We start from the raw sequence: 115,343 nt of genomic DNA, 5'->3' as shown, positions 1-115,343 counted from the left end.
TTACCGTTTTTAGGTATTTGTATTTTAATTCTCTATGGAGTGAGAATTCTTTGTGTTATGCCATTATTTTTCATATTTTGGCTTTTGTTTGTATTTCTTATTAGCCTTTTGTTGTTTTTTTTCCAGAAGCATGAAAATGATGAAGAAAGAAAGGATTTTAAACATTGTACCATAAAAGCTAAAGGGGCTCCCTCTAATAGATTATATTTGAAGATATTTAATATTAGAAAAAAAGTAACGAGGAAAAATTAAGAATCACATGAACAATAAAAATATAATCTATATATTGATAATTCTGTTATTTATTGTTTCGTGTCGACATCGTAGTAACAGAGAGCACTTGGATGAAAGAAAAATTGAAAGAGAACAAGTTGCACCCAGAGAAACATGCCATCAGAAACGTAATTTTGATAAATCAGTAGTGAAAATGAGTCAGCAAGATGGTGTTTACCATGTTCCATGCAAGATAAACGGTACGGAAATGGAATTTATATTCGATACCGGAGCTTCAAATATTACCATGTCATTGACAGAAGCATTGTTTTTGTATAAACAAGGAAAATTAAAAGACGAAGATTTTCAGGGAACGCAGCAATATAGAATTGCAGATGGTAGCATTCACGAAGGAATGATAGTCAATCTTCGAAAAGTAGAAATTGGGAATTTGGAATTAAATAACGTTCAGGCATCTATAGTGGATAATATGGACGCACCCTTGCTTTTAGGTCAGTCAGCATTGGCTGCTTTCGGTAAAATCTCAATTGATTATAACCGAAATGAGATAACATTTGAATAAAGAACCATTATGTGGGCAATTATAAAAATCATAATCGGATTATTTATTTGGCTAGCTTTGCCCAGTCTTATATTTAAAAAGAAAAGCAAAAAGAGATCGGTCTATAAACGCTTTGTATCAATTGTCTGTATAGTAGTAGGGGCACTTATTGTTATTTTAGGAGTCATTGATATTATAAAATACCTGTATCATATTTTATTGTCGTAAATAAGAATTATGTCGAAACAATGTCCAGTATGCGAAACAATCAACCATAGCGCTGCTAATCATTGCAGTAAATGTGGTGTTGAACTTCCCGACAAAGAACTTTCGGAAGAAGATAAATTGCGTATTGAGTTGCACGAAGCCAACACTACGATTCAAGGGTTAAATGTGGCTCTCGAAGAAATGCGAAAATTCAAAAACACGTCCGAAAAAGCACAAAAAATCGTTGCAGATTACAAGCTGAAACTAAACGAAAAACAGCGAGAGATTAGTACATATTCAAACACATTATCAGAAAAAGACAGGAAAATCTCAATTCTTACCAAACAACTGGAAAGTATAAAAAACAGCCGAAATAAATGGGTATCTATTTTATTGATAGCTTGTTTAATTTTGGGAATTAGTTCGATCGGTTTAGCTGACTACTATGTTCAAAACAAAACTAACGCTAAAGCTCAGGATTCAACTGAAATAAGCAAATCAGCTAATTTGAATCGGCATATTTCCAAACGCAAGAAACATGCAAAATCAAAAAAAAATAACGTAAATAACAGTCAAGACAAGGAATCATCAAACGCAGATGCATACATAGAATGCAAGATATGCGAAGGTAAAGGATTTACTTATAGCAAAGAGAATTGTTCGATTTGTAAAGGTACTGGCACTTCTGATTGCTCTAAATGTGGTGGTACTGGTAGTATAGTAGGTGCTGAAACAAATTGGATGAAAGCCACATGTCCAGTGTGTTTAGGAAAAGGGAAAAGTATATGTAAAACTTGTAATGGTTCAGGAAAAATAAATGAAGAAGTAAAATGCAGCATCTGTAATGGAATAGGAAAAAGTAAATTGTAATGTATTAATAACAATAATATGAGTAAATCAAAAAAAGAATCCTTTTTCTGGACAAGCTATTCGGATTTGATGACAAGCTTGTTCTTTGTAATGCTAGTGCTTTTTGTCTTGGTGATAGTAATGTTGCATAAAAAAATAGAGGGTCAGGCAATTGAGCTAAATAGGTTAAACTGGATAAGACAAATCGATGAGCAGTTTAAGCCTTTAACTGAATCCAAAAAGTTCATATATTTTCCCCAAACAAAGAAATTTGTTGCGAAAGATTTAATTGGTCAAGAAATCTTTCAACCTACTCAGACCAATATCTTACCGCAATACATAAACACTACATTAGAAATTGGAAAAGACTTGGAACGATTGTTGAAAAAATTATCAGCTAAAAATCATGGAATTTCATATCAATTGGTTATTGAAGGTAATATGGCTAATACTTGGAATAAAACTATTGATAAGAATAATATATCTGGCTACAAAACAAGTTATGAAAGAGCATTGGCAGTTTATCTTCTTTGGTATCGTCATGGAATTGATTTTAGTAAAAACAATACAGAGGTTTTAATTTGTGGAAGTGGCTACGGTGGTTTTGATAGGGATACTGTGCATGAAGAAAACAATAAACGATTTACTATACAAATCATTCCCAAGGTTAGTTCGCCCGAAACAACACGCTAAAATTGTTGTATCTAAACGTCGAGTTTCTACAAATCTCTCCCCCTTGTTTATAACGAGGGGGTATGTAGTCAATCGTTTTACGAACGACAGCAAAAAAACTTAGTTGAAAACAAATAACTAACCAGTATGGAAAAAACATTAGACATTACTTTCGATTTGTTTAAAATTGATATTTTATGGTTCGAAAAATTCTCCCCTGAGAATCCTGACGTGGAAAATTTTGTAGGGATGAATGTGGATGAACCGGAAGATTCCGACATTCCGATGTTTATGGTAACCTGTGCGTATGACTTCAGCATAAGTGACACGCAAATCAGGGAATTTTACGTAGACGCGTATGCCAAACTTCCACAGTATGCTATTCTGAAGATTCGGGCACATTACCGTATGGAAGAAATTCCGGATTTCGAATGGGATGATGTGTTTATGCCCGGACGACTGAGGGTATTGGTTGAAAATGCCATTCAAAACGGGCTGTACCATTTTATAAAACAATGTGCTGCCAGAGGAGTAAAACTCCCGTCGGAAATAGTGGAGCATGAACCGGAGATTCCCGCAGACGAAATAGATAAGCTTACTGCAAATTTGATTGCTGACTATTTCGATCACCGAAAACCTTTTCTGGAAGCAAATGCTGAGGCTATAGCAATGCATGCCATCACGCTTCCTCCTAGCCAGAACTGGATAGTTACAATAAACCTGACGCTAATGATCATGGAAGAGGTGTTGTTTCATAACCTGCACTTCAATCGTCGGCTTAACCGGGAGAAATTTTTTGACATCGTGCCTGAATCCTTTTTCTATAGTCTGCGCAACAAATGTATCGTATTAAGCCAACAGGAAATTACACTTAATCAGTTGGAAATACATTATTTCCTGATTGCACAAGATTGCGCCTTACAGATGGCAATGGGCGAAAAGGGGGATTTTTTGAACGAAGTAATGGTGTCCCGTGGATTCGTAGCTGATGTACAAAAAATATGGTATACCGGTGCTGCTAAGTTGGTAGAACTATGTAGAGGTACAGTACAAGATTCTATCGAAAGCCAGGAAAAATTTGACTGGTATAAAATGCTGAGTTGAATAAGGTTCTATCTTTTAAATTACAGAGCTATGTTTGAAGACGAAGAAGACGACGTTTTAGAAATGTAGGAAGCCGAAGCATGGTACGATAACAATCTGCGTTTTTTTGATTGGAAGAACAATCCTATCCCTGGATTGCCGCTGAAAGTTGAACTGTTTTATCATTCGGTATATGTGCCTTTCAAAAATGAACTGAAAAAACCGCTTCGCCAAATGGTAAACCGACATTACAAGTATATCGCTACCGAAACCCGGCCGGAAGTGCTGGCAAGGATAGAACGTAAAATAGAATGGGTAGGACATGAGTTTATCTTGTTTTTGCGCAATATGGTTGAGGAATGGAAAACCGGAAAAGATCTGCGCGAGGTATTCCCAAAGCTCGACGAATGGGCTGTCAGTTATCTGTCGTACCGAAAACCGAGGTATCAGGATCCGACATTTTGGGATCAGTTCGACTGGCTGACCAAGGAACAAATTCAAAAGTTTATTGAAAAGGACCGAAAGGAAGCCGACGAGGTATTTGCTTTCAAAGAAAAACCGCGATCTGAATTCTATGATCTGCTGCAAAGCCTAACGTTTAAATACTACCCGGAAGTGCAAGAGTTAGATGCCGACGGCTGGATTATGTTTGAAGTATTTATGCGCGATGAGTACACCAATTATGAGTTAGATTTTGAACATTACGATGGATTTATTAAATATGGTTTTGGCGTAGATGATTTGGACTTACCTTATGAAGAATACAATGCAAAATGTGCGGAAAGATGGAAGGAGCAGAGAGAAGCTGAGCTACGCCAAAAGGAAGAAGAAAATAAAACAGAGGAAGATGGTTTGTAAAGAGACTTCCCTGATGTAAACGGGGGGGGAGAGGTGAAAATAAACAAATTTCATTATGATTAGAGAAAATGAACGGGTGGAGACTATAGTGTTTTCAATAAGGAAATGACTAATGGGCTGGGAAAATTTAAGTTCTATCATCCTGTAGGAACTTTTAGTTTGACTCCGGCAAGCAATATTCTTATCCAGGCAATTATTGATAATCAAAGTCTTTTACATGGTACCGGTATTGATTGGGGATGCGGAGTTGGTTGCTTAGCAATATTGGCCGCTCGTATCAAGGGAGTTGATAAAGTGTATGGTTTGGATATTGCCCAACCGAATATTGATGCAGCGATAATAAATGGACAGGAGAATCAAGTTGCAGATAAGCTTGTTTTTATGCCGGCAGATTCATATCAACCATTCTCGCAGCAGCATCAATCTGAACTAGAGAAAATGAAAGGAAAGATCGATTTTATTATCGCTAATCCGCCATCGAGTACAGGGGATGACGGTTTTGCTTTTCGACGAATGGTTTTGAACGGCGCTAAAAATTACTTAGGAGATGGAGGAATTGTTTTATTAAATATCTCATTTCAGTATGGCATGCAACGGATTGAATCTCTATATAAAAACATTGAAGGTTTCAGTTATTCAGGTGTAGCAGCCAGCACCGACTATGTTCCTTTTGATCTATCTCGTCCTGATTTGCTAGAGTGTTTAGGAATATATGCAAAGGAAGAACAAAAAGGAGGGTATGAATATACTTTTTGTAATGCAGATAATAATAAGTTTTCGAATGCGGAAGCGGCTCTTAAGAATTATATTGAGAAAGGAGTGAGCCCCTTGACAAAATGGCAAACACATATTTTTAAGTATAATAGATAGTTTGCTTGTTTGTAATGAGGAGCTATAAAAAATAGATATATACGGAGTGACGAAATGAATGCAGAGAAGGGTCTCGCGAACCAACGGTCATAATTCTAATCGCGTTGATTTAATCCGCGATTAAAAATTGCGAGACCCCAAAATGAAATAACCATTAACCTCTTTATCAGAGACGAGGAGGAATGGAATAAAAGAACAGATTATGGAAATCAAGAAGAATTTATTAAGGAGTGAGAAAAAATCGTACTTAGGAATTGCTGTAGGTGTAGGCTTCTTTATTATCTCCATTGTTTGGATTGTCCTGAAAATTAGAGACGGACAAAAGATATCGCTCTTTGATTGGTTTTATGTTGGAATCTTTGCATTGAATGGAATATCTCACACGATGGTCGGTTTTGGATTTCGAATGGTAGAACTATTCGGCAAAGCTTTCATCTTGATAAATAAAGAGAAAATTTCGTTGAAAGCAAAAGTACTTGAAAAAGAGCAAACCGCATTATGGTCGGAAATCCACAGTGTTAATTATAATTTCAACAAACTGTACATACACAAAACTGACAATACAACGCTGACTTTCAATCTCTCAGAAATAGACTATGCTTTTAAAAATGAGATTAAAGAGTTTGTCAAAAGTATTGCAAATGAAAAACAGATAATTGTTGCATTTTGAGCCGGATTTAGCGATTAAAAATCGCGAGGCCCGAAAAATAGAAACAGCGTAACCTGAAAAGCTGCAACAAGAAGCAAAAGAAATAATAAAAACAAACACCAATGCAAGACGAAATTACAAAACATTCGAGGAAAATATATAAGACCCTGAAGAATTCCAAAAAACCAATTATCGAAAAATCTAAAGAGATATTTATCGAAATTTTTATTATCGTTTTTTCAGTAACGCTCTCCATTTGGTTGCACAGTTGGACTCAAGAAAAGCATCAACAAAAAGAGGCGATGGAGTTCCTGATCGACTTAAAAGATGATTTGAATAAGGACATAGAGAGTATGTCTAAAAAGAAAGTGCAACTATCCGAGGCAATTAAACAATACAGCTACCTGAAAAATCTTACAAAAGAGCGGATTGATAGTTTATCGAACAAAAAACAAGGTATTGACATAGCAGTATCTTATGTCATCCGTAAAACTAACAATGGTAATTATGAGGGTTTTAAATCCAGTGGAAAAATTGGATTTATCGAAAATAAAAAACTCAAGAAAATGATTCTTGAATATTATCAGGAAGATGTGCCATCTACTGATGAAGCAGAGAAATATTATAATTCACGACTGAGTAAGATAGAAGATTTAATATTTCAAGATAAAGACAAAAAAAAGAAGTTTCTAGATCCTGTTCTTAAAATGTCATTTGGGGTAGTTATTCAAATAGCAGAAAACAATAAAAGAAATTATGATGCTGTTTCAAAAGATGTACGAGAAATCATTAATGAGATTAATAGAGAAGAAAAGAAATAAAGGGTTTCGCGTTTTCTAAAGCCGCGATTGAAAATTGTGAGACCCCAAAAGTAAACAGCGTAACCTGAAAAGCTGCAAAAGAGTAAGGAGCAAAACCCGAAAAGCTTACGAGTAGGGGAAGATGAGAAACACTTACACAAATGGAAATCGAAAATGAAAATGTTCCTGTAATATCTACAGGCGAATGGGTACTGACTTATTTAATTGCGGCCATACCGGTAGTAGGATTGGTAATGCTTTTTGTATGGGCTTTTGGTAGCGACACCAATCCCAACAAAGCCAACTGGGCAAAAGCCGGATTGATATGGGCTGCTATCGTTATCGGTATTTATATCGTTTTTGCTATGGCTTTTGGTGCCGCTATAATAGCAGCATTGGGTCACAGATAATGTAGCTGCACGAAAAAACCGAATAAGCACTTAGCTCTCGTTACAAATGGGGGCTAAGTGCTTATTTAGAATATAGACATCGGAAAAGGTTTTGCAGAACCAAACATTAGTGTTGAAACAGCTAAATAATTTGTATTTTTGTTCCGAAGAAACATTTAAAATAAAAATACAGAATGAGAAAAATAAGTGTTGTACTTGTTGCAGTAGTTTTAAGCGCTGTGTGTGGAAAAAGTTTTTCGCAGAAAAAATCTGCTACTTATGAAGTAGCCACGTGGCACGGATTCGGGAAAGGTGCTATTAGTTATACTTTCGATGATAATTGTTCCAATCAATTGGCTGTAGCTATACCGCTGTTTAATGAATTTGGGTTTCGGACTACGATGTTTGTACCTTCGGACTGGACTAAGGACTGGAATGCATTACAAAAAGCAGCCGATCAGGGACACGAGATAGCGAGCCATACAGTTACGCATGCCAATTTGGGAGGACTCACCAAAGCTCAGCAACTGGTAGAACTGAAAAATTCAAAAGAAATTATTGAGGCACATATAAAAGGCTTCAGTTGCTCAACGATAGCTTATCCCTACTGTGTGCCGGGCAACGATTCACTCTGTGCGGCATATTATATAGCTGCCAGACATTGTCAGGGATATATCGAACCGAAAACACCGGCAGATTTTATGAAAATCAGTTCTCTGATAACCGGATCTACTTCCTCTATCCGGACTGAGAAGGATTTCAACAACAGGGTGGAAAAGACTGATTCGCTCAACGGTTGGTGCGTGTTTTTGATACACGGAATTGATAACGATGGCGGATATTCGCCTACGCAGTCTACCGAACTTAGATTACATCTGGCTTATATGAAACAGCAGGGTAGCAGATTCTGGGTTGCAACGTTTGGAGATGTGGTGCGATACATCAGGGAGCGAAATGCTGCCTTAATTCAGGAGGTTTCAACCACAAAATCGACTATCTCGCTGCAGGTAACCGATAACCTCGATAATGCGGTTTATAATTTCCCGTTAACTGTCAAAAGAGTGCTTCCTACAGGATGGAGAGCTGCACGTATCACCCAAAATGGAAAGGAAGTCGAGGCAAAAATATCCCAAAAAGGGAAATTGAAATACCTGATATTCGACGTTGTGCCGGACAATGGAAAAATAGTGATTACCAAAGCTGCAAAATAATGTAGCGCTTTGCCGTTCTCTTTTCCAACGCTGAAAGAAATTGAAGTATACAAAAAGAGCATCGTCTGACAGAACGATGCTCTTTTGTTGTTAGTAACCTGAAAGTAGTCAGTTATTTTTCGTTGGTCAGTCTCACTTCATAAACGCGAGGAGAAACACGTGGAGCAGCTGCTTCGATCTTTATTTCAAGAATGCTTTCCCCTTTCAAAGAAGCCGGAATATCCAAAATAACTACAGTTGTACCTGGAGACTGGGGAACTCCAATCGAACCGATTTTCTGACCATTGATCAGTAGGTTTGCAGCACGCTCTCTTCCCTGGTTATACGATATTCTTACTTTAGTGGCATTTTTTGCATTGTTTTTCAGTTGATAACTGAACCATTGGCGTGTTTCGCGCCAGTGCAAACTATTATCAGTACCGGTGTTTGAGTCGGCCATCTTGATAAAGTGGTCGCTTTCCGGCTGCTGCTCTCCGCAAAAGACTTTGTCTAACGTAACATTTTCAATGGCCGCTTTTTCTTTTTCCTGTTGCAATGCTTTTTCCTGTTGCTCTTTCACCTGTTGTTCGGATACCAACGGAAAATAGATCATATAGCGGCATTCGTGCAATTGGTGGAACGGAACCAGTTCAAGTTCTTCGTATTTTGAAGGCTGAACCCCTTTAAGCGTAAATGTGAGGGCTTTTCCTTTCGTTTTTGTCAAATGATCGAGTATAGTTTCTTTTGTACCTACAATAACCGGAAGTTGCGAAAGAGGATATTGAGGCCCTGCAGCAATATGACCACCTCTGCTTTCGTCGGCAAAGAGTCCGGTTTGATCTTGCGTGCCGGTTTTAGCAGCTAAAACATAGGGTCCGTACAGAAAAGAATACTCTTGAGCATTATCCGGTGTAGTAACAGCTCGCAGTTGCATTGGCAGTTCCAGATGGACTTTATCGCCCTTCGACCAGTTTCTGGTGATTGAAAGGTATCCATCTTTTATTGTCACAGGTGTACTCTGACCATTCACACTTACTTTCAGGTCATTGTCTTTTACCCATTCAGGTTTGCGAATATGCAACGTGAACAATGCAGTTTTCTTGGCATCTACAATGATATCTGCGGCTTCTTGTTTTGCAAAATTGTTTTGTTGTTCTATGCGTATGTTTTTCGCTTTCCAGGTTAATACCGAAGGAATAAAAAGATTGACATACAAATCATTATCCTTAAATCCGTAAATCATTTCGCCGTAACGGGCATGATTCTCCAAACCCGATCCTACACAGCACCAAAAGCTGGTTTGAGGCTGCGAGTACACACGGTAATGACCGGCACGCATGGGTGTGAAATAGACAAAACCTCCTTGTATAGGATCCTGTGTAGAAAGAATATGATTATACAAAGCCCGTTCATAATAATCCATAAATGAGGCTTCTCCACTTGTTTGAAAAAGCAGTTTTGTGAGGCGTAACATGTTGTAGGTGTTACAAGTCTCAGGTCCTTGTTCGCTTTCGAACATGCTGGTAAAGTTATCAGAAGGATGAAAATGCTCACGAACACTGTTACCTCCGATAGATACGCTGCGGTTATCGACAACCGTTTTCCAGAAGAAAGAAGCTGCATCGCTCCAGTCTTTATTTCCTTCGAGATCGGCTATTCTTTTAAAACCAATTACTTTAGGAATCTGAGTGTTGGCGTGCATTCCTGTAAGCTTATCCTGATGTTGTAACAGTAGTTGCAACAATGTTTGATGCGAAAATTTGTGAGCCAGTTCCAGGTATTTTTTATTTCCGGTAATGGATGCCACATCGGCAAATACTTCGTTCAGGCCGCCGTGCTCGCTTTTAAGCATCTCCTGCACCTGAGCATCGGTTAATCCACTCACGGTATTGTACATCCAATCCGTCAGTTTTATCAGCATATCTTTGGCCAGAAGAGAGCCACCCTGCAGATAGGCATCGCGTAAGCCTGCATAGGTTTTATGTATATTATATAGTGGAACCCAACCGCCATTCAATCCGAAACTGGAAGCGTTGATTGTTCCTTTTTTTATTTCATCCCAAATTTTGCGTCCATTGGGAGTACCTCCCAAATAACCATCGCCGGCTGCATCCTGAGCACGTTTAAGTTCATTTAATGAGTAATCGAGACGTTCTTTTATACGCGTATTGCCTGTAGCGGCATACATGTAAGAAAGTGCCGACAAATAATGACCGCCTATATGGCCATCGAGCCCGGTATTTTCCCAGTTGGGATAGTTTTCAGCTTTAGGAGTAAGTCCACCGCCTTTCAGATAAGGTGCCATCAATCGGTCGGCATCCAATCCCAATAAATAATTAATATCCATGTCTTCGGCATGCTTAAACGGGCTTTCGGTAAGCCTTACATCCGATACCGGAAAACTTTCTACTTTAGCAGCTAACTGTGCATTGGCTGCAAATGGGTTTACTAAACATAATAACGCTACAGCGAGATTAAAAATCAGGTTCTTTTTGTTCATATTTTTTATACTGGTTTCTATTTATTTCTTACGATAGACTGCTTGATAAGCAATAATTTGATATGATTTAATCAATTTGCGATACTTCTTACTCCATAAATTTAGGATTAAACAACAGGAAACCAACATTGATACCAACGTGGACTTTGCTCACGGCCGTACTGGAATAATTCAGAAAAGCACCAACGGTTGCTATTTTAAAGTCGTAAACAAGCGCAGATTCCGACATGACCTGCGACGACCGGAATGGCTTGGAATAAGAGGCTGTATTATCCGCTTCACGGATGATGGTTTTGTATGGTACAAACCAATAGAGCTCACTGCGTACATGAAAATCCCGACTGATATGATAAATCGGTTTTACGCCCACGGCAGCGTATTTGTATGCACAAAACGCATCGTTGAATGCCGTACGGGTATAAGGTGTAGGCTTAAATGCCGGCGCCTGTATAACACTTATGGTGTAGTTTTGCATCAAACTACGGGTAGAATAAGTAAGCTCTGCATAGGTTCCAAGCGTAAATTTATTATTTATAGGGAAATAATGATCAAGTTTAGCTCTGCCCTGAAGAAATATATCGGATATCTCTTTTAAGTGAACTACGGGAGTATTTGTCGATTCATAAGATTCGCTACTACTGATGAGCTGTAAAGAAAGACTATGATTGTGACCTTTTGTAGAGTACATTGTATTGTTCAGCGTGTAGTTTTCCAACCTTCCGAACAGACTCCCGAGCGAAAAATGGCTTTCATCCTCTTTTGTAGAGGAAGTTATGGTAGCTCGGTTCAAAAAATAATTGTCGCTCAGATAGCCATATCCCACCCCAAACTCAATAAGACCATTCATTCGAAGCGGGAAACCCACACTCATTTTGGCATAAACCTCACCCTGGCTAAAATTGGCGGTTCTGTTATCGTTATAGAATAATTTATCTCCTTCGAAATAATCAAACTTATGCATTACAAGACCAAGCTTCACATACCAACTTCGCTGCGATGGCACTTCTATGCGTGTGCCCAACCCCAGTCCGTTGTAAACTTTTCCAAATTGGGCATCGATATTGGCCGATTGAGCGTAGTTATTCAGGTTCTGATAATTCAGCCCGAAATAAGCCTGATTGGATGTAGCCGACGAGAAGTTTCCGCCCAGCAATAATCTTAAGTGATTCTGGGTTTTGACATTAAGGTGTAAGTCAAAATTTCCTGTAGCCGAGTTGAACGTAGCGTGCGGAATCACTTCCTGAAACTTGTCGTCTGAAACCAGTTTAAAGTAAGCTTCTTTAAACTCTTTCATATTAAACACATCATTATGATAATGAAAAACTTCCTCTACATATTTCTTTTGCATGCTGTCAACACCTTCCACTATGACCCGTTGGAATTTGAGTTCGGGGAAGCGTTTTTTGAACTGTTGCCTCCGCTCCTCATTTTCCTGCGCCGTTACTCTGCGTGATACACGGGCTTTTATTTCATCCATATGTCTCATGGTCAGATCATAACCCATTTGTACCAATTCATCTACACGCGAAAAATCAAACAGCTTGATATTGTTCTGCCTTAGACGTAGCAGTACACCTTCATCTTTGGACATCGAATAATCCGTCGGATTCATAATCATATTTTGTATCTGCATAATGATATCCTGCTGATCGGGTTTGCGGGGATTTTTGGCTACCACACTTCCAATCATAAAATCGGGTTTGAAATCATTGCGCATTACATCTACCGGAAAATTATTAAAAATACCACCGTCGAACAAAAGTTTATCATCGATCACCACCGGTTTAAACATAAACGGGTAGGACATAGAAGCCCGGATAGCATCGCCCAGCACTCCGTAGCGAAATATAACAGCTTCTTTGTTGTAAATATCTGATGCAACACAACGGAATGGTACAAAAAGTTTGTCGAAATCACCTCCTGCCACAGCATTAGCCTGCGCACAAAGCTGCACAAATGCAAAATTCATTTGGCGTGTAGGAACAATGTTGGTGGGAAGAAATATCGATCTGAAATCTATTGAATCAACTTTTTTTGACTTGAGGGGTATTTCTACAAAACTGGGTTTAGGGTCGGCGTTGCGGTAATAGTATTTATAGTCCGCCTCTATCTCTCCGGTCGACCAAAGTTTGAAATCGTTAGACTTAATAACTTTTATCATCTCGTCCGTACTGAACCCCATGGCATACATTCCCCCGACGATGGCTCCCATAGAAGTCCCGGTAATGTAATCTATCGGAATATTATTCTCTTCCAATGCTTTAATAATACCAATGTGCGAAAGGCCTTTGGCACCGCCTCCGCTCAATACCAATCCCACTTTTTGAGCTTGAGCCAAAAGTAACACGCTGGAAACAAACCACAAAGTCAAGACTATCCTTCTCATAGCTTTCATTATTTACTTGAAACGGTAAAATTACATAAAATATTGACGAACAATAGCACTTCATTGAAAAATCAACACTAATTTTGATGTGTAAATTAATTATAAGACTTCATTTTTCTGCAGACAAGTGATAATCTGTGTAACAGATATTAAATTTACAAATTATTAAAACAATATATCGGATTGAACGTTTAATTCATTAGTTTTTTATTTATAAAAAAGCAATTCATGAAAATAGGCTTTATAATCGTCGCATTACTAATATTTTTTTCCATAAACTCTTTTGTTATAGTACGCGGATGGCACAGCTTGCCACCCGCTTCTGTGTTACGCCCATTGTTTTTGGTTTCAATGATTGCCATGTTTTTGGCTTTGCTCGGATCAATGATTTTTGGAAACGTAATGCCGCTCCCTCTGGCTAAGGTGGTAAGCTTTATCGGGTTTTCGTACATGATTATTTTCGTGTATATGTCTGTTGCATTTCTTGTGGTTGATGTGGTGCGCGTAGCTAATTATTTTATACATTTTGCTCCTCCCGGAATGGCTGCTTTCCGCCTCTGGTCGATGGTTGCTACAGTTTCTGTTATTGCCATAGCCATGGTGGTAGGAAACTATAAATTCAATCATCCGGCCGTGGTAACGCTCAACATCAGCGCCGATAAACCGAAACAAAACAGGGAACTCACCATTGTGGCTGCAAGTGATATTCACCTGGGGATATCGATAGACAAAAAGCGCCTTCAACGCTATGTGAAACTCATCAATGACCAGCATCCGGACATTGTGCTGCTGGCAGGCGATGTGTCCGACCGTTCCATGATTCCGGTTATGAAACAACACATGGACGAAGAATTAAGAGCCATAAAAGCACCTCTTGGCGTGTATGCCATTAACGGCAATCATGAGCATTATGCCGAAACACCTACGGCTACGGCCGACTATCTGAAAGAAGCGGGTGTAGTGGTTTTGCGCGATTCGGTTTGTCTTGTCGACAATAGTTTTTATGTGGTTGGGCGTGAGGACAGAAGCAACGATAAACGAAAATCACTCAAGGAGCTGGTTGCCGGACTGGATAGCAGCAAACCGCGCATTCTGCTGGATCATCAACCTTATCATCTGGAAGAAGCGGAGCAAAATGCTATCGACCTGCAAATTTCGGGACATACACATAATGGACAGTTTTTTCCGGGGAATATCATTGTGAAAAACATGTATGAGCTCGGCTACGGATATCTGAAAAAAGGTAAAACCCATTATTATGTTTCATCCGGACTGGGGCTGTGGGGACCGCAATACCGCATAGGGACTCAATCGGAATTGGTGGTGATAAAGCTGAAGATTTGATGTGATGATTAGTTGATGTGGTTATATATTGAGCTTCCACAGGTGTGGAAGGTTCGTCGAGTAAAAAATCAGTGCTTCCACGCTCGTGGACGGTTTGTTTTCTTTCCTTTGTCTTAGCATAGCTCACAGAAACATTTACGTCATCACTTCCAATGATGAATATCTCTTCAGCCAGCAACTTTGTACAAACAAGTATTGGTATATATCCTCGATAACAAGGCTACCAAATTACTATTTCGCATATTTCAATCCCTCAGGCCCATTCATCCAAAGACCAATTAGTTGTAAGCTTCTCGATTAATAGAGTATCATTAAACATACCCCAAGGTGAAAATCCGACTTGCTCTTTTGAAAGATTACGCGTTAATTGTCTTTTCCATGTAGCCGTGTCTATAATATGCCATCCCAAGAATTCACCTCTAACATTATATTCCGTTCTCATATATTTTGGAATATTATAATTGTCAATTGGATAACTATTTACTTTTAAAACTATTTTTTGATTAAATGCAGCCTTTAATGGAAAGAAAATCATGTATCTTTCGTGATTAATAATTTTATCAAAAGATTCTGGTCTTTGCGTATATAATCCGGAAAGCACACGAACAAGATCTCCTATAGTTTTATCACGATGTATATAGTGTAAATAAGCTTTTCCTATTGAGGTTTCAATTTCGAATATGTCGCCCAGTTTTATTTTATTCATTAGTATCCTATAAATTTTCATTTGAGATTTTGTTCCTTATATACAATAGAGTACTCTTTAATACTAGGCTCAAGAAATCAACTCAAAATGTCTGGATGTATAAAAATTGATTTGTGAACATTTTTAATCAAACAATGTTTATGACAAAATAACTGTTGCTGTTCTGTATTAGCTATATCAGGTTGAATTGTTATCAGTACTGAATCTTTTAAAAAGACTGTTTCACCACAAAAACAACAAACTCTTTTATCCGCATCATTTACATCCATAATTCATTCCCAATATAAATAGAAATATTGTTATATAAACTCAGCAAATATAACTCTTTTGGTTGATTTGTAAATAAAGGAAAGAGCACAATTTCTTGTAACTTATTTCACAAATACCATTAAGAATCTTGATATTTATATCACCACATTATAATATTTCCACATTAGTTTCTTTTCCTTTTGAAGAACTTTTTCACGAGCTTACTACAGTCTGCTTCTAAAATGCCAGAAACAATTTCAGTTTTGGGATGGAGTGCGTTGGGTGCAAAACGGACAAAACCTCTTTTTTCGTCAGACGCTCCGTACACCACACGGCTTATCTGCGACCAACCCAGTGCTCCGGCACACATTACACAGGGCTCTACCGTAACATAAAGGCTACAATCTATCAGGTATTTTCCTCCTAAAAACTGAGCTGCAGCGGTGATAGCCTGCATTTCGGCATGGGCAGTTACGTCGGTCAGTGTTTCTGTCAGATTGTGACCGCGGGCAATGATTCTGCCCTGACAAACTATCACTGCACCAATGGGCACTTCGTCGCGCTCACCAGCACGCTGAGCTTCCATAAGGGCTTGCCTCATAAAATACTCATCAGGATTTGTCTCCTTGCTGTTGTCTTCGGAGTAATAAGATATGGGCATAGAATTTTGTGGTTTGCAGAGTATAAAAAAGTCCAGAATTTGATTGTCAACTATCAATTATCAACTGTCAATTGAATTAAACGTCTTCTTCTACCACCAGATTATCGATAATAAAATTCTGGCGTTCCGAAGTGTTTTTGCCCATGTAAAACGAAAGCAAATCCTGCACGGCATCTTCTTTTTTGAGCGTCACCTGATCCAGTCGCATATCCTTGCCTATAAAGTGTTTAAACTCATCCGGCGAAATTTCACCCAGTCCTTTGAATCGGGTTATTTCGGGATTTGAACCCACTTTAGCCATGGAGGCCAATCGCTCTTCTTCAGAATAACAATAGAACGTTTCTTTCTTATTACGCACTCTGAAAAGCGGGGTTTGCAGAATGTACACATGTCCTTTTTTGATTAAATCGGGGAAAAACTGAAGAAAGAAAGTAATAAGTAACAACCGGATGTGCATTCCGTCCACATCGGCATCGGTGGCAACAATAACTTTGTTGTAACGCAGGTTTTCAACACCTTCCTCTATGTTTAGCGCCGCTTGCAGCAGGTTAAACTCTTCGTTTTCATACACAATTTTTTTGGTGAGGCCGTAGCTGTTAAGCGGTTTTCCACGCAGGCTGAATACTGCCTGTGTATTTACATCACGACTTTTGGTGATGGAACCACTTGCCGAATCGCCCTCGGTGATAAAGATGCATGAGTTGTGGATAGCTGCATTTTTAGCATCATCCTTGGTAAGTGAGTCGTTGAAATGCACTCTGCAATCGCGAAGCTTTTTATTGTGCAGGTTTACTTTCTTAGCCCGTTCGCGTGCCAACTTGGTAACACCGGCAATCGCTTTGCGCTCTTTCTCCGAGTCCTGTATTTTTTGAAGCAGAATATTAGCCGTTTCGCTATTACGGTGCAGGTAATTGTCCAGTTCCTTTTTCAGAAAGTCGGAAATAAATTTATTTACCGAAACTCCATCTTTAGCCATGTCGCGCGATCCAAGTTTGGTTTTGGTCTGCGATTCAAAAATCGGCTCTTCCACGCTGATGGCCACCGCAGCAATTATACCGTTGCGGATATCGCCCACTTCCATATTTTTGGAATAAAACTCTTTGATGGTACGAGCCACCGCTTCACGAAATGCGCTTTGATGCGTACCTCCCTGCGTGGTGTGCTGACCGTTTACAAATGAGTAGTATTCTTCTCCGTATTGGTCGCTGTGGGTAAATGCTATTTCTATGTCTTCGCCTTTGAGGTGAATAATCGGATAGAGCGGCTGAGCGGTGATGTTTTCGTTGAGCAAATCCGTCAATCCGTTTTTCGAAAGGATTTTCTTTCCGTTGAAATTGATGGTTAGCCCTGTATTCAGGTACGCATAATTGCGCAGCATGGTTTCGATATAATCTTCTTTGTAAAGGTAATTCTCGAACAACGTATTATCGGGCACGAAATAAATAAGCGTTCCTCGCTCGGTGTTATCGGCAAAAATATCGGAATCGGAAACCAGCTTGCCTTTTTGGAATTCGGCTTTGCGGCTCTGACCATCCCTGAAACTCTGAACCACAAAAGTGGAAGATAGTGCATTCACGGCCTTGGTACCAACCCCGTTTAATCCCACCGATTTTTTAAATGCTTTGGAATCGTACTTACCGCCCGTGTTCATGATAGAAACCGCTTCCACCATTTTTCCCAACGGAATACCTCGACCAAAGTCGCGTACCTCAACATGTCCATCCTGCACGCGCACATCAATGGCTTTGCCGGCACCCATTCTATACTCATCTATACAGTTATCGAGCACTTCTTTGAGCAATACATAAATTCCATCATCAACATGAGAACCATCGCCCAGCTTACCGATATACATTCCCGGACGCCGACGAACGTGTTCAAGACCTTCGAGGGTGATAATGTTACTATCACCGTAATCTACCAATTGCGACTCGTTTACAAATTCTTCCATAATATGACCCCTAACCCCTGAAGGGGAATAAAAGTTAGTTTGTATATTAAAATATTATCATCTATTCGTTTCACATCAAATCGAAAAAAAGCTCCCTAAAAGCCCCCTTTAGGGGGTTGGGGGTTTTTTCTTACCGTGCAATCCAGTGTTCAGGATTCTGAACATTCCTGCCGTTATAAATCTGGAAATAAAGCTCGGTTTTATTTTCATCGTCATCGGTATAAATCTTACCTATTGCCTGCTTGGAAGATACATGATCGCCCTCGCGCACAAAAATCTGAGTCAGGTTGGCATATACCGTACGATAATTTCCATGCTGAATAATCACACCGTTGTTGCTTCCGGGAATTGAAAAACGCTGTGTAACCACTCCTTCAAACACAGCCCGGGCATTGCTTCCGGCCGGAGTCTGAATGTAGATTCCCTTGTTGTTGGTGGTCACAAATTTCAATACCGGATGAGGCTGTATTCCATAGTGCCCGCGTATAAATCCATTGGAAGTAGGCCAGGGCAGCCTTCCTATATTACGCTCAAAATTTCCCGAAATCAATGATTCTTCCTTGGTTAAAGCGGATACTGAAGCAGATGAAGAAGGCGTGGTCGAGGCCGTAGGTCTTTCTTCCGATGTACTTTTCGAACTCGATTTGGTATTACTTTTGGCTTTGTATCGGGGCTCTTCGGCTGCACGTCGTTTAGCTTCGGCCAGTCTCTTTTTCTCTGCTGCCGCTCGTTTAGCTTCAGCTTTCCGGATTTGTTCGGCTATCAATCGTTCTATCTGATTGTTTAGTTCAGCTGCTTTTTTCTGTTGTACTTTTTGATCTTCACGCAGTTTCTTTTCCTTTTTTTGCAAGTCGGTCAGCAATACTTTTTCCTTTTGTTCATCTTTCGACAGGTTTTTGGTTTCAACTTCTTTTTGTTTTACAACCTCAACTTTAGTGACCTTGTGATTATTAATGCTGTCGTTTTTATGTACAATCTCTGTTTTAACCTGTTCTATCTCACCAACCTGCTGCTTACGATAATCGCTGTATTGCTGTAAATAGCGCAGGCGACGGTACGACTGATCAAAAGAGCTGGACGACAAGACAAACATAATTCTGGCATACAGACTACGGTTGATATGCGCTTCCTGAACGAGCTTTACATAATCGGACTTAAGTTTTTCCAGCTTGCTTTCCAACTTTTGTTTTTCATCATTCAGTTTCTTTATTTGCACGTCCATCATGCTGATTTCAGAGCTTATATTTTTAATCAGCGTTTTACGTTCGTTGATATTCTTGGAAATAATATTCAACTTATTCAACGACGTCTTCTTGGACTGGTTTGTTTCATTCAGCATTTTGCTGGTTGCCTCCAGCTTTTGAAGCGTTGCTTTTCGTTGCTTTTCCAGATCCTTGACCGACTGAGCCGACAAAGTGAAAACTGCAGTCATTAGAAATAAAACAATGACTTTTAATCGATTATTTAATGTGAAGTGCATCAAACGTTTTTTTTAGAATTTCAACTTGTTTCTTTATTTTTTCAGCAATTGGTCTATGTCACCCCGGGTAAATCTATCCGGATTGGTGGGCGACAGTTTTATTTCTTTATTAAACTCTACCCGCAATATTGAAAACTCGCAGGCTACCCTGTTTCTGTCGTTGGTAGCAAGCAGCTTTATTGTCTGTGGAAAACTAATACCATTCACCAGTGTGTAATCGGCATAGTTGGTCTCCAGCTGATAATTGCTGTTTTTAGCTTTCAGCAAAACTTGTTGTATCACATACAGCGGCGATAACAGGGAGCTTTGCATCATATTGCTATTCTCATACTCAATTGTGTTCTTTCCATCACCCGCAGGCACCAGTTTACAACTGTCGGCTATGACTCCTTGTTTACCTATGCAAAAGAGCTGTGCGGTAAGCAATGACTGCAAACTATAGAAATTTACATTCACCCCAAAGCGGCTATAAAAATAACCATAATCCACCACATAATACCGATGATTCATTTTATCGAAAACGCGCATACTGTCGGTGGTCAGTTCGGCTTTGAACATCTCGATACCCAGCAGGGGTTGAACAGAAATATAAATAGCTGTATCTTTCTTTATTTTGCAGGAAGCACTAACGTTTACCTTGCGTTCGCCCATTTCAAAAGCAAATGTCATTTTGCTGATATTGGCTGTCTGAAACCGGGGCTGGTTTTTATTTACCTGATCAATTACACCAACTACTGCGTTAGTAATTACAGGAGTTCCGGGGACTGTTGAAGACTTGGATACAGTACGTGTTGTCTTACAGGCTGAAAACATCAGCACGCAAAGTACCAGCATTATTGTTGTTTTTTGTTTCATATTTCTTTTTCTTGTATCAAAGATAAATTTCGGCCTATCTTTTCCAGCCTTTGTTCGTTATTTTTTGTTTCAGTTCTTCTGTTTTATTGCCTGAGTCATATGATTTTTGCCACACTTCCAATGCTTTAGCCTCATTTTCGGCACCGGACATCCAAAGAATATCACCGTAATGTTCCAGTATTATACCCGGATCTTCATCTTTGGGCAGATTATCGATGGCACGTTCTATGTGAAACTTGGCCAGAAAGTAATTCGCTTCCTGATACAAAATCCAGGCGTAAGTATCCAGGTATGTGCTGTTTTTAGGCTCTACTTCTATCGTTTTAGCACTCATTCTTTCAGCCTTTTTCAAATCTGTTTTTTCCAGCGACAAATAATACGCATAATTATTCATCACCATCACATTCACCGGATTAATGGCCAACGCCTTATCATAAGCCGCGAAAGCCGAATCTTTCATCTGCTGTTTGTAATAAATATCAGCTATTTGCGCATAAAAGTCACTTTGTAAAGCTGTCTGATCCTTCGTAATTAAAGGCAATCCGGCTTTGTATGTATCCAAAGCTCCTTTATAATCTTCCAGTTGAAATTGGGCTATTCCTTTGTAAAAATACCAAATGGCAAGTTTCGGTAAACTCTCCATGGCTCTTTTGGTTACCGTCAGTACCTGACTGAATTTTTTATCCATGGTGTTTACCTGAATAAGTTTCATCCACGTCTGCTCGTTCTTCGGGTTGATATTCAGCATAGTTTCAAACTCCGCAATAGCTTCGGTATTTCGTTTCTGATAGAGAAGAAAGGTGGCATAGTATCCGTGTACTTTCTCCTCCAGCGGATAGCGGTCTATCAGCAATTTAAACAAGCTCTCGGTTTCAACAAATTTTGTAGAATCCTGCACCAGTCGTTCAACATATTGCCCCAAAATATCAACCTTGGTATCCACATCAAGCTGCTCTGTTTTTAAAGCATTTACTATTGATTCAATGGCTTTGTCCGGCTGATTGGTCGACTTGTAATATTCCGACAAAGAAACATAAACATACGCGTTTTGCGGATCGTCTTTGAGCACGTTCTGATAAATTTCGTATGCTTTTTCGGGCATTTTCTGCTGCATAAATATGTCTCCCCGAAGCACCTTGTAGCGCGACTCCGTAGGAAATTTATTCACCAGTTTGTCTATTTCGGCCACCCCTTTCTGAGGCTTATTGGATAAGATATACAACTGAAATTTCTCAAAAGTCGTGGTTTCGTTTATCCCCACCAAACTCTCCAAATGATCGTAAGCGGCAATGGCTTTGTCGTATTCACGCGTTTGCTTATAAAAAGTCGCCAGCATCGAATACACGTCATCTTTATCAGGATATAATTTTTGCAGGTTGTTGGTAAGCTCAATGGCTCGTTTCCAGTTTTTCGCATCCGAGTACATTGAAATAAGCTGGGCGTTGTACCACCAGTTCGATGGGTCTATCCGTACCGCTTTTTCCAAGCATTGTAGGGCAGGACCGTCAAAGCCCATTGCCGAGTACATTAATCCAAGTTCGGATTGTGCACCGGCATCCAACGAATCGATAGCCAGACACAGTCTAAATGTTTCTATTGCCTGATCGTATTGCTGATTATCTTTTTGCTTAAGTCCTTCGTAGAAATAATAATCAAACTGGCGCCGGGCTGATTCCGGCAGTTGAATTTTATTCGCCACGCTTGCTTCTACCAGCTTCTTAGGGGTAGAACAAGACAGGAACGTAAATAAAACGAAAAGAAACAGATAATATTTTTTGTGCATACGCTACTAAATTAATAAAATGTATAATTAAACAATTATACAGCTTTGAGTTTTGGCCGCCCGGCAATGCCTGCTTAGTGTTTACCTGTGTGCCCGAATCCGCCTGCACCCCGATCGGTTTCGCCAAGCTCGGACACCTCTGCCCATGCAGCTTGTTCGTGGGCAGCTATCACCATTTGGCAAATTCTTTCGCCGTCGTTTATCACAAAATCTTCAGTCGAAAGATTTATCAGAATAATACAAATCTCCCCACGGTAATCGGCATCTATCGTTCCCGGCGAATTCAAAACCGTAATCCCTTTTTTTATAGCTAAACCACTTCTTGGTCGAATTTGTGCTTCGTATCCCGCTGGCAGCTCTATAAATAAACCGGTGGGTATCAATTTTCGTTCCAATGATTTTAATACGATCGGTTCATCAATGTTAGCACGCAAATCCATGCCGGCCGATAAAGGTGTAGCATACTCAGGTAGTGGATGCTTCGATTTGTTTAAGATGTTTATTTTCATTTGTTTGTATATATTCCTGATAAGAAAAACAGCCGAATTTAGAAAATGACTAAAAGAAATTTTAACTGTTAAAGAAGAAAGCTGTTTGCCACAAAAATACTAATTTAATTGATAACCCTAATTATGAATGGATGAAAAATATGTTTTTTTCAAAATTGAGATTTCTAATTCAAAATTGTGTGGAGGTTTATTCATCCCATTTCGACTTCCTTCTTCTGTCTTATTCCAAAAAGGCTCTGAACTCGCGTTGGCTTATATCTGGTTCATTTGAACCTGTAAAGCAAGAACTGTCCTATAATAATTTATTCTCATTTCCGTTTTTATCATCAGAATCGAGTTTAATTCAATTGAAAATATTCCCCGATTTTCTATTTTGATTAAATTCTTTCTATATTTGTATCTGTTTCAAATAAGCATTGGCGGGCATGTACGCTTATCATTTATCAATCAAACAATCTACATGCAGGTTGTTCTAAATCAATAAATATTTATGAAAAAAATTAGTGTTTTATTGATGGCTGTTATGGTTTTGGCAGCCACTGCTGTACATGCTCAATCTGATGCTGTAAAAGCAACCAAAGAAAAAGCCAAAAAAGAAGCAACGAAAGCTGAAGCTAAAAAAGACGAAGCTGCCACCAAAGCAAAAGTTGCCGGTGAAAAGTTGAAAAAAGACGGCACACTTGACAAGCGTTACAAAGAAAACAAAGAAGCTGCCGATGCCAAAGTTAAGGCTGCTGAGACTAAGGTAAGCAAGGAAGCTGCGAAAGCAGAGGAAAAAAAAGACGAAGCTACTAAAAAAGCTGTTGTAGCGGGCGATAAATTGAAAAAGGATGGAACACCTGACAAACGTTTTAAAGAAAATAAAGAAGCTGCCGCCAAACATTTGAAAAAAGATGGAACGCCGGATATGCGTTACAAAGAAAACAAAGAAGCTGCTAAAAAATAAGCTGAACAAAACACCGGTTGGGATACGATCCTAACCGGTTGTTTGCTTATCAGGCGTTTGTTTAATGATATATTTTTACCACAATAGGACACATAGAAATCATAAGAGAAAAGGCTCAGGTCACATAGTAAAAGTATCTGACGATACTCTTACTCAGTCTGAAGGGGTGTCTCAAAAAAAAGAACGTGAATTTCGCAAAAACCGCAAATCGCCGCAAAACACAGATTACTGATATAGCGACATCTATAAAAATGACATTTGCGAAAATTTGTGCCATTTGCGTAATTTGCGTCCAAAAAAGCACTTATTGGACAGCCTAGCTATGTGTGTTCTTAGTCTTACATCTCCTATTTAAAACTAGTGTGAACTATGTGACAAAAAAACATATCAACCATAATTATCATTTACTTAAGGTTCAATTTCCAATTAAACATTTCAGTTCCTATTTCTGTTTCACTCACTAAAACCATCAGTCACGCAACCCTATGTCAAGAATAAACGAACCGCTCAGCATCAAATCAGTAACAATAAAAAACAGAATAGGCCTGTCGCCAATGTGTCAATACTCCGCAACCGATGGCTTGGTAAACGATTGGCACATTGTTCACTATGGAACTCGTGCAGTGGGTGGTGTGGGTTTACTGATGCTCGAAGCAACGGCAGTGGCACCCGAAGGAAGGATAACACCTTTCGACCTGGGTCTGTGGGATGACAACCAAATTGCAGGATTGGAAAGAATTACCCGATTTGCGCATGAGCATGGCGCAACCACCGCCATTCAGATAGCCCATGCCGGCCGAAAAGCGTCGCATGACTCGCCGGCAAACGGAGGGAAGCAATTATCCATAGCCGAAGGCGGTTGGCAAACTGTGGCTCCCTCTGCCATTCCTTTTGATTCAGCCGAAATACCACCGCATGAGCTGAATGAAACCGAAATTGAGCATATTGTTCAGCAGTTTACAGCCACTGCACGACGGGCAAAACAAGCCGGGTTCGATGTGTTGGAAATTCATGCCGCCCATGGCTATCTGGTACATCAGTTCTTATCTCCCCTGAGCAATAAACGCACCGACGAATATGGCGGCAGTTTCGAAAACCGCATAAGATTATTGCTGAAAATAGTGGCGGCTGTAAAGACTGACTGGCCTCAGGAACTTCCTCTTTTTGTCCGCTTATCGGCTACCGACTGGACCGAAGGTGGCTGGAACCTCGAAGAAACGGTGAAACTGAGCGAAATACTACACCGACAGGGGGTAGATCTGATTGATTGTTCGTCGGGAGGAAATATATCCAACGCAAAAATTCCATTATCTCCCGGCTACCAGGTTCATTTCTCCGAAGAAATCAAAAAAACGGGTGTACTCACTGCAGCCGTCGGGCTGATAACCACCGTCGAACAAATGAACTCCATACTGGTCGAGGGAAAAGCCGACATGATATTTCTTGGACGTGAATTATTGAGAAATCCTTATTTCCCAATAGTTTCAACACTAAGAACCGACGGAGAAAGTGAGTGGCCGATTCAATACCTGAGAGGGAAATAAGGCGATCTTAAATTCTTTCAAAATAGAGTTATTCTTTCCAATGTACAGAAGAAGCGGGTGTCAAAAGTCCTTTGGCATCCGCTTATTGTTTCTTATTTGCTGACTTGTTAACTAATTCTTATATTTGCAGTAAAAAGTATAGGTTCAAACAAATATTAAGCTCATGGAATTTATAGAAAACTTGTGCTGTCCAATCACAAAAAACAAACTGGAGATAATAAGCAAAACTGAATTTGGGAAATATTCCATCCCTACAGAACTTGATAGTTTTGGAGAACTAAAGCATGGTTTAATTGATAATTCGAAACAATTCTTTTATCCTATATTTAAGGACATCATTATTCTATACGAACATTATGCTATTTATATTGGGAATGAGATTGACAACCGCCACTCACTCTCGTTTGATAAAAAACGGGTTCTTGATTACTACAACAACGTAAATTATCAGGTAAAAGATTCATTTAAAGTTTATGCCGATAGTGCTAATTGGGTTGATTATAGAGAAGTATCTTCCGAATACATGAGGAAATCGTTTACCAAAGCATCGAGACACTATCCTCCGACAGGCAAATATTTGCTGGATATTGCTTCCGGTCCTATTGGTTTTCCTGAATATATTGCACTTTCGGAGGGTTATGAATACCGAATCTGCGTAGATATATCCATCAAAGCATTAATGGAAGCAAAGGCAAACCTAGAGAATGTGGGTCAGAAAGGTATTTATATTTGTGGCGACATAACGAATATTCCAGTGAATGATAATGTATGTGATGTGGTATTATGTCAGCACACTTTGTATCATATTCCCAGAAAGGAACAATCAACAGCTGTAAATGAAATGTACAGAGTGGCGAAGATTGACTCTAAAATAGTTATCATCTATTGCTGGTTTTATAATAGTTGGATGATGAATCTTACGTTGAACTTTGTTCAGATTTACCGGGTGACAAGGCATTATGCAGGTAAATTATATGTACGCATAATAAATTCTAAACCAAAACTATATTTTTTTGCTCATACTCCCCGATGGTTTCGAACATCATTTCCATTCAGTAAGGATATTGAATTTCACTGCTGGAGAAGTACCAATAAGTTTTTCATGGATACTTATATTCACAAGGGTCTTGGAGGCAAATGGATATTAAATAAATTAGGTGAGATTGAAGATAAACACAGTAGGTTTATGAGTACTTTTGGTGAATATGCAGCGATAGTGATTACCAAAAGAAGATAGTTTTAGAAAAGTTGATAGCTATAAATATTCCATCATTCTTTATTGAATAATACAAAAAGCGCATGTCTTAAAAACAGGACATGCGCTTTTTATAATTTCAAGATACAATAAACGGATTTACTTGTAAAGTTTATTGAGGATATTGGCCAGCTGTATGCCTCCACGATAGAGCATTTCATCTACACTGTCCGAAAAATAATAGATGTAATGATAGTTGCTGGTATCCGAAGTGTTGTAGGCATAGATTTTATTCCGAACAGTATACGATGCGATAATGGACTGTAGAAGATTGTGCTTTTTGAATTCCTCTTTTCTGGGTCCGAATTTATCCATCAGGTATTGGCTGTATTCGGTATACGACATTTTCTGGCTTTCGATGAGCGAACCATCCCACACCGAATGAACGTTTGTCTTCTTTCCGAACCAATTGAAATCCACTTTATTGCCACCTTTATCGTCTTTTCGCCCTAAATGCATTGGTTGATGCAGGTCGCCAACCAGATGCACGATAAATTTCAGCGCTTCGGCATCATTCTTATCTTTTTTCAGCCGTGAAGTAAGCGAATCCAACACAAAGAACAGATGTTCGCCTTCGGCCTTGGGGTGATCAAGCAGAGTTTTTATATCTGCCGAGGTCATATTATCGTCCAAATCCTGATAATGCCACTGGTAACTATAAGCATATTTATCGTCGCTGCGTACCTCGTCAGCCCAGGTTGCTTCGTAAACAATGCCGCGTTTGCCAAGCACTTTATCTACCTGCGTACGGGCTTCGGCGGTGAGGTTTTGATACGCAATTTCAGCTATAATTCTATGTCCTACAGCATCGTAGGCCGAAGCAGAAAATACTAACCCTAAAAGACAAAGGGTGAGGATGTGTTTGTTTATTTTCATACAATTTTTTTAAATACCTTGTGAGTTTATTATATGACAACAAAGATAGAATATTTATTCAAATCCGGAACGAGAATTTGTTGCATCATTTGTAAACAATATGAAGTCAACAATTTAGTTGTTCAACTTTCTTTTATATCTTTGCAAGTCGTTTTGAAATAATTGTTAACCACCGACAACTACCAGAGCAATGCTTCCTATCCCGGACGAATATCATTTATATTTGAAACTAGAGAAGGCGCTATCAGCAAACACGATAGATGCTTACGAAAGGGACTTGCAAAAACTGACGGTCTACCTGTCGGAGGCTCATGTTAAGCCGGAAGAGGCTACAACTGAAATTCTACGAGATTTTATCATTGAGATAAGTAGTCTGGGAATTCATCCCCGTTCACAGGCACGCATTTTATCGAGTATAAAGTCATTTTATCATTTCCTGATTTATAAAGATGTGATTGATAATGACCCTACAGAACTGCTCGAAAGCCCAAAAACGGGATTGCGCCTGCCCGAAGTATTATCTCTGAATGAGATTGACGACATTGTATCGGCTATAGACCTGTCGAAACCCGAAGGACAACGCAATAAGGCGATTATTGAGGTGTTATACGGATCGGGTTTGCGGGTTTCGGAATTAATCGGACTTCAACTGTCAAAGATGTATATGGACGAAGGTTATATGCTGGTAGAAGGTAAAGGAAGTAAGCAACGGCTCGTTCCTATGTCGCCGCAAGCCATGAAGCAGATTGAGCTTTGGAAAACAGACAGAAACTTATTGGATATAAAAAAGGGAAACGAAGATTGTTTGTTTTTGAACCGGCGAGGCTCGAAACTGACGCGTGATATGATTTTCAAAATAGTGAAGGAATTAGCCTTACTGGCCGGCATTCGGAAAAATGTGAGTCCGCATACTTTCAGACATTCATTTGCAACGCACCTGTTGGAAAATGGAGCCAACCTGCGTGCCATTCAACAGCTGTTGGGTCATGAATCAATTACTACAACAGAAATTTATACACACATTGATGTCCATTTTCTGCGACAAACTGTATTGGAATGCCACCCGTTTTACCGCGATTCAAACAAGAGCAGAGAATAAATTTGATTTGAAAAAATAAAGGAATTTGGAAAATAACAAACTGCCTCTGAAAATAAATATGTTCTGGTTGTTGCTGATAATAGGATTATTAGTAACAACATTTACCCATGCACAAGAAACGGTAGTTGCAGGTCAGGTACTAAATATTTCCGATAAGAATCCGATAAGTAATGTAAATATCCGCTTCAGGAACTCAACCAAGTATGTGCAAACCAACGATGAGGGATTTTTCCTGATTCGCTACACGGGTCGTGAATCCAAACTTATTTTTTCCTGCGTTGGTTATAAAACTCAGGAAATTAAAGTGCGACCCGGACAAAGTGTTGGCGTACAAATAGAGATGATGGAGGAAAACACCCTGCTTCAGGAAGCTTTAATTATTCCGGGTGTCAATCCTGCCAACGATTTAATGAGGCGGGTCAGGTTAATGCGAAGGATAAACGACATAAGTCAGCTGGAAGGATACAGTGCCCGGAGTACCGAACAAAACCTGGTTTTATTGAGCAAAATCAATCAGGGATCCATCAGTAAACGTATTTTTGAACAACTAAAAACGGGGAACCTTTCCAAAAACGATTCGTCGCTGGTAATACCGTTGTACATGGCCGAGAGTAAGTACGAGCTAACAGTATCGGGAAAAAAACAAGTTTCGCAAAATATTTTCTCTTCGCCCGAAAGCGGCAAGATGCTACTTGAAAAACTGGTGGGGCAAATGTCAACCGAGCTCAATTTCTACGAAAACACGGTAACTATTTTCGGGAAAAGCATCATAAGCCCTTTGGCCGGCATAGGCAATTCGTATTATAATTATTACCTTGTTGACAGCCTGAATACTCCTACCGGCAAACAATATGAAATTCATTTCAAAAGCAGAAACCCCAAAAATCTTGCTTTCAATGGTAGATTCAGGATTGATTCACTAACCTATGCGTTAACGGAAATTGATGCAGAATTACCCAACAAAGCCAATATCAATTTCATTCATAACCTGCGCATATCTGCCAAATACATTGCCCAACCGAACCATCGCTGGTCGTGTGATACCGAGGATATGGCATTAAATATGAATTATGAGTTGCTTGCCGATGATGCGCATCCGCGTCCTGAAGTGTTTATTAAACGCACTTCGAAATACAGCATCAGTAATACAGAGCTATTTCATGCTCAAAACTTCGCTAAAAGTGATTATGACCAAATAACGCTCAATAGTAAGTTGGACGACTTAAATAATACCCCTTTACTCCGAACGGCTAAATTAATTGCCAATGTGGCTCTGACCGGAAATATTCCTATGGGAAAGGTAGATTTGGGCAACATCTTACAACTGGCCCGACTAACCAATATAGAGGGAACACGTCTAACCCTGCCTTTGAAAACAAATGAAAAATTGTGGCCTAATGTTGCAATTGGTGGATATTTGGGCTATGGAACTAAAAACAATACGTTTAAATACTCTGCAATGGCCGGATATAAACTTCCCGGTAAGAAAAAACGTGTCATTAACCTTAGCTATACCGATGACTACCGACGCATAGATTACAATTATAATAACTTTCTTTATCACGAGAATCCACTCGTAACAGGTGACGAAGATATATCGACTACACTTCTGATGCTTTGGTCTGGCGATAAACTGAACCCGCGAAAAGAGTTGAATCTGTCTTTCTTCAATGATTGGAACTCTGATATTGAATCGGCACTGTACCTTCGGGCCAATAAGCTTTACGCCAATTCAAAATTACCAATGCAGACCAATGGCGTAGACATACCGTCGCTTCAGCAACGATCTGCAACATTCAATACCCGTTTTTCGTTTGGAGAAAGAACCTACGAAAACCATTTACAGCGGATCTATATTCAGAACAATAAACCGGTGCTCTCTTTAACGTTCGAAGGTGGTCAATACTCCGTAGGAGATAAAACCGGCGGATATGGTAAGTTAATGTCCGCTGTTAAGCAGTACATTCATTTCGATTATGGAGAAATATACTATGTGGCGGAAGCAGGATACATTGTCGGAAAAGTTCCCTATCCGTTGCTTGAAATACCCATGGGAAGTGAAGCCGGAGGATACGGGATATTCAGAATGAACATTCCTGTGCAAACCGGCTCCGGAGGATACAGCATGTATCAGTACAACATGATGAGATACATGGAATATGCTGCTGATAAATATGTGAATCTGCAAACCGAATTTGCGTTTAATGGGTTATTGATGAATCAGATACCTCTAATTAAACATTTAAATCTTAGAGAACTGTTATCGTTTAAACTGGCTTATGGATCGTTGAGCGATTCGCACAGAGCTGTGCTCGATTATCCTGTTTTCATGCAACCTATCAAAAAACCGTATATGGAAGTTGGAGTCGGGTTTACTAATATTTTCCATCTGCTCTCTGTTCAGTCTGTTTGGCGGCTTACCGATACTGATAAAAGCGGAGTATTCCACTGGGGAATACGATGTGGATTGAATGTAAGTTTCTAATGTCTCATTGGCTTATAGTTGCAAAAAGGTTAATAAGGCTCTTTTCTCTTCGAATTATTAATTGCCGGTTATCAGGTTATTAATTTCTTATTCTATCTTTGTAAAACTTAATCAGACATTGTTTTAAAACTATATTATATGGAAACTACAAGCATTCAAATTGCCATTGTCGGAGCAGGAAATATGGGTGGCGCCATAGCCCGCGGATTGTCGAAAGGGCAATTAATTCAATCAAAAAATATCAGAGTCAGCGATGTATCGCAAGCCAATCTTGATGCAATAAAGGCTTTTGCTCCCGAAATAACTGTCAGTACCTCCAATCGTGATATCATACGAAATGCTGATATTATAGTGCTGGCCGTAAAACCCTGGCTGGTTGAAATTATTTCAGAAGAAATTGAAAACCTGCTCGATTACAAAAAGCAAATTATTGTCTCTATTGCAGCAGGAGTTGATTTTGCTCAATTAACCGGTCTCTTCAGTACCGATGCTACCCTGTTCAGGGTTATCCCCAACACTGCCATCGATGTGATGCAAAGCGTTTCCACCATATCATCGTTTAATGCCGGAAAAGAACAAGAAGACTTGATTGTATCTTTGTTTGCCGAATTAGGCAAAGCGTTTTTGGTGCCTGAATCACAGTTGAATGCTTTTATGTCGCTATCATCTTGCGGGATAGCTTACGCTTTTCGTTACATCCGTGCCGCCACCGAAGGTGGAGTAGAAATGGGCATTTATCCACATGTGGCCAAAGAGGTGGTTATACAAACGCTACGGGGAGCAATTGAACTACTGGAAGCCAACAACTCACATCCAGAAGTAGAGATTGACAAAGTTACCACTCCGGGCGGTATTACTATCAAAGGACTGAACGAGATGGAAGCCAACGGATTCAGCAATGCGGTAATTAAAGGTTTGAAGGCGTCACACCTGAAATAAGCAGCTGGCTTAGCCGTACGTATAAATTAAATGATACAAGCTTTGAGCTGTATTTTTTATAACATAGAAGTTCAACAAACAATAATCAAAATATTATGAACACACAAATCAAACAAATAGCCGAACGCCTACATGGCTTACGCGACGCCCTGGAGCTGACTACTGCTGAAGTAGCAGCCAAATGCGGTATTAGTGAGAGTGATTACGAAAAATACGAATCCGGAAACTTCGATATCCCGATGAGCTTTATCTGCGAAATAGCCGAGGCATTCAACGTTGAAACTACCGCTTTAATTTCGGGTAATGATCCTCACTCGGTGGCTTTCTCTGTTACACGCAAGGGCACGGGTACTACCATTGAGCGTTCAAAAGCTTATAAATACCAGTCATTGGCTCATGGATTTCGTAAAGCCGTAGCAGAACCATTCGAAGTAACAGTAGAGCCCAACGATAAACCTATCCATTTAAATTCTCACTCAGGACAAGAATTCAATTTATTGCTCGAAGGAACCATGCAAATGCAGATTGCTGGTAACGACATTACCTTGTACGAAGGCGACAGCGTATATTTTGATGCCACCAAACCACATGGGATGAAAGCGCTGAACGGAAAAAAAGTGAGATTTCTGGCTGTGATTATTTGATCCGTACTTAAAATCTAGGCAAATTTTATCCCTGTATTTGAGATTTTATCCCAAATGTATCGGTTTTATCCCAGTTCCTTGCTCTCTTTAAACTTTTGATATTCCTTTGTAACCTCAAATAAATGCTCTAAAGAATTGCTTATGTTAGAAAAATTTCTTCAACAAACCGAATTCAAAGACTTTGAAGATTTCAAAGCAAATTACAAACTAATAGTTCCCGAAAATTTCAATTTTGCCTACGATATAGTCGATGCCTGGGCAGCTAAAGAGCCCGATAAACGCGCATTGCTTTGGACCAACGATCAGGGAGAATGCCGCGAATTTACATTTGGCGAAATGAAAAAATACACCGACCAAACGGCTTCGTATTTTCAAAGTCTGGGAATAAAAAAAGGTGATATTGTAATGGCTATCCTTAAACGCCGTTACGAATTCTGGTTTACCATTGTGGCTTTGCATAAAATTGGTGCCATCATTATCCCCGCCACACACCTGCTCACCAAAAAGGATTTGGTTTACCGCAACAATGCAGCCGATATTAAAGCTATTATAGCCGTTGGCGAAGAACCTATCATCACACACATCAACGATGCAATGCCTGAATCGCCCAGTGTGGAAATGTTGATCTCGGTTGGGCATATTATTCCTGAAGGTTGGCTCGATTTCCACGAGGGAATTGATAATGCCGAACCTTTTACTCCAATCAAAAACGTAAATAAAAACGACGATCCGCTTATTATCAGTTTTACATCAGGAACTACCGGCAATGCCAAAATGGTTTTGCTGGATTGCGTATATCCGTTGGCACATATTATCACTGCCAAATATTGGCATAATTTACGTGAAGACAGCCTTCACCTTACCATTGCCGATACCGGCTGGCTTAAAGCCGTTTGGGGTAAGCTTTACGGACAGTGGATAGTGGGTGCATGTGTATTTGTATACGATCATGAGAAATTTACCCCGTCAGCTATGTTAGAGATGATTCAGAAATATAAAATCACTTCGCTTTGTGCACCTCCAACTATTTTCCGCTTCCTCATTCGCGAAGATCTTACCCACTATGATCTATCATCCCTGGAGTATTGCACTATTGCCGGTGAAGCGTTGAATCCGGCTGTTTACGAACAATTTCTTAAACTTACCGGCATTAAGCTTAAAGAAGGTTACGGACAAAGCGAAACCACACTATCGCTGTTTACCGCACCTTGGGTAGAACCAAAACCGGGTTCTATGGGATTAATTAACCCACATTACGATGTAGACTTACTTACTCCCGAAGGTCGTTCGGCCGAAGTGGGTGAACAAGGGCAGATTGTGATACGTACTGACAAGCGCTATCCTGAAGGACTTTTCAAAGGATATTACCGCAACGCTGAGCTTACCAACGAAGCATGGCACCACAATGTGTATTACACCGGTGATGTAGCATGGCGCGACGAAGATGGATATTTCTGGTTCGTAGGGCGTGCTGACGATGTTATCAAAAGTTCCGGATACCGCATAGGACCATTCGAGGTTGAAAGCGCCCTGATGACACACCCGGCAGTAGTTGAATGTGCCATCACTGGTGTTCCTGACGAGATACGTGGACAAGTGGTGAAAGCTACCATTATTTTATCGAATGAATACAAGGATAAAGCCGGCGAAGCGTTGGTAAAAGAAATTCAGGAGCATGTAAAAAATGTAACTGCGCCCTATAAGTACCCACGTATTATTGAGTTTGTCGATGCTCTGCCAAAGACAATCAGTGGTAAGATCCGCAGAACAGAAATTCGAGAAAAAGACAATAAATAACCTTGTAGGTTATTCTACGAAGAGCATCGTACTGCAGGGCGATGCTCTTTTTTTTGTTTGTATTTCAAAAATGCATTTTATTTGCAGAACTAAGGATATATAAAAAAAACGTACCAAGGTTATCTTGATACGGTTGAAAAAATTATTTTTCTTTCTAATAAACTATCCTTAACTCATTATTTCCATCCTGGATTTTGAACTAAGTTAGGATTGATTGAAGTTACACTGTAAGGGTCTGGGAACCACTCGTGCTTTCCTAATCGGTAACACACTGGCTCGATTTACTACTTACTACCGTAACCATTGATTTTTAGCTAGATAAGCTGTGGTATAGAAAGTAAAAGCCTGCAATTATACCTATATGGCCATTCCACGAAGAGGTAGTATTTTCCTAAGGCCTTGTCAATACAATAGCTGAGAATATATTTAAAGCAATAAAGTCTGTTTGGTGCAAAATTTCGCTTCTACAGACTATAAGCGGCGGGATGCAGTTATTGGTGGTTGCGGAAAATAGATAATGAACTGCCTCGGGGCAAGCCCACTAGGTATCAAAAAAACGAACGCACAAAGTGAAAGCGGAATCGACCCAAGGGTCGGGGTATTAAAACCCAAAAAAATAAAAAAGGGTGTCCGAACTAATTTTATCCGGACACCCTTGAAAGAATTGTGCTTTAACTTATACTAGTTCCAATTTGGATTCTGTTTAAGGCCCTTATTGAGCTGAATTACAGTTCTTGGGAAAGGAAGCAACTCATGTTTGCCTGCTTTGAATCCCACCTTGCCTGAGAATGTTTTGGTATAATAGTCAGCATTTGACGCATCAACGTAACCTTCGTGTACTGTACTTGTACCTTCAGCCAACTTATCCTTATAAGTAGGTACGTAAAAATCTTGTTTCTCGAGAGTTGCAGTCTTGCCCCAACGGATCAAGTCAACTGAACGGCAACCTTCCTGCCACATTTCAAATTGTTTTTCATTCTGAACTTCAGCAAGCGTAAGCGCAGTAGAAACGTGAGCTGATCCGGCACGATTCTGAATATCTTGGAGGCACTTTAGACCCGTTTGACCAGTACCAGTAGCATCTTCATCGCTGGACTGAGCACAAGCTTCTGCATACATCAAAAGAACTTCTGCATAACGCATGATGCTAAAGTTTTTGTTCCATTGACCAGCCCAACCAACTTTAAGCCAATCACCCTGATCTGCGTGAATAACCGTTTTCCAGTTCCAGTATCCTTCGTTTGCATACATAGATTTACCACTATTAATACCACGTGTTTTATCGGCTTGCTTTGTGGGAGTCATACCAGGAGTAAAGGTAGTACCATCAGATGGCCATTGGTGATTATAAAGAATTTCGTCGTAAGTTTTGATGTAAGCTTTACGACGGGCAGAATTCATACCATCATTAGCAATAAGTGCTCTAGCAAAATCTCCGGTAGGATTTGTCCAACCCCAACCTCCAGCTTTAATTTGCTTGTCATTCGGAGTGCTTGCAAAATTTTCAAAACGCCAGTTGAAAGTCATGATATCATTTCTTCCGGTGCGAGCTGATAAATCTTCAACAACTCCAGCAACAAAAACGGCATTCAATTCAAACACCGATTCTGGAGAACCCTTTGAGTCGGCATGACAAATTGAACCGATTGATGCATTTAATGCATATTTTCCCGATTTGATAACTTCTTTGAGCGCAGCCTTTGCTCCTGCATAATCTTTCTTCCAAAGAAGAGCTTTACCTTTTACAGCATACGCAAAACCTTTAGTGATTTTTACAGCACCATTATAATCGCCAGTGCTTTTACGTTCATCAAGATTAGGAAGAGCTAGGTCAATCTGATCCGACACCCATTGCATAACTGCAGCTTGAGATTCTGAGTTCTTAGGTTGGGCTGAAACAGAGAGAACTTCTTCTACAATAGGAGGAGTACCGAAATATATACCCAGCATCATGTGGTCAAAAGCCCTCATAACACGAGCCTCAGCTACACAACGTTGCATTGTAGGAGTCAATTCTTGACCAAGTTTCTCTTTAGTGAAGTTATTGATAACCAAATTACATTTTTGAATTGAACGGTAGAAAGCGGTATATCCTCCCAATGGAACAACATTGTCGTTAGCATAACGGAAATCGTGGAATTCTCTTTCAGGAACACAGTCTTCGGTTCCAGAACCAGCAAGGAAAATATCGTCTGCTTGAAAGTTGGTAAGAGCAAAATACGGTCCATAATTATAACCATTGATTTCGGGAATACCTGAAAAGTTCGTTTCAGTGTCATAATATACGATAGTCATAGCAGACTGAGCATCAGCATCAGTCTTATAGAATTGTTCCATTGATATGACACCCTTTTGTGGGATGTCAAGTTGGTCTTGGTTACATGCTGTAAATGCCAAGGCACTAATACATAACAATAAAATATTTTTTTTCATAAATTCAATTTTAAAATGAAAGGTTAACACCAAAAGTAGCTTGTTTTGCAGTTGGGTATGTACCCATATCAATACCAAGAGAGCTTGAGTTATTGGCAGAAGCAGTTTCTGGATCAAGACCGAAGTATTTGGTGAATGTGAAGAAGTTATCAAGAGACCCAAATACTCTGAGATTGCTGATAAAAAACTTCTTTGTGATTTTGCTAGGAATAGTGTATCCTAACTGAATCTGTTTGATCTTGAAATAATCACCCTTAAATACTGCAAGGTCAGAGCTGTATGCATCTTTTGTCCAATTCTTAACTGCAGGAAACTTTGCATTAGTATTTTGGGGAGTCCATGAGTTTTCGTAGTACCATGAGTAGTTGTTGCAATACTTACGGTCTACACGCCACGCTTGAGGTATAATGTCAAATCCAGCTGCACCTGTTCCAAAAACCAATAAATCAAAACCTTTGTATCCAAGATTGATAGTAATACCGTAATTAAATGTTGGAAGTCCTGAGCCGATATTTGTAACATCGTTTGAATCCCATTTGCCGTCACCGTTTACATCTTTAAAGGTTGCAAGGCCATTTGCATCAAATTTGTCAAACTTATAACCCTTGAAATACCAGAGAGGTTCGCCTACTTTACATTCTGTGACAATACTAGATCCTTGAAGAGTAGTACCGTTAATTTGTTTAATACTTGGGTCAAGATAAGTAAGTTTGTTGTTAAGCGTTGACATGTTGGCATTAACCGAGTAAGTTAAATCACCAATTTTGTCTTTCCAACCTAATACCAGTTCGAAACCTTTGTTATCTACGTTACCAGCGTTTTTCACAGTTGAGCCAACACCAGTTTCAACAACTGGAGTAACAGTTACGAGAAGACCCTTAGTTTCTTTCTTGTAATAGCCCAATTCGAAAGAAAGTCTTCCATTGAACATGCGACCTTCAAGACCAAGGTCAATCTGTTCAGACGTTTCCCAAGTAAGATCTGGATTAGGAAGCCCGTTTGTAACAGAACCATAAGTTTGAGCACCAGTTTGGTCATATTGATACCAGTTGGAGTTTTTGTTTATAATTGTTGCATAAGGATAACCATTGAGAACGCTGATGTTACCGTTGCGTCCCCAACCTGCACGAAGTTTCAGGGATGAAAGAATTTTTTCGCTAATATTGTCTTTTATGAAAGACTCATTACTAAGCGTCCAGCCTGCTGATACTGACGGGAAATAACCCCAACGAGCTGCTTTTGGAAGTTTCGAAGCATCAAATGCGTCGGCACGGAAGTTTCCCTGAATGCTATAGCGTTTATCAAAGGTATATGTTAAACGACCAAAATAAGACATGTTTTTAGAATCGCCAGGAGCATTGCCTACAGTTTTTTGGGCATTAGCTAACAAATAGTTGATATAACGGAAATTTGGATCGTATCCCTTAAGAATATCAGCACCTTCTGATGTTACAGAAACATTGTCTGAGTGATTTGCTTCCCAGGACATACCAGCCATTGCACCAACTTCGTGTTTGTCTGCAATTGTCTTGTTATAGTTGATGAAGTTTTCAAACTGATAGTAGTAAGAAGTGTTTGCATTTGCTTGGATATTATAAACAGAGCTTTTTACAAAATCATTAGCCACAAATGGGGCCGAATAACTGTGAGAGTTGCCCTGTGAAATGCGATAACCAAAACGTGAAGTGTAAACTAATCCTTTGATTGGGTTAAAGTTCAAATAAGCAAGTCCGCGAATATTAATACCATCGCTGGAACCATCAGTTCTATCTCTTTGAATAAATGGGTTAGATGATTGTGATTCACCGCTTATAGGAGAAACTCTGTAATATAAACCATCTTCATTTTTTAAAACAGCAACACCATTTGCGATAGCAGTTTTCTGTGCTACTGTCAATTGAGTTGCTGGATCTGTAACCAAAGGACCGAAAAGTGGATCGGAAGTAACTGCTGCTAAGAGCGCCGAACCGTTATCACTTTGTTGAGAAACAGACTTTGTACTCCATTTTTCAATAGAGTTGTTGACACCAACAGTAAGCCAAGGTTTGATTTTGTATTCACCGTTTGTCTGAAGAGAAAGTCTCTTGTAAACATCCTTGTCACCTTTGAAGATACCGTTTTCATTAACATTATTTATCGCTACAAAATAAGAGCCACTATCATTACCACCCTGGAAACCGAGCGTGTGACGAGAGGTCCATGTAGGTGTAAATACTTCATTAGCCCAATTAACATCAGTACCAGGAACATATCCGGAGTTTTTTAACACGGCATCTGTAATGAAACCCACTTCTTTACCATAAGCAATATATTGGTCAGCATTCATAACATCCAACTTGCGAGCTAGGGATTTGTTCTGCCATTGCGCATTGTAGAATACAGTTCCGTTTTTTGATTTAGAACCGCTCTTGGTTGTGATGAGCACAACACCGTTACCAGCTTGAGCACCATAGATAGCAGCAGAAGCAGCATCTTTCAAGATTTCCATCGATTCGATCATTTCAGGGTCGAGGTATTGGATATTATCCACTTTCAAACCGTCAACAATCAACAATGGACCGTTATTAGCAGAGTTTGAAGACATACCACGAACGCGGATGTCAGCACCCTTACCGGGAGCACCAGAGTTTAATAATACTTGAACACCGGCTGCCTTTCCCTGAAGAGCAACAGCAGCATCTGATGTGGAGAGATTTTTCAAGTCTGCACTACCAATTTTAGCCACAGAACCAGTTACATCGCTCTTTTTCATGGTGCCATAACCTACAACAACAACTTCATCCAATTGTAATTTGTCTTCAGATAATTCAATCTTCAGATTCTGACTCTTAGGGGTTATGGGAACAAGTTGTTGTGTCATCCCAATGTAAGAAATTACCAAAGTTTGATTTTGATCTGGTACGGAAAGGGTAAATTGACCATTTATATCTGTCACAGTTACCAGTGAGGAATTTCCTTTGACCATGACTGTGGCTCCAATCAAAGGTTCTTGTTTTGTGTCTGTAACGACACCTTTTATTACATGTTTGTTTTGAGCAAATGTGTACATGCTCACGGATAACATCATTAAAATCCAAAATTTTTTCAAAACTAATTCCGTTCTGTTTTTTTGAAAGAAACTAATTAATGAATTTCTACATTTTTTTTCCATTGTATTAAAGATTAAAAATTGATTAATAACTTTACCATTAAGGTAATTAATGGCATATAAACTATTAAGTTCATAGCTTCATTAGTCGGATCAAAGATGCGACTTAACTATCATTGTACATCATGTTTTTAATTGATTTTTGGTTAACGAATACTGATTGTTGTATATCAATTTCTGATATTCTTGTGTGATTTTCAACGATTTTTAACTCATTTTGTGAAAAATGAACTAAATATCTGCTGCAAATATAATATTATTTTGGATAAATATCTCATTTGAAAAGATAAATATCTCATTTGAAAAAAAATCAATAGAATTTTCTTAAATGTCAGATATTCTTTTTTTTGAAACATTAACATATAATAATAAGCCAATAGCTCTATCTTACAATCTATTGATAACTATATGTTAATAGATCAGATTGAACCATCTGAAGTGAAATTATATTTATATGTTTTTAAACATTTTTATTTTATTATTCCATATTTTGCCGATTATATATCATTAGGTTCAGCCTTTATTGACAATCGTATTATATTAGAACTTTATTTTTTAATATTATTCACACATATATAATTGTCTTTTGAGAATTAGATTGTGATGACGCTTAATAAACATTCAGAGAAAACTATCAATACAAAATCTTATCTTTGTAATTCGATTTTCGAAAAAAACTGCTAGTCTGTCAATATATCCCGTATAAATGATACCACAAAAGAATTCGTATTTTAATTCGCTTACCGGATTTCGATTTTTAGCAGCCTCTCTGGTTTTCGTATTTCATAACCGCAAGTACTGGCGACACGACATACACCACGAATTATTACGCCTTATTAATGAGTTCCATATTGGAGTTGCTTTATTTTTTGTGCTCAGTGGGTTCCTTATTGCATATTCCTATTACGATGAACCATTGCAGTCGATCAAAAGTTACTCACGCTATATGCTTCTCCGCATTGTACGCATTATGCCCATATACTGGATTATTTTGACGGCTTATTATCTGGATCCTGCCTTTGGAAAATATCATTTCAGGTTCGATACTTACACGCTGCTACATGCTTTTTCAAGCAAGACGAATCTCTATGGTATAGCGCAGGCTTGGTCGCTGAATGTCGAAATGACTTTTTATCTGTTAGCTCCGTTGTTGTGTTTTGCTCTACGGAAAAATCTGAAGTATATCTTGTTTGGGCTGGCTTTTTTGTTTGGAGGAACTGTTTTGATTGGTAATCTGTGGCATCAACTGAATGGCAATACTACACAATACTTTTACCCTATTGAATTTGTTGTTAACAGTACTTTTGCAGGGAGGAGTGTTCAGTTTCTTGGCGGGATGCTGCTGGCTCCGCTACTCAGGAATAACCGTCTCGACTTGTTGAACAGATTTACCCGGAAAACATTGACTGGATTTGTACTTATCGTAGTTACGACTTATGTTATCGGGCTGTTTCAGAAAAACATATATGCTTGTGGCACTGATACCGCTGCCGGTATGCTGCTGCATACATTTATTTTGCCCATCGGTATAGTCTTGGCCATTGCGGGACTTATGACAGAGAAAACGTGGTTGCAACGGATTTTTGCCAGCAGGTTGTTTGTCTTGTTGGGAAATGCTTCTTTTGCATTTTACCTGATACATATAAGCTACGTCAATCTTAAAATTTGTAAGCTTATCCTTTTGCCCGACCGAAATTTTATACTGCTTTGGGTAGTGTCTGTTCTGATATATCTCCTTGTCGAAAAACCAGTTTACGACAGATTGAGAAGATGGATTATCGGTAAACCGAAACCTACTTTATTAAATCTTGAATCGGGTCAATAGCTAAATCCAAGCTTGGTTAATCCTGCTTGCACATTTGTATTCTGCATAAATAAATTCCAAAGCAATCCGGTACGATAATTTTCTATCATGACCACGATTGGCCCTTGGTCGATGGCTAAATAAGAATCGGCAAACCAACGTGTATTCATATTAAATGCATCTTTAAATCCATAGTTTCCCCAGATTTTATCACCCAACGTATAATAGAGAAAATGCAAAGCGCGCATACTCTCGGTAGGGGTGTATGGAAAGGATGCTAAAGCGGCGGTAGTGGCAATGACATCTACGTCGTTGTTGGGTGATGAAGCAGTATAGCCGTTTTGAATGTCACTGGCAGTAAGTCCCCAGCAATTGGCACTGTAGCCATAATACCCTTTCGGGTTGGCTACGCAATAGTTGTAATTGATTTTTGCATGAGCCGTGTTTTGCGTCCAGTAGTTGGCATAGGCATCCGATAAATGAGTGGGATTTAAACCCAGGAAAGAATAATGTGCAAAGAACAACGGACCTCCATTGTCTTCGCCAAGTGGCAAAGTTACTCCGTAAAATGTTTTACCATTTTTCATGGCTCCATTGCGGGCAAATCCTGTATCGTAAACAGATTTACTAATGGCATGAGTAGGAGAGGAGGCTGCCAGTACATACACAATCAAACCTTCATTCCATCCGGATATAGGCATATTCATATCCCAGGCATAATTAGGCGACCAATGCCAATAAAGCTTTTGTTGTCCATTTTGCTGAAACCAGGTCCATTCTACATTCTCCCAAAGGGTTTCAATTTTGGTACAGAGTGCTTTCTCAGCGGTATTTCCATCTTTGAAATAGGATTGAACGGTTAATAATCCCTGCATCAGAAAAGCGGTTTCGACCAGATCGGCACCGTCGTCTTTGGTACTGAAAGGTATTACTTTGCCCGTTGAACCATTCAGCCAGTGTGGAAAAGCGCCGTGAAACTTGTCGGTAGTGGAAAGGCTGAGGAAGTTTACAATTTGATTCATGCGTTCCAAGCCCTGAGCCCGTGTAATAAATCCACGTTGGATAGCTACAGGAATAGTCATAATGCCAAAGCCGGAACCACCGGTTGTCACGGTTTCACTTGAACCAAGTCGTTCGCGTGCAAGGCCGGAAGTAGGGTGAGCATAACTCCAGAAATAATCAAATGTTTTTTTCTGCACTAAAGTGAGTAAGCTGTCATCGGAAATAACCGGAAATTTAGGAGTAGAATCCAATTCGGTAACGAATCTAGCGGAAAAAGGAGTTGAGATTTGTCCGCCTAAGTTATCGCCGGAATTGATGGTAAAGCTGTATTCGGTCAATGCTTTTGGCAATATTGAACTGGTAAGAAGTAATGTTTTATTGTCCGATCCCCTGGAGGGACTAAAGTTTGTCCCAATTTCGCCGCTAAATGTAACTGCAGAGGGGTTGAACTTATTCAGATTGATTGAGTCATTAAAAACGATCTTTACAATTGGTGCTTTTGAGAAACTGACACCGTAAAGTTCCGAATTATTTGTCAGTATGGCATTGTTCAGTTGCACACTTGTAATTTGCAACTTGCGGGTTGGAGGAGTTACTGTGCCCGGGTCGTCGGTTTTACAGGCTGTAAAAAGGAGTAATCCGATAGACAGAAAGATAATGACTTTTTTCATAGTTTTTAGAAATTCGTAGCATCCCGAGTTTAATCAGGATGCTACGAATATATTAAGATGATTGGAGATAATACCTTCTCATCATAGGGTTAGTTTAAAGTTTGCTTTTAAACTTGCATCGGAAGAATTCCCAACGAACAGTTCATAATCGCCGGCCTCGTTGATGTATTGAATTTCGTTATTGAAAAATTTCAAATCTTCCGGGGTGAGAGTGAAAGTGAGCTGCTTGGTTTCTCCTTTTTTCAGCATTAGCTTTTGAAAACCTTTGAGTTCTTTCACCGGACGAACTACACTCCCGACCAAGTCGCGGACATACAATTGTACAACTTCTTCGCCATCATAATTTCCTGTATTGGCAATATCTACCGTAACAGTCAGTTTATTTCCACTACTTAATTTATCGGATGATAATTTCAGGTTGCTGATGTCGAATTTAGTGTAACTAAGTCCATAACCAAACGGATATTTGGGACTGTTTTGTAAATCGATATAAGCTGACACATAATTTTTGTCGTTTTCATCCTTTGCAGGCCGTCCGGTGTTGAAGTGATTGTAGTAAATCGGAATTTGACCTTCGGTGCGAGGAAACGAAATTGGCAATTTACCGGCAGGATTATAGTCGCCGAAAAGTACATCGGCAATAGCATTTCCGGCTTCGGTTCCCAACCACCATGTGTACAGAATAGACGGAATATTATCTGAAGCCCAATTGAAAATTAAAGGTCGACCGGCATTGAGCAATAAAACAACCGGCTTACCTGTTTTATAAATTTCTTTCAACAACTCCTCCTGAACACCGGGAAGCTGCAGGTTACTTTTGCTTTTTGCTTCACCACTCATATCGGCCGCTTCGCCCAACGACATAATAACCACGTCAGCCGATTTAGCAGCATTTATTGCTTCTGCAAAACCGGTTTTGTCGTTATCATTGATATTACAACCTTTAGCATATACAATGCTGGAACTTTTGTCCAACTGATTCTTGATGCCCTGATATTGTGATATAATCCGGGTAGAATCGTCAGGAAAAGCGATAGACCAAAATCCATGATTAGCCTTTGTGGCTTTGAACAATGGACCTATTAATGCTACTGTCTTGGTTTGTTTGGATAGAGGTAACAAAGTTTTGCCATTACTCAGTGGTTCGTTTTTAAGCAGTACAATACTCTTCTTTCCTATTTCACGTGCAAACGCTCTGTTTTCAGGGTTATTGGTTTGTTTCTTTTCCCTTGCTGCATTACAAAAGCGATACGGATCGTCGAATAATCCAAGTTCAAACTTCTTGACAAGAATACGCTTAACGGCTTCATCAATTACTGAAATATCAACTTTGCCATCCTGAACCAATTGTTTCAGATTGTTGCGGTAACAGCGACTTTCCATGTCCATATCCGAGCCGGCATTAATGGCTTTCATGGCTGCATCGTAGCTGTCTTTGGCATAACCGTGAGCTATCATCTCACCAATGCTTCCCCAGTCACTCACGACGAAGCCTTTAAAGTTCCATTGTCCTTTTAATATGTCTCGTTGAATGTATTTATTGGCAGTGGCGGGTATTCCGTTGATGTCGTTGAATGAGTTCATGAATGTTGCCACGTTTGCTTCAACAGCTGCTTTGAAAGGTGGCAGGTAGGTTTCGTTTAATTGGCGTAAGCTCATATCCACCGAGTTGTAATCGCGTCCGCCGATAGCAGCTCCATAGGCAGCAAAGTGTTTGGCACAAGCCATTATGGCATCCACATTACCCAATCCATTTCCCTGAAAACCGTGTACACGTGCTTTTGCAACCAAACTACCCAGGTAAGTATCTTCACCGGCTCCTTCCATAACGCGTCCCCAGCGAGGGTCGCGTGCAATGTCTACCATGGGTGCAAATGTCCATTGAACGCCATAGGCGGACGCTTCGGTGGCGGCAATACGTGCCGATTTTTCGATCAGTGCCAAATCCCAGGATGCTGTTTCGCCAAGCGGAATCGGAAAGGTTGTGCGGAAACCATGAATAACGTCTAATCCGAAAATCATTGGAATATGCAAACGGGATTGCATGGCAAGTTCTTGTAACTTCCTTGTTTTGTCAACGCCGGTGACATTAAGCATGGAACCTACTTTACCTTGTCGGATTTGAGTTTCTTTGTCTCCTTCGGCGGTTATTTTTCCGGTACTTTCCCAATCGCTGGAGTATTGATTTAGTTGACCTATCTTTTCGTCGAGCGTCATTTGTCGGATAAGCGCATCGGCTTGTAGTTCCGGATTAGCTTTCTTTTGTCCGGAAATGCTTAAGCAGATAAATGTGAGAATTAAAAGAGGAATTGTTTTTTTCATGTTTAATTTTGATATTTACTATGACTAATGATCTATTTGCAAAGGTAATATTAATCTCCTTAGTGTATTTTGCAAGTCAAATTATTTGTATTTTACACCAAGGGAATTCTATTATTTAGTCCAATTTATTGTTGCGGTTTTTAGATCATTGGAATTTCCACCTATTTTAATTTCGAAATCACCACTTTCCCAGTCGTATTTTAAATCGCTGTTGTAGAACTTCAAACTTTCGGGTGTAATATCAAATGTAACTGTTTTACTTTCGCCTACTTTGAGCATGATTTTCTGGAATCCTTTTAATTCTTTGATTGGGCGGGTAATGCTTCCAACCAGGTCGCGGATGTATAACTGAACGACTTCTGCACCATCATATTTTCCCGTGTTGGTAAGGGTTACGCTGGCTTTGAGTGTTTGATTTCCCTGTAGTTTTGAAGAACTCAAGCTTATATCGCTGTAATTAAACGTAGTATAGCTGAGTCCGTAACCAAACGGATAAAGAGGTGAATTAGGAATATCCAAATAAACCGATTTGAATTTTTCAAATTTATCTTCATCTTTTTCAGGGCGACCTGTCGATTTGTAATTATAATACAATGGTACCTGACCTACGCTGCGTGGAAATGTCATAGGAAGTTTTCCCGATGGGTTTACCTTTCCGAACAGTACATCCGAGATGGCATAACCTGCTTCGCTGCCTGGGAACCATACATTCAGAATGGCATCGGCTATTTCTTTCTCCTGATTCAAAACCAATGGACGTCCAGTAAAGAGAACCAACACAATGGGTTTTCCTAATTTTTTTAGTTCTACCAACAAATCTTTTTGTGATTGGGGAACACTAATATCAGATCTGGAGCTGCACTCGCCACTCATTTCCGAAGCTTCTCCCAAGGCGGCAACAATAACATCGGCCTTTTTGGCTACTTCCAGAGCTTCTTTGATAATTTCGGCTACGGGTCTAGTATCGCGATAGCTGTTTTTACCAAACATGGCAGAACGCGATTCCAGTTCTGCATCGTATTCAAAATTACTTCCTTTGGCGTACACAAAGTTTACTTTATCGCCCATGGTTTCTTTTAATCCTTTTAGCAGACTGATAGCTTCTTTGTGTCTGGCGGCCACACTCCAGGTTCCCGGCATGTTTTCAGGATTATCTCCCAGCGGACCGATTACGGCTACCGTGCCTGTTTGCTTCAACGGTAAAACTTCATTGGCATTTTTCATCAATACCACAGACTGGCTGGCAATGGAACGTGCCACGGATCTGTTTTGCTGATTATAAACTTCTGTTTTAGGACGATTCAAATCGCAGTATTTATAAGGATCGCTGAATAATCCCAGACGATATTTTGCTTCCAGAATACGGCGAACAGCCTGATCAATGTCAGCCTGAGTAATTTTACCTTCATTTAATGATTTCTTCAGCGTAGTCAGGAACCCTTCGCCCACCATGTCCATATCAATTCCTGCTTTTAAAGCCAAAGCAGATACATGTTGAAGGTCGCCAAGTCCATGATTCACGATCTCATTAATGCCTGTAAAGTCGGTTACAACAAATCCGCCGAATCCCCATTGATTACGAAGAACTTCGGTCTGAAGCCAACGATTGGCCGTTGCAGGAATCCCATCTACTTCATTAAACGATGCCATCACACTACCAACTCCTGCATCGACGGCAGCTTTGTAGGTTGGAAGGTAATCGTTGTACATCCGCAGTCGGCCCATGTCAACCGTGTTGTAGTCGCGTCCGGCTTCAACAGCCCCATACAAAGCATAATGTTTTACGCAAGACATCATGGTGTTTTTATCGGCCAGACTATTGCCCTGATAACCGTGAACCATCGCTTTGGCTATTTGAGAGCCAAGGTATACATCTTCGCCCGAACCTTCGGCAACGCGTCCCCAACGAGGATCGCGTGACACATCAACCATGGGTGAAAATGTCCAGCAGATACCATCGGCAGTTGCTTCCTGCGCTGCTATTTTGGCAGATTGTTCAATCAGGTTCATGTCCCACGAGGAAGCCAGTCCCAACGGAATAGGGAAGGTGGTTTCGTATCCGTGAACTACATCCATTCCAAAAATCATAGGAATTTTTAAGCGGCTTTTTTCAACTGCCACCTTTTGAATATCACGAATTTTCGCTACTCCTTTAATATTGAACAATCCACCTACTTTTCCTTCTTCCACTTTTTTACCAATGTCGGAGTTCTTAGCCTCACCGGTAACGAAATCGCCGGAAGAAGGCAGATTGAGTTGTCCTATTTTTTCATCGAGGGTCATTTTAGCCATCAAATCAGTTATAAACCGATCCATGGCAGGATCATTTTTGAAATAAAGCGCTTTGCCCGATGGCAAAACAGGTGTTGCTACTTCGGCAACAGCCTTCGACTTTTTCTTGTTGCTCTTTTGTGCAGAAACACTTGAAAGGAATAGGCAACAGATTGCTAAAAGATAGATTCTTGTTTTCACGTATAGTCTGTTTTATATGTTATTTGAATTGGATTTTATACCTTCTATTTTACAAAAATGCTTTTCGACCGATTGGAAACTCCGCTTTCACTCAATGCTTCGATGGAAAAATAATAAGATGTTCCCTTGTCTAATCCGCGGAGGTCATAAGAATTAGCGTTGTACACTGTGATGCAGTTGTATTGTTTATCTGCTGTAGTGCCAAAATAGATGTTATAACCATAAGTGCGTTGTTGCGGTTTCCATGATATCATAGCATTGCGGGTATCGCTTTTACTCCGGTTGACGGTTAGCTTTTGAACAGCTTCAGGAATAACTCCCGAAGCTTTTCCAAAAACACGCAGATCCATCAAAGCAAAATTACCGCTGGCCGTGTGTATGTTTTCTACTTTTACATAGCGGGTTTGGATAGGTTGGCGTAGTTCCACATAATCGTGAGGCACATCCATATCGTTATCACTTTTATCTACCACCAGTTCCCAATTGTTGCCGTCGGTCGAGCTGTATATTTTGTATTGATGGTATATATCCATAGCTTTCCCAAACTGGTTGGCCTTGTGTTCGTAGTAATTTACCTGAATGGCGTTCACCTGCTTTACATCGCCCAGATCCATAGCAAACCATTCGCCGGGTTGACCGGATTTTGCAGCCCAGTAAGTGCGCATGTTTTCATCGGAAGCATTTTCCGGAGTATAAATACTGTCGGACGACGAAGCCGATGTCTTTTTGTTTAGCGACAATAACATCCAGCCGGTAAAGTTTCCTTTTTGGTGATCTTCGGTGTTTTGAGGAATGGCTGTCGGATAATCGCCAAAGGCTGTGTTTGAATACATGACACCATCTTTATCAAATCCGGCAGGATAAAGCCCAATCCGTCTTTCAAAAGTTTCGCGCAAGGACAACATGCAGGTAGAAATATGCCAGTAGTTATTGAAATAGTCTTTAAATGTTCCGCCGTGTCCGGCTCCCAAAACAAATCCGCCCGGTTTGTAGGAGAAGGGATTGTGCTGTTGGTAAACAAATGGACCGAAAGGATGATCGGCCACGTAAACACCATCGGCATACACTTTGAATTCTGTGCCCGGTGCTCCGTATTGCAGATAGTATTTGTTGTTGTGTTTGGTCATGTATGCCCCTTCAACAAATGGCTTTAGTGAAACGGAATCGTCGTTGTTCATTCCAAACCGTTCCCATCCATGTACTTCGGGTTTCAATCCGAATAAATCGTGAACAATACTTTTGGGACGAAAAGTAGAGCGATCATATTCCGCCACTTTAATGGGAAATTCATTGCTGGAACCGTAATAGAGGTACAAGCGTCCGTCATCGTCTAAAAATAAATCCGGATCCCAGTGAGGTAATAGAGCCGTTTCGGTAAGTCTTTTCCAACGTCCTTCTTTGGGGTTGGTACTGTACCAAACCGGTAGATCTTTATAAGTAGAACCAATCATCATGATGGTATCGCCCGATACTTCTACGGCCGGAGCACATTGGTCATCGTCGGTTGGTTTACGTTGAAATCCGCTGAAAACGAATTTCCATTTCGAGAGATCTTTGGAAACGTAAAAGCCATCCTGATTGGTACTGAATAAATAATATACTCCCTTGAATGGCACAATTAGCGGATCGGCTGTTGAGCGGCAAGAGATTTTATTTTCTTTATTATATGGTTCGAAATTGTAATCGATATTCAGCGGATTACAAAATGTTTTGGGGTGATCGTTTTTAGGGTCAAACCAGGCTGTAGCCTGAGCTGTATGTTTTGGAAGTGAATAATCGGATTGATCTTTTTTTAAAGTACAATTTACCCGCAGGTTTTGAATCCCGACAGGCAATTCTGTAATTACCATTCCCGGATAATAAAAACGCAATGCCTTATCATTTGCACCAATCGTGATGCTGTATTCTCCTTTTGAATTCGTTGTAGCGGAACTAACCCCATCCTTCACCATCACTTTTACCTGATTAACGGGCTTATCTTGTTCGTCCGAAACGATGCCGGTAACCTGATAGGTTTTTTCAGTGGAGATTTCGTATTCGGTTATCTGGCCTTTTACAACTTTGGACTGGGCATTAAGTATAATTACAATAGAGAGGGCGAAAATTATAGTTAAGATCTTTCTCATGATTTATTTATTCTTTCGTGATCTAAATAAATGAGTTGCACAAGCAAAATCTGAGGATATTGTCTGCTATCATTTATCGAATTGATAAGTAATTTTCTGATAAATCAAGGTAAAATAAAAAGGGAAGGAAATTTCCTTCCCTTTTTTGCGATTCATCTATTTTGTATTTAGAGGATGCTCATAAGAATTAATAACCAGCGTTTTGTTTGAGTTTTCCATTACTTGCATCGATTTCAATTTGAGGGATAGGGAAAACTTCATTTTTGCCATCTACAAAGTTTTTTCCTAAAGCACGAAGTACAGTTCCGGCTCTACCTTGACGAATCAGATCAAAGAAGCGGTCATATTCCATAGCCAGTTCCACACGGCGCTCTTTCCATATTGCTGTTCGTAAATCGGTTTGATTGGAAGCAGTTGTATTTGCGAGACCTGCACGGGTTCTAACTGCATTCAGCGATGTTTGTGCCTGCGATGTTTTTGTAAGTTCATTAGCAGCTTCTGCGTTAATCAAATAAACTTCACCCATCCGAAGAACACGGATATTTTTGTTTGATTCCCAATCATTTCCATTAAACGATTCCAGTTTCTTACTTACATATGCTTTGTAGTTATACCTTGGATTAGCAACATCTGTACCAACTACTGCTCCATCCCATAAAGTTTGTCCTTTATACATAATGGTTGCAGCTTTACGCACGTCGCCAACCTCATAAGCATTTTCAAGATCCTGACTTGGGGTATTGAATCCCCAACCGCTGATACCTGAAGTTCCATCGGGATAAGTTATAGAGCCTCTGGCACCCTGTATATCTACAAACCCTTGAATACCGGCATTAGGGGTAATCCCACGCGCCTGAATTTCGAATAATGATTCTCTGCTGTTTTCGCCGACTTCTCTCCAAATACTTGCATAATCAGTAACTAAACCGTAACTACCTACAGTACCTCCTATAATTTGGTCTGTCAGCGATAAAGCCTGAGCCCATTTCTTTTCGTACATACTCACTTTAGCAAGTAAAGCTGTAGCAGCTCCTTTTGTTGCACGGCCTAAATCGGCTGAACTGTACTCGGTATTTTTAGGCAAATTAGTGATTGCAAAGTTGAGATCTTTTTCTATAAATGCATATATGCTATCCTTAGAAACCCGGGTATTAGCTAGGTTCAAATCAGCTTCACTGCTAGCATCTATTACTTTATTTACTAAAGGAATATCTCCGAAACAACGTACCAGATTAAAATAGTAAAGGGCTCTTAAGAATTTTGCTTCTGCTATAAATCTTGTCTTCTGAGCATCTGCAATGTTGTATTTCGGTACATTAGCAATAGCCTGATTACATCGAGTTACTCCATTATAATTACCTGTCCAGCCTTCACCTATTGATCCGCTGGTTGAAGTATAGGTAATATTGTCCATTTGATCTTTATCAGAACCTAAATCACCAGGATCACTTCCTTTATCAGCATCATCGGATGTAATACTTGCGTAACCGACAAAAGAAAATGAACTGGTTTGCCATTGTAGCAATTGATTATAACAGGCATTTACGAACTTCTCAGCATTGGCAGAAACCAGAAATGTCGAATCCTGTGTGATCAATTGGTTTTCGGCTGCAGGGCTGAGCCAATTGTTATTACAGGCCGATAGAGAGATGACTATCAGACCAACTGTAATGTATATATATGTTTTTATTGTTTTCATATTGAAAAAATTAAAAATATTAGTTTGTTTATTTCTACTTAAAAGGATACGTTAACTCCCACCATATAGGTAGTTGATACTGGATAGATAGACAATTCTATCCCTGATGCGGTTGCAGATCCCGGAAGTTCAGGGGTAAATCCGCTGTATTTTTTCAAAATAAGAGGATTTTGAGCAGTAGCGTAAACTCTCAGTTTTGAAAGACCAACATGCCATTTTTCGGCAGGAAGTGAATATCCAACAGTCATGTTATTGATTCTGAAGAAGTTTCCAGATTCAACAAAATAATCGGATGGTGCCGGAATTGCGTTAGAAGCGCGAGGTTGTGTTCCGTTAGGATTTGTTGTACTCCAGCGATCTTCTGCTCTTGCAGATTCAATATTGTCATTACCAAAGCGAACAGCTTTTTTACCATTGAATATCTTGTTCCCAAGGTTTCCGTAACAGTCAACAGAGAAATCAAAAGCTTTATAATCAAATCCCAAATTAAGTCCGAAATAAGTTTTTGGTTGATATGAACCCTCGAATACCCGGTCTTTGTCATTAATAACACCATCTTTGTTTACATCCACTAATTTAAGATCTCCGGCCTGTGTACCTGTAAGATGTGGTGAGCCGTTTACTTCTGCTAGAGTTTTATATATACCATCGGTTTTATAAACCCAGAAGCTTCCGATAGGTTGACCTTCTACAGTATAGGTAACTATATTACCATTACCAAGACTACCATCTTTAAGCTGTAGTCCACCTCTAACTTTGTCTACGTTGTTTGTATTGAACGTAATATTAAAGCCTGCATGATATGCGAAATTACTGGTTAGTCTGTGTTTCCAATTAAGGTTTACTTCCACTCCGGAATTACGTACATCGGCCGCCTGTGAAATTACCCTATTGTCAGCATCCCCTGAAGCAGTAGGCATGGTGATTGGTACATAAGCATTAGTAAGTTTATTATAATAAGAAACTTCTCCGCTTAGTCGTCTGCCAAGAGTTGAAAATTCGATACCGGCATCAAAACCTTTCGTTGTTTCCCAAGTGATTGTTGCATCTTTTATCTGATCAAAAGTCAATCCTTGTGATACAGGACTGCTATTTCCACCAAAGTTGTATGCTCCTGTAGTTGTAACAGAGGTTATTGTTCCTGTTCCATAGGGAAGATTGTCATTACCAATTTTACCGTAGCTTGCACGGAGTTTTAAATCATCAAACAGATGTTGGTTTGCCATAAAATTTTCGTGGTTAACAATCCATGATCCCCCGAATGAGTAGAAGGTTCCCCATTTTTTATCTACAGGGAAAGCGCTGGATCCATCTCTACGTAATACTCCACTTAGATTGTACTTCTGGTCAAATGTATATATTAAACGTCCGTACCAAGATTCTCTTTGTAGAACATAACCACTTCCATTATTGGTTGCTGAATTAACATCTCCTTGATCAAGATACCACAAATTTTCTTGTTCAGTAACTCCTGTACGTGTTCCAAGAAGTGCAGTTCCTTTATCTTTTTCAGATGAGTGCCCTACAGTCGCATTTACTTCATGTTTTTCAATAAAAGTTTTATGGAAATTAATATTATTGTCTATTATGTAGTAGGTACTATCTCTATCGGCAATGCTCAAAGTAGATTTAGATGTTTGTTGAACACTACTTACGTAATATTTAGGGATATAATTAGTTTCCTTTCTTGCCGCTTTATTAAAGTTAAAGCTGCTGCGAATTGTCAACTCGGGGGTAGGGTTTATTTCTGCAAATACATTGCCTTGGAAACGGGTGTCATTAGTAAAATTATGTGTATAATCAAGAGCTGCAACTGGGTTTGCAACACTTAAACCGCTCACATAACCGTAGTTTCCGTTAGTATCTCTTACCGGAGCTGTAGTTCCGATGCGGTATGCATCAGCAAACTCATTGGGCTTCATATTGTCTTTTGCGAAAGAGATATTAAGGGTATGTCCAAACTTAATATATTTTCCCAATTTGTAAGTGTTACTGTTGCGTAACAATGTACGATTATAATCGTTTCCTTTTAAAATTCCCTGATCACCAAACTGGTTAGCACTGAAATAATAGGTTACATTGTCAGTACCTCCGCTAATGGTAAAGTTATAGTTTTGCACCAGACCATCGCGAGTGATGGCATCAAACCAATTTGTATTATATTTGAGCGTATTGACGTCAAACAATGCAGGCTGACTATCGTAAGCTCTTGCCTCGTTGGTATATGTTGCATAGGTTTTCGCATCGGCCATCTTAACTTTAGAAGTCATTGACTTAACACCAAAATAAGAGTCGAAACTTACTCTGACTTTTCCTGTTTTTCCAGCTCTGGTGGTAATAAGTACTACACCATTAGCAGCCCGACTACCATAAATAGCTTGAGAGGCAGCATCCTTTAGCACATCCATACTTTCAATATCGCTGGTGTTAATGTTGGTAATGTCTGATGTGATTACACCGTCAACAACATAAATAGGATTTGCATCTGCAGTAATTGTATTAGTTCCACGGATACGAACTTGTGGTTGAGATCCGGGCTCACCTGATCCGATAATTTGAATACCGGAAGTTTTGCCTTGTAGTCCTTGAGCTGCTGTAAGCATCGGCTGTTTGGTGAGTTCTTCACTTTTAACGGAAGAAACAGATCCTACAACCTGACTTTTCTTTGCAGTACCGTAGCCAATTACCATAACTTCGTCCAACGCTTTGTTTTCTTCTTCTAGTCGAATTCGTAATGTTGAAGCATTGATTGCTTTAATTTCTTGGGATACATATCCAATATACGATACAACTAAAACTGAGTTTTGGGGTACCGAAAGGGTAAAATCACCATTAACGCCCGCTGTTGTGCCGTTAGTAGTACCTTTTTGAATAATGGATGAGCCGATTAATGTTTCTCCTGTCTTTTTATCGACAATCACTCCCTGCACGCGTATAGTTTGTGCAAAAAGCGAACTGGCACTTACAAGTGCAACCAGTAGGAGTAAAATTGTTTTTTTTCTCATGGTTCTCTTAAATTTAAATGGTTAGTAACATAATTTTTTAGTGTATTTTAAATCCTAGTTTTTGTAGTCCTGTATGAATTTCGGGATTACTCATGAATAATTTCCAGAGCAATCCGCTTCTATAATTCTCTATCATTACCGCTATCGGTCCTTCGTCTATAGCCAGATAACTCTGAACTACTTGTTGGCCTTCTACCATGCCGGGATTAAAAGCATCGTAAAATCCACATTTCCCGAATAATTGTTTCCCTCGGTCAAAGTAGAAGTGGCGTAAAGCATTCAAGGAAGCATCGGGAGTATAGACTATTGAAGATATTGCTGCTGTTGGTGATATGGTTCCATTTTCATCATTTGTGCCTGGTTGGTGTGAGCTGTAACCTACAATCGGGTCGTCGGATGAAGTAAATCCCCAGCAATTTGCACCGTAACCCACATGTTTTTTAGGGTTCTCAGTGGCATAAGCCAGATGGATTAGCGCGTGTGAACGGTTTCGTTCGAAGTAATTTGTGTATTTGTCGGACAAACCATTCGGATTCAATCCCAAAAATGAGTAATGTGTAAAGAAGAGTGGTCCCCCATACTCCATCCCCAGATCAAGTTTGATACCGTAGTATTTTTTTCCATTCAAATAGTAATTGGAATTAGTATAACACTTCTCATACACAGAACGTTCAATGGGGAACGTTGGCGATGCTGCTGCCAGCACGTAGGTTATCAATGTTTCATCAAACCCGGTAATGCGATGGTTCATTTTCCAACCATAGTTTTTTGACCAATGCCAGTATAAGGCATTTTGACCTTGTGTATACCAGTTCCATTCGATGGTTTCCCAAAGCTTGGTAATGCGGCTAACCAATGTTTTCTCGTTTTCATTTCCGTTGCGGAAGTATTCGCGGGCGGTGAGCAATCCTTCTGTCAGAAAAGCTGTTTCAACCAGATCGCCGCCATCATCAAATTGACTAAAGCTGAATACTTTTCCGTTGTTGGCATTGTACCAGTGTGCCCAGGCTCCGTGGAAACGTTCAGCTTTTTCGAGAAAACCGACTATCTTGTTAATCTTTTGGTAGGCATCGTTTCTGCTGAAATAGTTTCGTTCAGCTCCGGCAATCAGTGCCATAATTCCAAATCCGGTTCCACCTGTAGTAACGATATTACCATTTACATCGTTACTCCGTTCTCTTGCCAGTCCGGTTTCTGGGTCGGCAAAATCGTAAAAATAACGTGTCGCATAACGCTGTGTCATATCCAGCAAAGCTTCATCCGATGACGTGGGTATTTGAACCCGTATCTCAAATTTTGTAACTTGTTTGCTATCCATGGATAATCCTTTTGGTAGAATCCTATAAATGAAAGTTGCTTCTTTCTGCAATGGTTTTCCAAAGAAATCAAGATAACTATCTTTATTTGTCTCAGCTATTTTACTGAAATTACTGTTACCATCGGCAGAACGGTATATTTCATAGGTAAATCCTGCATGATTTTCCCATGTCAATTCGGTGTGCGCAGGATAACCAACACCTTTCAGGTTGGCAGGTACCACGCTATTCACTTTCTCAGCAAAACTACTGCTGACGGCTAAAATTAGAAAGCTAAATATAATTATTCTTTTTTGCATCGCTTTTGATAAGTAATAGTAACTTCGTTTTAAAATAATTTTGTTTTAGGCACAAGCACTCAACCCAGATACGGATAAATAATCCGAATTGGTACGATTGAATTTTTGTACGTTTGTGGAAAAACAGATATTCGATAGATATCTGATATGGTAGTGTAGAGGGCGCAGCGGTTTCTTTGATTACGAGTGAGTCTATTTGCAAGGCCGATTCTCCCAACCCTAAAGGGAGAATCGTTTATTGCCTGCAAACGTAACCAAAACCAAACAACAACTAAACCTTTTACTTTTTCTATATAATAAGTTATGCTAGAATTGTTGGATATGTTTTTGAGATTCCCATTCTGAATTGCGAGTTCAGTTGAGTCCTCCGATTTTGCGGATGAATTTTCAAAGCTGAGGAGCCTTGACACGATTGATAATGTAATGACAAAATCCAGTTTCATAACGGTGTGATTCTTGGTATGCTGAGATAAGTTAACGCTGCAAAGTAACAGTAACAATTAGCCGAAAACAAATTTTCAGACCCAATAAGAACACTACATGTGAAAATAAAGCAAAATGAAAAACCCTATTTTAGCACTACAGAAAATCAAATTTTCGAACTAAATAACAGGTTTATAATTGTTTATTGAATGGCTGTTTTTTGGAAAATATAAATTGAGTTTTATCAAAAACGGGATTAAAAACAAAATTGAAGGGCTGTATGTTTTTTCATCAAAATACAATAACCCCCTTTTCACGTGTTTCATCGAAATAGTAATCGGGCAGGGATGTGTTTTCAGACTGGATTATGTATCCCGGCATTAATAATTACCGGATTTGTAAGAATCAAAAAAAGGACATTGGTTCTTTGCATGCTTCGACCATGTTACAATTCTGAATACTCATGACAATTATCAAGAAATCAAAAAGACTTTTTTGCAAAGCTTTTTCTGACGAAACTCAAATAACTGAGCACTGATTTTATATAAAATTGAACCATTTTAATCTGTAAATGGTTTTAGGGGTGCATATAGAGAGTTTGTTCTATAATTACTTGTGTGCATGTTTAGTTGTTTCAGGAATATTTCATATTATCTGTAAATTCCCTAAAAACGCATTAAGCTTTATTAAATACTATAACATAACTGTTTTATAACATAAATTCGATTGTATCTTTGCACTCGTTATGAAAAGCGTAATAAAGAAAATAGCTTATCAGTTTTTACTTATTTTTCTTGTTGTTCAGACTTTGAATCTGAGCATCAATTCTATTGACTTTTATACCCCTTCAAAAATAACAAACTCTGCCGACGATCAGGATTATGTAGATTCGCTGATAGAGTTTTTGTTTGAAAATGGCTTAGGCTTTTCAAAAGATACATTCCACGACAAAGCTTACGCCGATAACAATTGTAAGCAACAACAAACTGTCGTTCATTTTGATCTGAAATGGATTCCCGATACATTAGTTACCTATGAACTGGAATGTACTCAGAAAGATGTTACTCACTTTCTTATGAGAAACGATGAAGTGGTTAATCTTTATTACAAAGAAGTTCCTGCCAAGCCTCCACAGCCCCTGTCTGTTTAATTACAGATAAAATTCCTCTTTATTCAAAAAGATTTTAGGTAGATGTTTTCTTTATTGAAAATGCCTGCTGCTTTCATTTACATGCACTAAACATTAGTTGTCCTGTAACGAAAGCATGGATGCCTGACTATCATCATTAAATTGATTTCAATCAACTTAGTGTGTAGGCAAAAATCTTTTGTAAGAGAGTCCTTTTCAACATGATTTCATTTCAACTTTTACTAACCTAACAAAAAAACAAATGCAAAGACTTATAAAGCTTGCAACCATTGCTCTGTGCCTGATATTGGCAACAGAAGCAAAATCGCAAACAGACTATGGTATCAAACCCGATACGCTGAATTTGAAATTAGACAGTTTAGAAAACGTCTTTCTCCGGAAGAACTTGTTATTGCTGGCTCAGCGTTACAACATCGACGCCCAGAAAGCCCTGGTTGTTCAGGCTAAATTATTTCCTAATCCGACTTTAAATGTTGGAACTACCATGTATCAAACTGCCACTAAACAGTTTTTTCCTGTCGGGAAAAATGGAGAATTATCTGTTGGCTTGTCGCAGGTAATTATGCTGGCGGGTAAACATAACAAACAGCTAAAAATAGCGCAAACCAATGCTGCGCTCTCCGAGTATCAGTTTTACGACTTACTGCGGACGCTTAAACATACGTTGCGCACCGATTTTTTCAATATCCATTTCTTGTTGCAATCGGCCAAGGTGTATGATTCTGAAATAACAGCTTTACAACGTGTGACGGATGCTTTCGCACAGCAAAACGGGAAAGGATATATCTCGGAGAAAGAAGTGCTGCGTATTAAAGCCCAGCTATATAGTATTCAGAATGAGTATAACGATTTGAAAATGCAGATAAACGATATCCAAAGTGAGTTGCGTTTGTTGCTGCAAACAAAGAATGTTTATGTGGTTCCTAATGTGAATAATGCAGTTTTAGATAATCTGGATCCTCTGAAATACACACTTTCAGCCATTATCGATTCTGCTTATGCTACTCGTCCCGATTTGAAAATTGCGAAACTCAATACCGATTTAAGTACCCAGAATTATAGCTTGCAAAAAGCGTTGGCAGTTCCTGATCTGACTATTCAGTTAGGTTACGATCAACAAGGGAGTTATATCAACAACCTAACAACAGTTGGATTTGGCATTGATCTGCCTTTCCTCAATCGAAATCAAGGAAATATAAAGTCGGCTAAAGCCCAGATTAAATTTAATCAGGCAAACTTTGAGGCTACCCGTGCAAGTGTGGACGAACAAATTTATAGCTCGATGGGAAAACTAATCGAAAGCGATAAACTGTTGAAAAGCAGGGATGCGGGTTTTGAAAAAGACTTTAGCAAGTTGCTGGGCGAGGTTTTGAAAAACTATCAGGTCAGAAATATCGGTTTGTTGGAGTTTCTGGACTTTTATGATTCCTACAAACAAAACACCTTGCAGATTAATTCCATCAAATTCAATCGAATCAGTGCCTTCGAAGATTTAAACTTCTACACCGGAATAGATTATCTAAAAAACTAAAAACTTATAATATATGAAAATAATAAATTTATTTCCCGTAAAACTTATTGCTGCCATCATTGCGATTGCGTTTATTGTTCAATCCTGCAAAAAAGCAGATGCAACAGCCGGAGCAGACAGCTCCAAATATGTTTTAGCCGATTCGTTGGTAAAAACACTGAAATTTGATACTGTTCAGAATTGCCAACTTACAAATGCCATAACGCTTTCGGGTAAAGTGGCTTTCAATGACGATCATGTTGCCAAAATTTACCCCATGGTTAGTGGAGTAATACAAAATATCAAAGTAATGCTTGGAGATTATGTTCAGGCAGGTCAGGTGCTTGCCGTTATTAAAAGTTCCGAAATGGCTGGTATTAGTAACGATTTAGTGAATGCCGAAAGTAACCTGCGTGTGTCGGCTAAGAATCTGGATGCAGCACAGGATATGTTTAAAAGCGGATTGGCTTCGCAAAAAGACCTGTTATCGGCACAAGCAGCCCACGATCAGGCACAATCGGAACTGAATAGGGTGAAAAGAGTATTGCATATCAATGGTGGTAATACCAATGGCGAGTATATCGTTCGTTCCCCTATCAGTGGTTTTGTGGTGGAAAAATTTGCTACCAACGATATGTCTATCAGAGCCGATAACAGCAGCAATTTGTTTACAGTTTCCGATCTGAAAAACGTGTGGATTATTGCCAATGTGTACGAAACCAATATCAGTCAGATACACTTGAATGACGAGGTGGATGTAACCACTCTTTCTTATCCGGATAAAGTGTTTAAAGGTAAGGTGGATAAAATAATGAACGTGCTCGACCCGACAAATAAAGTGATGAAAGTCCGTATCGTGTTACCCAATCCGGGATATGCTTTGAAGCCTGAAATGTTTGCCAATGTAAAAGTGACAAACGAAGGCAATCATGCGGCAATGTGTGTGGCTTCTTCGGCTATTGTGTTTGATCACAGCCAGAATTACGTGATGGTTTATCATTCAAAATCCGATATAAAAATTATACCGGTTGATGTGATCAGTACTTTCGATAATCGTACCTATATATCGGGTGATGTGAAGGTGGGAGACAAGGTTATTGCTTCTCAAGCAATTTTAATTTACGATGCACTTAATGATTAATTCATAACTCATGAATAAGCTATTAAAAAATATAATTTCATTCTCGCTGAAAAATTATTATTTCATCCTTTTTGCCACCGGCCTGTTGCTGATTGCGGGTGTAATAACGTTTAAAAACATGCCCATTGAGGCGTTTCCTGATGTTACCAATACCGAAATAAGCATTATTACACAATGGCCGGGACGGAGTGCCGAAGAAGTAGAGAAATTTGTTACCACTCCCATTGAAATTGCGATGAATCCGGTTCAAAAGAAAGTGAGCTTACGTTCTTCCAGCATTTTTGGGTTGTCTTACATCAAATTAGTATTCGATGATGGAGTAGTAGATAAAGATGCCCGTTCGCAGGTAACTAATCTGCTTGCCAATGCCGATTTACCTGATGGAGTTCAGCCTTCGGTACAGCCACCGACAGGTCCTACGGGTGAGCTTTTCCGTTACACGTTAAAAAGTACTTTCCGCAATCAGCGTGATTTAAAGACTATGCAGGATTGGGTCATCGATCGCCAGTTACGTGCCGTGCCGGGTGTTGCCGATGTGGTGAGCTTTGGTGGAATGGTGAAAACCTACGAGATAAAAGTTGATCCGGGAAAACTGAGTACGCTTGGCATTACGCCGTTGGATTTATACACTGCCATCAGTAAAAGTAATATCAACATTGGTGGTGATATTATCAATAAAAACAATCAGGCTTATGTGGTACGCGGTATCGGTTTATTGAACAATATCAACGAAATCAAGAATGTGGTGGTTCAAAACATCAACGGCATTCCGGTTTTGGTAAAAGATGTAGCCGATGTGGAGGTATCCAATCTACCCCGTTTGGGATTGGTAGGTCGTTCGGATGCAATTTTTGATGATAATGGAAAACGGTCGACGACGAATGAAGATGATGTGGTTGAAGCCATTGTGATAATGCGTAAAGGCGAAAATCCTTCGGAAGTTATTCATGCTGTAAAAGCAAAAATAGAGGATTTGAATAAACGTGTTTTGCCGCATGATACCAAGATTGTACCTTATTATAATCGGGAAAACTTAATCAAATTTGCTACCAGTACCGTTTTACACAATCTGTTTGAAGGTATTCTGTTGGTAACCCTGATAGTGTCCTTGTTTATGTTCAATTGGCGAACAACGTTGATTGTGTCCATTATCATTCCGCTGTCTTTATTGTTTGCTTTTATCTGCCTGAATTTTATGGGAATGAGCGCCAACCTGCTTTCGCTTGGTGCTGTCGATTTTGGGATAATAATAGATGGGGCGGTGGTTATGGTCGAGGGACTTTTTGTGGTGCTCGATCAGAAAGCCAAAGATGTGGGCATGCTGCGGTTTAATAAAATGACTAAAACCGGACTGATAAAGAGAGATGGAGCCCGATTGGGGAAATCGATTTTCTTTTCCAAGCTGATTATTATTACCGGTTTGCTACCCATCTTTGCTTTCCAAAAAGTGGAAGGTAAAATGTTCTCGCCACTGGCTTATACACTCGGTTTTGCTCTGTTGGGAGCATTGATTACCACACTGACATTGGTTCCGGTACTGATTAAACTGCTCTTAAAAGAAAATGTGCGAGAAAAACACAATCCGATAGTCCATTTTCTGACAGAACGATTGATGCGTGGATTTGATTTTACCTACAGTCATAAAAAACGAACACTGGTAGCAGCATTTATCGTCATTGTTATTGGACTTTTTTCGTTTAATTTCTTGGGTTCAGAGTTTTTACCCGAGATAAACGAAGGAGCCATCTGGTTAAGAGCGCAATTGCCTTATTCCGTATCGTTGGACAAATCTATTGAAGTTTCTAAACAAATACGTGCCGAGATTATTAAGTTTCCACAGGTTCAGAATGTGGTTTCACAAACCGGACGACCCGATGATGGTACCGATGTTGCGGGATTTTATAACAATGAATTTGATATTCAGTTATACCCTGAATCGGAATGGAAACCAAAAATGACGAAGGAAGAACTGATTGATCAAATGAATAAGAAGTTGTCGGTAATTCCGGGTGTGGATTATAATTTCTCGCAACCCATTACGGATAATATCGAAGAGGCAGTGTCGGGAGTGAAAGGATCCATTTGTGTGAAGATATTTGGTGATTCACTGAATTATATGGAAAGTAAATCGACCGAGGTGTATAATGTTTTGAAGAAAATACGTGGAATCTCCGATTTAGGTGTGATTAAAAATATAGGTCAACCGGAATTAGATATTGAATTAAATCAGCAAAAAATGGCACTTTACGGAGTTTCTACAGCCGATGCCAATGCCGTAATAGAAATGGCTATTGGTGGAAAAGTAGCCACCATGTTGTACGAAGGAATCCAGAAGTTTGATATTCGTATCCGCTTCCCCGAAAAATATCGTAATACGGTGGATGATATTGGTAACCTCATGGTTCCGACCTCCAGTGGGTCTAAAGTGCCAATCAAAGAAATTGCCGAAATAAGTATGAAAACAGGACCCTGTTTGATATTCAGGGATGATAACCGAAGGTATTCGGCTGTGAAGTTCTCGGTTCGTGACCGGGATATGGGAAGTGCAGTACAGGAAGCTCGCGAAAAAGTTGGAAAGGCATTGAAACTGAAAAAAGGCTACGAAATGATTTGGCAGGGCGATTTTGAAAATCAGCAACGTGCCGTAAAACGCCTTGCACAAGTAGTTCCGCTGAGTTTGATATTAATATTCCTGTTGCTCTTCGTTATGTTCGGCAATATGAAAGATGCAGGACTGGTATTTCTCAATGTGCCTTTTGCCATAGTGGGAGGGATTGCAGTACTGTTGTTTACAGGTACCAATTTCAGTATCTCGGCCGGTATCGGATTTATCGCTTTGTTTGGTATTTGTATATTGAGTGGTGTGCTGTTGATAAGCTCATTTAAAGATAATATCGAGCGGCTTAAAGGAGAGAAGGATCTTCTGAAAACTTCTATTCGTCTGGGAGTGAAATCCATGATTCGCCCTGTAATGATGACAGCGTTGATGGCTGCCATTGGGTTGTTCCCGGCTGCCATTTCGCATGGAATAGGCTCGGAAAGCGCACAACCGTTGGCACGAGTAGTGATCGGTGGAATTCTCTTTGCCATGTTCTTCTCATTGTTGGTTTTCCCGCTTATTTTTGCCTGGGCTTATCGCAATGTGGGAAGCATTCATGAAAATAAAACGCTGGATAAGCTTTAATTTTTTTAATTAAACGATTATTCAAAATCAGGAACATAGCCTTTGAGTAAATCAATGGCTATGTTCTTTTTTTATGTTGCGGGCTAATGCAGATTAAGCCCTTGGCCACAGGAGAATTTTATTGAACAGATCGGAAATGAATACATAAAAATACAATAGGCTATCCGATATTCCGGGTAGCCTATTGTGTTTATTCTAAATAATTATTTCAAACCTTATTCACTCAGGAAAATGTATCGTACCACTACCAGCACAAAAAGAATATACATCATCCAATGCACTTTCTTAGCTTTTCCTGTTGCCACTTTAAGCACGGTATAAGCCACAATACCTCCGGCAATACCATTGGCAATGCTGTAAGTAAAAGGCATCATTATGAAAGTAACAAAAGCAGGAAATCCTTCAGTAAAATCATTGAAGTCTATTTCAAGAACCGACGATGCCATCAATACACCCACAATGATAAGGGCAGGAGCTGTAGCAGCATTGGGTATTATTCCGGCAAGCGGTGCAAATACCAACGCAAGTAAAAACAATACACCGGTAGTAATGGCAGTAAGCCCTGTGCGACCACCCTCACCAATACCGGCTGCACTTTCCACGTAAGTTGTCACGGTACTTGTTCCCATCAAAGCACCAAACGAGACACCGATAGCGTCAACTAACATAGCTTTACCGATTTTAGGCGACTTGCCATCTTTATCTATCAGTCCGGCTTTAGTGGCAGTACCCACCAGCGTGCCGAATGTGTCGAACAATTCAACAAAGGTAAAAGTGAAGATCACCGTCCATATTCCCATATTCAAAGCGCCTTTTATATCGAGCGCTCCTACAGCAAGATGATGAAAATCGGGTAAACTAAAAACCTTGAAGTTTTCAGGAATAACCGTAACTCCCATCGGAATGCCGATTAGTGTAGAAGCTACTATGCTGATCAGCAAGGCTCCTTTTACTCGTAAAGCCATAAGTATTGCTGCCAATCCCAATCCTATCAGGCAGAGCACCATCGAGGGATTACTGAAACTTCCCATACCGATATTCCATTCAAAGTATTTCAGCGTTGTAGGAGCAACACTTTTTCCAAGCGAAGCCAGTGTTGGCGGAATAACCTGAGCTGTTACCACCATTATTTCCGATAATTTGAATCCGATAATGGTAATAAACAATCCTATACCTACGGTTATGGCTCTTTTAAGTGAATCAGGAACTGCTGTTACCAAAATTTGTCGAACCTTGGTTACGGTAAGTAAAATGAATATTAAACCGGAAATAAATACCGCGCCCAGAGCCGATTGCCATGGCATACCCACACCGGCCAGTGCTACGGTAGCAAAAAGCGCATTAAGTCCCATACCCGGAGCCAACGCCATAGGAAAATTAGCTACCAGACCCATGGCAATAGTTACGAAACCGGCCGAAATAGCCGTTGCAAAAAACACCGCATTTTTATCCATCCCGGTAACACCTAAGATATTCGGGTTCAGAAACAGGATATACGCCATGGTCATAAAAGTAGTTATACCGGCTATGATTTCCGTGCGGATGTTTGTTCCGTTATCATTTAGTTTAAATAATTTTTCCAACATATGCTTTATGTATTAGATTGATTTAAAAATTCCATTTAGCACCTATTTTCGGGCTGACTTTAAGTCCGTTCACTGCGCTAAAGTTGCTGGCAACCTGAACTTCACCACCTAACGAAAGGTGAGGAGTGGCATTATACCAGAATTGAGGTTCGCTAATGAAAACAAATTTTGTATTGGTTGGTGTAATAGGTTCATTATTACCGTTGGTGAAGTTCACATTGTCTTCTCTCCAGAAATCAGCAAAACCCGATACGGTCAATTTATTTTTAAAGTAATTTAAAGTCCAAACACCGGTAATTTGGAATGAGTTGGCATTTTTCCCCTCGATAGTTTTATAAAGGAGTTTGAGATTCAAAAACTTTGAAAAAGCTTTATCGTGCCAGCCGTAATCAACACCAGCTAACCAGGCATTATTAATTGGGAGATAAGAGTTACCCACTCCAAATAATCCTCCATTATATTCAATATGCGCACTGAAAGGACCTTTCCAAAACTTCAGGCATCTTGAAATTTCTGTGTAAGCCAACCCCGGATGATGGTTAGCACCATTGTAATACATATCAACAAAGAAGTAGCTGCTTCCCCAATTATCGGTTTTAAACATTTCCACTGTGGTTGTTAGATAGTCGCGGCCTTTGCCTGCGTCGTAAAGAACCTGAAGATCTGTTTGTGCTTTTGCTGCCAATGCAACAAAAAGAAATAGGACGAATGTGATTTTTCTCATAAACTGTCGTGTGTTTTTGTTATATTATTTTGTTGAAAGTGAATTCAGGTTGAGCTACATCCGTTTTTCTTCCAGCAGGGATAAATCGTCTGCTGATATGATAATAAAGGACAAAAAAACGTTAGATATTTTAAGCGGCAAATCTAGTACATTTCTGTGGATATTCATGAGATGTTAATTCGCATAGCTTTTGCTTTATAAACTCGTTAAAATTCAATTTATTACAGTCCTATTCTTTGAATTCAATCATGAACTCTGTCAGGCTTTTTGAAGAAGGAATTCCAATTTTTTTCCTGATACGGTATCGTCCTACTTCTACTCCTTTCAACGAGATGTTCATCAGATGAGCAATGTCCTTGCTTGATAAATTCAGTCGTAAATACGCGCAAAAACGAAGATCATTCGAAGTCAGTTCGGGAAATTTGGTATGTAAGTTTCGGAAGAAATTCTCATGAATCCGGTCGAAATTGGTTTGAAAAATAGCCCAATCATCTTCCGACGACAGGTTTTCATCAAGTAACCGAATGAGTTTATCATAGTATTTATTTGGATATTGCGTGCCGAGAACTTTCTTTTGATTCATAACTTCCTCTTTTATGGTCACCAGAATCTCATTTTTCTTGATGATGGTCATGGTTGATTCGGCTAATTCTTTACTCTTTACGGTCAGTTCCGATTCCAGCTTTTCGTTTTGGAGGGCAATGATTTTTTTCTCGCGCTTTTCTATTTCCTTGCGTCGGATTTCTTCTTGTTCTTGTTTAATCTTTTCCTTTTTTGCCTGAAAAGAATGATGTAGGTATGCATAAATACCATAACCGGATAAAGCAATGAGTAAAAAGTAAAGTATTTTGGCAGCAGTACTGAGATAGAATGGAGGATCTACTTCAAAAGTATAACTTGTTGCCGATAGCTTGATACCATCCTTTGTCTGTACTTCCACTCTGAGTGTGTACTCTCCATGAGGTAAATATCTGTACACCTTTTGCGATGCAACAGTCGGCTCACTCCAAACCTTATCCAATCCTTCGAGTTTATATCTGAAAATAATATTATTCAGATTATTGAACTGGGGATAAAAAACAGTAAATAAGATATTGTTTCGCTTGAATGGTGTTGTTGGTATAGGATCAGTAGTGAGTGGGAGATAAACTTTTTCCTTGAACTCGTCGTCCGAAGTTTGTATGCTTTTTATCTTTAAATTAGCTGTATTATTTTGTTTGGCCGGGTTATTATTCTGATACAAAGCCAATCCGTTGTCGAGTGTGAACAGGCATTCATTCTCAGAAATGGGTATGATATTCTGAAAATCGTCTACTGCCTGATTAAGAAACAATCCGTAATGTACCACATCCAACACTTTAATTGCACCCGGCTTCACCTGTACTAAAGCCGCTTCGCCGCTACGAATAAACCAATATAGGTTGGCTTTAAAATGACAAACCCGATGAGCATGCGAAAAATATCCCAGACTCTTATTTAGTTCGTTGTACGGAATAATCTTTTTCCTAATATCGTCATAAGTATAAAAAGCTGTGTTGTCGGTAAAAACTACCCGGTTATTGACCGAGAATACATTAATAGGTAGTCGATGTTTCTGATCAAGTGAGTTGAAGGTGCTGATATTTTCAATTTTTTTTAAATCGGGGCTAAGCTGAATGGCATATAACGCCTGATGCAGATGGCTGGCCCAGATTGTTCCTGTGTAGTCTATCTCAATGTAACGAATCGGGTTTAAGAAGTTTTTCACGGCGTGACTAAAAACCCATGTTCCGTTTACCTTCTCGTATATGCAAAGGCTGGTGTACGTCCCCTGAACCAATACATCTTTTCCGTGGATAATTCCTTCTTTAATACATATCCCACCTTTCACAGGAGACAGTTTGCTAATTCCCTTGGGCGATACATCGAAGGTTTCCTCATTATTTCCGCATATTTGTTGTTTGTTAAACTGATCCACCGACCATACCTGGCCTTTAATTTTGGATTCCAGTTGCAAGTTTCTGATATCCTTTTTGCTAATGCTCAATTCTGCTTTGTACAACCCTTGATTTGTAGCTATATACAGATTCGGCTCGTCGTAACTAAGTGAATAAACAGCTCCTACCGACGGATTGAATGAATGAATATAACGAAGTGATGAGTTAAGATGAATCAAAGCTATTCCTTTATCCAATGCCAACCATAGATTATTGTTTTTATCACAGCACATGCCGAGTACAGTGTTGTTTTGCAATACATTGGAGGTGTTAAGTGCCCACAACTTTCTCCCATCTTTACTAATTGCAGTTACGCCTCCCAGAATAGTTCCCAGTATTATAGTTCCATTCGGCGAAATGAGAGCTCTGTTTATTTCTGATTTTTTGAGGTCATTATCTGCTTCGGTTTTAAATGGAATTATAGTTTTTCCATCGTACACAAATAATCCATCAGAATTGGTAACAAGTAAAGATCGGGCTGAGTCTAACGGTAAAACAGATGCCACAGGTTTTTTTAATGTGCCATTAAATATCGATTTAAATGTATTGCTTTTTAAATCAAATAAGCTGAATCCGTATTGATCTGTGTGGGTATAGATCTTATGGTTGCTCAGATTAAAAAAGAGGAAAGTGAACGGACAACGATAACCTTTAACAACGCCATCTTTGTAGGTAAAATAAGAAGTGAATGATTGAAAAATAATGGTTCCGTTGAAGTCGAGAATGCTCCATATTTCATCGTTTTGCATTTTGTACTTTCTGAGCTTTTCAGAGAGAGAACGATAGATAAGTTGCCCGCAGTTGTTTCGCTCAAAATAGCCAAACTGTTCAAATGAGCCTACATAAATCTTGTTATCTTTACCTATCAGTATTGAGCGTACAATTTGGTTTCCGGGTATTTGATGAATTTGCCAAAGAGATCCATCAAACTCCAGCACACCCTGATTATTGCCAAAATACATAATTCCATCTTTCCCTTGAGCAACCGACCAATTCTGATTGGAAGCATTATAATCTTTCTTAGTGAATTGGGTGACAATTGGAGTAAATTCCTGTCCAAAAGAAAAAATGGAAGCAAAAATAACCACCAAAAAAAGATATCTTTTAGGGAGTATGTTAATATGCATAATCTCTGTTTTTAAGGTTTTCTGATTACAAATTACGGAAAGTTCTTTGACATGGCAAAATATCTTTGAAGCATTCTGTTTTGAAATAATCAAAGTTAGGCTGCTCTATAACAAAAGAGCCTTGCTGAAATTAATCAGTAAGGCTCTTCCGGCTTTTATAAAACGTATTTCTATGAATTATTTTTTTATTTCTGATGCTTTTTTGCTCTTTCTTATTTTTACAAGTTTATCCATTTCCACAGTGATAGGAGACGCAATAAATACTGAAGAATAAGTTCCGATAAAGATACCGAATAACATAGCAAAAATAAATCCGCGAATTGAATCACCACCAAAGATAAACATTGCAATCAGTGTGATAATTACGGTAAACGTTGTACTGAAAGTACGACCTAACATTTGGTTTACCGAGTCATTGATAATGGTTATTCTGTCGCGTTTTGGATAAAGAGTAACATTCTCACGAATTCTATCGTAGTTAATTACAGTATCGTTGATTGAGTATCCAAGCACAGTCAGAATAGCTGCAATAAACGATTGGTCTATTTCCATTGAGAATGGAAGAAGGCCGTACAGCAATGAGAAAATACCCATGGTAATTACCACGTCATGTGCTAAAGAAACCACAGCTCCCAATGTATAACCCCACTCGCGGAAACGAATCAGAATGTATAAACCAATACCAAGTACTGCAAGAATTACAGCCCATACGGCAGAAGTTTTGATATCATCGGCAACAGCCGGACCTACCTTCGAAGAACTCTTTATATTGTCTTTGATGAATTGTGCTTCAGTTACATTTGAATTCAGCATTGATTTCAAATTGGTATAAAGCTTCGATTCAATTTCGTTATCTATATTTGAACCGTCTTCATTAATCTTGTATTTGGTAGATATACGTACCTGATTATCGTTACCAATGGTAATAACCTGAGGTAAATCACCTTCAAAAGCATCTTTCAACAAAGTTTTTACTTCTTCGGTTTTCACCGGTTTGTCAAAACTTACAACATAATTACGACCTCCGGTAAAGTCAATTCCCAAACTGAAACCGCGAACCGCGAACGATACAAAACTTATAAGGAATAGAGCTGCAGATAATACGTACATCGATTTACGAATTTTCATAAAATCGATTTTCGTATTTTGCAGGAAGTGCTCAGATATTTTTGTGTGGAAAGGCAACTCTTTTGCATTTTCACGTGCAGCATAAGCCTCTATCATGTATCGGGTTAAGAATACGGCAGTGATAAATGTTGTCAAAATACCGAAACTCAATGTTACCCCAAAACCTTTAATAGGTCCCTGACCAAAAATAACCAACACGATACCCGAAAGAAGTGTTGTTACGTTCGAGTCGATAATTGCATTCAGTGCATGTTTAAAACCTTCTTGAATACCGGCACGCATGTTTTTACCGTTACGCATTTCTTCACGTATACGCTCATAAATAAGTACGTTGGCATCTACCGCCATACCCATGGTGAGCACGATACCTGCAATACCCGGTAAGGTAAGTACAGAACCAAATGAAGCTAATATACCGATTAGGAAGAATACGTTGGCAAGCAAGGCGATATCAGCCACTAAACCTGGTATAAGTCCATAATAAACAATCATATATACAAGTACCAGAATAAATGCAATGATAAATGATATTAAACCGTTATTAATAGCTTCTTGTCCCAACGAAGGACCTACGATATCTTCCTGAACAATGTGCGCCGGAGCCGGCATTTTACCTGACTTCAATGTGTTGGCTAAATCCTTTGCTTCATCTACTGTAAAGTGACCTGTGATTTGTGAATTACCACCATCAATTTCGGTATTTACAGTTGGGAATGAATAAATATAACCATCTAGCGCTATGGCAATTGATTTGCCAATATTGTCTTTAGTCATACGTGCCCATGTTTTAGCACCTTCCTGATTCATTGACATGCTCACCTGAGCTTCAGAAGAATTTTGGCTGAAATCTGCACGAGCATCGGTAATTACATCTCCGGCAAGCGGTGCACGGCCATCACGATTTGTTATTTTAATTGCAATCAGTTGGAAAATTTCTCCTTTTTTATCAATGGATTTTACAGACCATCTCAGTCCCAAGTCGCGTGGTAAAGCTTCTTTTACCTGTTTGATATTAAAATAAGAATTGATTTGAGCTGTATCTTTACTGTGTGCGTATCCTACTATCGGACCACGAGCCACTTGTCCTCCCTGAGCATTAACTTGCAGAATAGCAAATAAAGGATTTTCTTTTTGACTCTTTTCAAGCACTTTGGCAGAGTCGGTTGCCGAAGCATTTTTGTGTTGTAATACGGCTTTCAGGCTGTCCACTTTACTTAAGGCAGGTGTTTTACTTGCTGTAGTTGCAGTTTTAGCTGTAGTAGATGTCGGTGTAGTTGCGGCAGTTGAATCTTTCACAACAGCAACTCCTCCGTTTTTCTGTATGGTAGCGATTACTTTATTCGCCTCAGACAGATTATTTATAATCTCATTTAATTCATAAGTTTCCCAAAACTCAAGGTTAGCAGATCCTTGAAGTAATTTACGAACACGTTCCGGCTCTTTTACACCGGGAAGTTCGATTAAGATACGTCCGTTACCAAGTTTTTGGATATTAGGCTGAACCACACCAAAACGGTCGATACGTTCACGTAATACATTGAATGAATTGGCAATAGCTCCATCTACTTCTGTTTTAAGAACTTTTACAACATCAGCGTTCGAGGTGGTCAGAGATATTTTGTCTTTCAACTCAAATGTACTGAAGATAGTCGAGAGCTTGGCTTGAGGGTCAAGTTCAGTATAAGCCTTAACAAACAAATCAATGTATGAAACCTGACTGTTGGTTTTTTGAAGTTGTGTAGCTTTAGCCAGCGCCAAATTAAAATTTGGGTTGGTGTTGAAATCAGATAGTGAACGGATAATATCGGCTACCGATACTTCAAGCGTTACGTTCATACCTCCTTTTAAGTCAAGACCAAGAGCTATTTCTTTCTCACGACACTCTTTCAGTGTATACCCCAACCAAATATTTTCGCTAGCAAGAGAGTCTAAGTAGTTAAACTCCTTCATTTTATCTCCTTTGGCATATTCTTTAGCCTTAGCGTTGTAGTGACTCGTAACTACGCTAAATGAAAGATAAAATATACACACTAAAGTCAGTGCTAGTGCAAAAATCCTGACAAGTCCTTTGTTTTGCATGGAAAAATTTATTTAAAAATAAGACAATTAATTATTTCGGTTTTTTTAAAGAGCTGCAAATATAGCATTTTTTTTTATTACTAACATAAAAAAATGACAATCAGTAGTTCTGTGTAGGAAAATAAATGGAAAAAAAACAGGCTGTCTCATGTAGAAACAGCCTGATCTTAGTTGCGGAGGCCCGACTCGAACGAACGACCTTTGGGTTATGAGCCCAACGAGCTACCACTGCTCCACTCCGCGATATTTTGTGGGTGCAAAAGTACAATATTAATTTGAATCTACAAGGCTTTTCGTATTATTTTTTAAAAATAGCTCAGAATGAGCAAATAATAATTGAAAATAAATATTCTGATCTGGTAAGTATCAAAATAATTTTCTATCCTGTTTCTTAAATCAAAACAATTTGTACTTTTGATCCCTATTTTTTCAATATAATTATGGGTTCAATGAGATTAAAATTTCTATGGTTTGCGTTAATAATGTCCGCTTCTTGTTTTGCTCAGTCGGCCAATTTTTATTTCGACAAGGGTGTAACGGCTTACAACAACAGGGACTATAAAACAGCCATTGAGAATTTCACCAGATCAATTCAGATTAATCCGCGCAATATTAAAGCCTATGTTAGTAGGGGGATAGCAAAATACTATATTCAGGACTACATTGGGGGGATTGAAGATCAGCATAAAGCGTTAGAGATAAACCCAACATACGGAGATGCCTATTTTAATATCGGAGATTGCGAATACAACCTTCAGGACTATACTGCTGCCATAGAAAATTACTCAAAAGCGATAGAGCTAAACCCTAAAGATATAATGGCTTATATGAGTCGTGGTTTTACGAAACAGTATATCAATGACTTTGCCGGTGCGGTTTCGGATTTTTCAATCGTAATCAAACTAAAGCCAAATCTGGCAGATGGTTATACTAACCGTGGATTTGCAAAAAGTTATCTTGAAGATTTTAAAGGAGCCATTGATGATTATACCAAAGCCATTCAGATGAATGGAAGTGCCGATGCGTACTTTGACAGAGGCAAAGCAAAAGAGGCACTCAACGATCATAAAGGGGCTTTGAGTGATTTTAATAAAGCTTTAAGAGAAAACGCAAAACACACCAAAGCTTTGTATAACAGAGCGCTTACTAAGATTTCGTTGCAAGATACTGACGGAGCTTTGGAAGATTTCGACAAAGCACTGGAAATTGACCCCCGATATGCCGATGCGTTTTATGAAAGAGGGATGCTAAAGATTAAAGTAGGCCAAAAAGAAGCCGGCTTTCAGGATTTAAAAGCGGCTTCCGGGCTTGGCCATGAAAAAGCGAAAAGAGCTTTGTTGGACTTGCTTAAATAGCCTCTCATGTTATTTCTCTTCCGCTAAAAAGACCCAAACTTAGGTAATAGCTACTCCTATTATTTTTCCGATACCAAAGGTTATGGCAGCAGCTATTAACCCGAAAACAATTTGTCGTGCGCCCGAATACCAAAAGTTTTTCCCGGTAAAAAGCGTTATTGCTGCTCCAATTAGAAACAATCCCACTGTGCTCAGAATGACGCTGGCTGCTATGGCTGTTGTTCCTGTTGTAAAAATAAACGGAACTACAGGTATTATTCCTCCGATAGTAAACATTAAAAATGAGTAAAAAGCCGCTTCAAAAGCAGAACCTTCCAACTCTTCGGCGTTTATTCCGAGCTCTTCTTTTACCAGTACCTCGTGAGCGTGAGTTTTGTCTTTCATTATTTCGCGGGCCATAGAGTTTGCCTGATCTTCGGGAATTCCTTTTGCCATGTAAATAAGTGCCAGTTCTTTTTCTTCACCTTCCGGATTCGTTTCAAGTTCTTCCATCTCAATAGCCATTTGGTTTTCATAAAGCTCTTGCGAACTTTTTACTGAAATCCATTCGCCAAGCGCCATCGACATTGCTCCTGCCAATAAACCAGCTATACCTGCTAACAATACGCCCTGATTTCCACCGGTTGCACCGGCAACACCCATCACTAAACTAAAAACGGACAACAATCCATCGTTTCCGCCCAGTACAGCTGCACGTATGGCATTTCCACCTACAGAACGATGCTTTTTTTCGAAACGTGCGTGTTGAGAGCCACTTATATTTCTGTCATTTTCAACGATTGACCAGAGAATTTTTACGTGATTTGTTTCGGCTCCCGTAATGGTTTGTTTGTTCTTTTCTTTGGTTTTAATAATGGCATTCGACAGACTTTTCTCTGTATCCATCATGGCGCCAAGTACGTAATCGTAACTAATAATTTTACCGATTAAATTTAGCGTCTTAGCACGCCAGGATGGTTTGATGAGGTTTTCAACAGGTAGATTTATTTTTCGGGCAAAGGCTTCTGCATGACTTTGCTCAATTTCACTCATTCGCCGAAAAACATCTGCAACGGCTTTGTCTGGTTCGTTTTCAGATAACTTGCGGTAAAGATAGCATGCGTCTATTTCGGTTTGTATGCTTTTATTTTTCATGATGGACTTCGTTTTATTGTCAAAGATAACAAAAAATCAGTTATGAGCATAAAAAAAGAATCCTGAGCCAGAGGGCTCAGGATTCGCTATACTGTAATTTGGAGGCGTAACTCCTAAAAACGCGAAAGGTAGTAACGCCTTACTACCAATCTTTGTTAACCTTAAATCTAATACTATGAAAAAATCACGATGCAAAGATAAGGTGTATTTTTTACACCCGCAAGCATTTTCCAAATTATTTGTACTAAAAATGTGTTTAATAACATATTTTTACGATTTCTGATATTTTTTTATCCCAAGATAGTACAATTCTGTATGTTACATCTTTTGAAAGTCGGAAATGGTAACAATCTTTAACTGTGTCTCGGAAAGAAATCCATGATTTGTACTTAGGACAGGATTAAAAGCCGGTAGACTTTAATCCTAATCCTGATTTTTCATCCAACCCGAACATCAAATTCATGTTCTGAACAGCCTGACCGGAAGCTCCTTTCAATAAATTATCAATCATGGATACAATTAGGAGTTTATCCTCATGTTTTTCCAGGTAAACTATGGCTTTGTTTGTATTTACCACTTGCTTCATATCAGGGTTCTTTTCACTCACGAAAGTAAATGCTGCGTCTTTATAAAAATCGGTGTATAATTTTTTAGCTTCATCCAAACTCAAAGAGCATTTAGTGTAAGTTGTTGCATAAATTCCACGCGCAAAATTTCCCCTTACAGGAATAAAGTTTATGGCTTGAGTAAAACCTGTCTGCAACTGACGAAGCGATTGGCCTATTTCGCTTAGGTGTTGATGTCCAAAGGGTTTGTAGATGGAGATATTATTGTTTCTCCAGCTAAAGTGAGATGTCTCCGATGGCTTAACTCCTGCTCCTGTAGAGCCCGTAATAGCGTTCACATGAACTTCGTCTGTAAGCAAACCGGCAGCAGCCAAAGGCAACAAAGCCAGCTGAATGGCTGTGGCAAAACAGCCGGGATTGGCTATGCGCTTAGCCGCAATAATTTCCGAACGATTCAATTCGGGCAGACCGTACACGAAATCGTGATTAGGACTTTTTGCGCGATAGTCGGTAGATAAATCAATGATTTTGACAGACGCAGGAATTTCATTGTTGTCCATAAACTTTTTGCTGTCGCCGTGAGCTGAGCACAGAAACAATGCATCCACTTCGCCAAAAGGTAATTCGGATGTAAACACTAAATCGGTTTCGCCAAACAAACCACTGTGAACATCCGCAATCGGGTTGCCGGCATTGCTGCTGCTGTTTACAAATACGATTTCCACCGCAGGGTGATGAATCAAAATGCGCAACAATTCGCCGGCAGTATAGCCTGCGCCGCCTATTACGCCTACTTTAATTTTTGTCATGTGAAAGTAAATATAGGATATTAGTTTTGTTTAAATTGCTGATTTTATTGATTTCCGACTTCTGATTCTGTCAAAAATAACGGTTTGAGTTGAATTCTCTTCTTCGATATCAAAGTCATCTTGCAAGCCAAGCCAAAACTTGGCAGAGTTTCCAAAGTATGAGCTTAGTCTCAATGCCGTATCGGCAGTAATTCTTCGCTTTCCTTTGATGATTTGAGAAATACGTGTTTGAGGTATTTCCAAATCTTTCGACAATTTATAGGCGGAGATTTCCATTGGAATGAGGAATTCTTCATTTAATATTTCTCCGGGGTGTATGTTTGGTAATTTGTCCATTTTACTTGAATTTTAATGATAATCCATAATTTCAACTTCTAGTGCATGATTATTTTCCCACTTGAAAACGATTCTCCATTGATCATTAATTCGAATACTATAAAACTCCGATAATTTTCCGGAAAGTTTTTCTAAGCGGTTTGAAGGTGGAATTCGCAAATCAAGAATTGATTGTGAATTGTTCAGCATTCTTAGTTTCCTCCGACCAGTTTGTTGGATATCAGCAGGGATGCGTTTTAATCGCTCTCCTTCCCATATCTTTTCAGTATCTTTTGATCCAAAGGAAATAATCATATCAGTGATTTAAATTACTAACGCCAAAGGTAAGTGTTTTGTTTTAAATATACAAATTTAATCACTATAGTTACATTATCATCATCGAACCAATCACCACCCACCCAATCAGCACTATCCACGTCCATATCCAGTAACTAAACTTGCGGTTTTTGTGGTGGAGCGTGTACATCAATAGTAGATTGGCAATCACTCCGCCGAGCGCTTCCAATAAATGTAAGGTTCGCTCGGGGACTCTGCTTCTACCGTTTATTGCAGCTTGTTTATCAAAGGCAAAAATGAATCCACTGAGCAAGTTGATTATCCCAAAGTAATACCAACACATGTAATTATGCATTATGAATTCTCAATTGTGAATTATTCCAGCAAATCCGGTCTCAATCGCTTTGTCCGTTCCACAGATTGCTGATGATTCCATTCATCGACTTTGGCCTGATGACCCGACAGGAGGATGTCCGGCACTTTCCAACCTTTGTATTCGGCAGGGCGTGTATAAACCGGCGGTGCCAACAGATTATCCTGAAACGAGTCGGATAGGGCCGATTGCTCGTCGCCAATAGCTCCCGGAATCAGTCGCACTATGGCATCGGTCATGATAGCCGCCGGAAGTTCTCCACCGGTGAGTACATAATCGCCTACGGTTATTTCTTTTGTAATGAGGTGTTCGCGTATGCGATGGTCAATGCCTTTGTAATGTCCGCAAAGAATAATCAGATTGCCCGCCATCGATAGGTTGTTTGCCATTTTCTGGTTAAACTTTTCACCATCAGGCGAGGTATAAATTACATCGTCATAATTGCGCTCACTTTTCAACAACGATATGATACGATCAACAGGTTCAATTTGTAGTACCATTCCAGCACTAAAGCCAAAAGCATAATCGTCCACCCGACGATGTTTGTTGGTGGTATATTCGCGCAGATTATGCACGACAATTTCCACCAATCCTTTTTCTTTGGCTCGTTTAATGATAGAATAGTTCAGTGGGCTGTCCAATAATTCGGGGACAGCGGAAATGATATCAATGCGCATTCTCTCTGATTAATAATGAGGATGCAAAGGTAAGAAAAAATGTGATGATGAGATAAAGAAATAATGTGGTGATTAGTGATTAGTTAATTGGCTAAATAAAAAAATATGATTCTCCCACTACTTAGAACTTAAAGCAATTAGCATATTATCTCATTAAAGATTTGCTGCCATCCATTTACGTAAAATATCCGGCGATTTTCCGCAACGCTGGGCATAGTCCAGAAACTGATTTTCGTCAATTTTACCTATCATGAAATACTTGGACTGAGGATGAGCAAAATATAAACCGCACACCGAAGCATTGGGGAACATGGCTCCGTTTTCGGTTAATGTTATTCCAACCTCGGTAAATTTCAACAAGGGTTCCAGTTCAAAAATGATAGATTGATCCGGTAATGAAGGATAGCCCACTGCCGGACGAATGCCGCTATAAGTGGTTTTAAGCATTTCTTTTATCGATAAGTTTTCATCGGGAGCATAGCCCCAGTACTCACGTCGAACTTTGAAGTGAAGCCATTCGGCAGCCGCTTCGGCCAGCCGGTCAGACAGGGTTTTTGCCAATATGGAATGATAAACATCATCGTCTTTTTCAAATGTTTCGGCATAAGCTTCCACGCCTTGAATGGTAGTGGCAAAAGCTCCGACATAATCGTTTTCGGGTGCTACAAAATCGGCCAACGAATAGCAGAAACCATCGGTTGCAGGGTGCTGTTGGCGTAGCATCGGCAGTGTTATGGTGCTGCCGTTATTCTCGATGAAAATATCATCGCCCAGAGCATATCCCTGAAATACACCAAAGCTGGCATTGACAGAAACTATTTTTTCGTCAAGCATGTTGCGTAGCATCTCTTGCGCATCTTTGAAGAGCTTCAAAGCTTCTTCAGCTCTTGGACGGTCGGCTGGGGGAAATTGCTGTAACCAGGTGGTTTTGCAGGAAAGGCAGTCGTGTACAGTTTCAATGCCCTCATATTTGCCGGACATACGCCAGGCCATAAAGAAAAATCCCCAGTCGATAAAAGGTACTATTTCACGTAAGTCGATATCTGTTAGTTGAATTAATCCGAGAGTATTGGGTTTGGAAGGGATGTAGCTCATTTTATTGTTTCTTATTACTGGTAAGCGTTTTGGTTCGAAAAGACTTACAAATATTTTTGTTCACTATAGAACGCAAAAATACATGAAAAAGTTGTAAGTTTGTGGTTTAAGAAATCATTCATAAATATACTCATGAAAAACCTACTTATTGCCTGCTCATTGTTATTAGCTGTTTTTGCTACTGCTCAAACATCAACTAAAACTAATTCTGCACAAGTGCCTATGGTACTGACAACTTTTGATACTATTAAGTTACAGGCTCCAGACACATTAGGTGGTAAGCCGCTTATGCAGGCTATTTCGCGGCGAAAAACTGATCGTTCGTTCGATTCGCGGAATCTTTCACTGAAGCATCTTTCAGAGATTCTTTGGGTGGCCAACGGTGTAAATCGTGCCAAAGGAAAACGCACTGTTCCCTCGGCTATGGGACTTTATCCATTGCAGACTTACGCAGTTTTGGCTAACGGCATTTATTTGTACAACCCGCTGAAACAACAGTTGGAGCCAGTAATAAAAGGTGATTTCAGAAATCTGGCAGGAACACAGAATTTTGTAGAAGTTGCTCCGCTTAATCTGCTTTTTATTGCTAAAGCCCGAAATGCAAATGACAATTTTCAGAGTGCAATAATGGATTCGGGATATTGCGGGCAAAATGTGTATTTGTATTGTGCTTCGGAAGGGCTACGAACCGTGGTGCGCGCCAGTGCAAAGGATGCGGAATTGCTTAAAGTCATGAATCTGGGCTCGAATTACAAATTTATTCTGGCCCAAACAGTAGGATATTAATAGGTAAACAATTACTTATAAAAAAGTGACGAAGATATTTCCTTCGTCACTTTTTTTGCTCTATAAAGTAGGGATATTCATTCCGGTAATTTTTCGGTACAAATCCAGCGCATATACGTCGGTCATTCCGGAAATATAATCCAACACCGCCATAATTTTTCCATAAACGCTCGGGCTGTTGGTTTCGTACTGTTCGGGTATGCGCATCAAAAGCTGTTCGGAGTAAGCTTTCTCGGGGCTCAAAACCGCTGTCACCAGATGTTCCAATAAAGTAAGGATAATTTTATAACCCGCCAATTCTACATCCAACACTTCCTGCGATCGATAAATTTTTGCGAAAGCTTTTTTTGAACAAGTCTCGTAGGCCTGAGCAGAAAGTTCCGGTATCTTTTTTATAAGTGGCGAAGTAAAGTTACCATTCAGTATGGCCTCTTCGTTTTCGGCAAACACGGTGGAACATTCTTCGATCAATTGTCCGATAACCGATGATCGCAGGTAGGCAATTTGTTCGTTTACGTCGGTCACCATCAACATGGTTTCTTGTCGGCGTGCTTTTCGGCTATCATCAAAAAAGTTTAGAAACAATTCTTTCGTTTCATCGGAAGTGAGGATACGAAGTTTATGAGCATCTTCAATGTCCATAATCTGATAACAAATATCATCGGCTGCTTCTACCAGATAAACCAGTGGATGACGCACATAACGATTGGGGTTCTGAGGTGAACGGGGAATTCCCAGCTCCGAAGCAATTTTCTCGAAATCTGTTTTTTCCGAATCGAAGAATCCGAATTTTTGTTTCTTCTCGTCAGAATGTATCGAAGCATACGGGTACTTCACGATAGATGCCAGTGTGCTGTAAGTCAACACAAAACCTCCCGGACGACGGCCGTTAAACTTATGAGTAAGTAACCGGAGTGTATTGGCATTTCCCTCAAAACAGGTAATGTCTTTCCATTCTTCGTCGGTCATTTCTGCTTTTAGATGCTGACAGTTGCCTTCTGAAAAATAGGTGGCAATAGCTTTTTCGCCTGAATGACCGAAAGGAGGATTTCCCAAATCGTGTGCCAGACAGGCAGCCGAAACAATGGAGCCAATTTCTTCCAAATAAGGGCTTTCTATATGCTTTTTCAGCTTCAGTTTATGCGCCACACTTACACCCAACGACCGCCCCACACATGCCACTTCCAGACTATGCGTTAGTCGGTTGTGCACAAATACACTTCCCGGCAATGGAAAAACCTGTGTTTTATTTTGCAACCTGCGAAACGGAGCGGAGAAGATTAGACGGTCATAATCGCGTTGAAATTCACTGCGATCGTCATCCCGCTTTGCATGATAGGCTTCCTGCCCGAAGCGCTTAGTAGATAAAAGTTGGTTCCAGTTCATTTTTATTCCATGTTAATTATTGGTTCACTTCGTTCACGATATTAGCCTTCGGCGTTATTGATAGATACTTGTTCGCTTCGCTCACGATATTTTTGCGTTATTTTTTTGCACTGAAATATCAACTCACAAGATGGTGAGTGAATAACGCGAGCGCAGCGAGCAAATAACGGCGGAGCCTACTATCAACGAACGACGTGAGTTAATATCGCCCGAAGGGCTAACGTCACGATTGCGGCATATGATATTTTTTTAGTTCTGCTCTCAGTTCTTTGCTTTTTCCATCAGTGACCTTATCCATCCATGCCCAGAACTTATCGCCGTGATTCATTTCGCGCGTGTGGCATAACTCATGAAGAATTACATAATCTATCAAATATGCCGGTAACAGCATCAGGTAAAGCGAAAGGTTAATACTCTTAGCCCGCGAACAACTCCCCCAACGGGTTTTACTCGACTGAATTTTGACGTCTGTGAATGTAAAACCATATTTGTAGGCAAGTTGTTTTGTCCGGTCCGGTAATAGTCTTTTAGCTTCTTTGCGCAAAAAGTAACTTATTCCGTTCCAGAAATATTGTTGGTTTTCCAACGTTGCGCAATCTGTTCCCACCGGAAACTCAATGCTTAAAGTACTACTTTTTAATGCAAAATAGATGTTTTTTCTGTCTACAGCTTTAGCTTCAACCATAAAAGTCAGGGTTTGAAGTTTGGAGTTTTCATCTATCAGAATATTCCTCGTTTGAAGACCTTTTTCAAGTTTCGCCTGTTTGTGAATTAGTTTGGTACGAATAGAATTAATAAATTTCATTGCATCATCTTCGGATGCACGAGGCGGCAGAGTTACCTTCAGCCCTGAATTTAATATACGAACACGAATGTGTTTCGATCGCTCGTTGCGGATAAATTCGATAGTTCCTAACGTTGGGTCTGAAAGCATTTTTTACTTATGAAAAAGGATTGTAATTGTTATTAGTACAAAGGTACATTTTTTCCATCCAAAAAATAACGGTTTATTGTCTGAAACGAATAACTTTGCATAAAATTATAACATTGGATTTTGGGTTACACTCTACCGGACTTTGTCCTCGTAATTTGTATCTCGCAACTCGTAACTAATTTATGATAAAAGCAGTAAATATACACAAGAGCTTTGGTGAACTGGAAGTGCTTAAAGGGGTTGACTTAACAGTGGCTAAAGGTGAAATAGTTTCTATTGTAGGACCCAGTGGTGCAGGAAAAACAACATTACTTCAGATTCTGGGAACACTCGATAAGCCCAATGCAGGCGAAGTGCTTGTAAATGGTGTTGATTTTAGCAAACTAAATGAAAAGGAGTTGGCAGCATTCAGAAATCGCCATATTGGTTTTATTTTCCAGTTTCATCAGTTGTTACCTGAGTTTACAGCGTTGGAAAATGTAATGATTCCTGCTCTTATTGCCCGAAAGGATAATAAAAAAACGGCTCAAAAGGCCAAGGAATTATTGGCTTATCTGCAGCTAGCTGACCGTATGGAGCACAAACCATCAGAACTTTCGGGAGGTGAAAAGCAGCGTGTAGCCGTAGCTCGTGCGTTGATAAATGATCCGTCGTTGATTCTGGCTGATGAACCGTCTGGAAGTTTAGACTCCAAAAACAAAGATGAATTGCATAAACTCTTGTTTGAACTGCGAGATAAATTTGGTCTGACGGTGGTGATTGTAACACACGATAAGGATCTGGCTGCTCTTTCCGACAGAGTGATTGAGATGAAGGATGGACTTGTTCTGTTGACAGCCATTTAGTAGTCCCGCCGGGACATCAAAACACTTATTCTAATTTATCTGTTTTTGCTCTTAAACTCTTTACAGGTAACTAAAATCTTATGTTTTACAGGGATTTTCAAATAAGATAGAAGAAGTAGAATAAAGACAGAAAAGAAACTATTCTTACCAAAATTCTTACCAGTCTCTGATGTCTGGTAAGAATTTTATATCTTTGTAGTGTGTTTAACCAATTGTACATACTATAATGGCAAAGATTAGCTTTTACCTTGCCAACCCAAAGACAAAAAATGAAACAAATCTTTTTTGTTTAATCAACTACGGACTATATAGAATTGACAATGGAGCAAAGAAGTATTTGCCCCTGAAATACTATACAGATATTGCAATGTTCCCGGATTTATGGAATAAGGAACTAAACCGGGCAAAGGAATCTAACAAGTGGGCGAACCCTGAAACGTTTGATATTAGTATTCAAGCGGTCAAAGAATCGGCACGAAAGAATTACGAAGCTATTAATTCAGAAATTGAGACCTTTGAACGTACTGCAAAGGAATTAATAAGAACCCTTTCAGAGAATGGAAATGTACCATCTCACGATAAACTCCGTACTGAATTAGATAAGATATACAAACCTACCAAAGTAACCACTGAACAGGGCGAAACCCCTAAAGAACTATTTCCGTTTATCGACTTCTTTATTAAGACCGCAACCCGGAAAGAAAACACGATTAAGAGCTATAAAACACTAAAAAATAATTTGTTAGAATATCAAAATGACAAAAAAACTACTTTGACATTCGACCGACTCGATATTGATTTTTATAACTCTTTTGTCGACTACCTGACAAAACCTAAAACTATAAAGACTAAAGCCGGAAAATCTAAAACGGTTTCAGGACTATCAGTAAACACCATTGGCACACGAATAAAGATATTGAAAACCTTTTTGAGTGCTGCAAATGACAGAGGAATAAGTGTACCGACCGACTACAAAAAGAAATCATTCAAAAAACCAAATGAGGAATCATTTTCTATCTATCTGAATGAGTCTGAATTGACATCGATATACAATAAGTCAGGTTTGCCCCTTTATCTGGAACGTGTGAGAGATTTATTCCTTATTGGTAGCTATACAGGGTTAAGATTTTCCGACCTCGCACAGCTCAAAAAAGAGAATATAACATCTGACAATACAATAAACATTACTACTCAAAAAACGAATCAGAAAGTAGTTGTCCCGATCCACCCAATTGTAAGAGAAATTTTCAGAAAGTATGATTATAAACTCCCAAAACTCCCAACAAATCAGAAATTCAATGAGTTTTTGAAAGAAGTTGCGAAATTAGCGGGAATAAAAGAACCCATTACTATGGAATCAACAAAGGGTGGTTTTAAAGTCTCTGAAACCACCGAAAAATATAACCTCGTAACGAGCCACACTGCTCGCCGTTCATTTGCAACAAACGCTTTCTTAATGGATATGCCAAGTATTTCAATAATGAAAATTACCGGACACAAGACAGAATCAGCTTTTATGAGATACATCAAAATGAGTGCAAAGGATAACGCTTTAAAAATGCAATCACACAAGTTTTTTAATCCTATGCTAATCGCTAAATAGATGAATTATGAAAAAAGTTGAGATAATTTCATTAGACAGCAACCTCGCCACAAAACAAATTACAAATGAAGAATATAATTCAGTAGAGCTACTTGTAAATGAAATAGTAATAAAAACGTATGATTTTTTAGAAATAATTGTAGCTAAGCGTTTTTTACCTGAGAATAATCAATATATTATTGATTTATTTCATAATTTTATTGGTCTATTTAAACTTCTTCCTAATAAAAACAACTTAATACTTAAGTCAGACTTATTCGAATTAAATAATGCACTATTATATTTAATTGAAATAGTAACCGAAAATAGAAGAATGATATTTGAAATGGCAGAAGATGGGATTTATAATACTATAAATGCAAACACACTAATTGATTGCAAACGTGATTATTCAAGAAGTATTGTTAAAAGCAATATGTCAAATGATGTTAGAATACTGATAAAACATATGAATGTGCAATTAGAATTATTAATAGACATGGATAGAACTAAACAAATAAAGATAAATCAACCAGAAATAATTGATATAACTACAATCAAAACTAAACAGCCGTTATCCTTTTCAGAACTATTTATAAGTCCGTATTCAGAGAATGTTGATTTATTATTAGAAAAATTACAAACGATTGGACTAACTAAAACAGATAATTGTTGGAGAGAATGGGAGATTGGTAAAATAGAAAAAAACGAAACGTCAAAATTGTATTTTTATCTAAAACGAAACAATGTTTTAAGTGAATATAATACAGCCACAGCTCTGAAATGTTTTAATGAAAAATTTGGAGTTGAAGTGTATGATGATAAGAGAATGCATAATACTGAAAGATTTGCTTCACTTAGAACGCTTACGAATGCCGAAAAATCAGCAACGAAACCCAAACTGTTAAACCAATTTGATAGCGTATTTCAAAAGTGGAATAAAGAACTTGAATTAAAATAAGTTAAATACCATATTCCTATTCTGTACTATTCCCTTACGGAATAGGAATATAAAAGGCTAAATAATAATATTTGCAGACTTCACTCTCCAATTAAATAAACCAGTGAAATAATTAGGAAATACTTTATCGTCTGTTATTATAATAATTGAATATATCATACTGTCTCTCTTAAAAACTACATTTATCATCAATGTTTAAAATAATTATTTAGACATCAACGCTTATTCAAATTCAGAATCTTTCCACCCAATTTGATGCTGCTTCTAAGTCTTTAAACATTTTCGTTATTATTCCATGATTATTCCATGTAGTTTCTACAAAATGGAAAAAGTTTTCATTTTTGTCATTTGCAATATGCGCCGTAGGAATTCTTCTAAACAACAGATTAATTTTATCTAAATGATTTGCAAACCAGAAATATGCTTCACCCATGCTTATGGTTATAGTTGTTTGCGAGAAATCAAAAATTATTTTATAATGAAGATTCAATGCCAGCAAGCAAATTTCGATATCCAGTTTTTCAAAATTAGCAGCAGTTACTTCTCCAACAATAACCACAATAATGGTTTGACTGATATCATTTACGCTATATGAGTATTCCATATTTTTGAATTTTAAAGTGGATTTACTGGTTCGCCGAAACGTTTTTAAGTACTTTTGCTCATCCTGTTTTTAATAGTTAATTTTATGCACTTGTCGTTATCTTTTAGACGATATTCCTTATTTTTTGTAGAGTATTTTCAGATACATATAATCAAAGATGCAGGGCACCGATCTATTGTATTTATTTAGAATTAATTGTCAGTATAAGTGAAATCATTATTCTATTTATATGAAAATCAGGTTTATTTATCATACAAAAGCAAAATTTTAAAGAATGTGCCTGATGCTTATAAACCCTCAAACTGATAGTTATAAAGCGAACATCAGCAATTAAACCTATTACTTCATTGGTCATTGAGCCGGCTTGTTCTGTCAACAAGACGGTTACTTCCATCACTAAGGCGACTACTTCGGGCACTAGACCGTCTGACTCTATCAGCAAACCAATTACTTTGGTGAGTAAACCTCTTGCTTTCATCATCAAACCTTTTACGAAAGCAAGCTGGACCGCCCGTTACCTGCATATCCGGTGGTTTAGTCGGTTATAAAGCCTGTGAAGCGATTTGCGGACTGGTGCGCGTGTCCGCTAAACATAGCCGAAACTCGGGCACTCTTCAGCCCGAGTTGAAATTGGCACGAAGCGTCGACGAACTTTCTCCACTGCAATCGTTCCACCAAAAGTCATCGGCGGTATAGGGATAGTGCAGCACATAGATACAAGTGGATGTATTCACCCTGCTAGCACGACTTGCCAGATAAGCTAATGAAAGTCCATCAGTAAAGCTGTCCGGTCCGATTCCAAAAAACGATTTTGTAGTAACCCGGGCAGTAGGTTCGTACAAGAATGTAGGACTCATAATCCTGAATTGTGTTTACTTTTTTGTAAACCTATTTCAGGACTAGCCGATAGATTGCCGGAGGAAACACGTCCCTCCTTCCCCTTGTTACGGGGAGGGAAGAAATATGACCTACTTTTTTTGATTTTCCGGAAAAGGAAATTCGGGAGCAAAGAAATTGTCGGGCAAAGAGTTTGGATCAATCACCTCGCCCTGCTTGTATTTTGTGTTGTCAGAAACAGGTTGCATAGACTTATCTGGAGTATACTCAAATCCGGTGACTTTTATTTCAGATCGGCGGTTGATCTGATCGATTTTCTCTCTGTCGGAGATATCGCTGGGATCTCCAACAATCAACCGATTCTTACCATATCCCCGCGCCTTTATGCGACCCGCATCTACTCCTTGTCGTACAATGTAGTTTACCACAGCATTGGCACGTTGCTGCGAAAGCCAGAGATTATACTCAACCGTCCCTCGTTTATCGGTATACGAAGCTATTTCAACGTGCATCATCGTGTACGACTTTAACAGAGAAACTATGCTATCAAGCATCGAATACGCAACAGGTTGAATATCCCATTTGTCAAAATCATAATAAATAGTATCCATCTGCCAAGCAGTACCAAGACTCAATTTATTCAAAAACAGTTCACTACCAGGTGTGTCATTTGTACAGTTGCGTATCAATATACCATGACTAGATTCATTAAAAACCGTATTCTGAAAAACTGTATCGTAAGGATTTATAATTGCCTTTACATACGCATCTCCTCCTTTGCTTACACGTGCTGTATAATTTCCCTGTTTATTTGTTTTCTGTACATATACCTTCTCCTTTTGCTTATCATATACAAAAACGGTTGCATTAGGAATGGGAAGGTCTGTAAGTTTATTTTTCACTGTGCCAAAAATTGTTACTTTGGGTATATAATGAAAATTGTAGATATTGTCATTGGACTGCACACGATCCGACGTAAAATAACCTGATTGGTTATCTTTATACTGTGCCCACCCATAATCATCTGCCGCACTATTAATCGGAGCACTTAAATGCTCTACAGCTCCTTTATTATCCAACACATCGGTCAGGTTGATTCTGTAAATGTCCAATCCGCCTAATCCTGCCATGCCATCGCTGCTAAAGTAGAGATAGCCATCGGGCGTAATCGTTGGAAACACCTCGTTACCTGCTGTATTGAATGAAGATAAATTTTGGGGGGTACTCCATTCCTGTGTTTTGTCCTTTCGGATACTAACGTAAAGATCATATCCGCCCCGACCACCTGTTTGATCACTGCTGAAAACAAGCACTGTTCCTTTTTGATTTACGGCAGGATGCATAGAAGCATAAATACCGCCCCACTTACCCAGGTTTATCTCCTTAATATTTGTCACTTCGGCTCCCGTGTATTTTCCCTCTTTCAAACGAACATTATCATTTTTATCAGTAGCCGAGAAATAAATGTCCCGATCACTATCAAGCGAAACAGAAAGAGCTTGATAGCGTGAATTCTCAAATCCGGCCACAGGTTTACCTTCAAACTTTTCATCCAGAACAAGAGACTGCCTGATTTTATAAGCATATCGATCTCTCCGTTGCACAGCCACATCCGCTATTTCATATACACCGGCCAATCTTTTCTTTATCACCTCATTCTTTACAAATTCCATACGATCGTGTGGAGGCTGTGTGGTCGACCCGGTTTCTTTTGGGCCGGGTGTTAAGCTAATCTGCCAGAGCTGACTAGCAGCGATGCCATTCCAGTCGGCAGATTGATTTTTGGGTACAGAGGGGCGGTTGCTGCTAAAAAGGAGAACACTGTCAACTAGGGTAGGGGCAAACATCCGATAGTTCGGATTGATATCTAATCTGGTAACTTCCCAACAATCAGAGTCCTTTTCCATTTCTATTCGCTTTTTTTTGTCATTATATCCCTCTGCTTTCAGCTCATAGCCAGGTATTCCTTTTAGCCATTTGTAAGCATTGGCATAATCTTTTGTCCGTGCATACAGTTCAGACAGCCGGATGTTATCTTTGTTTCCTAATTTTGGATGGTTGTATTTGAACATTGATTCGTACATCGTTAAGCACTTATCAAATTCCCGCAGCTGCCAGTAACAGTCTGCCAGTTTCAACCAGACGATGGCAGGTACTTCCGATTCCGACGTAACGGTTATGTATTGTTTATAATAAGCTTCGGCCAAGGTGAGATTTGACACCTTATAAGCATCATCACCTTTCTTTATTACACCGGATGCACTCAGCGAGACACCTTCGGTTGTTGTTTGACCATTAACGGAAAGTCCGAGAATACTTACAAACGCCAGTATAATTAAAACAATAGCTCTCACAGTAGTCATTTTCATTTTATATATATTGAGACATGATTAACAAAACATTAATTTTTCAAATAAGTGCACGAACATGAGTTGTTCTATATTTTCACAAAATATTCAGAAAATCTTAATCGTGAATACGAATGTTCAACAATTTAGATATAGAGACAGTGTCAGTTTCTTGAGATGGATTCTTTACTGTCTATTAATTTACGGAAAATGCTTTTTTTTGGTCATCACATGTTTTACATTTAGAATTCGGAATCTCCCAACGTAGCATCAGCTCGTGCGTTCCCTGATTGTATGTGCGAAAATCAGAAATAGTATAATCATAGGAGTAACCTAGCCGTAATTTTGGAGTGATCTGAACTTCCAACAAGCCCACTACCGCATCAGCATGTCTATAACTTACGCCTAACCCTAGTTTATCCTTAAACCACCACATGGTATTAATGTCATACTGCACAGGTGATCCTTTAACTGCTTTAATCATTACCGAAGGTTTCAATTTCATATTTTCGTCTAAAACAAAATCATACCCCCCAGTTAAAAAATAATGGTTGTTTGCTCCAAATCCACTAGAGGTAACAGTTCCTTTTGCGCTAACTTTGGTATTTAATAATGCCGGAATAGAAAGACCTACATACCAAACAGGTGTAACATACACCATACCGAATCCTGCTGTAGGTAACCAACTGTTTATGTCAGTCTGATACACGGGATCTCCACCCGTGTTTGTCACCGCTTCGCTATAGGCAACTTTGTAGTTGAGAAATCCTCCACTAAGTCCCAGCGACAGATATGAATTTTCAAACGGCAGATGGTACGAATAAAAAGCTTGAAGCCCGGTTGTTGTTTCAATGCCTAACTTATCGCTATACACTTCCAATCCATATCCCACATTACTATCATCTGCACGTCGGTCCCACGAGAAGGTACCCGTTCTGGGAGCTCCCGCCAGACCCACCCACTGGTTGCGGTACAGCAGGGTAATATTATCGGTTGCACGGCTTCCGGCATAAGCAGGATTAATATGCAGCATGTTAAACATATATTGCGAATACATGGGCTCTTGTTGGGCTTTTAGTAAATTGCAGGTACAGAGCAAACTTGCGAGTACTACAGACAAAAGCCGTATTTCAAAACTATAACTCCTCCTGAAAATCTTTTTATAAATTAAAATTGCCATTGTAGCTGTGCATTAAGTATTGATTAGTTGACCGTTTCACTTCTCACTTAGTGTGATGTGCTTATCGCTTAAGCGTGATAAATCCTGAATATTTTTTCAACTCATGTGTAATCTGATGAGTCGTTCCTACCACATAATAGTAGGTACCTTCAGGTAAGTCGCTTCCGAGTAAAGTTCCCGTACCTTTTCCGTCCCACTCATTCTGATAACTGCTGTTTTTGTACACCCGGACTCCCCAACGGTTAAACACTTCGAAACTCAGTGTTACATCACTTGCGTGTGAAATCACAAACATATCGTTAAACCCATCATGATTGGGTGAAAATGCATTAGGAATTTTAATCTCAATCATCGGTATGATAGTCTCTGTCGGACGTCGTGTTGCCGTACTACTTGTATTAGCAGGATCATCCGTAAGCAGGTTGCTCACTACACCCAATACGCCTATCGTTCCATCAAACTCCGCCTGACTATATACCTTGCCAACATATTCATGTGGATCTACTTTTAATTCAATCGTGACGGAATCTTTTGTGTTGGCAGCCAATGAACTCACATCCAACAACAAATTTGTATGGTTAGTCCCATCATACAATCCGTTGGCATTCAAATTGCCGGTAGCCGTAATACTGGTAACAGCAAAGGTGATCGGACTCGCAAACACTTTGCTCAGATCATCCGTCACATGGACAGAATCAATGGGGGTAGTTTGTACATTAGCCAGGGTAATAAAATATTTCCAGGTAAATGTTCCGTCGCCTTGCAACACCGGTTCGCTCGAATGTTTGTTTACAAGCAGATAACCCGATATCGGTTTGATCGTGATCGTAGCTTTAGCCGAAGAACTATTCCCAAACGCATCAGTCAGAATATAGGTGAAACTGTCCGTGCCGTTATAATCAGCATTTGGCGTGTAGGTAATGGCACCATTCGTTTGCATCGTCAGGCTACCGTGTTGAGGATTGACAGTCTCCGACCAGTTATTCACTCCACCAGTCACCGTATCATTTAAAGCCACACTTCCATTTAGTGATGAATTCTGCACCATCGTGTAGAGGTCGTTTATAGCTATTACTTTGCTCACTACCGATGCCAGCGTAAACACCCCGTAACCCGTGACATTGGCTGTGACCGACCCTGCGGTGGCGTCGCCGGTAGTCGAAACATTTCCTTCGCTGATCCATTGGGTACCGTTCCAGCGCACTACCTGCACTTTACTCAAGTCGGTAGGTACGGAAGCACTTGTCTTGCTGGTATTCCAGGTTAAGGTGACAGACGGAGTTGAACTTCCGGTAGTCCGCTGGATAATCCAGTATTCTTTATTGCTTACCACGCCCACACCATTGGCTTTATTAGTACGTGTATAGCCTACCGAAGAGGGATCGGCATACAGATAGCGAGCACTAAACACATCGGTGGTTACAGCGGGAGCCGCAATGCCAGCCGGACGAAAATACCCCCCGTTGCCTATGGGAAATGTAAAAGCCGTGTTACCTGTTTTTTGAACAAATCCATCTACAAAGCAAGCATCCGAGGCATTGAGCCATGATGAGCCGGCCAGCATCAACACTGAGTTTGTTGGTACCACAAGGCTGGTTTGTGATGACGTAATTATACCCGATTCAAAGTCTATCAAACTATCAATATGAATATCCTGCTGCAAGTTGAAAGAGTTCCCCTGAAACGAGACATTGTGAAACAAGGTGCTGCCAGTACCTGAGATAGTCTGTGCCGTAGTACCGCTAAAGTAACTCAAGGCTGGATAATGCGTCAACGTGCGGTCATAACTTACGCTACCGTTATTCTGAAAATTGCCTGTATACCACACCGCGCCATTATTAATAATTATACCGGAAGTTCCATTCACGAAATCCAGTCCTGTTTGCTTTCCCCATGTTTGGGTAAATAGTGTACTGGATGGCGAATTGGGCAATATATAACTATTCCCGCTGTTATACTCCCCAGTTGTAGTCTGAGCATGTATAACCGTAATGGCCAATAACTGTAACACGATGCACCATAGGATCAATTGTCTTCGTTTCATCAGGTAATTGTTTAAATATAAATTTACATGAAAGTAACTTACTGTTTTAATTATTTTGTCTTAGCTCCTGTGCCGACAACAAGGCAATGAATTGGAATCGTGTCTATCATTTCAGTATTTAATTATATAATTCAATACAATGTACGGTTGCAAATTGTTATGTGCCTGACCACCACCTGCATTTTGCTCATAACCAAAATTGTGGACATCGGGTTCACCACCAGTATTATCTAAGCCATCAGTCGTGTTAGCACCACCACCATACGATAATAAAACGTTGTAACCACCATTACCATTATAATGATTATGGCTTGGCATTTCAGCAATAGTCAAGGTATGAGTCTTTTCGCCGCCAGTTTTATTTAAGGCATTAAACTCAGTCTGTGATCCATCATACCCTACAGGAACTCTACCCTTTAAGTTTGGGAGATTAAATGTAGTAGAACCATCTCCCGCGCCATAAGTAGTACCTAGTACTAAGAATAGATTAGCATAAGTAGTACGAGATATAGCAGAACCATCGCAGACAAGCCATCCTGCAGGTAGGGTAGTAGCAGTAGTAGTCCCTGCCCATATTTTAATTTCTCCAGATATAGAATTCTGTTGGTCGAGCTGGTATCGGGTAGTGCCAATAGTACAGTATAAATGAGTGCCATCAAACTCAATTGCACCTGTTTCAGGTGTAGTAAGTAGAACCGCCGTTCCTGATGACGTTAATTTCAAGGGAGCTGTACCGGCTGAAGCCGTTCCGGCTAACAAGTGCAGAGCAGCTGTAGGAGCATTTAGCCCAATACCGATTTTTGGTGTAGCCGTACCCATACCCAACCCATAAATGGAATTACCAATGCTCAACTGGTTATCATTAGTAGTAGTAAGAACCTGAGCATTAGCACCGATAGCGATATTATTGCTTCCAGTGGTAGTGTTAAACAGTGCACCTTGACCAACAGCAGTATTACTACTTCCGGTGGTATTGGACTGCAAAGCCTGAGAACCTACAGCCAGATTACCATAACCAGTAGTATTATTTGTGAGCGCTCTACGACCAAAGGCAGAGTTGCCATTACCGGAAGTAAGGCTTTTAAGAGCCTGATATCCGAATACTGAATTGTAAGTTCCAGTAGCAGTAGTATTAAATGCATCTACTCCCCAGCTGGTGTTAGAACTTGACAAATTCAGCAAACCAGCCAGTATACCATTACGCTTAAATACCACATCTTTATCATCGGTAGTACCCATAAAATTAGTAGCGGCGGTAGTGCCGCCATTTCCGGTGAGCGACCAGGCTGTGGCTGACTGCGGATTCTGTAGTTGCCAGTTGGTGCCATCATACACAGCGGTAGCTGCCACACCCAGCGCAATATCATTTGCCGCCAGTGATGCTGTTCCTGATTTCTTTACGGTTGTAGCCGTTGCGGTTCCCACCGCCAGCGTAGGGTCGGCAGCTGTGTTACTGGCTGTCGGAACCCAGGTTACGGTCATACCCTTAGTGAGTGCCGAAATAGAGTTGTCAACAGTCTGCGCTTGTGCCGCACCACCGGCTATACCGGTCAGGGCTGAGTTATCCAGCGTCAGGCGGTTGGTGCCGGCTGTGCCGTAAAAATGGCTACCATCAAACTCCACGGCTCCGCTTTCGGCTGTGGTGAGGTTAGCGCCTGAGCTTAATTTCAATGGAGCTGTTCCGGCTGTAGCCGTTCCGGCTTGTAAATGTAGCGCAGCTGTAGGAGCAGAAGTTCCAACTCCTACATTCCCGTTGGCCAGCACGGTAAGGCCTGAACCTGCTGTGCTGTTGGCCTGAATAGTGGCCACAGTCCCGGTAGTGGATGCTGCCGTATTGGCTATATTCAAAAGACCTTTGGTGGTGGTTGCAGCTACTGCCGCTGTGGCATTGATAAGCGAACCCGTAGTCAGAGCACTACCACCGGTTATATTTAAAGCATTTCCCGTAGTTACGTTCTCAGCCCAAATTCTCATTGCATTCCCTTTCGTAGTCATATCGGATAAATAAAAACCATGGCCAATATGATCACCGCTAAAGTTGAACCAAACTCCTGCATTACCATAATAGGTTGAAGCCCCGTTGACCTTAAGTAAATTTCCGATCATACTAGCTGCACCACCACTTATCGATAGCAAATTACCATCTGTCAAAGCAGGAGCACTCAGTGCCAAAGGACTTTGCGTGGTAGCTGTACTCCAGTTCCAAGTCTGAGTATAATTGGTATTATCAATGCTATTATTCTTGGTAGCTGCTGTCAGCCCGCTGATGGGGACGGATAAGGCTACCGGTGATGATTGAGGAGTCCATACGGTGCCATTCCAAACAAAAGATTGGGCATATCCCACGGGCAGGGTAACCACAGCACCTGCGGAAAAAGAAACATCGAAGCCATTGGTAGTCCCCGTGTTTGTGATGGTAATAAGTCTACCTGCAGTCGCATCCGTCATCGTGGCAGGAAGGCTTAGGGTAACACCTGAAGTAGATGCCGAATAATTGAAAACGGTATAGTCGGCATATATTAAAGCAGCACTTGAAGATAGCGTTGTATTACCCGCTTTAGCCCCCAAAATAGTTGATCCGGAATTGTGGAATGTGGCCATAGGTTTAACTATTCCTACACCTACGTTTCCCAAGTCTGTATTGTAAATATCTTTCGTGGTACCCGTAACACGAGTCCAATTAATGGGTATAGTGGAAATAGTTCCTTTGTTATCGACCACGCGTACTTGAGCCCCCATATATGAACAGGACAAAAGGATGTTAAACAATAGTAAATATATGGGCTTGTTGTAAATAAAACTCTTCATTTTGCTTTATATTAAGTTTATTTTGTATGTCCAGCTAACGGAGAACCGGACATTATTATCGCATTGTTGATAACTATTAAATATAATAAGGTTAACTCAGTAAGGGCTAATGGATAAAAAAGCTGCCGCACACATCCGGTTCAATCCTTAATGCGACAGCTTTTTTAAAAGATTGCATTCTATTGAATCCACTGAATTTCAATTTTGTCCCCTACAACAAATGCATAGTCGTCGGGATCAGCACCATTTGATTTCTTAATGGTTACGGTTACTGCACCAACAGTTCCAGCATTTGTATAATCTTCTCCAGCCACTAACTTAACACCGTTGCGGTATACAGATATTTTTTTTACATCAACAGGAACTGTGGCATCAGTATATGTGTAGTTCACTGTCGCGTCGGTTATTGGAGCGAATGATTGCCCACCTTTAACAAGATCAGAAAATAACAGCTTTTTTACTGCACCGGTTACTTCATCATGTACCAACAAGGTATATCCAGTTGGATTAGTCGTGCCATGTAGACTAGTAGCAGTGGTCGCAGCAGCATCAGATGATGTAACCACGGCAAGGCCATCCAGGGCAAAAACCTTTCCTGTAGCATCAATATACGTGTTTTCAGTTAAAGTACCACCTAATTGCCAGGTAGTTGTGGTTACCTCATTAGTTGTGTTTACAATCTGAGTCAAACCATTGTTTACTTGCAAGTACTTGATAGTACCCTTGTTGTCTACTACGCGAACAGGGGCAGCTGTACCGCTGTTTGTTTTCCCTGCTGTTTTTAGCACATTTGTTCCGGTTACAGTCTGTGCATTCACAGCTGCCGACATTCCAATTGCAAAGCACAAGCCTGCAATTCTCATTTTTTGTTTCTTTACTACTTTTTTCATTTTCTAAAAATTAAATTGTTTGACTATTAATTACAAATACTATTTCGATTGAATAATTTTAATTTCATCGTCCACATAGCACGAAGCAGGATTTTCCAAGTCGATAGTCCCACTGCCAATTACTCCCATAAATTCAATGTTTATACCGTTGCGATATACCTGTATTTTCTTCGGATCAGTAATGGTGACCGGGGTTGGAAATTGCTTCTGTCCATCGGCAGATGCGTAGGTAATGGACTTATAAATAGCAGTCTCCAAGCCTGTAGCACTCAGTTTTCGTATTACACCTGTACCGGGCACAATGACCAACAAACTGTCAGTAGAAATATCACCAGTTTGGATACCTTGCAATGAAAAAGTATTGACTGACGAGGTCTTAATAGTGGTAGGGGTGATAAGTGTACCGCCTAATTGTACTTTGCCATTGGTGGCTGTTAAGCCGTTATCAGCTGCTGCCAATATCTGAAGTCCTGGGGAACTTGCTACGCCATTCACGGTGGAAGTAAGTACACCGTTGACAATAGATAGCGCATTGTTTTTAATAATATCTACACCCAATGCCGAGACTCCATTTACTATGGTAGTAAGCGTATTACCTGTCAGGGTATTGGAAACAGTTGTAGGTATAATCAGATTAGCTAAATCCTCAGAGTTGGCCAGCCGCAACCACTTGGCATCCACTGTACTCCAATAATACATACCTTTGGCAGCAGCTCCGGTTTCGTTGAAGATGAGCATACCACTCACCGGACTTCCATCTAAAGTCCAAACACTAACATTATCTAGCTGAATCCGGGGCAACCGAAGACCTTTGCTCAGACTTTCAAGTTCAAGCAACGACCCTGATGCGACGACTGTTGGATTATTTCCAAGCTTGTTTTGAGCCTGCAGATGCCCAATAAACAGAGAACCTAATGTAAAGATGACCAACATTTTTAAAGTTCTAGAGTTATTTTGTTTCATGATTCTGATATATAATTTTTTATAATGTTTCATGCTATTCTTTGTCTGTTATTAATGATTATACTGTCGTATTTTATACCATTTCATTTCAAAATAAGCGGAAAATAGGATTTGATATTTTCTTCTAAAAGATGAAGTCACAAGATTCAATATTTATCATCTCCCTTAGTAATGAGTAATTCAAAAAGAAATCTGCCCTTATTATAAAATCATATAGTCTACTTATAATAAGTTTATGGTTGCAAGTTATCTTTTTCTGAATTGGACTCGTCAACATGATTCTACCAGATGGTTTAATTCGATTCATTATCTGCTTGTTTTTATTTCCGAAACAAAGATATATTGCTCCGTGAATTATATAATATTTATTATAGAAGCAAAAAGGAAGCAAAAAATAATTATTGAAGAAGCAAAAAGGAAACAAAAGATAAATTTTGCCTAAATTATATTTGTTGTAATATTTAGTGGATAATTAAGACGTGGTATGCCGTGTCTTTACTATAAGTGGGGATGGGGAAATAATAGTTTCGTTTGGTATAAATCATTATTTACACATCAAATTGGAATTATATGCAAAACTGATAACTCTTTGCACTAGGGAAAGTGGAGACGTGAAATCTCACATTTGTAGAAGCGTGGCATGCTGCATTTCTACGGAACGGAAAAATAATCTGAATCTTCTGCTTGGCTTTTAATAAAAAAGCAACCAGCATAAGACCTACTCTTATGTCAAGAAGCAAATAATACTCACCTTCACTCTATCCTGTTGGTTTGCTTTATCATAGCTTAGTATTCATCAAAATACTAACTAAAAACAACCGGACAATCAATAGTAAAATGTCCAGATCCGAACTTGTAAATTGACTATGGAGGGAGCTTGTATATTAAAAGCCCATTAAATATGTTGTCAAATTTGTATCTGGATCCAGATTCAATTTTCTCCTGAGTCGAGTACGAGAAACCCTGATACTATCTGGTGCTTGATGAAGAATGGCTGAAATCTCTTTTGTTTTCAAATTCAACCGCAAGAACGTTGCCAGTTTCATTTCGGCAGGTGAAATATTAGGATGCGCTTTAAGTAGATTTTTATCGAAATCCTCATGAATATTCAAAAAGTGTTCGCCAAATTGTTTCATAGCGGAATTTACAACTTTAGCATTAAAGCTATGTTTTATATCATTAATAATATCGCAATTAGATATTTGTTTAGAGTTAGATTCTTGAATTTTAGCCGCAGTCTCTACCAAAAATCTATTCGCTTCAGACAATTGAATAGCATAAGAGGTCAAACTTGCTTCCCTTTTTATAATCTCAGTCTTGTAAAATCTTGAAACTTCAAGCATAGATTTAACGCGTGCTTTTAGTTCAAGCATATTAAACGGCTTCCGAATAAAGTCAACAACTCCATATTGATAGGCCAATAACAAATCCTCGGTTTCTATTTTGGATCCTGTAAGCATCGCCACAGGAATAGTTTTCAATACCTCATCCCTTTTTAGATGTTGTAAAGTTTCCAGCCCATCCATCACGGGCATGCACCAGTCTAATAATATAAAATCAGGTTTAACTTCTGGTATCATATTAATTGCATCTAAACCATTGGAAGCAGCTATCACTTCATAATCATCTTCTAAAGCAAACTTTACGATCTGAATATTACAATTATCATCCTCTACAACTAGGATCCGTCCACTTTTAATCACATTTTCCATAGTATATTTTTTTGTGCAGTTTTATTTTAGGTTAAATTAGTATTTTAAATTGTTTCTAGTCAGGTTATAATTACTGAGGTTTTATAAAATCTTAGCTGGACAACAATGGCAATGTAAATGCAAAATAATTATCTGCATCGGCTGTACTTTTTGTCATTATTTCACCTCCATTTAATTCAATAAACTCTTTGCATATTAGCAATCCAAATCCCGAGACTTTATTGGAATTGAAACCAACAGAAGAATCCCTTTCTTTCATTTCAAATAGTTTGTCCAATTCCTCTGCATCGGCTCCAATATCCTTGTTCGATATGATAATTCCAATTTTATCAGTCTTACAACCAATCGTTGTTCGGACGACCCCATTTGATGCTGTAGATTGAATGATGTTAGCATACAAATTTTCAATAACAATTCTAATCGTGTCAGTATCGAAACAGGCTTTGATTTCAGTGTATTCTGGAGCTAATATTTGAATGTTTTTATGAACAGCCAGATGTTGTACATGAGTAATTGCTGTATCAATCACTTCCCTTATATTTTGTTTGTTAAAATATATCCTGTTTTGTTTGAGTTGGCATTCGCACCAACTCAGCAAACTTTCTACTAAAAAACGAGAATCAAGACTTATATTTTCCATATCATAAATCCAGGATTTTATCTGGTTGCTATTCCAGATATTATACGACTGTTTCAATACCCCAACATGGTTTTCATAGGTTTCAAATGGATTTCGCAAGTCGTTTGCAATGACAGCATATAGTCTGTTTTTAAACTCAATCTCTTCAGTCAGATTATCGTTCAATGAACTCATAACAACTAAAATCAAATCATACGTAAGTAAGGCTACGCATATTGTTGTCAAAAGAATTAAAACTGTTATAATACTATTATTTTCAAAAGAATTAATTGGTTTTGTAATGACATAGAAAATAGCTCTGATTAAATTCAATAATGCGCATGAGGCTAAGCTGTAGAAAATGAATTTCCAACTAGACGGTAACTGAACAAATTTTTGTTGTTTTTTACTAAATTCTTGAGCAGCAATACCATACAATACAAACAACAAAAAAGCGTTAATAAATAAAGATATCCAACCGCAATGAAAAATCAAGGAAAAGACAATATTATTAACTACGACAAACAAAGGAAAGCCTAGGAGTATTGATTTCTTAGTTGGATTTCCGATAAACTTTTGAAGTCCGGTAAAAAAGAGACACTCACCCAGCATTATACACAGATTCTGTAGTAAAGAATACGCAAAACTGAGCGTGGCAGATACAGAATAGGGGGAAAATACATAAATAAAAAAACCTAATCCAGTGATTAAGCTTCCATAGGCCCAAAGCTTTATTCCCTTTATATGGGGCACTCTAGAACTTAGCAAATACAATAAGAAACCCAACAATAATTTTATTGTTGCAAAAACAAGTAATAATGTATGTGTATCGGGTATGGTCATAAATGTATGAAAAATTTTCAACGTGATTTTTAGATATCACAATGTCTAGACAATAAATAAATTCATTCCATCTTAATCACAATTTAGTTGATAAACTTCAATTGAAAGTATTCAACATTAGTTATTTCAAGTAGAGATGTTATGATGTTTAAATACTCAATAAAATACTACGAGTAAAGTAATAATTGCTACATACTCACTGTGATTCAATCTAGATATTTCATATAATTAAAGTCAGTAATAGCAAAGTTATGTACAAATACTACTTTTTCAAACAAGATAAGGAAGCAAAAAGGAAGCACAATTATGAAATAATCATAAATTGTAGCAATATAATTGACAATATTGAGCTCAGCTCAAATCTATACAATTAAGTCTAATCTTATTCGGTTATTTTTGAGCATTAATATAATGTCAAATAACAGTGAAGGATGATGAGTGAAATAATATATTCCAATAACTATATTTTAAATATGTAGTATTTAATACTACATAAATATTCTCCGTTTGACATGGCAAAATAACTACAAAAAACAAGGAAAAAAATGATCGATCAGAGTTACATATTGTTGATTTGTTATTTGAAAAGCAGGAGCTGAATTATGAGAATAAGCTATTATAATAGAGGTGCCTTACATGAACTACCACTTCAATAGCTACTTTTCTTGTAGTGACTAGAACAACAAATGGGCTTCATACGTCTTATTTCTTAAAAAAACAAGACGTATTTGTTTCGTGAAATATTGCGCTGTCTTGTAGTAGATATATTGAATACTCAAGGTGATATTGGCAACGTAAACGCAAAACAACTTCCAACATTCATGGTGCTATTCACTATTATTTTCCCGTTGTTTAATTCCACAAATTCTTTGCACAATGGCAACCCAAATCCAGAACCTTTTTCACCATTTGTCCCATAAGAAGAAAAATTGGCTTTAGAATCAAAAATCAAAGTCAATTTGGACTTTTCAATACCTATACCATCATCATTTACAGCAACTTCTATTTTGTCCGACAAAGCGATGGCAGAAATTGTTATTGTTCCATTTGCCGACGTAAACTTAATAGCATTCGTACATAAATTACGTATAACAAGCGTTATCATATCGGCGTCAAAGTAAGCCTTGGTTTCAGGCTTGATTTGGATTAGTAGTCTGATTTTTTTATTATCTATCATAGGTTTCAGTGAAACAACGACATTATTTATAATTTGATTTAAGTTATTGATGCGTGGTTGTACAATGATTTCGTTGAGCTGACTCTTACTCCAATTGAGCAAATTCTCAAGCAAAATTCGGGAGTTGGATGTCATTTTGTCCATGTCATCAATCCAACCCTTAACCTTAATATCATCCCATTCGTCATGCGATTGTTTAAAAATACTTACATAGTTGCTTAAATTACCTAATGGATTCCTTATATCGTGAGCAATAACAGCGTAAAGTTTATTCTTAGCCTTCAATTGTTCGTTTATTTCATCATTTAGATATGTCATTATTATCAGAATTAAGTTATAAGCTAGTACCTCAATACAAATCCCGAGTATAAAATGTAAATAGATTGCAATAGTAGAATTTCCCAATGGGTTAACTGGTCTAAAAAATACTCCGGTAACAAATCTTAGCAATTGAGAAGTTGCATAGAAGAAATAGAGAAACGAACTCCATTTAAATAGTGAGTTTAACGATTTTCTCGGATTGCTCAATAATTCAAGCGCATTGATAAAACATAGCACAAACATCAGACAGGCATTAATGGATAATCGAATCCAAAGAACCGGAAAGAAAAACGAAAATACGATGCTATTAATGGTGGTAGCCAAAAGGAAGCCCCAGAGCACAGGTTTGTTAATCCTTTTATTTTTAAAAGACCACAAACCAGCTAAAAAAAAGCATTCACCGCCGATTAATAATACATTAAACAAAAACGAATAAACAAAATCCACAGCCTCAGAAGCAGGGTAAGGATATTCTGAAAAAACGAATGTGCTCAATGCTGACAATAAACAGCTCAATGCCCAATAACCGATTGCTTTCAAAGAAGGAATTTTAAAATTTAGATAAAACAATAGAATGGCAAGTAATAGCTTAGAGATAGTAAGTATTGAAAATGAAGTAGATAAATTGATTGCAAACATGAATTCTAAAATAATTTATTTGGTATAAGTATATGTCATAAATTAGTATATGTTATTGTTTTGTTTTCCCTAGTTTACATGGGTAAAAAAACGACATTCGTAGATTTTACAGGTATTTGATTCTTTGTCTGAGGTGAATATAACTTATCTGTTTTGGTCTCTGATTTTAAATCAAACAATACCATCAAGCATAATAGCTCCCCAAGGAAAATAATCATCTATATAATTGCAGTTGCTTTTTTAGTATAAAATCGGGTAGTTTGTCTATGTATAGTTCAATCCTTATGTATGTCAATTTATGAATTCTATTCAATACAAATTTGAATAGAATTCATAAATTATCTACACCACAAATTTATACATAAAATAGGCAAATCTACATATTAATCTATTTAATGTAGCAAAAAAAAACGATCCGTAGTAAACAATACATCATCAAGTAATTACCAGAATTGGCAGGAAAAGCAGCAAACCTTGTTTATCGATATTCCATTAGAATCTCAGTATCGGTATTAAATTTCCAAAGGCATACTATCCACTATAAAATAGTTTTCAGTATTTATCAGTTTTTCCGTCAACGCTTTGCGGATGCGTTCTTTTACAAAAAATAATTTTCGTCATGGACGATTATAAACACTGCGCCCAATCTTATAACTTATGACTCAGGCAAAGTCCTAAATAAATGATATTCTGAATCAATACATAGTGACTCTGTAGTCAAATCCACTGAGATTAGTTCGATATCACTTAAACGCGGACAACGTTTTTGATTCAGAAAATTACTTTTTGTCTCAGATTACTTTAATATCTCGAGAACTTTATCGTATTTTTTTGTGAAGTTATTCATTGTTATTTAATTGATTACCAATGATTTGACTATGTTTATTTATCCAAAATAAACATTTTTTATTAATGCCCTACGAGTTAATCCTAATCCTTTTATACTTCTCGTCGTTTTAATCTCTTTGGGTAAATTCCCCACAACTTGCTGCTTGAGTTAGCTTTAACTGTTTAAATACGAATATAAACCAACTGGCAACTATCCGTACATTTTTCTAACTTCATTTCTGCAACCGACGACTTTTGTTCTCGACTTACCTGTATTCCTTGTTTGGGGATTAGTGTAAATTGTACCTTACAGTCCAATGCTGATAATTCGCTCTTCAGCTTTTTCAAATTATCTTCTTTTCTCCATGTGGCATTTACTACTTCCTGCAAACTAGGCAAGTCTCTTTCCAAGATTATGCTTTGAGTGTTTATTTTAGCAGTTTTGTACCAAAATTCATCATATAAACGCCACCGTAGGTTGAAATAGGCAACCCGACTTTGGAGGGTTGACAGCCCCCTGCAAGGGCAAGTACTTTTGAGATGCTGAAAGAATTGCCTCACTTAGGACGCTTACAAATGCCGAAAAATCAGCAACAAAACCAAAACTGTTAACCCAGTTTGATAACGTATTTCAAAAGTAAAATGAAGAATTTGAATTAAAATAAGTTAAGCATTACATTCCGTGCTATTCCGTACCATTCCCTTACGGAATCGGAATATAAAAGATTGAATAAGGACAAATTAAGTTTGTGCAAATTCTAAAAACAAAAGAATATGCCAAACAAAATCATTTTACCTCAGCAACAAATTATTTTTAGCGGAATCAGTTTTGAACAGTTGCAAGACAGTATCAGGACAACAGTAAGAAACGAAGTAGAAAAAATCTTTTCAGGTTTAACCCAATCAGAACCACTCCCCGAGTTGATCACTCGTAAAGAAACCGCCCAGATTTACGGCATTTCCTTAGTTACATTAAATGAGTGGACCAAAAATGGTATAATTCCAGCCCAACGTATTGGAACACGTATAAGGTATAAAAGAGCCGATGTATATGCATCGCTAAAAGATGTTGAGACTCTTAAATATCGAAGGGCTTAAGTCATGAAAATTCTTAGTAATGGAATCAATACCCTAAAGGTATGATTGACTATCTTAAAAGCTGGAACGTAAAAACGAATCAGGCTAACAATGTCCACAATTTGAATGGCTTACGTTTTGTTCGAAATACATACAATGGTCATACTTTGAATGGGAGCATCCACAAATTTGCAAACAAAGGACTGCACAATGCAGATGATTATTTTTTGAGTGATTTTAAATCCACCTTGAATAATTTATATTTAAGCATTGGATTGAACCCGGATATTACGATGCTGAACGGATTTGAGTTTGGAGTAAACATAAAGCTACCATTCGACCCTAATATTGTCTTAGAAAGCCTTATATTGCATAAGAGCTGCTCAGGACTTACTGACAAAACTGGACGAAGATTTGAATATCAGAATTACACAATCAAAATATACAATAAATCCTACCAATGTAAAATCGAGCCATACAAATTTGAGAATATTTTAAGGATAGAGATTAAGGTGATTAGGATGGAATACTTGAAAAAACATGTTCATTGCAAAGTGTTGTCAGATTTGTTGAACGTGTTTGTTTGGGAGCAATTTCAAATATTATTAGAAGAAACGATAAAAGATTGTTTGATAATTAATCTATCAAAAGCAGAACAAGATATGCTTTCAGACAAGGAACAAAATAGCTATCTACAATACATTAATCCTTTGTTTTGGACAAAGCTATACAATGGCACTAGAGAGAATCGAAGTAGATATGGTAGAGAAAGGGCGAAATGTAATGCCTTTGTAAAAAACCACAGCAAGTCGACCATTCAAACAGAGATTTTAAACTTACTAGTTGCTAAATGCTGTGAACTGAGAGATGCTTCAAAAGCAGATTGTATTATTAAAACGTGGAACAAATTAACCGTTTTCCCTAATGATTACAAAGATTCGACATGCGACAGATTAACCGTTTTGCGAGAAACTAGCTTAAATGATGAATGCGACGAATTACCCATTAAGATGAATGAGTATTTTGTTGCAGTTGAAGATTCAGGGATGGTTGAAGTAAAACGATGTAAAGTTTGTGGAGAGATTATTCATCACCCAACTAATGGTCAGTTATTTTGTAGTGCTAAGGTAGTTGGATATAAACGCACTCACAAGTGCAGAGATAAGGCCAGCAATGCAAAGAAATCAATCAGACGTATTTTATCTACGCCCTCACTTTTTGAATTATCAGAGTTTATAGCGGAAGATAAACGAAAGTATTTAGATAACATGTAACACTATACTACTTATCAAGTAAGTTGTTTCGCAAGCGATTGAAATCATAAGTGCAAAAGCCCAATCTTCATATAAAAGTAATATGATTTTATTTGGTTGATCGTTTTATATAGCTGTATACTAGCATTATAAAATTAAACATAATCACATACACCATTTCTTTTTTGCATGAAAATCAACGGAAACGATCCTTAAATATTTATATTGCATTGAATTATAGCACTATATAGTTATTCCCTTATATTAAAGAATTTCCTATAATAAGGGATTGTGTTACAATACCTGGCTAAGAATATAAGAGAACTAAACTACCTGAAAAAATCAACCTTACCCGAATCCCACAAATTGTTTTTGATAAGTCAAATTTAAAAGTTTAGAATATTAAGATACAATACAATTATAAAATCAATGGCTCAAATCTTTTAGAATACGTTGCAACTCCAGAAGCAAAAGCCAAAAGGCTTGACATTGTTGATTACATGATTGACCAGCTCAAATCTCTCCTCTCCACATGGAGAAGGACTGGGGTTAGGTCATTCAACCAATTCAAAGCCGTTTCAGCCAAAAACTTCAATCAATGATCCAAGAAAATCCGGCTTTATTACTATTGATTGACAGATTAAAACTCGAAGAAATATAAGTAGAATATCTTTATTTGCTAAAAATAAGGATATGTAAAATAGAATTTGTAATTTTGTAAATCTACAGTATTCTCTGATTGCCAGCCACTTATTTTATTCTTTTAAAATTGGAGAAACATTCGTATATTTGCTAATTATTAAACGATTCTTAGAGTGAATTGCAACTGTCTAAAGGGTATTCTATAAAGCTCTCCAACTAATAAAAAATCTCTGTACTGCTATAGCCAATGACAAAAGAAAACGAAATAGAACTCGGTCTGATTGAGAAACTCAAAGACCTCAAATACACTTACCGCCCTGATATTCGGGACAGGGATGCTCTTGAATTGAATTTCAGACAGAAATTTGAAGCACTTAACCGTGTGCATCTTACTGATGCGGAATTCAAACGTCTGTTAGACGAAATTGTAAGTCCGGATGTATTTGCTTCTTCTAAAAGATTGCGTGCAAGGGAAGTTTTCTTTCGGGAAGATGGAACACCGCTTCATTATACGCTGGTCAATATCAAAGACTGGTGTAAAAACGATTATGAGGTAATTAATCAACTGCGTATCAACACCAATAACAGTCATCAGCGGTACGATGTGATTTTGCTGATAAACGGTTTACCTGTGGTGCAGATAGAGTTAAAGGCTTTGGATATAAGCCCACGACGAGCCATGCAGCAAATTGTGGATTATAAAAACGATGCAGGTAATGGTTACACCAATACGCTGCTTTGTTTTATGCAGTTGTTTATTGTGAGCAACCGTGGTAATACACAGTATTTTGCCAATAACAATAATCAGCATTTTCAGTTTAATGCCGACGAACAATTTCTGCCTGTTTATCAGTTGGCTGATGTAAATAATAAGAAGATTGCTCACCTGCACGATTTCTCTGAAAAGTTTCTTGCAAAGTGTACGCTGGGCGAAATGATTAATAAATACATGGTGCTGGTAGCTAACGAACAAAAGCTGTTGGTTATGCGCCCATACCAGATTTATGCGGTAAAAGCCATTGTGGATTGTATTCACGAAAACCGTGGCAACGGTTATATCTGGCATACTACAGGTAGCGGAAAAACACTGACTTCGTTTAAAGCCTCTACCCTGCTGAAAGATAATCCGGATATTGAAAAATGCTTGTTTGTGGTGGATAGAAAAGATCTTGACCGTCAGACCCGCGAAGAATTTAATAAGTTTCAGGATGGTTGTGTGGAAGCCAATACAAATACCGAAAGTTTAGTGCGCCGTATGCTGTCCGAAGATTATGCCGATAAGGTAATAGTAACCACTATTCAAAAGCTCGGTATTGCTCTTGATCCCGAAAACCGGGCAAATTACAAGGAACGACTTGAACCGCTTCGCGATAGTCGTATGGTGTTTATCTTTGATGAATGTCATCGTTCGCAGTTTGGCGATAATCATAAAGCCATTAAAGAATTCTTTCCCAACTCACAATTGTTCGGTTTTACGGGTACACCTATTTTTGAACAGAACTCTACCCAACTGATACGTGAGGGTGAATATGCTTCGTATAAAACTACAGAAAACATTTTCCAACAGGAATTACACGCTTACACCATTACCCATGCTATTGAGGACAAGAATGTGTTGCGTTTTCATATCGATTACTTTAAACCACAGGGTGAGAATGCACCCAAACCGGGCGAAAGTATAGCCAAACAAGCTATTGTAAACGAGATTTTGAAAAAGCATGAAGGCGCCACCAACCACCGACGGTTTAATGCGCTGTTTGCTACACAATCGATAAACGATGCCATTGATTATTATCAGCGGTTTAAAGCTTTTCAGGCACAAAAACAAGCGGAAGATGCAGACTATGTGCCGATGAATATAGCTTGTGTGTTTTCGCCACCAACACAGGCATTAGCGAACGACACTGAAAATAAAAACGATAAGAATCTGGCTGATATCAAACAGTTACAGGAAGATTTAATCAACGAAAAGGAAGATAACAAGCAAGACCCCGAAGGCAAAAAACAAGCTCTGATGGCTATTATTGCCGATTACAATGCGCAATACGGTACAAATCATACTATCAGCGAGTTCGATTTGTATTATCAGGATGTGCAGCAACGCATCAAAGACCAAAAATACAGCAATAAAGATTATCCGCACCGGAATAAAATTGATATAGTGATTGTAGTGGATATGTTGCTCACAGGTTTCGATTCCAAGTTTCTGAATACGCTTTATGTAGATAAAAACCTGAAATATCACGGACTGATTCAGGCTTTTTCGCGTACCAATCGTATATTAAACGATAGCAAGCCTTATGGTAATATCCTTGATTTCCGTCAGCAACAGGAAGCGGTAGATACAGCTATTGCATTGTTCTCGGGCGAGAAAGATGAAAACAAGGCCAAAGAAATATGGTTGGTGGATCCTGCACCGAAAGTGATAGAGAAATTTGAAGAAGCGGTAGCTGCTTTACAGGACTTTATGCAAAAAAGCGATTTAACCTGTGCTCCGCAGGAAGTGTATAACCTGAAAGGCGATACGGCAAGGATCAACTTTATCAACCGCTTTAAGGAAGTGCAACGACTGAAAACGCAGCTCGACCAATATACCGATTTGCAGCCCGAACAAAAAGAGCTGATAGAGCATATTTTGCCTACCGACCAATTGCTGGAATTCCGAAGCTCGTATCTGGAAACAGCAAAAAAACTGAAAGAAAAACGTGACAAAGAAGGCGACAAAGCCGAACCGGCCATTCAAGAGATCGATTTCGAGTTTGTGCTGTTTGCTTCGGCCATTATCGACTACGATTATATCATGGGCTTGATTTCCAAGTTCACCCAGAATAAGCCTTCGAAACAAAAGATGAGTCGGGAGCAGTTGATTAACCTGCTTAGTTCGAGTGCAAACCTGATGGATGAACGGGATGATATTGCCGCCTATATTAAAACACTGGAAGAAGGCAAAGGACTGTCGGAAAAGGAAATTCGGGATGGTTACCAAATCTTTAAAGCAGAAAAGTTTGCCAAACAAATAAACGAAACCGCGCAAAAACACGGATTAGAAACAGAAGCATTGAAAGCCTTTGTAGAGGGTATTATCTCCCGTATGATATTCGATGGCGAACAACTCAGTGATTTGTTAGCACCATTGGAATTAGGGTGGAAAGACCGCACCAAAAAAGAACTGGCACTCATGGAAGATTTAGTACCTCTGCTTAAAAAATTAGCACAGGGACACGAAATATCAGGATTAAAAGCGTATGAATAAAGATAATAAGATAGTGCCGAAGTTGAGGTTTCCTGAGTTTCAATTTTCTAAAGAGTGGATTTTAGAACCATTTTCAGAAATATATTCTTTTTTGGGAACAAACTCATTTACAAGAGATAATTTAAATTATAGAGACGGAAATATTAAGAATATTCATTATGGAGATATACATACAAAATTCAACTCACATTTTGATATAACAAAAGAAATAGTTCCGTTTGTCAATTTAGATATTACTGTCGAGAAAATTAAGGAGGAATTTTTCTGTAAAGAAGGTGATATAATTTTTGCTGATGCCTCTGAAGACTTGGCAGATGTTGGTAAAAGCATTGAAATTATATACTTAAATAATGAAAAAATATTATCGGGTTTGCATACTTTATTGGCAAGACAAAAAGACTCAAAACTGAGAACTGGTTTTGGAGGACATTTATTTAAATCATCCTCGATTCGTACTCAAATACAAAAAGAATCTCAAGGAGCTAAAGTTTTAGGAATTTCTGCAACAAGATTATCAAACATAAGCGTATACTATCCTGAGAATAAAGATGAGCAACAAAAAATCGCCTCATGTCTTTCCTCTTTGGATGAATTGATAGCCGCCCATACCTATAAATTGGAAGCACTGAAAGACCATAAAAAAGGACTGATGCAGCAGCTATTTCCTGCTGAAGGAGAAACAGTGCCTAAATTACGGTTTAAGGAGTTTGAAGGTGATGGGGAGTGGGTGGAGACGACGTTGAATAAGTTGGGAAATTTGATTGGGGGCTTAACATATAGTCCTAATGATATAAGAAATGAGGGCTTATTGGTCCTAAGGTCTTCTAATATTCAAAATGGTCTAATCGATTTAAATGATTGTGTTTATGTGACTACTGAAGTAAAAGGCGCAAATCTAATTCAGCCAAATGACATCTTGATTTGTGTGAGAAATGGTTCGAAATCATTGATTGGAAAGAATGCAATAATACCTAAAGATATTCCATTTGCTACACATGGGGCTTTTATGACTGTATTTAGAGCATATCAACCAAGTTTTATATTCCAATTATTTCAAACTGATTTATACAGCAATCAAGTTAAAGCGGATTTAGGTGCTACAATTAATTCTATAAATGGGAGTAATTTGCTTAAATATAAGTTTATCGTTCCTCAACCAAACGAGCAACAAAAAATCGCCAACTTTCTCTCTTCCATAGATGATGAAATAGCAGCGCAAGTACAGAAGATAGAAGGGTTAAAGGAGCATAAGAAGGGGTTGATGCAGGGGTTGTTTCCGGTGATAAATGAATAAGTTATGAATAGTACGATTGTTTCACTTGAAAATCTGGACGAGTTAGTTGGTTATCTGCGTTCCACTGGAAAGAAGAATACATTGCTTTATGCCTATAATGGAACGGGTAAAACACGTTTATCCATGGCATTTAAAGATGCAGGAAAGATGGATAGTATTCCTGATACTTTATATTATAATGCTTTTACTGAAGACTTATTTTCGTGGGATAATGATTTGGATAGTGATAGTAAGCGCGTTTTGCTAATCAACAAAGAATCTCGTTTTTTCTCGGGATTAGAAGATTTGGAAATGGAGAGTAGGATTCGCCCTCTTTTGCAACGATATGCAGATTTCAACTTCCTTATTGACTACGATTATAAAGATAAGGAAGAGAAAGAGTATTGGGCTGTAAATTTTATTAGAGAGATAAAAGTTGATGGTTCGCCTCAAAATAAAGAATTTATCAAAATATCCCGCGGAGAAGAAAATATATTTATTTGGTGCTTTTTTCTTGCAATAGCACAATTAGCTATTGACCAACAAGAAGATTATAAATGGGTTAAATATATTTACATTGATGACCCTATTTCATCGTTGGATGATAATAATGCCATTGCAGTTGCCAGTCATTTAGCACAGATGCTTAAAAAGCCTGAAAACAAGGTAAAGGCAGTTATTTCAACTCACCATACACTTTTCTTTAATGTCATGTATAATGAAATGGGCAATGCATTAAAGTTTTTTCTAAGCAAAGGTGTCGTTGAAAATTCATATATGCTAAAGGACACAACAGATACACCATTCTTTCACCATGTCTCACTGCTGAAAGATTTGAAAAAAGCAGCTGATAGTGGCAATTTATATACTTATCATTTCAATATATTGAGAAGTATACTCGAAAAAACGGCAACGTTTCATGGATTTAGTGGCTTTTCTGAATGTATCAAGAAACAGGAAGATGACCCGGAGGGGGTTGTACATACCCGAATAGTCAACATACTCAGTCACGGAAACTACTCGCTTTTTGAGCCCGTAATAATGATAGATGAGAATAAGGAGTATTTCAAAAGGGTTTTGAAAGATTTCATGAACAATTACAAATTTAACCCTAAGTTATTTTCAGAATAAAAATAAAGAATACGTCTAAAATGACCGCATTAGAACAACAACAATTAGGAAAAACCCTTTGGGATATAGCTAACCAATTACGAGGCTCGATGAATGCAGATAATTTCAGAGATTATATGCTTTCATTCCTGTTTATGCGCTATTTATCCGATAATTACGAGGATGTAGCTAAAAAGGAATTGGGTCAGGATTATCCGGAGGTTACTTCTGATATTTTAAAGAAACTGAAAGCCACTTCTGCTCTCGAAATATGGTATAATGAAAATGCTGCCGATATAGAAGAGTTTGAAAAACAAATGCGTCGTAAGGTTCATTATGTTATTCAACCTAAATATCTGTGGAGTAGTATTTATGAAATGGCTCGTACACAAAATGGAGAATTGTTGCATACGCTTAAAAAAGGCTTTGATTATATCGAGAATGAATCTTTTGAAAGTACATTTCAAGGATTGTTCTCTGAAATCAATCTGAATTCTGATAAACTGGGAAAAACATATGAAGAGCGTAATGCTGAACTATGTAATATCATAACCAAAATAGAACAGGGTATTGTCAAGTTTTCAAAAGATACGGATATACTCGGAGATGCTTATGAATTCCTGATTGGTCAGTTTGCTGCTGATTCAGGTAAAAAAGCAGGTGAGTTTTATACCCCGCAACAAATATCTACCATTCTTTCGTCTATTGTTACACTTGATAGTCAAAACCCGGCTGCGGGAAAAAAGAAGAAGTTAGATAAGGTAATGGATTTAGCTTGTGGTTCGGGTTCGCTGTTATTGAATGTGCGCAATCAGTTAGGCAAACATGGTATAGGTAAAATCTACGGTCAGGAAAAGAACATTACTACCTATAACCTTGCCCGTATGAATATGTTGCTGCATGGTGTAAAAGATACGGAGTTTCATATTCATCATGGAGATACCTTACTAAACGACTGGGATATACTAAACGAGATGAATCCCGCTAAGAAAATGGAATTCGATGCAGTAGTGGCTAATCCTCCTTTTAGTCTGCGTTGGGAACCAAGCGAAGCGATGGGCGAGGATTTTCGTTTCAAAAACTACGGGCTTGCCCCCAAGTCAGCGGCCGACTTTGCTTTCTTGTTGCATGGTTTCCATTTCTTAGCCCAAGAAGGTACAATGGCTATTATCTTGCCACACGGTGTTTTATTCCGTGGTGGAGCGGAAGAACGTATCCGTACCAAGTTGCTCAAAGATGGTAATATAGATACGGTCATCGGTTTACCGTCCAACCTGTTCTTCTCTACGGGTATTCCCGTATGTATTCTGGTACTGAAAAAATGTAAGAAGTTTGATGATGTGCTGTTTATCAATGCCAGTGAGTATTTTGAAAAAGGCAAACGTCAAAACCGTCTGCGCGACGGTGAAGAAGGAGAACCCAACGATATACGAAAGATTGTAGAAACTTATCAGTTCCGCACTGAAGAAGAACGCTACTCTCGTAGAGTATCTATGGAAGAAATCGTCAAAAACGATTACAACCTGAATATCTCCCGTTATGTAAGTACAGCGGTTACTGCCAAAGAAATAGATTTAAACGCAGTAAATGAAACGTTGGTGGATTTGGAAGAAAAAATCAGAAAAGCAACCGAAACGCATAATGGATTTTTGAGGGAGTTGGGGTTGAAGGAGTTGCCATAAAAAAATATCTATATGAGTAATATCCTTTCAATACACAATAAAATATTGGACTTTCTACTCAAAAGAAGAGAGAGTAATCCAGAACTATATTTTTTGTCAAGAAAAAATAATAAAAAAGGCAGAAAAGATAAAGGATATTGGTTTTTGGGTAATGATTACTATTTACAAGTTGCTTTCTGGAATGGAAGTGACTGGAAAGAAAAAGTTTATAGTATTGGTTTTTTTGTAACTATAGAAAGAAAGTGTTGGATAGAGTTTTCAGCGCAAGATTCTAAAGACAATGCCAAATTTTTTGAATCAATTGTTAGAGAAATTGGAGGATTTTACAAGCACAAAACAAAAAATAAGTGGTATAAGGAGTATCATGGAAAGAATTATTTAAGTCATTTGAATGAATTTTTGAACATTGATAAACCTATAATTGATAAGTGTATAAATAAATATAATCCTGCTGATATTTACCCTATCTCTGAAAATGAATTCATTCGTTATTCAACAAAGATAATAGATAGCCGGATGCTGCAAAAAGATAGAGGGCAAGTAGATAAGATTGTTCGAATTTGTTGGAATGACAAAAAATGGTGTTTTCCAAGTGGTATTGATGGAAAATCAAAAGACCCAAACTCTTATGAAAGAACTTTTGGATTTGGACACGAAGAATGGTTATTTGACCGTTCAAAGGTTTCAGATGACGGCTTTCATTATGCTTTTGTTCAGCCCTTAAATTTAAAATCAGATAAACATTATAATAAAACTTTCAACTTACACCTATATACCATTGATCCTAATAATGATAAGCTATTAGTAGGTATTATAAGAAACGTAGTTTGTATCTCTAAACAAGATTCCGAAGCAGAGTTCTTGAAATATCAACAGAGAGGTTGGATGGATGATATGAAAAAACAAGTTGAATTTAAAGAGGGAATCTGGAATTCAGAAATAGCTTTATCCCCTGAAATCTTCTTTAATATTAAATTCAAGTTTGATGATGTTGAAGAATTTGAAGAATATATTTATTTAGGATCTGATGATATTAATATATCTACTAACAGATTTAAACTTCTACCTAAAGAAACTGAGTTTAATTATGATCATGAAGCGCAATTAATTATTCCAGATAATCAAGATGACTTTGTTGGAAATAAGAAAAATACAGATACAAGAAACAAAACATACAAAGTAGAATGCTCTTATGATCCATATCATGATATAATGCAAAATGCAATTAATGATTATTTAAATCAATCAAAAGAATATAAGCAAGTATATATTGAACGAAATAGGGTTGATATTAAGGCAATTACTCAAGATGGTATTTGGCATTATTTTGAGATAAAAACAGACAATGCTAAATTAAGCATAAGAAAAGCACTTGGTCAAATTATGGAATACTCCTATTTTCCCAATATTGAGAATGCACAAAAACTGATTGTTGTATCATATGATAAA

The 115,343-nt window shown here is 38.7% G+C and carries 82 protein-coding genes and 1 tRNA gene (2 of these 83 running past the window's edge); 37 read left to right on the top strand and 46 right to left on the bottom strand.

The features are described from left to right. From PALPR_RS10240 to PALPR_RS10185, 11 genes are all read left to right on the top strand, one after another. A protein-coding gene (locus PALPR_RS10240; protein ID WP_013445548.1) for a hypothetical protein crosses the window boundary here: on the top strand, nucleotides 1–252 show its 3' end. Its footprint begins 1,581 nt before the window's first position; the window shows 252 of its 1,833 coding nt (coding positions 1,582–1,833); its start codon lies beyond the left edge, outside the window; the stop codon is at nucleotides 250–252. A 7-nt stretch (nucleotides 253–259) separates the two neighbouring features. After that, entirely contained in the window at nucleotides 260–796 is a 537-nt protein-coding gene (locus tag PALPR_RS10235; RefSeq protein ID WP_013445547.1) for a retropepsin-like aspartic protease family protein, read from the top strand. Nucleotides 797–1,012: 216 nt separating this feature from the next. Further along, on the top strand, nucleotides 1,013–1,852 hold the full coding sequence (locus PALPR_RS10225; RefSeq protein WP_013445545.1) for a dnaj central domain-containing protein: 840 nt from the start codon (nucleotides 1,013–1,015) through the stop codon (nucleotides 1,850–1,852). An 18-nt stretch (nucleotides 1,853–1,870) separates the two neighbouring features. Further along, on the top strand, nucleotides 1,871–2,524 hold the full coding sequence (locus PALPR_RS10220; protein ID WP_013445544.1) for a hypothetical protein: 654 nt from the start codon (nucleotides 1,871–1,873) through the stop codon (nucleotides 2,522–2,524). A gap of 126 nt (nucleotides 2,525–2,650) precedes the next feature. After that, nucleotides 2,651–3,607, top strand: a complete 957-nt coding sequence (locus tag PALPR_RS10215) for a hypothetical protein (protein WP_013445543.1) — start codon at nucleotides 2,651–2,653, stop codon at nucleotides 3,605–3,607. 174 nt (nucleotides 3,608–3,781) lie between these two features. Next, nucleotides 3,782–4,444 carry a hypothetical protein gene (locus PALPR_RS10210; protein WP_148226463.1) on the top strand — a complete coding sequence of 221 codons (663 nt, stop codon included), beginning with the start codon at nucleotides 3,782–3,784 and terminating at the stop codon, nucleotides 4,442–4,444. 105 nt (nucleotides 4,445–4,549) lie between these two features. Then, entirely contained in the window at nucleotides 4,550–5,314 is a 765-nt protein-coding gene (locus PALPR_RS10205; RefSeq protein ID WP_013445541.1) for a methyltransferase, read from the top strand. Nucleotides 5,315–5,516: 202 nt separating this feature from the next. Next, complete coding sequence (locus PALPR_RS10200; RefSeq protein ID WP_013445540.1) at nucleotides 5,517–5,984, top strand: hypothetical protein; 468 nt, start codon at nucleotides 5,517–5,519, stop codon at nucleotides 5,982–5,984. A 101-nt stretch (nucleotides 5,985–6,085) separates the two neighbouring features. Beyond that, nucleotides 6,086–6,784, top strand: coding sequence for a hypothetical protein (locus PALPR_RS10195; RefSeq protein ID WP_013445539.1), 699 nt, complete (start codon nucleotides 6,086–6,088; stop codon nucleotides 6,782–6,784). A 140-nt stretch (nucleotides 6,785–6,924) separates the two neighbouring features. Next, the gene (locus tag PALPR_RS10190; protein ID WP_013445538.1) at nucleotides 6,925–7,173 is read left to right on the top strand and encodes a hypothetical protein; all 249 of its coding nucleotides are present in this window, start codon (nucleotides 6,925–6,927) and stop codon (nucleotides 7,171–7,173) included. A gap of 173 nt (nucleotides 7,174–7,346) precedes the next feature. Next, the gene (locus PALPR_RS10185) at nucleotides 7,347–8,363 is read left to right on the top strand and encodes a polysaccharide deacetylase family protein (RefSeq protein ID WP_013445537.1); all 1,017 of its coding nucleotides are present in this window, start codon (nucleotides 7,347–7,349) and stop codon (nucleotides 8,361–8,363) included. Nucleotides 8,364–8,475: 112 nt separating this feature from the next. Here the strand turns inward: PALPR_RS10185 and PALPR_RS10180 are convergent, their stop codons facing one another. Together PALPR_RS10180 and PALPR_RS10175 are read right to left on the bottom strand one after the other, a co-directional pair. After that, complete coding sequence (locus tag PALPR_RS10180) at nucleotides 8,476–10,842, bottom strand: glycoside hydrolase family 127 protein (protein WP_013445536.1); 2,367 nt, start codon at nucleotides 10,840–10,842, stop codon at nucleotides 8,476–8,478. Between the two features lie 88 nt (nucleotides 10,843–10,930). Beyond that, complete coding sequence (locus PALPR_RS10175; protein ID WP_013445535.1) at nucleotides 10,931–13,228, bottom strand: patatin-like phospholipase family protein; 2,298 nt, start codon at nucleotides 13,226–13,228, stop codon at nucleotides 10,931–10,933. A gap of 228 nt (nucleotides 13,229–13,456) precedes the next feature. Between PALPR_RS10175 and PALPR_RS10170 the strand changes: the two genes are divergently transcribed. Next, nucleotides 13,457–14,572, top strand: coding sequence for a metallophosphoesterase (locus tag PALPR_RS10170; protein ID WP_013445534.1), 1,116 nt, complete (start codon nucleotides 13,457–13,459; stop codon nucleotides 14,570–14,572). A gap of 253 nt (nucleotides 14,573–14,825) precedes the next feature. Here PALPR_RS10170 and PALPR_RS10165 read toward each other — a convergent pair whose 3' ends face one another. The 7 genes from PALPR_RS10165 to dut form a co-directional block, all read right to left on the bottom strand. Then, nucleotides 14,826–15,278, bottom strand: coding sequence for a hypothetical protein (locus PALPR_RS10165; RefSeq protein ID WP_148226462.1), 453 nt, complete (start codon nucleotides 15,276–15,278; stop codon nucleotides 14,826–14,828). A gap of 433 nt (nucleotides 15,279–15,711) precedes the next feature. Then, nucleotides 15,712–16,188 carry a nucleoside deaminase gene (locus tag PALPR_RS10155; RefSeq protein WP_013445532.1) on the bottom strand — a complete coding sequence of 159 codons (477 nt, stop codon included), beginning with the start codon at nucleotides 16,186–16,188 and terminating at the stop codon, nucleotides 15,712–15,714. 76 nt (nucleotides 16,189–16,264) lie between these two features. Continuing rightward, nucleotides 16,265–18,139: a DNA topoisomerase IV subunit B gene (locus PALPR_RS10150; RefSeq protein ID WP_013445531.1), complete on the bottom strand. Its 1,875-nt coding sequence runs from the start codon at nucleotides 18,137–18,139 to the stop codon at nucleotides 16,265–16,267. Nucleotides 18,140–18,269: 130 nt separating this feature from the next. Next, nucleotides 18,270–19,619 carry a murein hydrolase activator EnvC family protein gene (locus tag PALPR_RS10145; RefSeq protein ID WP_013445530.1) on the bottom strand — a complete coding sequence of 450 codons (1,350 nt, stop codon included), beginning with the start codon at nucleotides 19,617–19,619 and terminating at the stop codon, nucleotides 18,270–18,272. A gap of 33 nt (nucleotides 19,620–19,652) precedes the next feature. Beyond that, nucleotides 19,653–20,474 (bottom strand): lipoprotein insertase outer membrane protein LolB1, encoded by an 822-nt coding sequence (gene lolB1 / locus PALPR_RS10140; protein WP_041620374.1) that lies wholly within the window; start codon nucleotides 20,472–20,474, stop codon nucleotides 19,653–19,655. Nucleotides 20,475–20,508: 34 nt separating this feature from the next. Then, nucleotides 20,509–22,257: a tetratricopeptide repeat protein gene (locus tag PALPR_RS10135; protein WP_013445528.1), complete on the bottom strand. Its 1,749-nt coding sequence runs from the start codon at nucleotides 22,255–22,257 to the stop codon at nucleotides 20,509–20,511. Between the two features lie 74 nt (nucleotides 22,258–22,331). Beyond that, nucleotides 22,332–22,766 carry a dUTP diphosphatase gene (gene dut, locus PALPR_RS10130; protein ID WP_013445527.1) on the bottom strand — a complete coding sequence of 145 codons (435 nt, stop codon included), beginning with the start codon at nucleotides 22,764–22,766 and terminating at the stop codon, nucleotides 22,332–22,334. A 490-nt stretch (nucleotides 22,767–23,256) separates the two neighbouring features. Here dut and PALPR_RS10120 point away from each other — a divergent pair, with 490 nt between their 5' ends. The 3 genes from PALPR_RS10120 (at nucleotide 23,257) to PALPR_RS10110 (ending at nucleotide 26,493) form a co-directional block, all read left to right on the top strand. After that, nucleotides 23,257–23,712, top strand: a complete 456-nt coding sequence (locus PALPR_RS10120) for a hypothetical protein (protein ID WP_013445525.1) — start codon at nucleotides 23,257–23,259, stop codon at nucleotides 23,710–23,712. Nucleotides 23,713–24,197: 485 nt separating this feature from the next. Continuing rightward, nucleotides 24,198–25,256 carry an NADH:flavin oxidoreductase/NADH oxidase gene (locus PALPR_RS10115; protein WP_013445524.1) on the top strand — a complete coding sequence of 353 codons (1,059 nt, stop codon included), beginning with the start codon at nucleotides 24,198–24,200 and terminating at the stop codon, nucleotides 25,254–25,256. A gap of 163 nt (nucleotides 25,257–25,419) precedes the next feature. After that, on the top strand, nucleotides 25,420–26,493 hold the full coding sequence (locus PALPR_RS10110; protein WP_013445523.1) for a class I SAM-dependent methyltransferase: 1,074 nt from the start codon (nucleotides 25,420–25,422) through the stop codon (nucleotides 26,491–26,493). 117 nt (nucleotides 26,494–26,610) lie between these two features. On the opposite strand, the gene PALPR_RS10105 is transcribed toward PALPR_RS10110, so the two are convergent. After that, a complete protein-coding gene (locus tag PALPR_RS10105) occupies nucleotides 26,611–27,387 on the bottom strand; it encodes a S1/P1 nuclease (RefSeq protein ID WP_013445522.1) in 777 nt (258 codons plus the stop codon). Nucleotides 27,388–27,577: 190 nt separating this feature from the next. Here PALPR_RS10105 and xerD point away from each other — a divergent pair, with 190 nt between their 5' ends. The 5 genes from xerD to PALPR_RS10080 all read left to right on the top strand — a co-directional run bounded on the left by xerD (nucleotide 27,578) and on the right by PALPR_RS10080 (nucleotide 34,351). Further along, entirely contained in the window at nucleotides 27,578–28,486 is a 909-nt protein-coding gene (xerD, locus tag PALPR_RS10100; RefSeq protein WP_013445521.1) for a site-specific tyrosine recombinase XerD, read from the top strand. Nucleotides 28,487–28,511: 25 nt separating this feature from the next. Then, nucleotides 28,512–30,971, top strand: coding sequence for a DUF5686 and carboxypeptidase-like regulatory domain-containing protein (locus PALPR_RS10095; protein WP_041620372.1), 2,460 nt, complete (start codon nucleotides 28,512–28,514; stop codon nucleotides 30,969–30,971). Nucleotides 30,972–31,124: 153 nt separating this feature from the next. Continuing rightward, entirely contained in the window at nucleotides 31,125–31,910 is a 786-nt protein-coding gene (gene proC / locus PALPR_RS10090) for a pyrroline-5-carboxylate reductase (protein ID WP_041620886.1), read from the top strand. Between the two features lie 95 nt (nucleotides 31,911–32,005). Further along, a complete protein-coding gene (locus PALPR_RS10085; RefSeq protein WP_013445518.1) occupies nucleotides 32,006–32,554 on the top strand; it encodes a helix-turn-helix domain-containing protein in 549 nt (182 codons plus the stop codon). 141 nt (nucleotides 32,555–32,695) lie between these two features. Further along, nucleotides 32,696–34,351 carry an AMP-binding protein gene (locus PALPR_RS10080; protein ID WP_013445517.1) on the top strand — a complete coding sequence of 552 codons (1,656 nt, stop codon included), beginning with the start codon at nucleotides 32,696–32,698 and terminating at the stop codon, nucleotides 34,349–34,351. 681 nt (nucleotides 34,352–35,032) lie between these two features. On the opposite strand, the gene PALPR_RS10075 is transcribed toward PALPR_RS10080, so the two are convergent. After that, nucleotides 35,033–36,784, bottom strand: a complete 1,752-nt coding sequence (locus PALPR_RS10075; protein WP_013445516.1) for a RagB/SusD family nutrient uptake outer membrane protein — start codon at nucleotides 36,782–36,784, stop codon at nucleotides 35,033–35,035. A 10-nt stretch (nucleotides 36,785–36,794) separates the two neighbouring features. Continuing rightward, the gene (locus PALPR_RS10070; protein ID WP_171805036.1) at nucleotides 36,795–39,851 is read right to left on the bottom strand and encodes a SusC/RagA family TonB-linked outer membrane protein; all 3,057 of its coding nucleotides are present in this window, start codon (nucleotides 39,849–39,851) and stop codon (nucleotides 36,795–36,797) included. Nucleotides 39,852–40,638: 787 nt separating this feature from the next. Between PALPR_RS10070 and PALPR_RS10065 the strand changes: the two genes are divergently transcribed. Further along, nucleotides 40,639–41,757 carry an acyltransferase family protein gene (locus PALPR_RS10065; RefSeq protein WP_013445513.1) on the top strand — a complete coding sequence of 373 codons (1,119 nt, stop codon included), beginning with the start codon at nucleotides 40,639–40,641 and terminating at the stop codon, nucleotides 41,755–41,757. Here PALPR_RS10065 and PALPR_RS10060 read toward each other — a convergent pair. The 7 genes from PALPR_RS10060 to PALPR_RS10030 form a co-directional block, all read right to left on the bottom strand. Next, a complete protein-coding gene (locus PALPR_RS10060) occupies nucleotides 41,751–43,409 on the bottom strand; it encodes a glucoamylase family protein (RefSeq protein WP_013445512.1) in 1,659 nt (552 codons plus the stop codon). The genes PALPR_RS10065 and PALPR_RS10060 overlap by 7 nt on opposite strands. Before the next feature lie 81 nt (nucleotides 43,410–43,490). After that, nucleotides 43,491–45,731, bottom strand: coding sequence for a beta-glucosidase BglX (bglX, locus tag PALPR_RS10055; protein WP_013445511.1), 2,241 nt, complete (start codon nucleotides 45,729–45,731; stop codon nucleotides 43,491–43,493). A gap of 111 nt (nucleotides 45,732–45,842) precedes the next feature. Further along, entirely contained in the window at nucleotides 45,843–48,089 is a 2,247-nt protein-coding gene (gene bglX, locus PALPR_RS10050) for a beta-glucosidase BglX (protein ID WP_049777065.1), read from the bottom strand. A gap of 158 nt (nucleotides 48,090–48,247) precedes the next feature. Further along, nucleotides 48,248–50,329 (bottom strand): family 43 glycosylhydrolase, encoded by a 2,082-nt coding sequence (locus PALPR_RS10045; RefSeq protein WP_013445509.1) that lies wholly within the window; start codon nucleotides 50,327–50,329, stop codon nucleotides 48,248–48,250. Nucleotides 50,330–50,516: 187 nt separating this feature from the next. Beyond that, nucleotides 50,517–52,028: a RagB/SusD family nutrient uptake outer membrane protein gene (locus PALPR_RS10040; RefSeq protein ID WP_013445508.1), complete on the bottom strand. Its 1,512-nt coding sequence runs from the start codon at nucleotides 52,026–52,028 to the stop codon at nucleotides 50,517–50,519. A 38-nt stretch (nucleotides 52,029–52,066) separates the two neighbouring features. Further along, nucleotides 52,067–55,033, bottom strand: coding sequence for a SusC/RagA family TonB-linked outer membrane protein (locus PALPR_RS10035; RefSeq protein ID WP_013445507.1), 2,967 nt, complete (start codon nucleotides 55,031–55,033; stop codon nucleotides 52,067–52,069). 37 nt (nucleotides 55,034–55,070) lie between these two features. Next, on the bottom strand, nucleotides 55,071–56,648 hold the full coding sequence (locus tag PALPR_RS10030; protein WP_013445506.1) for a glucoamylase family protein: 1,578 nt from the start codon (nucleotides 56,646–56,648) through the stop codon (nucleotides 55,071–55,073). A gap of 1,168 nt (nucleotides 56,649–57,816) precedes the next feature. Between PALPR_RS10030 and PALPR_RS10020 the strand changes: the two genes are divergently transcribed. From PALPR_RS10020 to PALPR_RS10005, 4 genes are all read left to right on the top strand, one after another. Next, entirely contained in the window at nucleotides 57,817–58,221 is a 405-nt protein-coding gene (locus tag PALPR_RS10020; protein WP_013445505.1) for a hypothetical protein, read from the top strand. 241 nt (nucleotides 58,222–58,462) lie between these two features. Continuing rightward, nucleotides 58,463–59,752: a TolC family protein gene (locus PALPR_RS10015; RefSeq protein ID WP_013445504.1), complete on the top strand. Its 1,290-nt coding sequence runs from the start codon at nucleotides 58,463–58,465 to the stop codon at nucleotides 59,750–59,752. A 13-nt stretch (nucleotides 59,753–59,765) separates the two neighbouring features. Further along, nucleotides 59,766–60,872 carry an efflux RND transporter periplasmic adaptor subunit gene (locus PALPR_RS10010; RefSeq protein WP_013445503.1) on the top strand — a complete coding sequence of 369 codons (1,107 nt, stop codon included), beginning with the start codon at nucleotides 59,766–59,768 and terminating at the stop codon, nucleotides 60,870–60,872. Nucleotides 60,873–60,882: 10 nt separating this feature from the next. Then, on the top strand, nucleotides 60,883–64,056 hold the full coding sequence (locus PALPR_RS10005; RefSeq protein WP_013445502.1) for an efflux RND transporter permease subunit: 3,174 nt from the start codon (nucleotides 60,883–60,885) through the stop codon (nucleotides 64,054–64,056). Nucleotides 64,057–64,271: 215 nt separating this feature from the next. Here the strand turns inward: PALPR_RS10005 and PALPR_RS10000 are convergent, their stop codons facing one another. From PALPR_RS10000 to PALPR_RS09980, 5 genes are all read right to left on the bottom strand, one after another. Next, nucleotides 64,272–65,642 carry an NCS2 family permease gene (locus PALPR_RS10000; protein ID WP_013445501.1) on the bottom strand — a complete coding sequence of 457 codons (1,371 nt, stop codon included), beginning with the start codon at nucleotides 65,640–65,642 and terminating at the stop codon, nucleotides 64,272–64,274. A 22-nt stretch (nucleotides 65,643–65,664) separates the two neighbouring features. Next, complete coding sequence (locus PALPR_RS09995) at nucleotides 65,665–66,366, bottom strand: DUF5020 family protein (RefSeq protein WP_013445500.1); 702 nt, start codon at nucleotides 66,364–66,366, stop codon at nucleotides 65,665–65,667. A gap of 229 nt (nucleotides 66,367–66,595) precedes the next feature. Beyond that, entirely contained in the window at nucleotides 66,596–69,469 is a 2,874-nt protein-coding gene (locus PALPR_RS09990) for a helix-turn-helix and ligand-binding sensor domain-containing protein (RefSeq protein ID WP_013445499.1), read from the bottom strand. 177 nt (nucleotides 69,470–69,646) lie between these two features. Beyond that, on the bottom strand, nucleotides 69,647–72,676 hold the full coding sequence (gene secDF, locus PALPR_RS09985; protein WP_013445498.1) for a protein translocase subunit SecDF: 3,030 nt from the start codon (nucleotides 72,674–72,676) through the stop codon (nucleotides 69,647–69,649). 171 nt (nucleotides 72,677–72,847) lie between these two features. Beyond that, nucleotides 72,848–72,919, bottom strand: a tRNA-Met gene (locus tag PALPR_RS09980). Between the two features lie 206 nt (nucleotides 72,920–73,125). Here PALPR_RS09980 and PALPR_RS09975 point away from each other — a divergent pair. Beyond that, nucleotides 73,126–74,031 carry a tetratricopeptide repeat protein gene (locus tag PALPR_RS09975; protein ID WP_013445497.1) on the top strand — a complete coding sequence of 302 codons (906 nt, stop codon included), beginning with the start codon at nucleotides 73,126–73,128 and terminating at the stop codon, nucleotides 74,029–74,031. A gap of 39 nt (nucleotides 74,032–74,070) precedes the next feature. On the opposite strand, the gene PALPR_RS09970 is transcribed toward PALPR_RS09975, so the two are convergent. The 7 genes from PALPR_RS09970 to PALPR_RS09945 all read right to left on the bottom strand — a co-directional run bounded on the left by PALPR_RS09970 (nucleotide 74,071) and on the right by PALPR_RS09945 (nucleotide 79,297). Next, complete coding sequence (locus PALPR_RS09970; protein WP_013445496.1) at nucleotides 74,071–75,165, bottom strand: VIT1/CCC1 transporter family protein; 1,095 nt, start codon at nucleotides 75,163–75,165, stop codon at nucleotides 74,071–74,073. 400 nt (nucleotides 75,166–75,565) lie between these two features. Continuing rightward, on the bottom strand, nucleotides 75,566–76,540 hold the full coding sequence (gene argC / locus PALPR_RS09965) for an N-acetyl-gamma-glutamyl-phosphate reductase (protein WP_013445495.1): 975 nt from the start codon (nucleotides 76,538–76,540) through the stop codon (nucleotides 75,566–75,568). A gap of 30 nt (nucleotides 76,541–76,570) precedes the next feature. Beyond that, nucleotides 76,571–76,876 (bottom strand): HigA family addiction module antitoxin, encoded by a 306-nt coding sequence (locus PALPR_RS09960; protein ID WP_013445494.1) that lies wholly within the window; start codon nucleotides 76,874–76,876, stop codon nucleotides 76,571–76,573. Nucleotides 76,877–76,888: 12 nt separating this feature from the next. After that, entirely contained in the window at nucleotides 76,889–77,170 is a 282-nt protein-coding gene (locus PALPR_RS09955) for a type II toxin-antitoxin system RelE/ParE family toxin (protein ID WP_013445493.1), read from the bottom strand. A 70-nt stretch (nucleotides 77,171–77,240) separates the two neighbouring features. Then, complete coding sequence (locus tag PALPR_RS15680) at nucleotides 77,241–77,495, bottom strand: DUF1294 domain-containing protein (protein ID WP_013445492.1); 255 nt, start codon at nucleotides 77,493–77,495, stop codon at nucleotides 77,241–77,243. Between the two features lie 32 nt (nucleotides 77,496–77,527). Further along, entirely contained in the window at nucleotides 77,528–78,202 is a 675-nt protein-coding gene (trmD, locus tag PALPR_RS09950; RefSeq protein WP_013445491.1) for a tRNA (guanosine(37)-N1)-methyltransferase TrmD, read from the bottom strand. A 153-nt stretch (nucleotides 78,203–78,355) separates the two neighbouring features. Next, on the bottom strand, nucleotides 78,356–79,297 hold the full coding sequence (locus tag PALPR_RS09945; protein WP_013445490.1) for a vitamin B12 dependent-methionine synthase activation domain-containing protein: 942 nt from the start codon (nucleotides 79,295–79,297) through the stop codon (nucleotides 78,356–78,358). Between the two features lie 132 nt (nucleotides 79,298–79,429). On the opposite strand from PALPR_RS09945, the gene PALPR_RS09940 reads away from it, so the two are divergent. Then, entirely contained in the window at nucleotides 79,430–80,083 is a 654-nt protein-coding gene (locus tag PALPR_RS09940) for a SagB/ThcOx family dehydrogenase (protein WP_013445489.1), read from the top strand. A gap of 60 nt (nucleotides 80,084–80,143) precedes the next feature. Here PALPR_RS09940 and PALPR_RS09935 read toward each other — a convergent pair whose 3' ends face one another. Continuing rightward, entirely contained in the window at nucleotides 80,144–81,469 is a 1,326-nt protein-coding gene (locus tag PALPR_RS09935) for a deoxyguanosinetriphosphate triphosphohydrolase (protein WP_013445488.1), read from the bottom strand. A 223-nt stretch (nucleotides 81,470–81,692) separates the two neighbouring features. Then, on the bottom strand, nucleotides 81,693–82,403 hold the full coding sequence (locus PALPR_RS09930; RefSeq protein ID WP_013445487.1) for a M48 family metallopeptidase: 711 nt from the start codon (nucleotides 82,401–82,403) through the stop codon (nucleotides 81,693–81,695). A gap of 182 nt (nucleotides 82,404–82,585) precedes the next feature. On the opposite strand from PALPR_RS09930, the gene PALPR_RS09925 reads away from it, so the two are divergent. The 3 genes from PALPR_RS09925 to PALPR_RS09915 all read left to right on the top strand — a co-directional run bounded on the left by PALPR_RS09925 (nucleotide 82,586) and on the right by PALPR_RS09915 (nucleotide 85,791). After that, entirely contained in the window at nucleotides 82,586–83,248 is a 663-nt protein-coding gene (locus PALPR_RS09925; protein WP_013445486.1) for an ABC transporter ATP-binding protein, read from the top strand. A 226-nt stretch (nucleotides 83,249–83,474) separates the two neighbouring features. Then, nucleotides 83,475–84,851, top strand: a complete 1,377-nt coding sequence (locus tag PALPR_RS09920) for a site-specific integrase (protein WP_013445485.1) — start codon at nucleotides 83,475–83,477, stop codon at nucleotides 84,849–84,851. A gap of 7 nt (nucleotides 84,852–84,858) precedes the next feature. Next, on the top strand, nucleotides 84,859–85,791 hold the full coding sequence (locus PALPR_RS09915) for a hypothetical protein (RefSeq protein WP_013445484.1): 933 nt from the start codon (nucleotides 84,859–84,861) through the stop codon (nucleotides 85,789–85,791). Between the two features lie 232 nt (nucleotides 85,792–86,023). Here the strand turns inward: PALPR_RS09915 and PALPR_RS09910 are convergent, their stop codons facing one another. The 13 genes from PALPR_RS09910 to PALPR_RS09845 all read right to left on the bottom strand — a co-directional run bounded on the left by PALPR_RS09910 (nucleotide 86,024) and on the right by PALPR_RS09845 (nucleotide 104,015). Next, complete coding sequence (locus tag PALPR_RS09910) at nucleotides 86,024–86,395, bottom strand: hypothetical protein (RefSeq protein ID WP_013445482.1); 372 nt, start codon at nucleotides 86,393–86,395, stop codon at nucleotides 86,024–86,026. A 181-nt stretch (nucleotides 86,396–86,576) separates the two neighbouring features. After that, nucleotides 86,577–86,876 carry a hypothetical protein gene (locus tag PALPR_RS09905; protein WP_148226461.1) on the bottom strand — a complete coding sequence of 100 codons (300 nt, stop codon included), beginning with the start codon at nucleotides 86,874–86,876 and terminating at the stop codon, nucleotides 86,577–86,579. Nucleotides 86,877–87,009: 133 nt separating this feature from the next. Continuing rightward, nucleotides 87,010–87,252, bottom strand: a complete 243-nt coding sequence (locus tag PALPR_RS09900; protein ID WP_013445480.1) for a hypothetical protein — start codon at nucleotides 87,250–87,252, stop codon at nucleotides 87,010–87,012. 111 nt (nucleotides 87,253–87,363) lie between these two features. Continuing rightward, a complete protein-coding gene (locus PALPR_RS09895; protein ID WP_041620368.1) occupies nucleotides 87,364–89,601 on the bottom strand; it encodes an OmpA family protein in 2,238 nt (745 codons plus the stop codon). Between the two features lie 175 nt (nucleotides 89,602–89,776). Continuing rightward, entirely contained in the window at nucleotides 89,777–90,760 is a 984-nt protein-coding gene (locus tag PALPR_RS09890; protein ID WP_013445478.1) for a PorP/SprF family type IX secretion system membrane protein, read from the bottom strand. Between the two features lie 61 nt (nucleotides 90,761–90,821). Next, nucleotides 90,822–92,804: a T9SS C-terminal target domain-containing protein gene (locus tag PALPR_RS09885; protein WP_013445477.1), complete on the bottom strand. Its 1,983-nt coding sequence runs from the start codon at nucleotides 92,802–92,804 to the stop codon at nucleotides 90,822–90,824. A gap of 111 nt (nucleotides 92,805–92,915) precedes the next feature. Beyond that, nucleotides 92,916–95,543: a tail fiber protein gene (locus PALPR_RS15430; protein WP_049777030.1), complete on the bottom strand. Its 2,628-nt coding sequence runs from the start codon at nucleotides 95,541–95,543 to the stop codon at nucleotides 92,916–92,918. Nucleotides 95,544–95,791: 248 nt separating this feature from the next. Continuing rightward, nucleotides 95,792–96,502 (bottom strand): hypothetical protein, encoded by a 711-nt coding sequence (locus tag PALPR_RS09875; RefSeq protein ID WP_013445475.1) that lies wholly within the window; start codon nucleotides 96,500–96,502, stop codon nucleotides 95,792–95,794. Nucleotides 96,503–96,541: 39 nt separating this feature from the next. Next, entirely contained in the window at nucleotides 96,542–97,465 is a 924-nt protein-coding gene (locus PALPR_RS09870) for a hypothetical protein (protein ID WP_148226460.1), read from the bottom strand. 884 nt (nucleotides 97,466–98,349) lie between these two features. Next, nucleotides 98,350–99,177 carry a response regulator gene (locus PALPR_RS15425; protein ID WP_013445472.1) on the bottom strand — a complete coding sequence of 276 codons (828 nt, stop codon included), beginning with the start codon at nucleotides 99,175–99,177 and terminating at the stop codon, nucleotides 98,350–98,352. 91 nt (nucleotides 99,178–99,268) lie between these two features. Further along, nucleotides 99,269–100,660 (bottom strand): sensor histidine kinase, encoded by a 1,392-nt coding sequence (locus PALPR_RS09855; protein ID WP_148226459.1) that lies wholly within the window; start codon nucleotides 100,658–100,660, stop codon nucleotides 99,269–99,271. A gap of 754 nt (nucleotides 100,661–101,414) precedes the next feature. Next, nucleotides 101,415–102,677, bottom strand: a complete 1,263-nt coding sequence (locus PALPR_RS15420; RefSeq protein WP_171805035.1) for a sensor histidine kinase — start codon at nucleotides 102,675–102,677, stop codon at nucleotides 101,415–101,417. A gap of 1,110 nt (nucleotides 102,678–103,787) precedes the next feature. Then, complete coding sequence (locus PALPR_RS09845) at nucleotides 103,788–104,015, bottom strand: hypothetical protein (protein ID WP_041620367.1); 228 nt, start codon at nucleotides 104,013–104,015, stop codon at nucleotides 103,788–103,790. Nucleotides 104,016–104,378: 363 nt separating this feature from the next. Here PALPR_RS09845 and PALPR_RS09840 point away from each other — a divergent pair, with 363 nt between their 5' ends. The 7 genes from PALPR_RS09840 to PALPR_RS09810 form a co-directional block, all read left to right on the top strand. Beyond that, nucleotides 104,379–104,702, top strand: a complete 324-nt coding sequence (locus PALPR_RS09840; protein ID WP_013445469.1) for a helix-turn-helix domain-containing protein — start codon at nucleotides 104,379–104,381, stop codon at nucleotides 104,700–104,702. 41 nt (nucleotides 104,703–104,743) lie between these two features. Continuing rightward, nucleotides 104,744–105,955, top strand: coding sequence for a hypothetical protein (locus PALPR_RS09835; RefSeq protein ID WP_013445468.1), 1,212 nt, complete (start codon nucleotides 104,744–104,746; stop codon nucleotides 105,953–105,955). A gap of 868 nt (nucleotides 105,956–106,823) precedes the next feature. Next, entirely contained in the window at nucleotides 106,824–109,829 is a 3,006-nt protein-coding gene (locus PALPR_RS09830) for a type I restriction endonuclease subunit R (protein ID WP_013445467.1), read from the top strand. Further along, nucleotides 109,822–111,123: a restriction endonuclease subunit S gene (locus tag PALPR_RS09825; protein WP_013445466.1), complete on the top strand. Its 1,302-nt coding sequence runs from the start codon at nucleotides 109,822–109,824 to the stop codon at nucleotides 111,121–111,123. The genes PALPR_RS09830 and PALPR_RS09825 overlap by 8 nt, the downstream gene beginning before the upstream one ends. Before the next feature lie 3 nt (nucleotides 111,124–111,126). Then, nucleotides 111,127–112,233 carry an AAA family ATPase gene (locus PALPR_RS09820; RefSeq protein WP_013445465.1) on the top strand — a complete coding sequence of 369 codons (1,107 nt, stop codon included), beginning with the start codon at nucleotides 111,127–111,129 and terminating at the stop codon, nucleotides 112,231–112,233. 20 nt (nucleotides 112,234–112,253) lie between these two features. Beyond that, nucleotides 112,254–113,894: a type I restriction-modification system subunit M gene (locus PALPR_RS09815; protein ID WP_013445464.1), complete on the top strand. Its 1,641-nt coding sequence runs from the start codon at nucleotides 112,254–112,256 to the stop codon at nucleotides 113,892–113,894. Nucleotides 113,895–113,906: 12 nt separating this feature from the next. Further along, nucleotides 113,907–115,343 carry the 5' portion of a hypothetical protein gene (locus tag PALPR_RS09810; RefSeq protein ID WP_013445463.1) on the top strand. The gene runs 111 nt beyond the window's last position, so only the first 1,437 of its 1,548 coding nucleotides appear in the window; it begins with the start codon at nucleotides 113,907–113,909; its stop codon lies off the right edge, out of view.

It is taken from the genome of Paludibacter propionicigenes WB4, assembly GCF_000183135.1.
Taxonomy (GTDB): domain Bacteria; phylum Bacteroidota; class Bacteroidia; order Bacteroidales; family Paludibacteraceae; genus Paludibacter; species Paludibacter propionicigenes.
Note: the sequence above shows the minus strand (reverse complement) of the source record. Positions and strands in the feature narration are given on the sequence as shown.

What these genes read in the sequence shown, in the direction of transcription:
- PALPR_RS09825 (WP_013445466.1), top strand. Translation starts at nt 109,822, where the DNA reads ATGAATAAAGATAATAAGATAGTGCCGAAGTTGAGGTTTCCTGAGTTT.
- PALPR_RS10065 (WP_013445513.1), top strand. Translation starts at nt 40,639, where the DNA reads ATGATACCACAAAAGAATTCGTATTTTAATTCGCTTACCGGATTTCGA.
- bglX (WP_013445511.1), bottom strand. Translation starts at nt 45,731, where the DNA reads ATGAAAAAAACAATTCCTCTTTTAATTCTCACATTTATCTGCTTAAGC.
- PALPR_RS10135 (WP_013445528.1), bottom strand. Translation starts at nt 22,257, where the DNA reads ATGCACAAAAAATATTATCTGTTTCTTTTCGTTTTATTTACGTTCCTG.
- PALPR_RS09975 (WP_013445497.1), top strand. Translation starts at nt 73,126, where the DNA reads ATGAGATTAAAATTTCTATGGTTTGCGTTAATAATGTCCGCTTCTTGT.
- xerD (WP_013445521.1), top strand. Translation starts at nt 27,578, where the DNA reads ATGCTTCCTATCCCGGACGAATATCATTTATATTTGAAACTAGAGAAG.
- PALPR_RS10195 (WP_013445539.1), top strand. Translation starts at nt 6,086, where the DNA reads ATGCAAGACGAAATTACAAAACATTCGAGGAAAATATATAAGACCCTG.
- PALPR_RS10000 (WP_013445501.1), bottom strand. Translation starts at nt 65,642, where the DNA reads ATGTTGGAAAAATTATTTAAACTAAATGATAACGGAACAAACATCCGC.
- lolB1 (WP_041620374.1), bottom strand. Translation starts at nt 20,474, where the DNA reads ATGAAACAAAAAACAACAATAATGCTGGTACTTTGCGTGCTGATGTTT.
- trmD (WP_013445491.1), bottom strand. Translation starts at nt 78,202, where the DNA reads ATGCGCATTGATATCATTTCCGCTGTCCCCGAATTATTGGACAGCCCA.
- PALPR_RS09900 (WP_013445480.1), bottom strand. Translation starts at nt 87,252, where the DNA reads ATGAGTCCTACATTCTTGTACGAACCTACTGCCCGGGTTACTACAAAA.
- PALPR_RS09990 (WP_013445499.1), bottom strand. Translation starts at nt 69,469, where the DNA reads ATGCATATTAACATACTCCCTAAAAGATATCTTTTTTTGGTGGTTATT.
- PALPR_RS10215 (WP_013445543.1), top strand. Translation starts at nt 2,651, where the DNA reads ATGGAAAAAACATTAGACATTACTTTCGATTTGTTTAAAATTGATATT.
- PALPR_RS10030 (WP_013445506.1), bottom strand. Translation starts at nt 56,648, where the DNA reads ATGCAAAAAAGAATAATTATATTTAGCTTTCTAATTTTAGCCGTCAGC.
- PALPR_RS09930 (WP_013445487.1), bottom strand. Translation starts at nt 82,403, where the DNA reads ATGCTTTCAGACCCAACGTTAGGAACTATCGAATTTATCCGCAACGAG.
- PALPR_RS10085 (WP_013445518.1), top strand. Translation starts at nt 32,006, where the DNA reads ATGAACACACAAATCAAACAAATAGCCGAACGCCTACATGGCTTACGC.
- PALPR_RS09905 (WP_148226461.1), bottom strand. Translation starts at nt 86,876, where the DNA reads ATGATGAAAGCAAGAGGTTTACTCACCAAAGTAATTGGTTTGCTGATA.
- PALPR_RS09995 (WP_013445500.1), bottom strand. Translation starts at nt 66,366, where the DNA reads ATGAGAAAAATCACATTCGTCCTATTTCTTTTTGTTGCATTGGCAGCA.
- PALPR_RS09870 (WP_148226460.1), bottom strand. Translation starts at nt 97,465, where the DNA reads ATGAAACAAAATAACTCTAGAACTTTAAAAATGTTGGTCATCTTTACA.
- PALPR_RS10010 (WP_013445503.1), top strand. Translation starts at nt 59,766, where the DNA reads ATGAAAATAATAAATTTATTTCCCGTAAAACTTATTGCTGCCATCATT.
- PALPR_RS09915 (WP_013445484.1), top strand. Translation starts at nt 84,859, where the DNA reads ATGAAAAAAGTTGAGATAATTTCATTAGACAGCAACCTCGCCACAAAA.
- PALPR_RS10080 (WP_013445517.1), top strand. Translation starts at nt 32,696, where the DNA reads ATGTTAGAAAAATTTCTTCAACAAACCGAATTCAAAGACTTTGAAGAT.
- PALPR_RS10235 (WP_013445547.1), top strand. Translation starts at nt 260, where the DNA reads ATGAACAATAAAAATATAATCTATATATTGATAATTCTGTTATTTATT.
- PALPR_RS09910 (WP_013445482.1), bottom strand. Translation starts at nt 86,395, where the DNA reads ATGGAATACTCATATAGCGTAAATGATATCAGTCAAACCATTATTGTG.
- PALPR_RS10075 (WP_013445516.1), bottom strand. Translation starts at nt 36,784, where the DNA reads ATGAAAAAAAATATTTTATTGTTATGTATTAGTGCCTTGGCATTTACA.
- PALPR_RS10115 (WP_013445524.1), top strand. Translation starts at nt 24,198, where the DNA reads ATGTCAAGAATAAACGAACCGCTCAGCATCAAATCAGTAACAATAAAA.
- PALPR_RS10145 (WP_013445530.1), bottom strand. Translation starts at nt 19,619, where the DNA reads ATGCACTTCACATTAAATAATCGATTAAAAGTCATTGTTTTATTTCTA.
- PALPR_RS10060 (WP_013445512.1), bottom strand. Translation starts at nt 43,409, where the DNA reads ATGAAAAAAGTCATTATCTTTCTGTCTATCGGATTACTCCTTTTTACA.
- PALPR_RS10035 (WP_013445507.1), bottom strand. Translation starts at nt 55,033, where the DNA reads ATGAGAAAAAAAACAATTTTACTCCTACTGGTTGCACTTGTAAGTGCC.
- PALPR_RS09835 (WP_013445468.1), top strand. Translation starts at nt 104,744, where the DNA reads ATGATTGACTATCTTAAAAGCTGGAACGTAAAAACGAATCAGGCTAAC.
- PALPR_RS10200 (WP_013445540.1), top strand. Translation starts at nt 5,517, where the DNA reads ATGGAAATCAAGAAGAATTTATTAAGGAGTGAGAAAAAATCGTACTTA.
- PALPR_RS09935 (WP_013445488.1), bottom strand. Translation starts at nt 81,469, where the DNA reads ATGAACTGGAACCAACTTTTATCTACTAAGCGCTTCGGGCAGGAAGCC.
- PALPR_RS10225 (WP_013445545.1), top strand. Translation starts at nt 1,013, where the DNA reads ATGTCGAAACAATGTCCAGTATGCGAAACAATCAACCATAGCGCTGCT.
- PALPR_RS09925 (WP_013445486.1), top strand. Translation starts at nt 82,586, where the DNA reads ATGATAAAAGCAGTAAATATACACAAGAGCTTTGGTGAACTGGAAGTG.
- PALPR_RS09955 (WP_013445493.1), bottom strand. Translation starts at nt 77,170, where the DNA reads ATGATTATTTCCTTTGGATCAAAAGATACTGAAAAGATATGGGAAGGA.
- argC (WP_013445495.1), bottom strand. Translation starts at nt 76,540, where the DNA reads ATGACAAAAATTAAAGTAGGCGTAATAGGCGGCGCAGGCTATACTGCC.
- secDF (WP_013445498.1), bottom strand. Translation starts at nt 72,676, where the DNA reads ATGCAAAACAAAGGACTTGTCAGGATTTTTGCACTAGCACTGACTTTA.
- PALPR_RS10020 (WP_013445505.1), top strand. Translation starts at nt 57,817, where the DNA reads ATGAAAAGCGTAATAAAGAAAATAGCTTATCAGTTTTTACTTATTTTT.
- PALPR_RS10005 (WP_013445502.1), top strand. Translation starts at nt 60,883, where the DNA reads ATGAATAAGCTATTAAAAAATATAATTTCATTCTCGCTGAAAAATTAT.
- PALPR_RS10120 (WP_013445525.1), top strand. Translation starts at nt 23,257, where the DNA reads ATGAAAAAAATTAGTGTTTTATTGATGGCTGTTATGGTTTTGGCAGCC.
- PALPR_RS10070 (WP_171805036.1), bottom strand. Translation starts at nt 39,851, where the DNA reads ATGATGTTATCCGTGAGCATGTACACATTTGCTCAAAACAAACATGTA.
- PALPR_RS10185 (WP_013445537.1), top strand. Translation starts at nt 7,347, where the DNA reads ATGAGAAAAATAAGTGTTGTACTTGTTGCAGTAGTTTTAAGCGCTGTG.
- PALPR_RS15425 (WP_013445472.1), bottom strand. Translation starts at nt 99,177, where the DNA reads ATGGAAAATGTGATTAAAAGTGGACGGATCCTAGTTGTAGAGGATGAT.
- PALPR_RS09920 (WP_013445485.1), top strand. Translation starts at nt 83,475, where the DNA reads ATGGCAAAGATTAGCTTTTACCTTGCCAACCCAAAGACAAAAAATGAA.
- PALPR_RS10175 (WP_013445535.1), bottom strand. Translation starts at nt 13,228, where the DNA reads ATGAGAAGGATAGTCTTGACTTTGTGGTTTGTTTCCAGCGTGTTACTT.
- PALPR_RS10110 (WP_013445523.1), top strand. Translation starts at nt 25,420, where the DNA reads ATGGAATTTATAGAAAACTTGTGCTGTCCAATCACAAAAAACAAACTG.
- PALPR_RS10150 (WP_013445531.1), bottom strand. Translation starts at nt 18,139, where the DNA reads ATGGAAGAATTTGTAAACGAGTCGCAATTGGTAGATTACGGTGATAGT.
- PALPR_RS15430 (WP_049777030.1), bottom strand. Translation starts at nt 95,543, where the DNA reads ATGGGGGCTCAAGTACGCGTGGTCGATAACAAAGGAACTATTTCCACT.
- PALPR_RS09895 (WP_041620368.1), bottom strand. Translation starts at nt 89,601, where the DNA reads ATGAAAATGACTACTGTGAGAGCTATTGTTTTAATTATACTGGCGTTT.
- PALPR_RS10220 (WP_013445544.1), top strand. Translation starts at nt 1,871, where the DNA reads ATGAGTAAATCAAAAAAAGAATCCTTTTTCTGGACAAGCTATTCGGAT.
- PALPR_RS10015 (WP_013445504.1), top strand. Translation starts at nt 58,463, where the DNA reads ATGCAAAGACTTATAAAGCTTGCAACCATTGCTCTGTGCCTGATATTG.
- PALPR_RS10170 (WP_013445534.1), top strand. Translation starts at nt 13,457, where the DNA reads ATGAAAATAGGCTTTATAATCGTCGCATTACTAATATTTTTTTCCATA.
- PALPR_RS09890 (WP_013445478.1), bottom strand. Translation starts at nt 90,760, where the DNA reads ATGGCAATTTTAATTTATAAAAAGATTTTCAGGAGGAGTTATAGTTTT.
- PALPR_RS09815 (WP_013445464.1), top strand. Translation starts at nt 112,254, where the DNA reads ATGACCGCATTAGAACAACAACAATTAGGAAAAACCCTTTGGGATATA.
- PALPR_RS09960 (WP_013445494.1), bottom strand. Translation starts at nt 76,876, where the DNA reads ATGGACAAATTACCAAACATACACCCCGGAGAAATATTAAATGAAGAA.
- PALPR_RS10045 (WP_013445509.1), bottom strand. Translation starts at nt 50,329, where the DNA reads ATGAGAAAGATCTTAACTATAATTTTCGCCCTCTCTATTGTAATTATA.
- PALPR_RS09885 (WP_013445477.1), bottom strand. Translation starts at nt 92,804, where the DNA reads ATGAAACGAAGACAATTGATCCTATGGTGCATCGTGTTACAGTTATTG.
- PALPR_RS09830 (WP_013445467.1), top strand. Translation starts at nt 106,824, where the DNA reads ATGACAAAAGAAAACGAAATAGAACTCGGTCTGATTGAGAAACTCAAA.
- dut (WP_013445527.1), bottom strand. Translation starts at nt 22,766, where the DNA reads ATGAAAATAAACATCTTAAACAAATCGAAGCATCCACTACCTGAGTAT.
- PALPR_RS09840 (WP_013445469.1), top strand. Translation starts at nt 104,379, where the DNA reads ATGCCAAACAAAATCATTTTACCTCAGCAACAAATTATTTTTAGCGGA.
- PALPR_RS09875 (WP_013445475.1), bottom strand. Translation starts at nt 96,502, where the DNA reads ATGAAAAAAGTAGTAAAGAAACAAAAAATGAGAATTGCAGGCTTGTGC.
- PALPR_RS10105 (WP_013445522.1), bottom strand. Translation starts at nt 27,387, where the DNA reads ATGAAAATAAACAAACACATCCTCACCCTTTGTCTTTTAGGGTTAGTA.
- PALPR_RS10040 (WP_013445508.1), bottom strand. Translation starts at nt 52,028, where the DNA reads ATGAAAACAATAAAAACATATATATACATTACAGTTGGTCTGATAGTC.
- PALPR_RS10165 (WP_148226462.1), bottom strand. Translation starts at nt 15,278, where the DNA reads ATGAATAAAATAAAACTGGGCGACATATTCGAAATTGAAACCTCAATA.
- PALPR_RS09820 (WP_013445465.1), top strand. Translation starts at nt 111,127, where the DNA reads ATGAATAGTACGATTGTTTCACTTGAAAATCTGGACGAGTTAGTTGGT.
- PALPR_RS09940 (WP_013445489.1), top strand. Translation starts at nt 79,430, where the DNA reads ATGAAAAACCTACTTATTGCCTGCTCATTGTTATTAGCTGTTTTTGCT.
- PALPR_RS15680 (WP_013445492.1), bottom strand. Translation starts at nt 77,495, where the DNA reads ATGTGTTGGTATTACTTTGGGATAATCAACTTGCTCAGTGGATTCATT.
- PALPR_RS10190 (WP_013445538.1), top strand. Translation starts at nt 6,925, where the DNA reads ATGGAAATCGAAAATGAAAATGTTCCTGTAATATCTACAGGCGAATGG.
- PALPR_RS09970 (WP_013445496.1), bottom strand. Translation starts at nt 75,165, where the DNA reads ATGAAAAATAAAAGCATACAAACCGAAATAGACGCATGCTATCTTTAC.
- PALPR_RS10205 (WP_013445541.1), top strand. Translation starts at nt 4,550, where the DNA reads ATGACTAATGGGCTGGGAAAATTTAAGTTCTATCATCCTGTAGGAACT.
- PALPR_RS10180 (WP_013445536.1), bottom strand. Translation starts at nt 10,842, where the DNA reads ATGAACAAAAAGAACCTGATTTTTAATCTCGCTGTAGCGTTATTATGT.
- PALPR_RS10155 (WP_013445532.1), bottom strand. Translation starts at nt 16,188, where the DNA reads ATGCCCATATCTTATTACTCCGAAGACAACAGCAAGGAGACAAATCCT.
- PALPR_RS09945 (WP_013445490.1), bottom strand. Translation starts at nt 79,297, where the DNA reads ATGAGCTACATCCCTTCCAAACCCAATACTCTCGGATTAATTCAACTA.